At 71.4% G+C, this 91,560-nt stretch carries 80 protein-coding genes; 19 read left to right on the top strand and 61 right to left on the bottom strand.

Going from position 1 to position 91,560, the window contains the following annotated elements; translation table 11 throughout:
* Window positions 1-42: 42 nt before the first annotated feature.
* The 5 genes from DSC45_RS32115 to DSC45_RS32095 all read right to left on the bottom strand — a co-directional run bounded on the left by DSC45_RS32115 (window position 43) and on the right by DSC45_RS32095 (window position 4,966).
* Window positions 43-1,332 (bottom strand): ABC transporter substrate-binding protein, encoded by a 1,290-nt coding sequence (locus DSC45_RS32115; RefSeq protein WP_119295530.1) that lies wholly within the window; start codon window positions 1,330-1,332, stop codon window positions 43-45.
* Window positions 1,329-2,390 (bottom strand): branched-chain amino acid ABC transporter permease, encoded by a 1,062-nt coding sequence (locus DSC45_RS32110; RefSeq protein ID WP_240434970.1) that lies wholly within the window; start codon window positions 2,388-2,390, stop codon window positions 1,329-1,331. Before DSC45_RS32110 ends, DSC45_RS32115 begins: the two co-directional genes overlap by 4 nt.
* A gap of 94 nt (window positions 2,391-2,484) precedes the next feature.
* Entirely contained in the window at window positions 2,485-3,375 is an 891-nt protein-coding gene (locus DSC45_RS32105; RefSeq protein ID WP_119295528.1) for a branched-chain amino acid ABC transporter permease, read from the bottom strand.
* Window positions 3,372-4,157, bottom strand: coding sequence for an ABC transporter ATP-binding protein (locus DSC45_RS32100; RefSeq protein ID WP_119295527.1), 786 nt, complete (start codon window positions 4,155-4,157; stop codon window positions 3,372-3,374). The genes DSC45_RS32105 and DSC45_RS32100 overlap by 4 nt, the downstream gene beginning before the upstream one ends.
* The gene (locus tag DSC45_RS32095; protein WP_119295526.1) at window positions 4,154-4,966 is read right to left on the bottom strand and encodes an ABC transporter ATP-binding protein; all 813 of its coding nucleotides are present in this window, start codon (window positions 4,964-4,966) and stop codon (window positions 4,154-4,156) included. Before DSC45_RS32095 ends, DSC45_RS32100 begins: the two co-directional genes overlap by 4 nt.
* Before the next feature lie 202 nt (window positions 4,967-5,168).
* Between DSC45_RS32095 and DSC45_RS32090 the strand changes: the two genes are divergently transcribed.
* Window positions 5,169-6,380 (top strand): PucR family transcriptional regulator, encoded by a 1,212-nt coding sequence (locus tag DSC45_RS32090; protein WP_119295544.1) that lies wholly within the window; start codon window positions 5,169-5,171, stop codon window positions 6,378-6,380.
* 78 nt (window positions 6,381-6,458) lie between these two features.
* Here the strand turns inward: DSC45_RS32090 and DSC45_RS32085 are convergent, their stop codons facing one another.
* From DSC45_RS32085 to DSC45_RS32075, 3 genes are all read right to left on the bottom strand, one after another.
* Window positions 6,459-7,580, bottom strand: a complete 1,122-nt coding sequence (locus DSC45_RS32085) for a glycerate kinase (RefSeq protein ID WP_119295525.1) — start codon at window positions 7,578-7,580, stop codon at window positions 6,459-6,461.
* A 304-nt stretch (window positions 7,581-7,884) separates the two neighbouring features.
* Entirely contained in the window at window positions 7,885-8,361 is a 477-nt protein-coding gene (locus DSC45_RS32080) for a methylated-DNA--[protein]-cysteine S-methyltransferase (protein ID WP_119295524.1), read from the bottom strand.
* A gap of 38 nt (window positions 8,362-8,399) precedes the next feature.
* On the bottom strand, window positions 8,400-9,875 hold the full coding sequence (locus DSC45_RS32075) for an AlkA N-terminal domain-containing protein (RefSeq protein ID WP_119295523.1): 1,476 nt from the start codon (window positions 9,873-9,875) through the stop codon (window positions 8,400-8,402).
* Between the two features lie 206 nt (window positions 9,876-10,081).
* Between DSC45_RS32075 and DSC45_RS32070 the strand changes: the two genes are divergently transcribed.
* Window positions 10,082-10,774 carry a helix-turn-helix domain-containing protein gene (locus tag DSC45_RS32070; protein ID WP_119295522.1) on the top strand — a complete coding sequence of 231 codons (693 nt, stop codon included), beginning with the start codon at window positions 10,082-10,084 and terminating at the stop codon, window positions 10,772-10,774.
* A 62-nt stretch (window positions 10,775-10,836) separates the two neighbouring features.
* Here the strand turns inward: DSC45_RS32070 and lpdA are convergent, their stop codons facing one another.
* Together lpdA and DSC45_RS32060 are read right to left on the bottom strand one after the other, a co-directional pair.
* The gene (gene lpdA, locus DSC45_RS32065) at window positions 10,837-12,243 is read right to left on the bottom strand and encodes a dihydrolipoyl dehydrogenase (RefSeq protein ID WP_119295521.1); all 1,407 of its coding nucleotides are present in this window, start codon (window positions 12,241-12,243) and stop codon (window positions 10,837-10,839) included.
* A gap of 23 nt (window positions 12,244-12,266) precedes the next feature.
* Entirely contained in the window at window positions 12,267-13,682 is a 1,416-nt protein-coding gene (locus DSC45_RS32060) for a phytoene desaturase family protein (RefSeq protein WP_162929407.1), read from the bottom strand.
* Between the two features lie 93 nt (window positions 13,683-13,775).
* Between DSC45_RS32060 and DSC45_RS32055 the strand changes: the two genes are divergently transcribed.
* Window positions 13,776-14,423: a hypothetical protein gene (locus tag DSC45_RS32055; RefSeq protein ID WP_119295519.1), complete on the top strand. Its 648-nt coding sequence runs from the start codon at window positions 13,776-13,778 to the stop codon at window positions 14,421-14,423.
* Here the strand turns inward: DSC45_RS32055 and DSC45_RS32050 are convergent.
* From DSC45_RS32050 to DSC45_RS32040, 3 genes are all read right to left on the bottom strand, one after another.
* On the bottom strand, window positions 14,380-15,216 hold the full coding sequence (locus DSC45_RS32050; protein ID WP_240434966.1) for an inositol monophosphatase family protein: 837 nt from the start codon (window positions 15,214-15,216) through the stop codon (window positions 14,380-14,382). The genes DSC45_RS32055 and DSC45_RS32050 overlap by 44 nt on opposite strands.
* 106 nt (window positions 15,217-15,322) lie before the next feature.
* Complete coding sequence (locus DSC45_RS32045) at window positions 15,323-17,209, bottom strand: gamma-glutamyltransferase family protein (protein ID WP_119295518.1); 1,887 nt, start codon at window positions 17,207-17,209, stop codon at window positions 15,323-15,325.
* Between the two features lie 122 nt (window positions 17,210-17,331).
* On the bottom strand, window positions 17,332-17,838 hold the full coding sequence (locus DSC45_RS32040) for a MarR family winged helix-turn-helix transcriptional regulator (protein WP_119295517.1): 507 nt from the start codon (window positions 17,836-17,838) through the stop codon (window positions 17,332-17,334).
* Window positions 17,839-18,012: 174 nt separating this feature from the next.
* Between DSC45_RS32040 and DSC45_RS32035 the strand changes: the two genes are divergently transcribed.
* Window positions 18,013-18,603, top strand: a complete 591-nt coding sequence (locus DSC45_RS32035) for a malonic semialdehyde reductase (protein ID WP_119295516.1) — start codon at window positions 18,013-18,015, stop codon at window positions 18,601-18,603.
* Between the two features lie 29 nt (window positions 18,604-18,632).
* The gene (locus DSC45_RS32030; RefSeq protein ID WP_119295515.1) at window positions 18,633-19,850 is read left to right on the top strand and encodes an MFS transporter; all 1,218 of its coding nucleotides are present in this window, start codon (window positions 18,633-18,635) and stop codon (window positions 19,848-19,850) included.
* Window positions 19,851-19,862: 12 nt separating this feature from the next.
* Here the strand turns inward: DSC45_RS32030 and DSC45_RS32025 are convergent, their stop codons facing one another.
* From DSC45_RS32025 to DSC45_RS32015, 3 genes are all read right to left on the bottom strand, one after another.
* On the bottom strand, window positions 19,863-20,690 hold the full coding sequence (locus DSC45_RS32025) for an alpha/beta fold hydrolase (RefSeq protein ID WP_119295514.1): 828 nt from the start codon (window positions 20,688-20,690) through the stop codon (window positions 19,863-19,865).
* Between the two features lie 68 nt (window positions 20,691-20,758).
* Window positions 20,759-21,448, bottom strand: a complete 690-nt coding sequence (locus DSC45_RS32020; protein ID WP_119295513.1) for a response regulator — start codon at window positions 21,446-21,448, stop codon at window positions 20,759-20,761.
* Entirely contained in the window at window positions 21,445-22,680 is a 1,236-nt protein-coding gene (locus DSC45_RS32015) for a sensor histidine kinase (protein ID WP_119295512.1), read from the bottom strand. The genes DSC45_RS32020 and DSC45_RS32015 overlap by 4 nt, the downstream gene beginning before the upstream one ends.
* A gap of 213 nt (window positions 22,681-22,893) precedes the next feature.
* Between DSC45_RS32015 and DSC45_RS32010 the strand changes: the two genes are divergently transcribed.
* Together DSC45_RS32010 and DSC45_RS32005 are read left to right on the top strand one after the other, a co-directional pair.
* Entirely contained in the window at window positions 22,894-23,898 is a 1,005-nt protein-coding gene (locus DSC45_RS32010; RefSeq protein WP_119295511.1) for a carboxymuconolactone decarboxylase family protein, read from the top strand.
* Window positions 23,895-24,821, top strand: a complete 927-nt coding sequence (locus DSC45_RS32005; RefSeq protein WP_240434965.1) for a class I SAM-dependent methyltransferase — start codon at window positions 23,895-23,897, stop codon at window positions 24,819-24,821. Before DSC45_RS32010 ends, DSC45_RS32005 begins: the two co-directional genes overlap by 4 nt.
* Before the next feature lie 12 nt (window positions 24,822-24,833).
* On the opposite strand, the gene DSC45_RS32000 is transcribed toward DSC45_RS32005, so the two are convergent.
* The gene (locus DSC45_RS32000) at window positions 24,834-25,709 is read right to left on the bottom strand and encodes a hypothetical protein (RefSeq protein ID WP_119295510.1); all 876 of its coding nucleotides are present in this window, start codon (window positions 25,707-25,709) and stop codon (window positions 24,834-24,836) included.
* Window positions 25,710-26,088: 379 nt separating this feature from the next.
* On the opposite strand from DSC45_RS32000, the gene DSC45_RS31995 reads away from it, so the two are divergent.
* Window positions 26,089-27,642, top strand: a complete 1,554-nt coding sequence (locus tag DSC45_RS31995) for an NCS1 family nucleobase:cation symporter-1 (RefSeq protein ID WP_119295509.1) — start codon at window positions 26,089-26,091, stop codon at window positions 27,640-27,642.
* Window positions 27,643-27,657: 15 nt separating this feature from the next.
* On the opposite strand, the gene DSC45_RS31990 is transcribed toward DSC45_RS31995, so the two are convergent.
* From DSC45_RS31990 to DSC45_RS31955, 8 genes are all read right to left on the bottom strand, one after another.
* Window positions 27,658-28,656, bottom strand: coding sequence for a TIGR03842 family LLM class F420-dependent oxidoreductase (locus DSC45_RS31990; RefSeq protein ID WP_119295541.1), 999 nt, complete (start codon window positions 28,654-28,656; stop codon window positions 27,658-27,660).
* Window positions 28,657-28,823: 167 nt separating this feature from the next.
* On the bottom strand, window positions 28,824-30,218 hold the full coding sequence (gene hydA / locus DSC45_RS31985; RefSeq protein ID WP_119295508.1) for a dihydropyrimidinase: 1,395 nt from the start codon (window positions 30,216-30,218) through the stop codon (window positions 28,824-28,826).
* 102 nt (window positions 30,219-30,320) lie between these two features.
* Complete coding sequence (locus DSC45_RS31980) at window positions 30,321-31,604, bottom strand: aspartate aminotransferase family protein (protein WP_119295507.1); 1,284 nt, start codon at window positions 31,602-31,604, stop codon at window positions 30,321-30,323.
* The gene (locus tag DSC45_RS31975; RefSeq protein ID WP_119295506.1) at window positions 31,601-32,443 is read right to left on the bottom strand and encodes a nitrilase-related carbon-nitrogen hydrolase; all 843 of its coding nucleotides are present in this window, start codon (window positions 32,441-32,443) and stop codon (window positions 31,601-31,603) included. The genes DSC45_RS31980 and DSC45_RS31975 overlap by 4 nt, the downstream gene beginning before the upstream one ends.
* A 196-nt stretch (window positions 32,444-32,639) precedes the next feature.
* The gene (locus tag DSC45_RS31970; RefSeq protein WP_346426692.1) at window positions 32,640-34,484 is read right to left on the bottom strand and encodes a hypothetical protein; all 1,845 of its coding nucleotides are present in this window, start codon (window positions 34,482-34,484) and stop codon (window positions 32,640-32,642) included.
* Between the two features lie 214 nt (window positions 34,485-34,698).
* The gene (locus DSC45_RS31965) at window positions 34,699-35,112 is read right to left on the bottom strand and encodes a PPOX class F420-dependent oxidoreductase (RefSeq protein ID WP_119295505.1); all 414 of its coding nucleotides are present in this window, start codon (window positions 35,110-35,112) and stop codon (window positions 34,699-34,701) included.
* Window positions 35,113-35,123: 11 nt separating this feature from the next.
* Window positions 35,124-36,362 carry an alginate lyase family protein gene (locus DSC45_RS31960; RefSeq protein ID WP_119295504.1) on the bottom strand — a complete coding sequence of 413 codons (1,239 nt, stop codon included), beginning with the start codon at window positions 36,360-36,362 and terminating at the stop codon, window positions 35,124-35,126.
* Window positions 36,363-36,452: 90 nt separating this feature from the next.
* Complete coding sequence (locus DSC45_RS31955; protein WP_240434964.1) at window positions 36,453-37,109, bottom strand: glycoside hydrolase family 75 protein; 657 nt, start codon at window positions 37,107-37,109, stop codon at window positions 36,453-36,455.
* Window positions 37,110-37,408: 299 nt separating this feature from the next.
* On the opposite strand from DSC45_RS31955, the gene DSC45_RS31950 reads away from it, so the two are divergent.
* Entirely contained in the window at window positions 37,409-38,170 is a 762-nt protein-coding gene (locus tag DSC45_RS31950; protein ID WP_162929405.1) for a hypothetical protein, read from the top strand.
* 214 nt (window positions 38,171-38,384) lie between these two features.
* Here DSC45_RS31950 and DSC45_RS31945 read toward each other — a convergent pair whose 3' ends face one another.
* The 5 genes from DSC45_RS31945 to DSC45_RS31925 form a co-directional block, all read right to left on the bottom strand.
* A complete protein-coding gene (locus tag DSC45_RS31945; protein WP_119295502.1) occupies window positions 38,385-39,278 on the bottom strand; it encodes an amino acid ABC transporter permease in 894 nt (297 codons plus the stop codon).
* Window positions 39,275-39,919: an amino acid ABC transporter permease gene (locus DSC45_RS31940; protein WP_119295501.1), complete on the bottom strand. Its 645-nt coding sequence runs from the start codon at window positions 39,917-39,919 to the stop codon at window positions 39,275-39,277. Before DSC45_RS31940 ends, DSC45_RS31945 begins: the two co-directional genes overlap by 4 nt.
* 7 nt (window positions 39,920-39,926) lie before the next feature.
* Window positions 39,927-40,838 (bottom strand): glutamate ABC transporter substrate-binding protein, encoded by a 912-nt coding sequence (locus tag DSC45_RS31935; protein WP_119295500.1) that lies wholly within the window; start codon window positions 40,836-40,838, stop codon window positions 39,927-39,929.
* A 17-nt stretch (window positions 40,839-40,855) separates the two neighbouring features.
* Window positions 40,856-41,599 carry an amino acid ABC transporter ATP-binding protein gene (locus DSC45_RS31930; protein ID WP_119295499.1) on the bottom strand — a complete coding sequence of 248 codons (744 nt, stop codon included), beginning with the start codon at window positions 41,597-41,599 and terminating at the stop codon, window positions 40,856-40,858.
* Between the two features lie 146 nt (window positions 41,600-41,745).
* Complete coding sequence (locus DSC45_RS31925) at window positions 41,746-42,186, bottom strand: DUF6278 family protein (protein WP_119295538.1); 441 nt, start codon at window positions 42,184-42,186, stop codon at window positions 41,746-41,748.
* A gap of 495 nt (window positions 42,187-42,681) precedes the next feature.
* Between DSC45_RS31925 and DSC45_RS31920 the strand changes: the two genes are divergently transcribed.
* Window positions 42,682-44,430 (top strand): SGNH/GDSL hydrolase family protein, encoded by a 1,749-nt coding sequence (locus DSC45_RS31920; RefSeq protein ID WP_119295498.1) that lies wholly within the window; start codon window positions 42,682-42,684, stop codon window positions 44,428-44,430.
* A gap of 15 nt (window positions 44,431-44,445) precedes the next feature.
* Here the strand turns inward: DSC45_RS31920 and DSC45_RS31915 are convergent, their stop codons facing one another.
* From DSC45_RS31915 to DSC45_RS31870, 10 genes are all read right to left on the bottom strand, one after another.
* Complete coding sequence (locus DSC45_RS31915) at window positions 44,446-45,225, bottom strand: exodeoxyribonuclease III (protein ID WP_119295497.1); 780 nt, start codon at window positions 45,223-45,225, stop codon at window positions 44,446-44,448.
* Between the two features lie 86 nt (window positions 45,226-45,311).
* Window positions 45,312-45,944 carry an MBL fold metallo-hydrolase gene (locus tag DSC45_RS31910; protein ID WP_119295496.1) on the bottom strand — a complete coding sequence of 211 codons (633 nt, stop codon included), beginning with the start codon at window positions 45,942-45,944 and terminating at the stop codon, window positions 45,312-45,314.
* 56 nt (window positions 45,945-46,000) lie between these two features.
* Window positions 46,001-47,290, bottom strand: a complete 1,290-nt coding sequence (gene pcaC, locus DSC45_RS31905; RefSeq protein WP_119295495.1) for a bifunctional 3-oxoadipate enol-lactonase/4-carboxymuconolactone decarboxylase PcaDC — start codon at window positions 47,288-47,290, stop codon at window positions 46,001-46,003.
* 255 nt (window positions 47,291-47,545) lie between these two features.
* Window positions 47,546-48,418, bottom strand: coding sequence for a universal stress protein (locus DSC45_RS31900; protein WP_119295494.1), 873 nt, complete (start codon window positions 48,416-48,418; stop codon window positions 47,546-47,548).
* Between the two features lie 128 nt (window positions 48,419-48,546).
* A complete protein-coding gene (locus DSC45_RS31895) occupies window positions 48,547-49,107 on the bottom strand; it encodes a hemerythrin domain-containing protein (RefSeq protein ID WP_119295493.1) in 561 nt (186 codons plus the stop codon).
* 140 nt (window positions 49,108-49,247) lie between these two features.
* Window positions 49,248-49,646, bottom strand: coding sequence for a VOC family protein (locus tag DSC45_RS31890; protein WP_119295492.1), 399 nt, complete (start codon window positions 49,644-49,646; stop codon window positions 49,248-49,250).
* Between the two features lie 94 nt (window positions 49,647-49,740).
* Window positions 49,741-52,797: an alpha-mannosidase gene (locus DSC45_RS31885; RefSeq protein WP_119295491.1), complete on the bottom strand. Its 3,057-nt coding sequence runs from the start codon at window positions 52,795-52,797 to the stop codon at window positions 49,741-49,743.
* Window positions 52,798-52,880: 83 nt separating this feature from the next.
* Window positions 52,881-53,705 carry a carbohydrate ABC transporter permease gene (locus DSC45_RS31880; RefSeq protein ID WP_119295490.1) on the bottom strand — a complete coding sequence of 275 codons (825 nt, stop codon included), beginning with the start codon at window positions 53,703-53,705 and terminating at the stop codon, window positions 52,881-52,883.
* Window positions 53,706-53,707: 2 nt separating this feature from the next.
* Complete coding sequence (locus tag DSC45_RS31875; RefSeq protein WP_240434963.1) at window positions 53,708-54,682, bottom strand: carbohydrate ABC transporter permease; 975 nt, start codon at window positions 54,680-54,682, stop codon at window positions 53,708-53,710.
* Window positions 54,679-55,995, bottom strand: a complete 1,317-nt coding sequence (locus DSC45_RS31870; RefSeq protein WP_119295489.1) for an ABC transporter substrate-binding protein — start codon at window positions 55,993-55,995, stop codon at window positions 54,679-54,681. The genes DSC45_RS31875 and DSC45_RS31870 overlap by 4 nt, the downstream gene beginning before the upstream one ends.
* A gap of 501 nt (window positions 55,996-56,496) precedes the next feature.
* Here DSC45_RS31870 and DSC45_RS31865 point away from each other — a divergent pair.
* Window positions 56,497-60,012 (top strand): glycoside hydrolase family 38 N-terminal domain-containing protein, encoded by a 3,516-nt coding sequence (locus DSC45_RS31865; protein WP_119295488.1) that lies wholly within the window; start codon window positions 56,497-56,499, stop codon window positions 60,010-60,012.
* Between the two features lie 314 nt (window positions 60,013-60,326).
* A complete protein-coding gene (locus DSC45_RS31860; protein WP_119295487.1) occupies window positions 60,327-61,196 on the top strand; it encodes an alpha/beta fold hydrolase in 870 nt (289 codons plus the stop codon).
* A 23-nt stretch (window positions 61,197-61,219) separates the two neighbouring features.
* On the opposite strand, the gene DSC45_RS31855 is transcribed toward DSC45_RS31860, so the two are convergent.
* Window positions 61,220-61,687 (bottom strand): MarR family winged helix-turn-helix transcriptional regulator, encoded by a 468-nt coding sequence (locus DSC45_RS31855; RefSeq protein WP_119295486.1) that lies wholly within the window; start codon window positions 61,685-61,687, stop codon window positions 61,220-61,222.
* A 98-nt stretch (window positions 61,688-61,785) separates the two neighbouring features.
* Here DSC45_RS31855 and DSC45_RS31850 point away from each other — a divergent pair, with 98 nt between their 5' ends.
* Entirely contained in the window at window positions 61,786-62,199 is a 414-nt protein-coding gene (locus tag DSC45_RS31850) for an organic hydroperoxide resistance protein (protein WP_119295485.1), read from the top strand.
* 59 nt (window positions 62,200-62,258) lie between these two features.
* On the opposite strand, the gene DSC45_RS31845 is transcribed toward DSC45_RS31850, so the two are convergent.
* Entirely contained in the window at window positions 62,259-62,762 is a 504-nt protein-coding gene (locus tag DSC45_RS31845) for a VanZ family protein (protein WP_240434962.1), read from the bottom strand.
* 385 nt (window positions 62,763-63,147) lie between these two features.
* On the opposite strand from DSC45_RS31845, the gene DSC45_RS31840 reads away from it, so the two are divergent.
* Window positions 63,148-64,665 (top strand): hypothetical protein, encoded by a 1,518-nt coding sequence (locus DSC45_RS31840; RefSeq protein ID WP_119295484.1) that lies wholly within the window; start codon window positions 63,148-63,150, stop codon window positions 64,663-64,665.
* Window positions 64,666-64,686: 21 nt separating this feature from the next.
* On the opposite strand, the gene pip is transcribed toward DSC45_RS31840, so the two are convergent.
* Window positions 64,687-65,646 (bottom strand): prolyl aminopeptidase, encoded by a 960-nt coding sequence (gene pip, locus DSC45_RS31835; RefSeq protein WP_119295483.1) that lies wholly within the window; start codon window positions 65,644-65,646, stop codon window positions 64,687-64,689.
* A 140-nt stretch (window positions 65,647-65,786) separates the two neighbouring features.
* Window positions 65,787-65,942, bottom strand: coding sequence for a hypothetical protein (locus tag DSC45_RS31830; RefSeq protein ID WP_119295482.1), 156 nt, complete (start codon window positions 65,940-65,942; stop codon window positions 65,787-65,789).
* A gap of 299 nt (window positions 65,943-66,241) precedes the next feature.
* Between DSC45_RS31830 and DSC45_RS31825 the strand changes: the two genes are divergently transcribed.
* From DSC45_RS31825 to DSC45_RS31815, 3 genes are all read left to right on the top strand, one after another.
* Window positions 66,242-66,772: a 2Fe-2S iron-sulfur cluster-binding protein gene (locus DSC45_RS31825; protein ID WP_119295481.1), complete on the top strand. Its 531-nt coding sequence runs from the start codon at window positions 66,242-66,244 to the stop codon at window positions 66,770-66,772.
* Entirely contained in the window at window positions 66,769-67,764 is a 996-nt protein-coding gene (locus tag DSC45_RS31820; RefSeq protein ID WP_119295480.1) for an FAD binding domain-containing protein, read from the top strand. The genes DSC45_RS31825 and DSC45_RS31820 overlap by 4 nt, the downstream gene beginning before the upstream one ends.
* Before the next feature lie 71 nt (window positions 67,765-67,835).
* Entirely contained in the window at window positions 67,836-69,950 is a 2,115-nt protein-coding gene (locus tag DSC45_RS31815) for a xanthine dehydrogenase family protein molybdopterin-binding subunit (RefSeq protein ID WP_119295479.1), read from the top strand.
* A gap of 9 nt (window positions 69,951-69,959) precedes the next feature.
* Here the strand turns inward: DSC45_RS31815 and DSC45_RS31810 are convergent, their stop codons facing one another.
* The 5 genes from DSC45_RS31810 to DSC45_RS31790 form a co-directional block, all read right to left on the bottom strand.
* Window positions 69,960-70,988, bottom strand: coding sequence for a PHP domain-containing protein (locus DSC45_RS31810; RefSeq protein WP_119295535.1), 1,029 nt, complete (start codon window positions 70,986-70,988; stop codon window positions 69,960-69,962).
* An 81-nt stretch (window positions 70,989-71,069) separates the two neighbouring features.
* The gene (locus DSC45_RS31805) at window positions 71,070-71,249 is read right to left on the bottom strand and encodes a hypothetical protein (protein ID WP_119295478.1); all 180 of its coding nucleotides are present in this window, start codon (window positions 71,247-71,249) and stop codon (window positions 71,070-71,072) included.
* A gap of 157 nt (window positions 71,250-71,406) precedes the next feature.
* Window positions 71,407-71,994: a class F sortase gene (locus DSC45_RS31800; RefSeq protein ID WP_240434969.1), complete on the bottom strand. Its 588-nt coding sequence runs from the start codon at window positions 71,992-71,994 to the stop codon at window positions 71,407-71,409.
* Window positions 71,995-72,177: 183 nt separating this feature from the next.
* Entirely contained in the window at window positions 72,178-72,651 is a 474-nt protein-coding gene (locus DSC45_RS31795) for a hypothetical protein (RefSeq protein ID WP_162929404.1), read from the bottom strand.
* Window positions 72,652-73,075: 424 nt separating this feature from the next.
* Window positions 73,076-73,702, bottom strand: a complete 627-nt coding sequence (locus DSC45_RS31790; protein WP_119295476.1) for an RraA family protein — start codon at window positions 73,700-73,702, stop codon at window positions 73,076-73,078.
* A gap of 307 nt (window positions 73,703-74,009) precedes the next feature.
* Here DSC45_RS31790 and DSC45_RS31785 point away from each other — a divergent pair, with 307 nt between their 5' ends.
* Window positions 74,010-74,897, top strand: coding sequence for a D-2-hydroxyacid dehydrogenase family protein (locus DSC45_RS31785; RefSeq protein WP_240434968.1), 888 nt, complete (start codon window positions 74,010-74,012; stop codon window positions 74,895-74,897).
* Between the two features lie 69 nt (window positions 74,898-74,966).
* On the opposite strand, the gene bla is transcribed toward DSC45_RS31785, so the two are convergent.
* The 12 genes from bla to DSC45_RS31720 all read right to left on the bottom strand — a co-directional run bounded on the left by bla (window position 74,967) and on the right by DSC45_RS31720 (window position 90,438).
* Entirely contained in the window at window positions 74,967-75,896 is a 930-nt protein-coding gene (bla, locus tag DSC45_RS31780) for a class A beta-lactamase (RefSeq protein WP_119295533.1), read from the bottom strand.
* Between the two features lie 249 nt (window positions 75,897-76,145).
* The gene (locus tag DSC45_RS35935) at window positions 76,146-76,424 is read right to left on the bottom strand and encodes a hypothetical protein (RefSeq protein WP_162929403.1); all 279 of its coding nucleotides are present in this window, start codon (window positions 76,422-76,424) and stop codon (window positions 76,146-76,148) included.
* Window positions 76,425-76,765: 341 nt separating this feature from the next.
* Window positions 76,766-77,404, bottom strand: a complete 639-nt coding sequence (locus tag DSC45_RS31765; protein ID WP_240434961.1) for a GyrI-like domain-containing protein — start codon at window positions 77,402-77,404, stop codon at window positions 76,766-76,768.
* Window positions 77,405-77,462: 58 nt separating this feature from the next.
* Complete coding sequence (locus DSC45_RS31760; RefSeq protein WP_346426691.1) at window positions 77,463-80,228, bottom strand: SWIM zinc finger family protein; 2,766 nt, start codon at window positions 80,226-80,228, stop codon at window positions 77,463-77,465.
* Window positions 80,229-80,428: 200 nt separating this feature from the next.
* The gene (locus tag DSC45_RS31755) at window positions 80,429-83,314 is read right to left on the bottom strand and encodes a DEAD/DEAH box helicase (protein ID WP_119295474.1); all 2,886 of its coding nucleotides are present in this window, start codon (window positions 83,312-83,314) and stop codon (window positions 80,429-80,431) included.
* Window positions 83,315-83,475: 161 nt separating this feature from the next.
* On the bottom strand, window positions 83,476-84,060 hold the full coding sequence (locus tag DSC45_RS31750; RefSeq protein WP_119295473.1) for a sugar kinase: 585 nt from the start codon (window positions 84,058-84,060) through the stop codon (window positions 83,476-83,478).
* Window positions 84,061-85,254: an ROK family glucokinase gene (locus DSC45_RS31745; protein ID WP_119295472.1), complete on the bottom strand. Its 1,194-nt coding sequence runs from the start codon at window positions 85,252-85,254 to the stop codon at window positions 84,061-84,063.
* 152 nt (window positions 85,255-85,406) lie between these two features.
* Window positions 85,407-86,312 carry an ATP-binding cassette domain-containing protein gene (locus tag DSC45_RS31740; RefSeq protein WP_119295471.1) on the bottom strand — a complete coding sequence of 302 codons (906 nt, stop codon included), beginning with the start codon at window positions 86,310-86,312 and terminating at the stop codon, window positions 85,407-85,409.
* Entirely contained in the window at window positions 86,309-87,373 is a 1,065-nt protein-coding gene (locus DSC45_RS31735; protein ID WP_119295470.1) for an ABC transporter permease, read from the bottom strand. The genes DSC45_RS31740 and DSC45_RS31735 overlap by 4 nt, the downstream gene beginning before the upstream one ends.
* Window positions 87,370-88,371: a sugar ABC transporter substrate-binding protein gene (locus DSC45_RS31730; protein ID WP_119295469.1), complete on the bottom strand. Its 1,002-nt coding sequence runs from the start codon at window positions 88,369-88,371 to the stop codon at window positions 87,370-87,372. The genes DSC45_RS31735 and DSC45_RS31730 overlap by 4 nt, the downstream gene beginning before the upstream one ends.
* A gap of 161 nt (window positions 88,372-88,532) precedes the next feature.
* Window positions 88,533-89,528, bottom strand: coding sequence for a sugar ABC transporter substrate-binding protein (locus tag DSC45_RS31725; protein ID WP_119295468.1), 996 nt, complete (start codon window positions 89,526-89,528; stop codon window positions 88,533-88,535).
* A 145-nt stretch (window positions 89,529-89,673) separates the two neighbouring features.
* On the bottom strand, window positions 89,674-90,438 hold the full coding sequence (locus tag DSC45_RS31720; RefSeq protein ID WP_119295467.1) for a GntR family transcriptional regulator: 765 nt from the start codon (window positions 90,436-90,438) through the stop codon (window positions 89,674-89,676).
* Window positions 90,439-90,549: 111 nt separating this feature from the next.
* On the opposite strand from DSC45_RS31720, the gene DSC45_RS31715 reads away from it, so the two are divergent.
* A partial coding sequence (locus DSC45_RS31715) for a Gfo/Idh/MocA family protein (protein WP_119295466.1) occupies window positions 90,550-91,560 on the top strand: 1,011 nt, incomplete at its 3' end.

Below are 91,560 nucleotides of genomic sequence, written 5' to 3'. Positions count from 1 at the left end.
GATCGGTTCGGGGCCCTCGTCGCGTGTGCGGTGGTGCGGGAGTCAGTCCTTGCCGGGTGTGAAGTCCTTCGCCTCCTCGGCCGTGCCGGCCTCCCTGACCACCGAGGAGCCGCCCTTGGCGCCCTTGTCCGGGCGGATGATGACGCTCTCGGTGGACGTGGGTGCGTCCGGGTCGGAGAAGGTCTGGGCGCCGAAGCCGCTGTCGTAGTCGTCCATCGTCAGGAGGGCCTTGCCGACGCCCTCACGGGTGAGGTCCTTCGCCTTGCAGGCCCGCTTCAGGGCCTGTGCGAAGGCGTCCGTGGCCGTCCAGCCGGCGACTACGCCGTTGTCCAGGGCGTCCTTCGGGTAGGCCTTCGCGTAGTCCTTCGCCAGCTTGCGCGGCCCCTCGGCGTCGCCGCCGATCGGCAGGGACGGGGTGGAGACGTAGTACATCTTCTCCAGGGCCGGACCGGCCTGGGTGGCGAGAAGCTGCGGGGCGTACGCGGAGTTGTTGCCGATCACCGGGACCTCGAGGCCGCTCGCCGCGGCGACGCCGACCAGGGAGGCCGCCTGGCGGGGGCCCGCGCTGATCACGACGGCCTTGACGCCGGCCTTCTTCAGGGCGACGACCTGGGCCGACATGTCGTTGTCGGTCGGCTTGATCTTCTGTTCCACGACGGTCAGTCCGGACTTCTTCGCCATGTGCCGGGAACCTGCCACCGCGTTCTCGCCGTAGTCGCCCTCGAAGTAGACGTGCCCGAGCTTGTCGCCCTTCTTCAGGCCCTTCTCCTTCATCAGGAAGTCGATCGCGTTGATCGTCTCCAGGTCGTACGTGGAGCCGATCACCCGGACGTACGGATTGCCGAGCAGGTCCGCGGACCAGGCCTGGGGGATGACCAGGGCCTTGTCGGAGCGGATGCGCTGGTCGACGGACGCGACGAACGGGGAGCCGATGAACTGGGCGAAGCCGAGCACCTTCGGCTCCAGCTCGGTGTACGCGGCCACGGCCTTCTGCGGGTCGTAGCCGTGGTCGCGGACCGTGAGGGAGAGCTTGCGGCCGCAGATGCCGCCCGCGGCGTTGGTCTGCTTCACATAGAGCTGCTGTGCCTGGGTGACGCTCTTGCCGAGGGTGGCGTAGACACCGGTCCGGTCGGTGAGGGCGCCGATCGGGATCGTCTTGTCGGTGACTCCGTCACCGGTCTTCACTCCCCCCGCGCCCGCCTCGCCGCTGCCGTCGCCGCCGGTCGCCTTGGAACTGCAGGCGGCCGCGCCGAGGGCGAGCAGGGTGGCGAGCGCGGTGGCCGCGGCCCGGGTGGAGCGCCGGTTCCGGTGGGTCCTTCGCTGCGCGTTCATCGTTCCTCCCCTGAGGGTCCTGGAGTTCCAGGTGTGGGCTTTTGGGGGTGCTTCGAGGGTGTGCCGCGCCGGGTGACGAGTCTGATCAGGCCACCCGGCAGGAACAGGACGACCGCGACGACCGCGGCGCCGTAGAGATAGCGGGCCGCCTCACCCGGCGCGACCCCGCCGGTGCCCGATTCGGCCACCAGCGGCAGCGCGTCGCTGTAGCGCGTGAGCACCTGCGGCAGGAGCGAGACGAAGGCCGCGCCGATCACCGCGCCGGCCACCGATCCGAGGCCGCCGATCACGATCATGGCGAGGTACTCGAGGGAGAGGACCATGCCGAAGTAGTCGGGCACGGTCCGCTGGAAGACGAGCGCGAGCAGGACTCCGGCGAGGCCCGCGTACATCGACGACAGGACGAAGACCGCGGCCCGGTAGCGGGCGACCGGCACGCCCATCACGCCGGCCGCGATCCGGTGGTCGCGGATCACGTTCATCGCGCGGCCCGGCCGGCCGCGCAGCACTCCGCGGGCGAAGAACGCACAGCCGGCGAGCAGTACGAGACCCGCGTACCAGAGCTTCTCGGCGGAGCCGAACGGGACGGCGGCGATGACGAGTTCACTGTCGTCGAAGCTGAATCCGAGGACGTTCAGCGGCGGTACGTCCCGCCCGTTGAAGCCGCCGGTCAGGTCGTGGGCGTTGAACAGCACGTGCTGGCCGATGAAGATCAGGGCGAGGGTGGCGATGCCGAGGTAGGCACCGCGCAGCCGGCCGGCGATCGGGCTGAACAGGCCTCCGGCCAGACCCGCGAGCGCCACCGCGAGGACCGCGGCCACGACCGTGGGCAGGCCGAGACCGGTGAGGCCGTCGCCGCCGTCTCCGGCGAAGGCGCAGTAGCCGTACGCCCCGACCGCCAGGAAGAAGGCGTGCCCCATGGACAGCTGGCCGGTGGAGCCGGTGAGCATGTTGATGCCGATGGCGCCGATGCCCGCGGCCATCGCGAACAGTCCCGCCTGCAGCCAGAACCGGTCCAGGTAGAACGGCAGCGCGAGCAGCAGGACGCAGCCCGCGATCCAGAGGTAGAGACGGGGGCCGGGCGGCCGGACGGCGCGAACGGTCTTCGCGGGAGGTGTTCCCTCCCCCGCCACGACGGTCGTTCCTGATGTGTCAGACACGGGCGAGCTCCTTCGTACCGAACAGTCCGGCCGGCCTGACGAGCAGGATCACGATCATCACCAGATACGGCGCGAGGTCGCCGAGCCCGCGGCCGAGGAAGGTCAGATCGCTCTGATAGCCGGTGGCGAGCGACTCGGTGATGCCCACCGTGAGACCACCGACCAGGGCGCCCGTGGTGGAGTCGAGGCCACCGAGGATCGCCGCGGGGAAGGCCTTCATCGCGGCCAGCGAGGTGGAACGTTCGAGCCCCGGGGTCGGGAACACGGTGAGGAACAGGGCGGCCACCGCGGCGAGTCCACCGGCCACCGCCCACGCACCGAGCGACACCCGGCCGAGCCGGACCCCCATCAGGGCGGCGGTCTCCGCGCTCTCGGCCGCCGCCCGCATCGCCACGCCCCACGAGGTGTGCCGGAAGACGAGCAGGAAGGCGGTGATGAGCAGGCCCGCCGCGATCAGTGCGGCGACCCGGGTCTGCGCGATGGTGACGGAACCGATGGTGAGTACGGCGTCGCCCCAGGGGTCGCCGACGGCGAGCACGTCGGTGCCGATGCGCCGGGTGAGCTCGGTGACCAGGAGGATGTCGACGCCGATGGTGACGATGGCGAGCACGCTGTGGTCCCGGCCCCGGTACCGGCGCATCACCAGGAACTCGATGGCGGCGCCGACGAGTGCGGCCCCCGCCACGCCGACGAGCAGCGCCGGCCAGAAGCCGATGTCGTCGTGCAGTACCGCGGTGACGTAGCCGCCTGCCAGGAGCAGGGAGGCATGGGCGAAGTTGACGACCTCGGTGGCCTTGAAGATCACCACGAAGCCGAGGGCGATGAGGGCGTAGACGGAGCCGAGCGAGACGCCGTTCAGGAGCAGTTCGGCGAAGGTGGTCATGAGGCTTCCTCCGCGTCCTCGCCCAGGTAGGCGCGTACGACCGCCGGGTCGTTCTGCACGGCGGCAGGTGTGCCGTCGGCTATGCGGCGGCCGAAGTCGAGGACGGTGACGGTGTCCGCGAGGCGCATCACGACTCCCATGTCGTGCTCCACGAGGACGATCGAGATGCCGAGGCTGTCGCGGACGCCGGCGATGACGGCCGCGGTACGACGACGTTCGTCGGCGGTCATGCCGGCGACGGGTTCGTCGAGCAGCAGCAGCTCGGGTTCCATGCACAGGGCGCGGGCGAGTTCGGCGAGCTTCTGTGCGCCGTACGGCAAGGAGCCCGCGGGGCGGTCGAGTTCGTCCTTGAGGCCGACGAACTCGGCGATCTCACGGACCCGTTCGCGGTGCCGGCGCTCCTCGCGCACGGCGGACGGGAGCCGCAGGCCGGCGGCGACGAAACCGGCCCGGGTCAGGCGGTGGCGGCCGAGCAGCAGGCTGTCGGCGACGGTGGCGGTGGGTGGCAGGGCGAGATTCTGGAAGGTACGGGCGACGCCGAGTCCGGCGATGCTGTGCGGGGGCAGTCCGGTGAGTTCGTCGGTGCCCAGGCGCACGCTGCCGGAGGCGGCACGGTAGACGCCGGAGAGCACGTTGAAGCAGGTGGACTTGCCCGCGCCGTTGGGTCCGATCACCGCGTGCACGGTGCCGGGAGCGACGGTGAAGTCCACCGCGTCCAGGGCGGTGAGGCCGGCGAACCGTACGGTGAGTCCCCTGACCTCGAGAGCTGGTACGGCGGTCATCGGCTGTCCTCCCAGCGGCTGAGCACGGGACGGGCCTCGGTGGCGCGCGAGGCGTCGTCCGCGGCCGTCTCGTCCACCACTCCGAGGTAGCGGCGGCGCACCTCGTCGGAGGCGGCGAGTTCCGCCGCGGGGCCGGCGAGGGTGACCTCGCCGACCTCCAGGACGTAGGCGTGGGTGGCGAGGCGCAGCGCGAGGGCGGCGTTCTGCTCGACCAGGAGGACCGAGGTGCCCTGGCCGTTGATCTCGCGGATGGTGTCGCCGATGCGGGCTGCCATCAGCGGTGCGAGACCGAGCGAGGGCTCGTCGAGCAGCAAGAGGCGTGGGGAGGCCATCAGGGCGCGGCCCACGGCGAGCATCTGCTGCTCGCCGCCGGAGAGCAGTCCGGCCTGCTGGCGAGAGCGTTCGGCGAGTACGGGGAACAGTTCGTGCACGCGGCGCAGGGCCGCGGCCTTCGCCGTGCGCGGGCCGCTCGCGCCGAGTGCACCGGCCCGGAGGTTGTCCTCCACGGTCATCCGGGCGAACACCTGGCGGCCCTCGGGCACTTGGGAGACTCCGGCGGCGACGGCCCGGTCGGCCCTGCGGCCGTCGAACGGCCGGCCCCCGAGCGTCATGGTCCCGCCGGTCACGGCTCCGCCGTGGAACGACAGGGTCCGCGAAATCGCCCGCAGCAGTGTGGACTTGCCGGCTCCGTTGCCGCCGAGCACGGTCACGACGGACCCCTCGGGCACGTCGATCGACACGTCGCGCAGTGCGCTCACGGGTCCGTATCCGGCGACGAGATCTCGTACGGCGAGTGCGGCACCCCCCATGGCTCCCCTTCCCTGGATCGCCCGGCCGCCCTGCGCAGCCCGGTCGGTGGCGCACAGCCCAGCACCGACCGGTCGGTACGTCTACGTGCGCCTGCCGAATCGCTGCCGGTGACCAGCGGGTGCGGCAGGGCGTTGTGCACGAGCACAACATCCCTTGTCAGGGGCCTGCCGGGGTGCCGCACGCAGTGGCATGCTCCGGCCCATGAGTGGGCGCAGGCCCCGTACGGGGCACGACTGGAAACTGCTCGCAGAGGCCTGCGGCGGTCTGCTCGACGGACTGCCGGACATGGTCGACGAGTTCCTGCGGCGGCTGGCCGCGCATTCGCCGACGTACCTCCGGGTCATCCCGCACGACCAGCACTGGCAGGAGGCGGAGGAGGCCATGCGCATCGGGATCGAGGCGATCCGGGCGCCTCGTGCGTCCCCGCGCCGCGATCTGGAGCATGCCGAACTGCTCGGCCGTCGGCGTGCCCAGCAGGGGCTGCCGCTCGACCTGCTCGTGCATGCCTACCGGCAGGCGGGACAGCTGACCTGGGAGACGCTCGTCGAGGAGTCCTCGGCCCGGCAGCCGGAGCGGCTCGCGGTCCTGATGCAGTCGGCGACGATGATCTGGCGCGCGGTCGACGAACTCGCCGACGTCGTCTCGGAGGCCTACCGCAGCACCGAGCTGGAACTGCGCCGCCGTACGGACGAGCGGTTGAAGGCGCTGCTCGACGCGCTCCTGGACGGCGACCGCTCACCCGGTCTGACGTCCCGGGCGGCGGCCGGGCTCGATCTGCCCGAGCAGGGCAGGTACGCGGTGGTGGCGCTGCGGGTGGAGCGGCGTGACGGGCGTGAGCCCTTCCACCGGCTCGTGCAGGGCTCAGGGGTGCGGTGCGTGTGGCGGATGCGTGCGGACTACGAGCTGGGGGTGGCCTCGCTCGCCGCGGACACCGGGCTCGACGCGCTGGCCGAACTCCTCGGCAGCGCGCCGGGTCCCGGCGGGGTCAGTCCTGTGGTGGCGGGGCTCGGCGAGCTGGGGCGGGCCCGTCGGCTCGCCGAACTGGCTCTGCGTACGTGCGCGCCGGACGCCACCGGCATCGTGCGGCTCGACCGGCGGATGCCGGCCGCACTGGTGGTCAGCCAGCCGGAGTTGGCGGGCCTCCTGGTGTCCGACGTCTTCGCGGCGCTGCTCGCGCTCGATCCGGCGGACCGGGCGGTGCTGCTCGAGACGCTGGAGGCGTGGCTGGCGTGCGAAGGCTCGGCGGGGCGAGCTGCGGGGCGTCTGTACTGCCACCGGAACACGGTCTTCAACCGGCTGCGGAGGCTTGAGCACCTCACGGCGCGGTCGTTGTCGCGGCCGCGGGATCTCACGGAGATGACGCTTGCCCTGGACGCACATCGGCTGGGCGGTCTCAGCGCGTCCGGCGGTTGAGGGCGGGGCCGGAACGGGGGCCGGTGCAGGACCGGCCCGACGGGGTTGCCCTCGCGCGTCGGACGCGCTGGAGATGGCTCAGGCCAGGAAGTCCCGGGCGATGCGCTCGGCCAGGTCCTCCAGGATCGTCCCCGCCTCGTCGATGCACCGCTGGACGTCCGGCTCGAGGTCCGTGAGCGCGTACGCCCGGCGGATCCCCGCCGCCCCCAGCGCCTCCGCCGGCAGCGCGAGCCGCCCGCAGACCGCGACGACGTCGACGCCCTCCGCGCGGGCCGCCGCCGCTACTCCGGCCGGCGCCTTGCCGTGCAGGGTCTGCTCGTCGAGCGAGCCCTCGCCGGTGATGACGAGAGTGGCCCGCTCCAGCGCCGGGGCGAAGCCGAGGACGTCGAGCATCACGTCGATCCCCGGCCGGAAGCTCGCGTTCAGGCCGACCAGGGCGCCGTACCCGATGCCGCCCGCCGCGCCCGCGCCGGGCGCCTTCGCGTGTACCGCGGCCTGCGGCCCGACGGCCTTCTCGAGGACCGTCGCGAAGTGCGCGAGCGCCGCGTCGAGCGTCTCGACGTCCTCGGGGCTCGCGCCCTTCTGCGGCCCGTAGACGGCGGGCGCGCCCTTCGGCCCGGTCAGCGGATTGTCCACGTCACTGGCGAGCACGAGGTCGACGTCCGCGAGGCGCGGGTCGAGCCCGGACAGGTCGGCGGTGACCAGTTCCCGCAGCGGCCCACCGCCGGGAGCCACGGGCTCACCGTCCGCGTCCAGGAACCGTGCGCCGAGCGCGGCCAGCATGCCGGCCCCGCCGTCGGTCGTGGCACTGCCGCCGACGCCGAAGACCAGGGTCCGCGCGCCCGCGTCGAGCGCCGCCAGCAGCAGTTCGCCCGAGCCGTAGGTGGTGGCGGTGAGCGGGGCGAAGACCCCGTCGGGCAGCAGCTGGAGCCCGGAGGCCTCCGCCATCTCGACGACCGCGGTGTCGCCGCGCAGCGCGTACGCGGCGGTCACCTCCGTGCCCACCGGGCCGGTTACCCGCACCTCGCGGCGCTCGAATCCGCCGGCGACCGCCGCGGCGACCGTCCCGTCGCCGCCGTCGGCGACGGGCAGCGCCTCCACGCTCAACTGCGGCACGACACGGCGCAGCCCGGCCGTCACATGCTCGGCGACGGCCACGGCCGTGAGCGATCCCTTGAACTTGTCCGCGGCAATCAGCACACGGTCCCTGCCGTGAGCTGTCGTGCTTGCGGCATTTACAGCGTCCGCCACCTTGGTACCCCTTGCTTCGTGGGCCTCGCTCGTGGCAAGGCCGTCGCGCCGCTGCGACCTTAACCGGCCCGAGGGGCTCCTGCCCATGCCCGGCCTCGCGGAGGCCGGTGGAAGTCGGGCGCCAAATCGGCAGATGGCGGGTGATGCCGGGCGGGATCCGGCGAGAAATGATCGATCATCCCCCCCTTGGAAGCCCGCAGCCCGCAGCCCGCAGCCCGCAGTGAGCCGGGAACCGGGAACCGGGAACCGAAGGTCACTCCTCCCCCGCCTCGAAGTCGAGCAGCCGCTGCTTGCGCGCCAGGCCACCCCCGTACCCCGTGAGGCTGCCGTTGGCCCCGACCACGCGATGGCACGGGACGATGATGCCGATCGGGTTCTTGCCGTTGGCCAGGCCCACCGCGCGGGCCGCTGCCGGCGCCCCGATGGACTCCGCGAGTTCGCCGTAACTGCGGCGTTCTCCGTACGGGATGCGGCGCAGTTCGGCCCAGACCGTGCGCTGGAAGTCCGTGCCCGCGAGGCACAGCGGTAGGTCGAAGTCCGTCCGCTCTCCGGCGAAGTAGGCGTCCAGTTGCCGGACCGCCTCCGTGAAGGGTTCCGGGTCGCGGTCGCCGAAGGTCTCCTCGGGTGGGCGGTGACGCTGTTCGGTCATGTAGAGGCCCGAAAGGACGCCGTCGGTGGCGACGAGCGTGAGCGGGCCGTAGGGGCTGTCGATCACAGTGTGGGTGCGCATGGCTGCTTCCTCACGGGTAGCGGGACGGGCGGACGCCGTCACGACGGCAGGTGGTTGATCGGGTGGTCGTCGACGGTCCACAGGTACTGGACGGCGTACGCCCGCCACGGGCGCCAGGCCGCCGCGCGGGCGGTGAACGCGGCGGGCGTGGACGGCAGGCCGAGGCTCTCGGCGGCCCGCCGGATGCCGAGGTCGGTCGGCAGGAACGCGTCGGGGTCGCCGAGCGCGCGCATGGCGATGACCTCGACGGTCCACGGCCCGAAGCCCGGCAGTGCGGTCAGCCGGGCCCGTGTCTCGGTCCAGTCCCCTTCGACGCCGAGCCGCAGCGAACCGTCGACGAGTCCGCCGACGAGCGTGGTGAGTGTCGTACGGCGACTGCCGGGCAGCGCGAGCGACTCCGGGTCGAGTGCGGCGAGCGCCTCCGGCGCGGGGAAGAGGTGGGTGAGCCCGCCCTCGGGGTCCTCGATCCTGTCGCCGTGTGCGGTGACCAGACGGGCCGCGTGGGTACGCGCCGCGGCCGTCGAGACCTGCTGTCCGAGTACGGCGCGGACCGCGAACTCCGCCTCGTCGACCGTACGCGGCACCCGGCGCCCGGGAGCCTTGTCGACGAGCGGCGCGAGCAGGGGGTCCGTGCGCAGCTGGTCGTCCACGGCCACGGGGTCGGCGTCCAGGTCGAGGAGCCGGCGGCAGCGGGCGATGGCCACGGCGAGGTCCCGCTGGTCGGTGAGCGAGAGCCGGCACCTGATGTGTCCGTCGGCCGGGGCGAGGGCGACCACGCCGTGGCCGTGCGGCAGCCGGAGGGTGCGCCGGTAGGCGCCGTCGCGCCACTCCTCCACACCGGGGACGGCCGTGGCGGCGAGGTGGCCGAAGAGGTTGTCGGGGTTGAGTGGAGCTCTGTACGGCAGGCGCAGGCTCAGTACGCCCGAGGTGGTGTCGGGGGCCTTCGGCGATCGTCCGGCACGTGCGCGCAGTTCGCCGGGGGCGAGTGCGTAGACCTCACGGACGGTCTCGTTGAAGGTGCGTACGGAGGCGAATCCGGCCGCGAACGCGACCTCCGCGAGCGGCAGTCGGGTGGTCTCGATGAGCAGTCGGGCGGTCTGGGCGCGCTGTGCGCGGGCCAGGGCCAGCGGGCCGGCGCCGAGTTCGGCGAGGAGTTGGCGCTCGATCTGGCGGGTGCTGTATCCGAGGCGGTCGGCGAGTCCGGTGACGCCCTCGCGGTCGACGACGCCGTCACCGATCAGGCGCATGGCGCGGGCGACCGCGTCCGCGCGGTGGTTCCACTGCGGCGATCCGGGGGTGGTGTCCGGGCGGCAGCGCTTGCAGGCGCGGAAGCCGGCCTGCTGGCAGGCGGCCGCGCTCGGGTAGAAACGCATGTTGCGCGGCTTCGGTGGCACGACGGGACAACTGGGCCGGCAGTAGATCCCGGTGGTCACGACGGCCGTGTAGAACCAGCCGTCGAAGCGCGCGTCCTTCGCCTGGACGGCCCGTACGCAGCTCTCGGTGTCGGTGTGCATGGGACAAGCCTCACCCATGGTCAGGGCTTCGGCTGGCGAGAATGCGACATCATCCTGGAGGGGGACGGAGCAGGGGTGGCGCAGGGTTCGGAGCGGGGTGCGGCGCAGGGTCGGGTGCCGGATCCGCCGGAGCCTGCGACCTGCGCGTGTGCGAGCCCGCGGGCAGCGGCGGATAATCATTGCGGCAACCGGCGAAGGAGCGGGCGATGACGGAATCGACCGATCCGCGGAGCATGTCCGAGGGCGACGCCTCCGCGGGAAGCGATCTGGGCCGCAGAGTGGCAGCGCTCCGCAGCGATCACGCGCTGACCGTGGAAGAGCTCGCGGAACGGGTCGGCTCCTCGCCCGAGTACATCCGCTACGTGGAGAGCCATCCGTCCGCACCGGGCATCGGTTTCGTCACCCGGGTCGCCGACGCCCTCGGCAGCTCACCGGCCGAACTGTCCGGAGCCGATGTCGATCAGCCGCCGGGCCGGGCGCCCGAGTCCGGGTACGCGGATCTGGTGCGACTGCCCGAGGGCGACTGCCGCGATCTGGTGGGCTTCCACGGCATCGGCCGATTCGGCCTCGCCGACCGCGACGGACTCCCGGCGATCGTGCCGGTCAACTACGTGGTCACCGCGGACGGTCACCTGGCGGTCCGTACGACCGAAGGCACCGTCGTCGCCGGTGCGGCCGGCCAGACGGCGGCCTTCGAGGTGGACCGGATCGACGAGGTGACGCGTACCGGCTGGAGTGTGCTGTTCGTCGGCGAGGCACGCGAGGTGCAGGGGCCGGCCGAACAGGAGCGGCTCGACGCCCTGAGCCCGAACTCCCCCTGGAGGGGAGGCGGGACGGAGCAGTGGGTGGTCCTGACTCCGCGCCGCGTCACGGGCCGCCTGATCCACCGGCCGGACTGAACTCACCGGCCGGTGGCGGGCGTTGCCTGCGCCCCGGACACCCGGGACGCAGGCGGCGTGGGTCACATATTGATCATGTGACCGGCGAGTCCGTGCACCGCTTCCTTGACCGCCTCACCGAGCGTCGGATGCGCGTGCACATTCCGGCCGACCTCGTGCACGGTCAGGTCCCACTGCTGAGCCAACGTCAACTCCGGGAGCAGTTCGGTGACTTCGGGACCGATCAGGTGCGCGCCGAGCAGTTCGCCGTACGCCTTGTCGCTGATCACCTTGACGAAACCGACCGGCTCGCCGAGACCGTGCGCCTTGCCGTTCGCGGTGAACGGGAACTTGGCCACCTGGACGTCGAAGCCTTCGTCCCGGGCCTGCGCCTCGGTGTATCCGAAGCTGGCGACCTGCGGCTGGCAGTAGGTCGCCCGCGGGATCATCCGGAAGTCGACCTCCATGGTCTCCGCGCCCGCGAGCGTCTCGGCCGCGATGACGGCCATGGCTTCGGCGGCGTGCGCCAGCATCAGCTTGGCGGTGACGTCACCGATGGCGTAGATGTGCGGCACGTTGGTGCGGCCACGGCCGTCGACGTCGATCGCGCCGCGCTCGGTCAGCCGTACGCCGGTGGCCTCCAGGCCGTAGCCCGTGACACGCGGGGCGAAACCGATGGCCTGCAGCACCTTGTCGGTCTCCAGCACCTCCTGGGTGTCGCCCTTGGTCACGGTGACCCGGACGGGCCCCGCCGGGTCCGAGTCGTCGATCGCGTCGACCCGGGTGGAGGTGAGGACCTTGATGCCCAACTTGCGGTAGTGCTTGGCGAGTTCCTTGGACACATCGGCGTCCTCGGTGGGCACCATGCGGTCGAGGAACTCCACGACGGTGACGTCCACGCCGTAGTTGTGCAGGACGTAGGCGAACTCGGCGCCGATCGCGCCGGCGCCCGCGATGACGATACTGCCGGGCAGTTCCTGCTCGAGGATCTGCTCCTCGTAGGTGACGACCCGGTCGCTGAGGCTGGTCCCGGGCAGCAGCCTGGTGGTGGCGCCGGTGGCGAGGATGCAGTGGTCGAACGTCACGGTGCGGGTCTCGCCGTCGGCGAGGGACACCTGCAGGGTGTGGTCGTCGGTGAAGGTGCCGCGGCCGTCGTATTCGGTGATCTTGTTCTTGCGCATCAGGTAGTGGACGCCTGCGACCCGGCCGTCCGCGATCTCGCGGCTGCGCTTGAAGGCCGCGCCGTAGTCGACGGTGATCGGGCCATCGGTCCGGATGCCGAACTGCTCGGCCTGCCGGGTCACGATGTGCGCCAGCTCCGCGTTACGCAGCAGGGCCTTCGACGGGATGCAGCCGACGTTCAGACACACACCACCCCAGTACTTCTCCTCGATCACCGCGACCGAGCGGCCGAGTTGTGCGCTACGGACCGCCGCGGTGTAGCCGCCCGGACCCGCACCCAGTACAACGACTTCGTAATGCTCACTCATGGCCCAACTGTTGCACGAAGTCGTCAGGACGTGGTGCGCAGGCGGCGCCAGACGGCCTTGGCCGCGTTGTGCCCCGACATCCCGTGCACGCCGGGGCCCGGTGGGGTCGCCGACGAGCAGAGGAAGACCGCCGGGTGCCGGGTGCTGTACGGCTTGAGGGAGAGGCCGGGGCGCAGCAGGAGCTGGAGTCCTGACGCGGCACCGCAGGCGATGTCGCCGCCGACGTAGTTCGCGTTGCGCCGGGCGAGTTCGGGCGGGCCGGCGGTGGCGCGGGCCAGGACCCGGTCCCGGAACCCCGGTGCGAAACGCTCCAGTTGGCGCTCGATGGCGTCGGTCAGATCGCCTTCCCAGCCGTTCGGCACATGGCCGTACGCCCAGAACACGTGCTTGCCCTCCGGGGCCCTGGACGGGTCGGCGAGGGTGGGCTGGACGGTGATCAGGAAGGGGTCGTCGGGGGCACGGTCGGTGCGGGACGCCTGGTGCAGGGCGTGGCCGATGGCCCGGCTCGACGCTCCGATCTGGACCGTGCCTGCGCGGCGCGCCTCGGGCGCGGTCCAGGGGACCGGTCCGTCCAGGGCGTAGTCGATCTTGAAGACGCCTGCCCCGTAACGGTAGTTCTCGTAAGCGCGGCCGAGGCCGGCGATCCTGGCGAGCGCGGTCGGCGAGGTGTCGAAGACGTAGGCGCGGGCGGGCGGCAGGTCGTCGAGGCGCTTCACCTCATAGTCGGTGTGCACCTCGGCGCCGAGGTCCTTGAGGTATCCGGCGAGGGAGTCCGAGACGGCCTGGGTGCCGCCACGGGCCACCGGCCAGCCGTTCGCGTGCGCGGCGAGCGCGAAGACCAGGCCGACGGCGCTGGTGGCGATGCCGCCGAGCGGTGCCATGACGTGCGCGACGAGTCCGGCGAACAGGGCACGCGCGCGATCGTCGCGGAACCGCTCGCGCAGCAGCCAGCTCGACGGCTGCAGCCCGGTGAGGCCGAAGCGTGCCAGCGTGACCGGGTCCCTGGGCAGTGCGCTGAGCGGCAGCGACATGAAGTCGCGGGCCAGGCTGTCCCATTTGCCGACGAACGGCGCGACGAGGCGGCGGTACGCGCCCGCGTCGCGCGCCCCGAAGGAGGCGGCCGTCTCGGCGACCGACCGGGACAGCACGGCCGCGGTCCCGTCGGTGAAGGGGTGTGCCATCGGCAGCGGAGCGTGCAGCCATTCGAGGCCGTAGCGGCCGAGCGGCAGGTCGCGGAAGGCGGGCGAGCCGATACCCAGCGGGTGCGCCGCGGCGCACGGGTCGTGGCGGAAGCCGGGGAGGGTGAGCTCCTCGGTACGGGCACCGCCGCCGATGGTGCTCTTCGCTTCGTACACGGCGACCGAGAAGCCGCGGCGGGCCAGCTCGACGGCCGCGGTCAGACCGTTCGGTCCCGCCCCCACGACGACGGCATCAAGCATCGACGGCACCTTCGGACTCCTTCGTCAGCCGGGCCACTCCCGCCCAGGATAGGCCCGGGCTCCGGCGGGTCGTCCGGCGGTAGGGTCCGGACCATGCTGCGCCGATTCCGCCGCCGCGCGCCGGGCGGTCACACACAGGACTGGTTCGAGACGGACGCGGCCGGTGCCGTCCTGCGGCAGGCCTCGTTCCGTCCCGATCTCGTGCCTGACGTCCTTGCCCGTGAGTCCGGTCCTCGGCAGGCGGGCACGGACGGCGCGGCGTGCGTGGCGGCCTCGCGTGCCGAACTCACGGCGCTGTGCGAGGACTTCGGGTCGCTTGCGGTGCGGCTGTACCGGGCGGTGTACGGTTCACCGCTCACGACGGCCACCGAGGCGAGCCGGGAGCCTGGTGCGACCCAAGTGCACGTCACCTCCGGGGAGTTCGAGCGGGCCTGGACGATCGCGCGCAGGGACCGGCACTTCACCCCCTGCGACCGCGGGCCGCTGCCGGCCGGCGCCTCGGTGACCGGCACCGTCGCAGCCACGCCGTGGGGCATCGGTGTGACCGGCCTCCTCGTCGAACTCCCGCTGCCGGTCCAGGGGTTCGTGGACATGGGGCAGCTGGGCGCGGCGGAGAACTGGCCGGCCGTCGGGACCCTGGTCGAGTTCGAGGTCCTCGGCGTGCGGTTCAACGCCGGACGCCGGCCCCGCCCTCAGGTCAGGCTCCGGCCGAAAGCAGTCCGAGCACCCGGTCGAGCGTGACCTCGTCGCGGGCCGCGGAGAACGGAAGTGCGTTGCCCCCGGCCAGGCGGAACGGCACTCCCTCGAGGGTGCGCTGCGAGCCGCCCGCCTCTGCGACCAGGAGCAGCCCCGCCGCGTGATCCCACGCGTTCTCCCAGGAGAAGGCGATCGCGTCCAGCTCGCCCCTGGCTATCGCGAGGTACTCGAGGCCCGCCGAGCCGCAGGGCCTGGCGTTCACCCCCGGCACCTGCAGTCCGAGCAGGGCGCGCTTCTGGGCGTCGGTGGTGAAGTCCGGGTGGGAGGTGGCGACTTCGAGGGGCACACCGTCGGCCGGGGATCCCGCGGTCAGCACATCGCCGTTGAGCCGGGCGCCGCCGCCGCGGACCGCGACGGCCATCTCGTCCAGCGCGGGCGCGTACGTCCAGGACGCGAGCAGCTCGCCGCGCAGGGCGAGAGCGACCAGGGTGCAGAAGCCGGGGTCGCCGTGCACGAACTGGCGGGTGCCGTCGACCGGGTCCACGATCCACACGGGCGCGTCCCCGCGCAGCTCCGCGTACGTCGACGGGTCGGCGTGCACCGCCTCCTCGCCGACCACCACTGAACCGGGCAGCAGGCGTCCGAGCGACTCCGTCAGGTGCTCCTCGGCGCGCCGGTCGGCGACCGTCACCAGGTCGTGCGGCCCGTGCTTCTCCACGATCTCGTGTGCGGCCAGCTGCCGGAATCGCGGCACGATCTCGGCTGCGGCCGCCTTGCGGACCGCCTCCTCCACATCGGTCAGGCCGTCCTTCAGGAAGGCCTCCATCTTTTCGATCATGTGTCCCATCAGAACACGCGACACTGACAACGCCCGCTGCGCCCGGTGCACGGACGGTGACTCCGGGGTGAATTCCCGGGGCGGCGGACGCGGGGCCTGGGCCGGCTCAGCGTCCGACGGCGTAGCCCTGCATTCCGCGGGGATTGGCGGCTGCCGAGAGGATTCCCGTACGCGGGTCCCGGGCGACCGCGCACAGGCGGCCCTCCGACCAGGGTCCACCCACGGTGACGTGGTGCCCTCGTGCCCGCAGTCCCTCGATGACGTCCTCACCGATCCGGTCCTCCACGGTCACGCTTCCCGGCTGCATCCCCCGCGGGAAGAAGGAGCTGGTGAACGACTCGTTGTGCCAGTTCGGGGCGTCGACGGCGCCCTGCAGGTCGAGCGTGCCGCGGACCCGTGCGCGCAGGGCCACGTCGAGGAAGAAGTGCAGCTGCCACTGGTCCTGCTGGTCGCCGCCCGGCGAACCGAAGGCGAGTACCGGAACACCGTCGCGGAGGGCCAGGGACGGCGTCAGGGTGGTGCGGGGACGGCGGCCCGGCGTGAGGGACGACGGCAGGCCGGGTTCGAGCCAGGTCATCTGCAGGCGCGTGCCGAGAGGGAAGCCGAGCTCGGGGACCACCGGGTTGGACTGTAGCCAGCCGCCGCTCGGGGTCGCGGCGACCATGTTTCCCCAGCGGTCGACGACGTCCAGGTGACAGGTGTCACCGCGGGTGCGGCCGTCGCGCGCGACGGTGGGCTCGCCCACGCCCGGTTGCGGGACGCCGGTGACGCGGCCGTCGGCGGTGGCGTGTCCGCTGAGCCGCGGGGCGCGTCCGTCGGGACTGCCGGGCCGCAGCTCGGACGAGGCGCGGTCGCCGATCAGGGTGCGGCGGGTGGCGTTGTACTCGGGCGACAGGAGGGCGTCCAGCGGTACGTCGGCGCAGTCGCCGTACCAGGCCTCGCGGTCGGCCATGGCGAGCTTGCAGCCCTCGATCAGCAGATGCACGTACTCGGCCGACCCCGGGGCGGGCAGATCGTCGGGCAGCAGCGCCAACTGCTGCAGCAGGGCGGGCCCTTGGCTCCAGGGCCCTGCCTTGCACAGGGTCCAGCCGTTCCAGTCGTAGGTGGCTGGGGCCTCGTACCCGGCGCGGTAGGCGGCCAGGTCGGCGTGCGTGAGCGTGCCGGTGTGGGCGGTGCCGCTGGTGTCCAGGGTGGGGCGGCGGGACTGGCGTATCAGCGCGTCGGCGATGAAGCCTTCGCGCCAGATGCGGCGGGCCGCCTCGATCTCGCGGGTGCGGTGGGGGGTCTGGAGAGCGGCTGCGGCTTGGGTGTCGGTTTGGGGTCGGGTTTGGGTTTGGGTGTGCGTGGTGGCCGCCGCTTCCGCCTCCGCTTCCGCCTCCGCCTCCGCCTCCGCTTCCGCTTCCGCGATGAGTCGGCGCCAGGTCGCCGCCAGCGCGGGGTTGCGCAGCAGGTCCCCCGCGCGCGGGGGCTGCCCGTCCCGCAGGTACACAGAGGCGGAGGTCGGCCATGCCGTCTCGAAGAGGTCCTGTACGGCGGTCACCACGGCGCCCACGTTCTCCACCGGCGGGTGCCCGTTCTCCGCGTAGCCGATGGCGTACTTCAGGATCTCGGCGAGCGATTTGGTGCCGTGGTCGCGGAGCAGCACCATCCAGGCGTCGAAGGCGCCGGGCACGGCGGCCGCCAACGGGCCGGTGCCCGGGACCGCGTCGAGCCCGAGGGAGCGGTAGTGCGCGATGCTCGCCCCCGCCGGGGCGGGTCCCTGGCCGCACAGCACACGCACCTCGCCGTCCGCGGGTGCGAGCAGGATCGGCACCTCGCCCGCTGGGCCGTTGAGGTGCGGTTCGACCACGTGCAGCACGAAACCCGCGGCGACTGCGGCGTCGTAGGCGTTGCCGTCGGACTCGAGTACCGCCATCGCCGACTGGGACGCCAACCAGTGCGTCGTCGACACCATTCCGAACGTGCCCTGCAGTGTGGGCCGGGTCGTGAACATGCAGCCAGTCACCTCGTCGCTCGCGTGGATCCGCCGCCGGGCAGGCTACCCACGCCCCGAACGGCACTCCCCACGGAACCGCCCGGCTCCAACGGGAGGACCAGTCCCGCAGGACGGCCCCTTCAGGCCAGCGATGTGTCCCCGTGCGCTTCCAGGAGCTTGCGCAGTGCTCCGGCGACCTGCTCGCACTCGTCACGGTCCAACGCCTCGCAGATGCGGGCGTAGTTGATGAGGTGATCGGCGATGAGCTCGTCGGCGAGCCGGAGGCCGTGGTCCGTGAGGCTGATGCGCACCGTGCGCCGGTCGGCTCCGTCGCGGACCCGCTCGACGAGGCCCTTGGCCTCCATCCGGTCGATGCGGTTGGTGATCGCGCCCGAGGTGACCATGGACGCCTTGAGGAACGCGCCCGCGGTCAGGGCGTAGGGCGGGCCCGAGCGCCGCAGGGTGAACAGCACATCCGCCTCGGCCTGCTCCAGACCGTGCTCCGCGGCGAACCGCTTGACCTCCTTGGTGAGGATCTGGCCCATGCGCTGGACGCGGCTCAGGAGCTGCAACGGCCACATGTCGTCGGCCAGTTCGGGCCGCTGCTCCGCCCACTGACCGATCATCTCGTCCACCGCGTCACTCATTGGGCTCTCCCTCGACGTTGGCCTTCTCAACGAAGTGCTTCTCAACCTGAACCCTCTCAAGGGGCACTCCCTCAACAGGCGTTTTCTTAACGTTAAGACACTTGACGCTGAGCGGAATCGGCTGTTTTTATCTCAACGTTGAGATTATCAATCCTAAGTGAAACGGAGCCCCCGATGTCCCTCGTCCTGCCCCCGGACACCCAGAACCTCCTCTTCCGCGAGGCCCGCACAGCCAACACCTTCACCGACGAACCGGTCTCCGACGCCCAACTCCAGTCCGTCTACGACCTGATCAAGTACGGCCCCACCGCCTTCAACCTCGCACCCCTGCGCGTCGTCCTGGTGCGCTCCCCCGAGGCCCGGGCGCGGCTCGTCACCCGCATGGATCCGGGCAACGACACGAAGACCGCCGCCGCGCCCCTGGTCGCGGTCCTCGCCACCGACTGCGAGTTCCACGAGGAGACGCCCCGGCTCCTGCCGCACGCCCCCGGCGTGAAGGACGCCTACTTCGCGGAGCGACCCGTGCGCGAGGAGTCCGCCCGACTCAACGGCGCCCTGCAGGCTGCGTACTTCATCGTCGGACTGCGATCCGCCGGCCTCGCCGCAGGCCCCATGACCGGCTTCGACCACGAGGGCGTACGCAAGGAGTTCCTCGACGGCGACCACCTCCCGCTCATGGTCGTCAACATCGGCCGGCCGGGCCCGGACGCCTGGTTCCCGCGCCTGCCCCGACTCTCCTACGACGAAGTCGTCACCACCGTCTGACCCGACTTCGGCCCACCAGGAGGTCCGGCATGCCTGCCACCACTTCGCCGCCCACCCGCACCGCCGCGCCGACGTCCCCCGCCCTCGTGCCGGTGCTCTGGCTCGCGCTTCTCGCCACTCCCACGGCCGTCGGGGCCAACGCGCCCACGCTGATCCTCCCCGCCATGGGCGACAGCCTCGCAGTGTCGACGGCCACCGCCACCTGGCTGGTCACCAGCTTCGCCTGGGGCATGGCGGTAGGCACACCACTGATGGCGGGACTCCTGCGCCGACAAGGAGCCGCGTCAACTCTGCGGTGGGGAACGGGACTTGTCATGGCAGGCACCCTGACCGCCGGCCTGGCTCCCTGGCTGCCGTTGCTCCTGGCCGGCCGTGCGGCACAGGCGCTCGGCGGTGCCGGACTCGTCGCGGTGGCGATGAACCTGGCAGGCCCGCCGCGCCGCATGGGGGGCATCAGCTCGGGCTTCGGCGTACTCGGAGCCTGCGGGCCACTGGCGGGCGAACTACTCGCCTCCGCGGTGTCCTGGCGCCTGTCCCTGGCCCTTTCGGCCCTGTCGCTGATCGCCGTACCCGCCGTGCTCCGCCATGTCCGGGCCGCACCGCTGCCGCAAGCGCGCGCCTTCGACGGGCGCGGCGCCGCCCTGCTGCTCGCGTTCGCCTCGGCCCTGGTCCTGCTGCCGACCGCCCCGGTCCCCGCCGTGCTCGCCGCGATTCCGGCTGCCGCGCTGCTCACCCGCCAGGTGCGCCGCCGCCCCGACGGATTCCTGCCTGCGGTGCTGGTGCGCAGCCGGTCCTTCCTGGCGGCGGCAGGCGTCGCCCTCGCCCTGTCCACCTCGTACTTCACGCTGCTGTTCGCGGTTCCGCGGCTGATGCAGGACCGCTCCGCCTGGTCCACCGGCGCCATCGGTACCGGTCAGCTCGTCGCGCTCCTGACGGGTGCCGCCCTGTCCTGGCTGCTCGCGGCGGCGTCCCCACGCATGAGCCGCCCCACCGTCTACGTCACCCTGCTCGGCCTCGGCGCCGTGGCCGCCGGCACCGCGACCACGGCCTCGTCACCCGCGCTGCTCCTGGCCGCCGCCACCTTCGCCGTACTCGCCGCCACCGGCAGCAACGCCATCCTCTCCGGATACGCGGCCCAGACAGCGCCGGTACCCCAACGCCCGGCCGCCTTCGGCGTGTTCGTCCTCTTCTACCAACTCGGCGGCGCGCTCGGGCCGGCAGCCGCGTCTCTTCTCGTACCGGCGTGACGGCCCGGGCGGTCAGGCACCACCGGCCGTGGCGGCGAGGAAGTCACGGATCGCCGACGCGGTCTCGTCCGGGCACCGCTGGTGCACCCAGTGGTCCGCTTCGAGTTCGACCAGGGTGGTGCGTCGGCGCCGCGTCGCCATCTCCCGCGCCTGCAGTGTCGGCAGGACGGTGCTGCGGGTGCCGTGCAGCAGCAGCGCGGGACAGTCCGAGCCCAGCCACACGGGCCAGTGATCGCCGAGGATCCGGGTGTCCGAGTCGACCATGTCCCGCGGATGGCAGGCGAGCCGCCACCCGCCTTCGCAGGGCCGCATGCCGGCCTCGAGGAGCGGCGCCAACGAGCCGCAGGCGGCGAGGAGTCGGTCCCGGCTCGGCGCGGTGTACGGCAGGTCGAGGAGGAAGGACAAGGGGGCCGGGTCGACGACCGGCAGTTCGGCCGGACCGTCGATGTCGACGAGCGCGCTGACCGTACCCGGGTGGGCCGCGGCGAGGTGATAGGCGTTGACGGCCCCGAGCGAGTGGCCGATCACCGGCAACGGTCCTCGATCGAGGCCCAACTCCCCCAGCAGAAACCGAAGATCGTCCACATACCCCTGCCGGTCGTAGCACTGGGCACGGTCGGAGTCCCCGTGCCCGCGCTGGTCGGGAGCGACCGTCCGCCAACCGTCGGCGGCGAGAGCCGCAGCCAGCGCCATGAACTCGAAGCCCTCCCCCAGATGACCGTGCAGCGCAAGCAGCGGACGCCCTCCGGCAGGTCCGTACGTCAGGTGGCTCAACCGCCTGCCGTCGGGAGTCACGACATGGGCGCGTACGGGTCGTTCCGGGCTCGCTGGGGAGGGCATGTGATCACGGTAGTCCGCGGCCCCTGCCCGCTCAGGTCCGGCACCGCCGCCGAGCGCCGCCGGCCCGCTCAGGCACGGCCCTCGTCCGCGCGGAGCGTCGCCGTTCGCGCCGTCACCAGGCCGGACTCGTAGGCATGAACGACGAGTTGGGCACGGTCACGGGCGCCGAGTTTGGTCATGGCGCGACTGATGTGGGTCTTGGCGGTGAACGGGCTGATCACCATGTGCGCGGCGATCTCCTCGTTGCTGAGACCGCGCGCGGCGAGCGCGGTGACCTCGCGTTCGCGCCGGGTGAGGCCCTCGAGGCCGGTGGCGGTGAGCCGATCCGGCGGACGGGCGACGAACTCGCCGATCAGGCGGCGGGTGATCGACGGAGAGAGCAGGGCGTCACCGGCCGCCACGATCCCCACGGCCTGCAGCAGGTCGGCAGGTTCGGTGTCCTTCAGGAGGAAGCCGCTGGCACCTGCCCGGAGCGCGTCGAACACATAGCTGTCGAGACCGTAGTTGGTGAGGATCACGACGCGTACCTCGCTCAGGTCCGGATCGGCGGCGATCTGCCGGGTCGCCTCGATTCCGGTCATCACCGGCATCTGTACGTCCACCAGGGCGATGTCGGGGCGCTGTTCGCGGACCAGGGCCACGCCCTGTCGCCCGTCGGCCGCCTCGCCGACGACTTCGATCCCGTCCTCGGCGTCGAGCAGTGCACGGAAACCGGCCCGCATGAGGGCCTGGTCGTCCACGAGTGCGACCCGGATCATGCGGACCGCCCGGTGGCGGGATCCGCTTCGGAGGACGACGAGGTGAGGGCCGACCCCTCCGACACCGCCGGGTGCGCGTCCAGCGCCGCCTGCGCGTCCAGCGCCGGTTCCCCGTCCAGCGCCGCCCCGGGAAGCCGGGCCAGCACCGAGAAGCCACCTCCCGCGCGCGGTCCCGCTTCCAGCATCCCGCCGAGTGCCGCCACCCGTTCCCGCATGCCGGTCAGTCCGGTGCCGGGTACGAACGGCCTCCCGGGCGCCACCCTGCCGTCGTCGTCGACCCGGACGGTGAGGCCGTGCGCGGTGTGCTCGATTCGGACGGCCACTTCGGCGTGTGGCGCGTGGCGGGCCGCGTTGGTCAGCGCCTCCTGAACGATGCGGTAGACGGCGAGCCCGGCCTCCGGGGCCAGTGCAGGCTCCGGCCCGGTCACGGTGAGATCGACGGCGAGCCCCGAGGACCGGGCGCGCTCCACCAGGTCCTGGACCCGCCCGGGCGGCGGCTGCTCACGCAACACGTCCAGCGTGGAGCGCAGTTCACGCATCGCCTCGCCACTCGCCTCCTGGATGGCGAGCAACGCGGCCGGCACCTCGTCGCCGCGCTTGCGTGCCAGATGCACCGCAACGCCCGCCTGCAGTTTGACGATCGAGATGCTGTGCGTCAGTGAGTCGTGCAACTCACGTGCGATACGCAGCCGTTCCTCCCCGGCCCGTCGGCGCGCGGCTTCCTCACGGGTCCGCTCGGCCTCCAGGGCGCGCTGCTCGGTCTGCCGCAGATACGCCTGCCAGTTCTTGTCGGCAACCCCTGTCACCACGGCGCACAGGAACCAGCCGGCGAGCAGCAGCGTCCGCCCGCCATCGCCCCCGTCCACCGCGGTCGCGATCAGGAACGCCGCGGCGGCGCCGGCCCCCAGCGCACGATGCCCGGCCCGCGAAGCGACGTGCACCGCACCCACCACGGGCACCGCCGCCACGGCTCCCACGGAGGACAGCAGGACACAGGCACCCAGACACACGGTCGTGACGACCAGGACGGCCCTGGGGGCGACGCCGTACGCGGCCAGCGCGCCCGAACCGATCAGGACGAGGGCGATCTCGAGAGCGTCGGGCCGGGAAGCCCCGGCCAGCACCAAGGCCGCGACCGCCGCCGCGACCAGTACGGGCACCAGCACCAGGCGTGCACTCGGCCGCCCGCGCTCAGACCCACCGTCTCCCGACTCCCGCCCCTCACCCCGCATAGGGGCAGCCTAGAGTCCGCACACCGGCCGGCACCTCCCCCGTGCAGACCGCTTCTCGACTACTCCCCGTGCAGTAGTCGCCGTCCGGTCCGGCGCCCCGCGCAGCAGCACAGACCGGCTCCGGACGTACGACGACCCGGGGCGGTCCCACGAGCCAGCATCACCGGTGTCGCCGCAGCACGCGGCGCTTTGACGAACACCGGGGAGTGCGCCATGTCAGGACCGTTCCGCTTCACCTCGCCCACAGCACCGAAGAACGCCACCGGCCGTGCCGCCGAGGTGTACCGGCAACTCGCCGGTGACTTCGGAACCGATCGCGCCTCGACCTTCACCGTGCTGTCCGCCGCGCCCGAACTCCTTGCCGCAGCCTGGTCGTTGGTCCGCGAGTCGCTGCTCGTCGGCCCGGACACCCGTACCGGACGAGAGGTCGCGGCGCTCGGCGTCTCGCTGGCCAACCGCTGCCGGTTCTGCATCGACGCACACACGATTTTCCTGCACGCCACGGGCGACGCCGAGCTGGGCGAGACCATCGCGGCCGGCGGCGTACCGGACGATCCGGAGTACGCCGGGCTGCTGGCCTGGGCGAAGGCGAGCCGCGCCCCCGGAGCCGCCGTCCGTCCCGCACCGCCCTTCCCCGCCGATCGAGCACCCGGCTATCTCGGTACCGTCCTCGCCTTCCACTTCATCAACCGGATCGCCTCGGCCCTGCTCACCGAGAGCGTGCTGCCCTGCGATCTGCAGCGCATGCGTGCGGTACGCAGCGCAGCCGGGCGGTCGTTCCGCCACGCCGTCCGGGCCGACCTCCCGCCGGGCGAGAGCCTCGTCCTGCTCGGCGAGGAGGTGCGGCAGGTGCCGCAGTGGGCCGGGAACTCGCCGGTGGGTCACGCCTACGCGGCGCTGCGTTCGGTGGCCCTGATGGGCGCGGCGTTCCTCGACCCGGACGAACAGCGCCTGCTGAACGAGACCCTCACGGCCTGGGACGGCGCTCATCCAGCGCCGTACTGGCCGGAGTTGCCCGGCCGTGACCGTCCGGCGCTCCGCCTCGCCCTGCTCGCCGCGATCGCCCCGTACCGGATCGAGCAGGATGACATCGACGCCTGGCGGACACCGCAGCACACGGACCACTGCCTGGTCCATCTCGTCTCCTACGGCGCCTTCCTGGCGGTGGAGCGCGCCGAGGCCGCGCTGACCACGGCCGCCGCACGGGAGGCATCGTGACCACCCACACCGGGCGCGACACCGCGAGCGCCAATTCCGCCCAGTCCGCGATCTGGAACGGGGCGGTCGGCCGCCACTGGGCCGAGCATCACACCCGGTACGACGCGATGCTGGCCGGGGTGAACGATGCCCTGTTCCAGGCGGCGGCCATCACGGACTGCGACCGTGTCCTGGACATCGGCTGCGGAACCGGCGCCACCACCCGGGAGGCGGCCCGTCGCACCCCGAACGGGCATGCCGTCGGCGTGGACATCTCCGCACCTCTGCTGGCACGCGCTCGTTCGGCCACCGATGCGGAGGGCGTACGGAACGTGTCGTACGAGCTGGGGGACGCCCAGACGCACGCGTTCCCGAAGGCCGGGTACGACGTGGCGGTGAGCCGGGGCGGGGTGATGTTCTTCGCCGATCATCGGGCCGCGTTCACGAATGTGGCGCGGGCGCTGCGGCCGGGCGGACGTCTCGCCTTCATCTGTCCGCAGACACCCGGCCCCGACAGCCACGAGGCGCGCGTCATGACCCTGTTCCAGAGCCTCCTGGACGAGGAGACCGAAGGGACGGACCTCACCCGTGGGACCGCCACGACCGGCACAACCGACGGCACGAACGCACCGGGCGCACCGCGCGCACCGCGATCCGACGCGTCGAATGCCAGGGGCGCGATGACCTCCCTGGCGGAACCCGTCGCCATCCGCCGCGCCCTCGCCGGCTTCTCCTCCGTCCGCACGGCAGCCGTCCGCATCGCGGCTCACTGGGGGAAGGACCCCGCCGCAGCCGTCGAGTTCGTCCTCTCCCGCACCCCCGACCGCGCCGTCCCGGGCGCGACCCGGGACCGGCTGGCCCGGGCCTTCGAGCCGTACGCGAGCCCATCCGGGATCCGTGTCCCGGCCTCGGTGTGGTTGGTCACCGCGGTGCGGCCGCACTGACGGCGGCCACGCTCAGGCCCCGGCGGCGGGCACCGGCAGCCGGTCCGTGCCCGCCTCCGTGGCGAGGAACGGCGCCAGGCAGTCCGCGGCCGCCGCAAGTCGCCGCCACAGCCGAGGCGAGCGCAAGGGGAGCGGCCGCTCGGCGAGCAGGAAGAGTTCGTTCCCGACGACCTCGATCGCCATGCCTGCGCGTCCGTGACCGGCTGTCGCCACGATCCCGCAGTCGAGCAGGCAGCGCAGCAACGCATGGTCCGGGTCCTCGCCGATCATCCGCGTACCGTCCGGCCCCGGAACCGGTTCGGCCTTCCGCAAGCCCCGGGGCGGCTCGGCGAGCCCCCGCTTTCCCCGAGTCAGCAAGGTGCGGGGGAACGACTCCCGCAGGGTGAACACGGCACAGCCCCACTGGTGGAGCGGCAGCTCCGCATCGTCGGGCGCGGGATCGCAGTCGTAGTTGAAGACGCGGAAGCCGTACGGGCCGGACACGGTCAAGTGGTCGCGCAGGCGCCGCCGTTGCCCGTAGGCGAAGATGTGCGCCGCCGGACGGACGGTGTCCGGGGCGGGACAGTACGCCAGGGCGTTCCGCACGGCGAAGTCCTGCAGCCGGTGGCGGACGCGCGCCCGACCCCACCAGAACGTCTCCAGGAAGGCGGCGGGCAGGAACACCGCGGACCCCGCGCAGACCAGGAAGAACGTCGCCGCGCCCCAGATCTCGACCGCACCGTGCCCGCCTGACAGCACCGCAGCCGGCAACACGAGCGCACCCGCGGCACACAGCAGGACGCAGGCCGGCAGGTCGATACGCCGCCACCAGCGTGCTCCGGCCAGTTCCTCGCCGACGCCGCCCGCGAGCGCCGCGCGGCGGAACCGGCGCCCGCCCGGGGCGGCCACCCGGTCAGCGCCGAGGTGTCGAACCGCTTCCCCGTCATACGCCCGAGCCTAGAAGCACTCGATCCGCCAGGCCATAGCGCAGCCCACTTCCCGTCCCCGTCCGGGCCCTGTCGACAGAGGAACGGAAGCAGTACAGTCCTTCCACTCCACGCCCTCCAGACGCGCGAGACCGGCACCCGCAAGCGCCCGCCCCTGTCACGCGTGCTTCCCGCGAGATGTGTACGCCGTCGTATCCACCGTGTCGTGAAGCGCCTGTCGAGAACGGCTTGCCCATGATCCCAGCCCTCCCCGTCCCTCTCGGTACCGGCCCGGCACCGTGCCCCGTGTCTACGCGAGTAACTCCCCGCTCGACTCCCGTTGACATCAGGGGGGTTCGCCGATGACCGCGACCGAATCGACCGACTCGGCCCCGACCGACGGCCAGGTCACACTCCCCGACGGCCGAGTGGCCCTGGCCGCCGGAGTCAGCCTGGACGACCCCCGGTTCGCCAACGCCGACCTCGCCCCCGTACCGCTCGAGAAGCGCACCTGGGGCGTGTACAACTACACCGCACTGTGGATCGGGATGGCCCACAACATCCCCTCCTGGACACTCGCCTCGGGTCTGGTCGCACTCGGCATGGACTGGAAGCAGGCGGTGCTCGTCATCGCCCTCGCGAACGTCATCGTGCTGCTGCCGATGCTCCTGACCGGCCACGCGGGGCCCAAGTACGGCATCCCCTTCCCGGTGTTCGTACGCGCCTCGTTCGGGATGCGCGGCGCGAACCTGCCCGCACTCATCCGGGCCGCGGTCGCCTGCTGCTGGTTCGGCATCCAGACCTGGATCGGCGGCCAGGGCATCTTCCTGCTGCTCGGGAAGGTGTTCGGCGGCTGGACCGAGGCGGCCGAGGTCGGCGGCTATCCGTGGACCCTGTGGCTCTGCTTCGCGATCTTCTGGGTGCTCGAACTCGCCATCATCTACCGGGGGATGAACGCCCTGCGCCGCTTCGAGAACTGGGCGGCACCGTTCGTCCTGGTCGGCGCGGTCGTCCTGCTGGTGTGGATCGCGAACAAGGCCGGCGGATTCGGCCCGCTGCTCGACCAGCCGTCCGAGCTGGGCTGGGGTGCGGACTTCTGGCCGGTGTTCTTCCCAGCCCTGATGGGGATGATCGGCTTCTGGTCCACGCTGTCCCTGAACATCCCGGACTTCACCCGCTTCGGGAAGGGCCAACGGGCCCAGGTGTGGGGCCAGTCGCTCGGTCTGCCGACCACCATGACGGCCTTCGCCCTGATGTCCGTCTTCGTGACCTCGGGCTCGCAGGCGGTCTACGGAGCGGCCGTCTGGGACCCGGTGGAGCTGGCCGCCAAGACGGACAACGTGTTCGGCCTGCTCTTCGCCCTCGTCACGGTCCTGGTGGCCACGATCTCCGTGAACATCGCGGCGAACGTCGTCTCCCCCGCGTACGACCTGTCGAATCTGGTGCCGAAACGCATCAACTTCCGTACGGGAGCGCTGATCACCGGCGTCGTCGGTGTGGTGGTGATGCCGTGGAAGCTGACCTCCACGCCCGAGCTGTACATCTTCACCTGGCTGGGTGTCGTCGGCGGGCTGCTCGGCACGGTCGCCGGAGTCATGATCGCGGACTACTGGATCCTGCGCCGGACCGTCCTGCATCTGGCGGACCTGTACCGGCGCGACGGCCGCTACTGGTACACCGGCGGCTGGAACTGGCACGCGCTGGCCGCCTTCGTGATCGGCGGCACGCTGGCGATCGGCGGCTCGTACTCCACGGTCAGCGCCAAGGGGGTCAAGCAGGGGCCGTTCCCGGTCGACGGGCTGATCCCGTTCCTCAAGCCGCTCGCTGACTACGGATGGGCGGTGGGTCTGGCGGCCGGCCTGGTGGTGTACACCGCGCTCGGACTCACCCGCAGAAGCACCTTCGAGACTCGCTGAACGCCCGGCGCCGGGTCATCCCAGAGCGGGGATGACCTCGGCGCCGTAGGTGTCGATCACCGACTCGCGCGCGTCGTGCATGGCGTACACCGCGAACTGGTCCACGCCCAACTCCCTCAGCTGCCGCAGGCGTTCGACATGCGCGGAGACCGGTCCGAGCAGACAGAAGCGGTCGACGATCTCGTCGGGCACGAAGGCCGTGTCCGGGTTCCCGGTCCGGCCGTGGTGGCTGTAGTCGTACCCCTCGCGTGCCTTGATGTAGTCGGTGAGGGCATCGGGGACCAGGCCGGAGTGTTCGCCGTAGCGCTTCACCAGGTCGGCCACGTGATTGCCGACCATGCCGCCGAACCAGCGGCACTGCTCCCGGGCGTGCGCGAGGTCGTCGCTCACATAGGCGGGCGCGGCGACACAGATCTTGACGTCCGCCGGGTCGCGACCGGCATCGGCGGCCGCCTGGCGTACCGCCTTGACCATCCACTCGGTGAGGAACGGGTCCGCGAGCTGCAGGATGAACCCGTCGGCGCGCTGTCCGGCCAGAGCAAGCGCCTTCGGCCCGTACGCCGCCATCCACACCGGCAGTCTGCCGTCGCGCACCCAGGGCAGCCGCAGGGACTGTCCGTCGACATCGGCTTCGCGGCCTTCGGCGAGATCGCGGATGGCGTCGATGGCCTCGCCGAGTCTGGCGAGGGTGTTGGGCTTGCGCCCGGCCACGCGCATCGCGGAGTCGCCGCGGCCGATGCCGCACACCGTGCGGTTGCCGTACATCTCGTTGAGAGTGGCGAAGGTGGAGGCGGTCACCTCCCAGGTCCTGGTGCCGGGGTTGGTGACCATCGGGCCGACGGTCAGGCGCGAGGTGTGCTCGAGGACGCGGCTGTAGATGACGAACGGCTCCTGCCACAGGACGGCCGAGTCGAAGGTCCAGCCGTAGCGGAAGCCGTTGCGCTCGGCACGGCGCATCAGACCGACGACGGCGGAGCCGGGCGGGTCGGTCTGCAGGACGAGTCCGAAATCCATGGCCGGAGCCTCCTGGTTCAGGTACTGGCGGATCGAGAGCGAGAGGGGTACGGGCCCGTGGTGCGGGCCGCGGGGGCTGCGGACCGGCACCACCCCGGTGCCGGTCGCGTCGAACGGATCAGGCCGGGCGGACAGGTACGGAGCACACGGACAGGCGGACCGAACCGTCAGCCGACGTACTGGCTGATGCCGCGCGGGACATACGCCCCGTGACCCGCGCGGCCGGTGAACTGCCGCTGCTCGATGACAAGTTCACCGCGCGAGAGGACCGTCTCGACCCGGCCCGTGATGCGCTTGCCCTCGTACGGCGAGTAGTCGACGTTCATGTGGTGGGTCTCGGCCGACAGCGTCTGCTCGGCGTTCGGGTCGTAGATGACGATGTCGGCGTCGGCGCCCGGCGCGATCGTGCCCTTCTGGCCGTAGAGGCCGAACATCCGGGCCGGCGAGGCGCAGGCGATCTCGATCCAGCGGCGCCGCGTGATGTGCCCGTCGACGACCCCCTGGTGCAGGAGGTCCATCCGGTTCTCCACGCCCGGCATGCCGTTGGGGATCTTCGAGAAGTCGCCCCGCCCGAGCTCCTTCTGGTCGACGAAGCAGAACGGACAGTGGTCGGTGGAGACCACCTGGAGGTCGTTCGTGCGCAGCCCGCGCCACAGGATCTCCTGATGTTCCTTGGGGCGAAGGGGAGTTGAGCAGACGTACTTGGCGCCTTCGAAGTCCGGCTCGGCCAGATTGTCGGTGGACAGGAAGAGGTACTGCGGACAGGTCTCGCCGAAGACCGGCAGCCCCTCGTCGCGCGCCCGCGCCAGCTCGGCGACCGCCTCGCGGGCCGAGACGTGCACGACGTACACCGGAGCCCCCGCGACCTGCGCGAGCTTGATCACCCGGTGAGTGGCCTCGGCCTCCAGCAGTGCCTTGCGCACCTCACCGTGGTAGCGGGGGTCCGACTCGCCCCGCGCCAGGGCCTGTTGGACGAGTACGTCGATGGCGATGCCGTTCTCGGCGTGGGTCATGATCAGCCCGCCGTTGCCGGAGGCCTGCTGCATGGCGCGCAGGATCTGCCCGTCGTCGCTGTAGAAGACACCTGGGTACGCGGTGAACAGCTTGAACGAGCTGATGCCCTCCTCGACGAGGAGGTCCATCTCCTTCAGGGAACCGTCGTTGACGTCCGAGAGGATCATGTGGAAGCCGTAGTCGATCGCGCACTGGCCGTCCGCCTTGGCGTGCCAGGCATCCAGGCCCTCGCGCAGGGCACGGCCCTTGGTCTGGATGGCGAAGTCGACGATCGTCGTGGTGCCGCCCCAGGCCGCGGCCCGAGTGCCGGTCTCGAAGGTGTCGGAGGCGTAGGTCCCGCCGAACGGCATCTGCATGTGCGTGTGGGCGTCGACACCTCCAGGGATCACGTACTTGTGGGAGGCGTCGATGACCCGGTCGGCCGACCAGTCCTGACTGCCGTGCGCGGCCAGGGCGGCGATCCTGCCGTCCTCCACCAGGACGTCGGCGTGGGTCTCGTCGGCGGCGGTGACGACCAGTCCGCCGCGGATCAGGGTGCGGGTGCTCATGAGTCCCCCTGGGATGGGATGAACGGGCTGCCGGTCGGACGAGGACGGGACGGAAGCAGAGGGCGGTTCGACGTAGCGGGGCGGTTCGTAGCGGGGCGGTGCTTACAGTGAGCGCAGCGCCCGTTCCAGGACGGACGCGCCCTCCTCCGCCTCGGCCACACTGAGCGAGAGGGGCGGGGCGATACGCAGGACGCTGCTGTCATGGCCCCCGCCCTTGCCGATGAGCAGTCCGCCCTCGCGGGCCGACTCCAGTACGGCGGTGGCGAGTTCGGGTGCCGCCCGGCCGGTGAGGGGGTCGGCGAGCTCGATGCCGATCATCAGGCCGCGCCCCCGCACCTCGCGTACGCAGTCGACCGCGGCACCGATCGCCCGCAGCCGCTCGATGAGCAGGCCGCCGACGCGGCGGGCGTTGCCCTGCAGATCGTGTTCGAGGAGGTACGCGAGATTGGCGGCACCGGCGGCCATGGTGACCGGTGAACCGCCGAACGTGGAGATGGAGTTGGCGTCCAGGCAGTTCATGACCTCGGCCCGGGCGACGACGCCGCCGATGGACATGCCGTTGCCGATGCCCTTGGCGAAGGTGAGGATGTCCGGCGGCCCGGCGGCGGCGTGCGCCTGCCAGCCCCAGAAGTTGTCCCCGGTTCGGCCCCAGCCGGTCTGCACCTCGTCGCTGATCCACAGGATCCCGTGGGCGTCGAGGACTTCGCGGAACGCGGCGTACAGACCGTCGGGCGGGGAGGTGAACCCGCCGACACCCTGCACCGGTTCCGCGATCAGTGCGGCCGCGCCTGCGCGGGTCTGCCCGAGCAGGTCCTCCAGGTCGGCGACGCACGCGGCGATGAACTCGCTGTCACCGAGGTGCGCGAAGGGCCCACGGCCGCGGACTCCGCCGTGCACGTACAGCGTCTGCAGCGGGGAGAGGCTGGTCGGCGACCAGCTCTTGTTGCCGGTGATGGAGACGGAGGAGAACGAACGGCCGTGGTAGCTGTTGCGCATCGCCAGGATCTGGTTGGACCGGCGGTACGTGGTGGCGAGCAGCAGGGCCGTGTCGTTGGCCTCGGTGCCGGAGGTGGTGAAGAAGACCCGGGCGTCGGGGATGCCGGACAACGCGGCGACCCGCTCGGCCAGTTCGACCATCGGGCGGTCGAGGTAGAGGGTCGAGGAGTGGATGATCCGGCCGGCCTGCTCGGCGACGGCCTTGGTGACCTCGGGCAGCGCGTGCGCGGTCATGGTGGTGAGGATGCCGCCGAAGAAGTCCAGGTAGCGGTTGCCCTCGGCGTCCCAGACGTGCCGGCCCTCGCCGTGCGTGATCTCGAGCGGCTCGTCGTAGTAGAGGGCGAGCCACTCGGGGAGCACGGCTCGGTGGCGCTGGTGGAGGCTGGTCACGGCTGCACCAGCCCCTCGTACGCGTCGGGGCGGCGGTCGCGGTAGAACGCCCACTGGTGGCGGACCTGGTCGATCAGGTCGAAGTCGAGGTCGCGGACGAGGAGTTCCTCCGCCTTGTCGCTCGCGGTCTCGCCCACGAACTGGCCGCGCGGGTCGACGAAGTAGCTGGTGCCGTAGAAGTCGTTGTCGCCGTACTCCTCCTGGCCGACACGGTTGATCGCGGCGATGAAGTACTCGTTGGCGACGGCGGCCGCGGGCTGTTCGAGCTGCCACAGGTGGGCCGAGAGACCTCGTGAGGTGGCGGACGGGTTGTACACCAACTGGGCGCCTTCGAGGCCGAGTTGGCGCCAGCCCTCCGGGAAGTGGCGGTCGTAGCAGATATAGACGCCGACCCGGCCGACCGCGGTGTCGAAGACCGGCCAGCCCAGGTTGCCCGGCTTGAAGTAGTACTTCTCCCAGAAGCCCTTGACCTGCGGGATGTGGTGTTTGCGGTACTTGCCGAGATACGTGCCGTCGGCGTCGATCACGGCGGCGGTGTTGAAGTAGAACCCGGCCTGCTCCACCTCGAAGACGGGGACGACGATCACCATGCCGGTCTCCCGCGCGAGCTCCCGCATCCGCTGGACCGTGGGGCCGTCCGGCACCGACTCGGCCCAGCGGTAGTGCTCGTCCTCCTGCACCTGGCAGAAGTAGGGGGCGTTGAAGACCTCTTGGAAACCGATGATCTTGGCGCCCTGACGGGCGGCTTCCCTGGCATGCTCCTCGTGCTTGGCGATCATGGATTCGGTGTCGCCGGTCCAGGTCGCCTGAACCAGTGCGGCCGTTACGACATTGGCCATGAGCTGCTCCTTCGCCGAGACGTCGGTCGGCCCTCTACGCCCGTAGAGCCCGGGGCTGAGCGTCGAACGTAAGCCCCGTCACAGTCCTGGGCAAGACCATCGTCGTGAACCTGCGGAGTCGATCATGTTTCGCACCCGACCGGGCGATACCGGGCGTCTCGCCCCGTGGTCCGACGGCCGCACCTCTCGCCCCTGGTCAGGCAGTCAACCCGGCGACGCGCAGGGCGTGTATCAGGTCCCAGTGGTGCTCGCCGGAGACGTCCCTCGCGGCGTTGAGCAGGCGGGGTACGAGGCGTGCGGGATCGCGCACGGCGATCGCGGCGCAGTCGTCCGGCGTACGGGCCCGGATGCAGGCGTCGAGCAGCCCGTCGGCCTCGGGTGCGCGACCGACCGCGTCGAGCGCGAGGACCGCTTCGGCGATCTCCGGCGCGGGCCGTGCGGTGCCTTGGCGCAGCAGGTGGCGGCAGTCCTCGGCACGGCCCACCGCGGCGAGCGCGCCGGCCGCGGCGGCCAGCTTCTCGGGCGGCATCGAGGCGGCCTCCCAGAGGAACGTCGCCCAGTCGGCCGCCAGTCCGGCCCGGTGCAGTTCGGCGGCGAGCAGCGGGAGTCGGGCGGCGGGCCAGTCGAGCGCCTCGCACAGCATCGCGTGGGCCTCGCCGCCCCTGCCCTCGGCCCGCAGCCGGATCAGGTCGGTGACGGTGCGGGCCGTGGCGCGATGCGCTTCTGCTGTTTCGTGGGGGGTCTGGGACGGGCGCTTCCCCATGGCGCCGAGCTGGTCGCCGCCCTCCCGTCGTCGCGCCTCGTCGTCGGTGGCACCGGCGAAGCGGGCACCCCGGGGTACGGCGGCGGCGCCCGTCGGGGAGGGCAGGGCGGGAGCCGAGGCCTCGTCCGCCTCGAGACCCGCGAAACGGGCGCCCCGCGGACGGGCCTCGGGCCGGCCGGACGCAACCGGTTCGTCCCACGACGGAGCGGTATCGGGGAAGGCGTGCGGATGGCCTGCCGACTCGTCCGCGGTCCGTGCATCCGAGGAGCGCAGGTCGGGCGACCGGGAGGCGGTGAGCATGTCCGGGACCGTGAACACCCCTGAATCGGCGAGCAGTTCGTCCCCGGTGAGAATTCCGGGCCCCGGCGCCGAGGCCCTGGGCGTGGCGACGTACTGGGCGTTCGGCGTCCCCGGCCGTGAGCCGTGGAGGGCTCCGCCGCGGTCGCGCCCATCGGCGCCGGGATCACTCGTGGCGGCTGGCGCGTCCGCATACGTCTCCCCCACCCCCAACGGATCGTCGAAGCGGCTGGCCCGCTGCGGTGAACCGCCGTGTACGGCGCCGCCGCCCGGCCCGGTACCCGACGGCGAGCCGCCGGCTCCGCCCGGCCGCGGGGCGCTCACGTCCACGCTCCGGTAGATCTCCGCCGGCGGCAGATCGGGCCGCGGCTCTTCCTCGGCCTCCTCGTCGCCCCAGTGATGCGCCCCTTCGGCGTCCGCGGTGAACACCTTTTCGGCGGCCGACTCCGCGATCGCCCCGGCGGCCGTCGACCGGTGATCCAACTCCCCTATCCGAACCTGGAGTTCGACGCATCGGGCGGAAGCGCGCTCGTGGTCGTCCCGCGCCCACGCCAACTCGAGGGTGAGCCGCTCGGCCTCCTCGGACGCGGCCCCGTGGATCAGTGCGCCGAGCTCCTGCTGTCGCCCCGCCGCGTAACTCAGTTCGTCCCGCATGACGTCCAGGCGGTCGCCGAGGAGTTTCCTCGCGCCCTCGTCCGCGTCATGGGCCACGACGGCCGAGCGGTGCAGGGCGCGGGCGCGTATCGACTCCTGTTCCGCTTCGGCGGGCCCGCGGTTCTGTGCCAGATCGTGGATGAGGGATTCGACCACGTCCCAGGGCGGCACCTCACGCCCCTCGAAACAGGCGGACATCCCGTCGGGATCGCGCTGCCAGAACACCCCGCACCAGCCGGCAGCCGCGTCGAGCCGGGCAACGAGCCCTTGCAGGTACTCCCCGAACTCCCCTACTGCTCCCGGTAGTTGCTGCCCAGTCATCGCCATCCGCCCCATCGCCCGGAACCTTTCCGACCCGCGCCACACCGACCGGTATTCGACACCCGTGGTGTTACGCACGGGCTACGAACGCTTTGCGGAGGGACGCGAGCCACGCCGGAAGTGAGAGTGCTCGATCGGAACGTTCCGTTCAAGGGCCCTGCGGTCCTTTTCCGGGCCCAAAGCCACGTCACCACGGGGCCCAGGACCACGGCCCGGCACCTCAGGCCCCTTCGGTATCGCCCGCGGCATCCCCGTCGAACCGTACGGAGATCCCCGCATGCGGACGCTTCCCGCCGCGAAGCAGCCGGACCGGTGCATCGGTCAGCCAGAACTGCCATCCGTACTTCCGGGACAACGCGCGCCGCACTCGGGGCAGTTCGGCGTCGTCGAGGAGCCGGGCCGTGCCCGTCGCATGCGCGGCACCCTCCGCGATGCGGCCGCGCACGTCGCAGGCCGTGACCTCGACCCGGCCGTCGTTGCGCAGCCGCTTGACCTTCCCCGCATCGTTCTTGCTGATCACGAGGAGTTCGTCACCGTCGCGTGCCGCCCAGACCGGCGTGGGCACCGCGACGCCGTTCCTGCGGTAGGTGGTGAGGCTGACGTAGCGCGCCGTGGTGAGGGTCTCGAGACTCATGCGGCCGCAGCCTACGCCCCGGGATTCCTGGCGTGGGTGAGGGTTTCCCAGGCAACGAACAGGTCGTCCGTACCGGCGGGCCGCATGCGCTTCGCGAGCCGTTCGGCGTGCGGCGCCGGAAGGCCGAGCCGGTTCTCCAGATGGTTGAGCATGACCTCGAGGTCGGGCCCCATCGTCAGCTCCGGTTTCCCGCCGCAGAGTTGCTTCGGCATCGGCTCGCCCAACTGGTGCCGCGCGTGCAACTCGACTGCGGCACGCATCCTTTCACTCACCTCTCCGTACAGGTCGATGCCCTGATGGTGGGCCGTCTCGGCGATGTGCGCGGTGGCGGCCAGCGCGTAGCCGACATGCTCGAAGTTGCGGCAGGTCTCCTGCCCCAGGCCGTCCACGAAGGTGCGCTGCCCGAACCAGTACTCCCTGATCTTCTTCGGACTGTCCGCCGTACCGCCCGGCGGCGGCACCGGCAGCGGACCGTCGGTCCGCAGATAGAAGTACGCGGGCACGCGCGCGCGGAATCGGGCGACGGCACGGTCGAAGGTCTTGCGGTCGTCGAGGAACACGCCGATGGCGAGCGCGGCGTCGGTCATCGTGAGATCCCAGTTGCCGTTGTAGTCGGCGACCTCGGCGTCGAACTCGCCGAGGTAGGCATGGCGCAGCATGTTCTCGAAGCGTTCCACGCGGCCGGCCGGCCAGCCGTCGTAGCTGTGGCGCATCAGTTCGGCCGCTCGCGCCCAGGTCGATCCCGCCCAGGCGGCCTGCAGGCCCGCGTTGCCCTCCGTGTGGTCCTTCAGGACCGCCGACCAGGCGTCCATCAGACGCACGGCGTGCTCCGCGTGCGAGCGGTCGCCGGTGAGGGCCCACAGCAGTGCGTGGGTGTAGGCGGCGATCGCGTCCTCACGCTCGGCGGTGCAGGCGGCCGGTTTGGCGTACGGCTTGCAGGCCACGACCGCTGCGGGCCGCGCGGTGTAGCCCTCCGCCGCGTAACGGCTCTTGCGCATGGCCTGGAAGGCGGAGGCCCAGGGTTCGGCGCCGGCCCGCACCTTGCGGCGGACCCGGTCCAGCTGGTCGCGGCTGACCAGGACCCCCGGATGGGTGAAGGCGCTGCCGGCCGCGGGGCTGCGGCCCGATTCCCGTACGCCGAGGTCGGGCGGGCGTGGCGGCCGCGGGGCGCCGCGGGGCGGGGCGAAGGCGAGCACCGGCGTGAGGAGCGCGGCGCACAGGAGGCTGAGTACGGCTCTCGGTCGTGGCATATCGGCAGCCTCGCCCCGTGCGGCCGCGCCCGCAGGATCTGTTGCTCCTGACGATGTGCGGGTGTCAGCCGGATGCCGCTGCCGCCCCGGTCAGTTGCCCCGTACGAACCGCTCGGTGAGTTCCCGACCCCGGGTGACGGCTGCGTCGCGGCTCTCGATCGGATCCGCCCGGGAGTTCTTGAACAACACATAGGTGACACCGGATCCGGTGCCGCCGCGGGCGGGGTCGGGGTCGATTCCGAGCGACTTGGCCGTGGCGTAGGACGCCTCGCCGATGATGTCGGTGGGCCCGGTGTCACCGACCACGGCGTACGTCAGGTGCCCGTCGTGGATGACGGCGGCGACCGCGCCGCCCTTGATCCCGGAGTCCTCGTGCTTCCAGATCTTGCTCGCGCCCGGTACCACGACGTACGGCAGCCTGGCCGAGTCCAGAGGTTTGCCGTCCGACTGCTGGAAGGCGGTGGCGGCCTGGAAGAGCGGGTCCTTCTTCTTGTTGCACTGCCGGCTGACTTGTCCGTCGCAGTCGATGTCCATGTCGGCCTTGAAGAACACGGCGCCCTTCGTGTCACAGACCGGGATCCTGGCCGGTGACCCGTCGTCGGCACGGTACTTGCCGTGCGAGATCTGCCGGCACGAGGAGAGTTCGGCGAGGAGTTCCTCCGCCCCGGCCCGGTCCCCGGCCGCTGCCGGAGGCGACGCGGTGGCGAGCAGGACGGGCACGAGGGCCGCCGGGATGAGAGCGCGCACAGGCTTTCCTTCAGTCGATTGCTCGTGGGCACCGTGGGTTCGTTGCTCGGTGCACCACCCTTGCGGAGCGCCGGAACCGGCGCACCTTTTGGACGCCCGGGGGACGTCGCCGGACGAACGCCGTAGGGCCCCAGTGACCGTGCGGAATACGACAGAGCGAACTGGAGCCGCCAATTCCGCACATCCAGACGTCCGATCCGCACGTGCGGTCAAGGTCCGCCTGCGCAGCGTGACTTCACCGTCCGGAGGCACCAGGTCCCCTCGAACACCGGTCCGCGCTCGGGCTAGCATGCGCGCCCATGAATGAAGACCTGCGCAACATCGTCCTCGGCGTGATCGCCGCGGGGATCGCAGCCTCTCTCGGCTGGTTCGCCCGTACGTATCTCTGGCGGCGCAAGCTCCGGCGCAAGCAGGCCTTCTTCGGGCTGCCGGACAATTCCGAGTCCCTCCTGGTGGTCAACCGCGACGCGGGCGGACCGGAGCTGACCGTGGCCCGCAACGACGTGTTCGCCCTGCTCGAACTGTCGGCGATCATCAAGGACTGCGGCGCCCACTCCCAGGTGGTGACGCACGACGCGGCCCAGCAGGGCTTCGGCGAGCGCACCGAGTTCTGCGTCGGCGGTCCGGCCTCCAACCGCCGGATGGCCGCCCATATGCACTCGCTGCTCCCGGGCATCCGAGTGAACACGGACCCGGAGCCGGGCCCGGACCGCGGCGCTTTCCAGATAGGCAGCGAGCGGTACCGGATGGAGGGCGGCAGCACCGAGTACTCGATCCTCGCCCGGCTGACCGCGGGCCAGGGACAGGAGGCCAGACCGGTCTTCCTCTTCTGCGGTCAGCGCGCCATCACCAATCAGGCGGCCACCCGCTACCTCGCCCGCCACCACGAGCGGCTGTCCCGCAAGCACGGCGCCAGCTCCTTCGTCCTGCTCCTCAAGGTCGTCAACTCCCAGGCGTACGGCCCCGATGTCGTCGAACTCGTCGCCGACGTGACCAAGGCGGCGCAGGCCCCCGCTCCCGCCGCCGCGCCCGCGACACGAGGCGCGCACCGCGGCAAATAGCCGGGCCGCCCCGGGTGCGAAGGAGAAGAGAGCGGCACCCCCGTCGCGGCCGTCCACGACGCGGGCCCGCTCCCGCTCCACATCGAGCACAACCCGGCCGGCGCACAGCTGACCTTCTCCTCCCCCACGGCCGACCCGTCGTACGCGTCGGTGCCGCTGCGAGAAGTGATCTCCGGCTGCTGCCGGGCCGGACCTGCCCTGGCTGCTGCCCTCGTCAGGTACTGGGCCCCGCGGGGGGCGCCCCTCCCGGCAGCAGCGTTCCTGGTTCGGCCGTCGCGACGTCCACGGCCTCCGTCTTGGGATTGCGCTTCTGACGTCTGGCCACCCAGGTGGCGAACCACGAGAGGAGCATGCACATCCCGATGTAGATCGGCGAGATCACCAGAACCACGGGGATGAACGGCAGATCGTAGTCGAGGTTCGACGCGATCAGCTTTCCGGCGTGGAGGAATTCCTCATAGGTGATCAGGTAGCCGAGTGAGGTGTCCTTCAGGGCGACCACCAGCTGGCTGATGATGGCCGGGAGCATGGCACGCACCGCCTGCGGCACCAGGACATGGGTCATGACCTGCGTCTTGCGCATACCGAGCGCGTACGCGGCCTCGTGCTGGCCGCGCTCGACGGCGTTGATGCCCGAGCGGAAGACCTCGGCGAGCACGGAGCCGTTGTAGAGGGTCAGGCCGGTGACCAGCGCCGGCAGCGGCTGCACCTTGAGCGCGACGAACACGAAGAAGATCATCACCAGGACCGGCATGGCCCGGAAGAACTCGACGAGCAGCGTGGCCAGCCAGCGCACCGGCTTGTGGTCGGAGAGCCGCCCGACGGCCAGGATCGTACCGAGGGCCAGCGAGAGTACGGCCGAGATGGCGAACGCCTTGAGGGTGTTGCCGAGGCCGCGGAGCAGCAGCTCCTGGATGCCCTCGTACTCGAAGGGCGTCCACTTGGTGGCGGTGAACTGGTCGGTGTCGAACAGCAGATAGATGATCCAGCCGATGATGCCGAGGATGATCAGCGTCGAGACGAATCCGTAGATCAGGTGTCTGCGGTGGGTCTTGGGCCCCGGGATGTCGTAGAGCGCAGTGGAGTCGTGGGCGGTGGCGGCGGTCATCGGGCGACTCCCCAGCGCTTCTCGAGGATGTTGAAGATCGCGCTGATGGCGAGGGTGATGATCAGGTAGCCGATGGCGATCCAGACGAACGTCCAGATGATGCTGTAGCCGAGTTCGTTGAGCGTCTTGTAGGTGCCGAGCAACTCGGTGACGCTGAACGCTCCGGCGATCGCCGAGTTCTTGGCGAGCGCGATGAGGTTGGAGCCGACCGGCGCGATCACCGAGCGGAAGGCCTGCGGGAGCACGACGTTCGACAGGGTCTGGCCGAAGTTCATGCCGAGACTGCGGGCCGCCTCGCCCTGCCCCTTGGGGACGGTGTTGATGCCGGAGCGCAGCGCCTCGCAGATGAACGCCGAGGTGTAGCAGCCGAGCGCGAGGACGGCGAACACCTTGAACGGCAGGACGAGTCCGAAGCGGGGAAGCCCGAGCAGTACGGCGAAGAACAGCAGGGTCAGCGGGGTGTTGCGCAGCAGGGTCACCCACGCGGTGCCGATCGCACGGAAGGAGCCGACCGGGGCGACGCGGCAGGAAGCCATCAGGAAGCCGAGCACGAGCGCCAACAGCGAGGCGTACACGGTCAGTTCGACGGTGCCGAGGAATCCCTCGCCGTAGGTGGAGAAGTTCTCTGTCAGTACGTTCACTTGGGCCTCAGCTCGCCGGGTAGCGATCGATGGCGGGCGGGTTCGGTGCGGGTACCCCGGACAGGCCGAGGGTGGCCTCGTACGCCTTCTTCCAGTTCCCGTCTCGTTCGTTGGCCGCGAGGGCGTCGTCCACGGCGAAGCGCAGTGCCGTGTCGCGCTTCGGCAGTCCGATGCCGTACGGCTCCTCGGAGAACGGTTTGCCGACGAGCTTCATCTCGTCGGGGACCTTGGCCGCGTAGCCCTGCAGGATCGCGTCGTCCGTGGTGACGGCGTCGACCTGGTAGGTCAGCAGGTTGTCCACGCAGATCGAGTACGTGTCGTAGGAGACGAGGGTGGCCTTCGGGTAGTCCTCCTGGATCCGCTGGAACGGGGTGGAGCCCGCGGCCGAGCAGACCCGCTTTCCGTCGAGGCCCTCGGGGCCCTTGATGTCCTCCTCGTCGGTGCGGACGAGGAGCCCCTGGCCGGCCATGTAGTACGGCCCGCCGAAGCCGACGAGGCTCTTGCGGTTGTCGTTGATGGTGTACGTGCCGACGTACATGTCGACCTGCCCGTTCTGCAGGGCGGTCTCGCGGTTGGCCGACGCGATGGTCTTGAAGCGGACCCGGCCGGGCGCGAAGCCGAGGTGGGCGCCGACCATCTTGGCGATCTCGATGTCGAATCCGGAGTAGGCGCCGGATGCGGGGTCCTTCTCGCCGAGGTAGGGCTGGTCCTCCTTGGCGCCGACCACCAGGTAGCCGCGGCTCTTCGCCTTGCGCCAGGTCGGCGAGTCGGGCAGCTGGAAGGCCTTGTCGACCTCGTAGTGCGGCAGTTGGTCGGCCCGGGGGCCCTTCACCGGCGGGCTGCCTTCCTTGCCGCAGGCCGTCACCGCGGCGAGGAGCAGGAGCAGCAGCCCGGTGAGCACACGTGTGGTACGCGTCATGAGTCCGTCACCCCCGGTCAGTGCTTGAGGATCTTGGAGAGGAAGTCCTTGGCACGGTCGCTCTCCGGGTGGGTGAAGAAGTCCTCCGGAGTGCGGTCCTCGACGATGCGGCCGTCGGCCATGAACACGACCCGGTTGGCCGCCGAACGCGCGAAGCCCATCTCGTGGGTGACGACGACCATCGTCATGCCGTCCCTGGCGAGCTGCTGCATGACCTCGAGGACCTCGTTGATCATCTCGGGGTCGAGGGCGGAGGTCGGCTCGTCGAAGAGCATCACCTTGGGGTCCATCGCCAACGCCCGTGCGATCGCCACGCGTTGCTGCTGACCGCCGGAGAGCTGCGCCGGGAACTTCTCGGCGTGGGCGGCGAGGCCGACCCGCTCGAGCAGTTCGTGCGAGCGCCGGTCCGCCTCGTCCTTCTTGCGCCCCCGGACCTTGACCTGGGCGAGCGAGACGTTCTGCAGGACGGTCTTGTGCGCGAAGAGGTTGAAGGACTGGAAGACCATGCCCACTTCGGCCCGCAGCCCCGCGAGGGCCTTGCCCTCCTCGGGGAGTGATCGTCCGTCGAGGTTGATGCGTCCGGACTGGATGGTCTCCAGCCTGTTGATCGTCCGGCACAGGGTCGATTTGCCCGAACCGGACGGGCCGATGACCACCACCACCTCCCCGCGTCCGACGGTGAGATTGACGTCCTGAAGGACATGCAATTTCCCGTAGTACTTATTGACGTCGTGCAGTTCGATCAACGGATCGACGGCCATGCCGACCTACCCACTCTCCAGCCGTGTCGTCCGCGCAAACTATCCAGCCCAATATGGGACTTAACAGGCGACACGCACTGAAAAGGCATTAACCGTATTGCTCTACCGGGGTGGCGTTGAACTCCCCGGCGGCGTAAGGCGAACGGCTATCCCTCGGCCGCTTCGCCGTACACCTGGGCGAGTTGGGGTGCACCGTTCACCGCCCAGTCGAGACCCGCCTCCACGACGTGGATCTCCCGCCCCGAGGGCAGCCGGACCACCGGATGACCGCCAGGCCACACGTGCCAGGCGGCGCCCCGGACCGTGCGGACGAGGACCGTGCCGAGGTAGAGGCCCGCGTCGTTCCCGAGCCAGGGCAGTAGTTCCGCGTCGTCGCGCCAGGTGGGTGGCAGCTGGTCGAGGGCGTCCAACGAGGCGGGGGTGTCGTCGAGTTCGAGGCCCGCACGCTCCGCCTCCGACCGCAGAAGTTCACATTCGGAGAGCAGCTCGGCGACCGACTGCGGGTCGTCCTCGAAGGCGGCCGCGAGACCCTCGCCCGGGTCGACGGGCTGCCTGCGGCGCCACTTGTCCAGGAAAGGGATGTTCATGAACGACCTCACGCCTTCGGGTTGCTGGAGTTCGACCGGCCGGCACAGCGGGTGCACGTGCCCGGCCCGGAGCTGCCTCCCATGTCAGGTACCGCCTTCCACGAGTGCGGGGTGACCCGCAACGAACTGGCCCTCACGGAAACCTTTCCGCGAGAGCCAGTCTCATACAGGCAGAACGGTCACGATGGGTGCCACCCGGCAAGGCGGGCACAAAAGCCGTCGTGATCCGGGTTGCCCAACGATCGGCACGTGCACATGACACGCAGCCGCCGGTCACTCGTCCGAGCGAAGCGCTCCCCGGCCGAGCGCCGGCACCGAACCCGTTGCGGCGTCTGCTCTCGCGTTCGCGCCGCAGGCCTCCCGCCGTGAATTCAGGCCCAGTTCAGGCGTCGGTCATTGACGCGTCCCTGTCGTCTCCTTAGCTTCATGGCGCAACCGACGTCACAGGGACCGGAGGAGACCGGCGTGCGCCGAGGTATCTGGGCAGGAACCGTCATGGCGGCGCTGGTGGCGGGGGTGGTCCCGGTCTCCACGGCCGGCGGCGCCTCGGCGGCGGAGCCGAGACCCCGGCCGCTCCCCCTGGAGCGGCACTTCGACAACCGTGCGGTCAGCGACGACTCCGCGGCCGGCCGTGCGGACTTCGACGGTTCCGGAGCCTCGCTGTCCGCCCAGGATCTCGCCTCGGCCGGCTGGACTCCCGGACACACCCTGTCCGTTGACGCCTCCCGTACGGGCATGCCGGACACCCGGCCGGGACGACCGGACAACGTACGGGCCGACGGCCAGTCGGTACGGGTGAGCGGCACCGGCGACGCACTGTCCTTCCTGGTGGCCGGCACCGGAGGCGACGCGTCCGGCATCGGCACCGTCCACTACCGCGACGGCTCCCGCGGCACCTTCCGCCTCACCGCGCCCGACTGGCGCACCGGCCCGCTCGCTACCAAGTCCGTGGCGCTGCCCCATGTGAACACCCCGGACGGCCAACTCCCGGAGAAGGCACGCCTCTACGTGGTGACCGTGCCCATCGCCGAGGGCCGCCGCGTCGCCTCGGTGCGGCTCCCCGAGGACCCCGGCGCGGCCGATCTGCATGTCTTCGACGTGTCGGTGCGCACGCCGTCCCGTGGCCTGACCGGCAGCTGGTCCACCTCCACCTCCGGCTACACCGAGGTCGGGCCCTGGACCGACCGCACCCTGCGGCTCGTGGTGCACACCTCCACGGGCGGGACCGCAGTGCGCATCCGCCTGGACAACACCTTCGCCGGCACACCGGCTCGTATCGGCAGCGCGACCGTCGCAGTGCAGCAGGACGGGGCGAACGCCCGGTCCGCGCCGGTGCGGCTGCGCTTCGGTGGCGAGCAGGGCACCGAAATCCCCGCCGGGGCACAGGCGTTCAGCGATCCTGTCGGGTTCGACGTGCCGGCCGACGCCAACCTCCTGGTCAGCTTCCATCTGCCGGGCACCGTCACGGCGGCACCGGTGCACAGCGCGACCAGTCAGCAGTCGTACGTCAGCGAGCCGGGCGATCACGCCGCGGACGGAGCCGCCGCCGCGTACACCTCGACGATCGGCACCTGGCCGTTCCTGACCGGTGTCGACGTCGGCGGCGGACCCGGCTCGCTGGTGATGCTCGGTGACTCGATCACCGACGGCGTCGGCTCCACCCAGGACGCCAACCTGCGCTGGCCCGACGTACTTGCCCGCCGGATCCTCGCCCAGGACGACATCCCGCACTACGGCGTCCTCAACCAGGGCATCTCCGCGAACCGCGTGGTCCAGGACCGCTACCCCGGCGACGGCGTGTCCACCGACACCGGCGGCGTGAGCGCCCTGCACCGCTTCGACCGCGATGTGGCCGCGCAGACCACGGCCCGTACGGTCGTCGTCTTCGAGGGGGTCAACGACATCCGCTGGGGCGACCCCGCGTCCCAAGTCATCGACGGACTACGGCAGATCGCCGAGCGGGCCGAGTCGCGAGGGTTGCGTTCGGTGGCCGCCACGATCGCCCCCTGCGAGGGCGAGGAGCGCTGCACGGCCGCCGTCGACACCGAACGACGCGCGATCAACGACTGGATCAGGTCCAGCGGTGCCTACGACGCCGTCCTCGACTTCGACGCGGTGCTGCGCGACCCCGCTCATCCGGCACGGATCCTGCCCGCCTACGACAGCGGCGACCATCTGCACCCCGGGGACGGCGGCCTGAAGGCGATCGCCGATTCCGTGGACCTGCGCGAGCTGGCGGGTTGAGCGCGCCGGGCGGGACTACACGTCCAGGTCGACGACCACCGGCGCGTGGTCCGATGCGCCCTTGCCCTTGCGCTCCTCGCGGTCGACGTAGGAATCGGTGACGGCCTTCGAGAACGGGGCGTTCCCGTAGACCAGGTCGATGCGCATGCCGCGGTTCTTCGGGAATCCGAGCTGGCGGTAGTCCCAGTACGTGAACGGGTGGTCGTACTTCAGGGGGCGCGGCACCACGTCGGTGAGGCCGGTCTCGCGCAGCGAGGTGAGGGCGGCGCGCTCGGCCGGGGTGACGTGGGTCGCGCCCTCGAACTGGGCGATGTCCCACACGTCGTCGTCGGTGGGTGCGACGTTGTAGTCGCCGAGGATGGCGAACGGGCGGCTGCCCGCCGCGTCCCCGGCGACGGCGGCGCGCAGGGCCTCGAACCACTCGAGCTTGTAGGCGTAGTGGGGGTGGTCGGGCTCTCGGCCGTTCGGCACGTAGACCGACCAGAGGCGGACTCCGCCGCAGGTCGCCGACACCGAGCGGGGCTCCTCGGCGCCGTCGTAGGCCGGGCCGCCGGGCAGGCCGTGCACGACGTCCTCGATGCCGACGCGGGAGATCAGTGCCACGCCGTTCCACCGGCCCGTGGCGTGCACCGCGGACTCGTAGCCCAGCTCGCGCAGGGCGTCGGCGGGGAACTGCTCCGCGGTGCACTTGGTCTCCTGGACGCACAGGACGTCCGTGCCGCTGCTCTCCAGCCAGGCGAGCAGGCGGGGCAGGCGGGCGGTGATCGAGTTCACGTTCCAGGTGGCGATGCGCATGTCCCACAACCTACCCGCCGGGTCCGACAATCGCCGGGCCCGGCGGTGTGGGTGGGCTCCTCCCGGGGCCGGGCGCCCCGGCCCGGTCAGAGGCTGGCCGACTCTCCCGCGCCCAGGCGCTGGTGCGGTGCCCCGCCCAGGTTCTCCAGGTGCTGGTCGTAGAGGGGGCGGGCCAGGTCCTTGAGGAGGGCGTCGTGGATGTCGACGGTGCGGGTGGGGGCCACCTCGCGTACGTAGTCGACGACCTCCGAGACCTTGTTCCAGGGAGCCATCACCGGGACCAGGAGGGTGTCGACCGCCCGGTCGGGGACGGTGAGCGCGTCGCCCGGGTGGAAGACCGAACCGTCCACCAGGAAACCGATGTTGGTGATCCTCGGCAGGTCCGGGTGGATCACGGCGTGCAGTTCGCCGTGCACCTCCACGTCGAATCCCGCGGCCGAGAAGGTGTCCCCGTCCCCCACCGTGTGCACGCGTCCCGGGAAGGCGGCCGAGAGCTCGTCGGCCACCGAGCGCAGGGTCCACAGCTCGGTGCCGGGGGCGGCCTCGAGGACGGCGCGCAGCCGCTCCTCGCTGTAGTGGTCCGCATGCTCGTGCGTCACCAGGATCGCGTCGGCGCCGTCCGCCGCGTCCGGCTCGCTGAACGCGCCGGGGTCGATGACCAGGGTCCGCCCGTCCTTGACGAGGCGGACGCAGGCATGGGTCTTCTTCGTCAGTTCCATACGACCATCCTGCTCCTGCCCCGGCCGAGTCTCCTGTCGTCCGGGGCAGGGCGGCCTCAGTCCTCCGGCGTCGTCTCCTCGCGGATGACCGCCTGGGCCACCTTGAACGCCGAGTTGGCGGCCGGGACACCGCAGTAGACGGCGGCCTGCAGCAGGACTTCCTTGATCTCCGAAGGAGTCAGGCCGTTGCGCAGCGCGGCGCGCGTGTGGAAGGCCAGATCGTCCAGGTGACCGCCGGCGACGAGAGCGGTGAGGGTGACACAGCTGCGCGAGCGCCGGTCGAGACCTGGACGGCTCCAGATCTCGCCCCAGGCGTAGCGGGTGACCAGGTCCTGGAAGTCCTCGGAGAAGGCGTCGGCGCCGGCGAGCGCGTTGTCCACGTGCGCGTCACCGAGCACCTCACGGCGCACCTTGAGCCCGGTGTCGTACGAGTCCGGACGTACCGGCAGACCCTGCTCGGCCGCGGGTGCGATCTCGGCGACCGGGCCGCCGGGCATCGGCGCTATCACCGGCTTGACCGGCGGCGCCGCGATGGCGGTGAAGCCGGTGGAGGTGTCACCGGCCGACGGCCAGGCCGTGGAGAAGTGGCGTACGAGCAGATCGGTGACGGCTGCGGGCTGCTCGACGGGCGCCAGGTGCGAGGCGCCCGGGACGACCGCGAGCCGGGCGTCCGGTATACCGGCGACCAGGGTGCGGGCCTCGGCGGGCCCGGTGACCTGGTCGTCCGAACCGACCAGGACCAGGGTGGGCACGCCGATCCGGCCGAGCTCGGGACGGATGTCGAAGGAGGCGAGAGCCTCGCAGGCGGCGATGTAGCAGCCCGGGTCGGTGGTCCGCACCATCTGCACGGCCCATTCGGTGATCGCGGGCTGGTTCTGCACGAACGACGGCGTGAACCAGCGCTCGGGCGAGGTACGGGCGACCGGGTCGAGGCCGTTCGTCCGGACGATCACTCCGCGCTGGCGGAACTCGTCGGCCGTACCGAACCGCGGCGAGGCGGCGATGAGCGCGAGAGAAGCCACCCGGTCGGGGTTGCGCAACGCCAGCTCCGCGCCGATCGCGCCACCGAGCGCACAGCCCGCGTAGCCGAAACGCTGCACGCCGAGGCCGTCGAGCGTGGCCAGGAGCCGGTCGGCGTACGAGGCGATCGAGTCCGTGGCGTGCGCGGGCGCACCGCCGTGCCCGGGCAGGTCGTACCGGAACACCCGCCAGGTACGGGAGAGTTCGGGTACCTGCCGGTCCCACATGTGCCACGTGGTACCCAGGGAGGGCCCCAGGATCAGGACAGGGGCGTCTTCCGGCCCGTCGAAGCGGTACTGCAGGGCGTTCTTCGGCAACTCACTCACCGTCCGACCCTCTCATCCGTCACGGGCTGTCACCCCGCCGGGGTGGACCTGTCGGCCGTTGCTCCCTGCAACTGTAGGTGCCGCCCGGCGGCAGTCCCAGCGGCCCGGGTACGTGCTCACAGAACCTCTGCACGTGACGGCCGAGACGGGGCCCGCCGGCAACTCGGGCCTCCTTCCCGGCCATGATCGGGCGCGGGTGACGGCCCCGCGGAGATCCCTGCCGGGTGCGGGCACGCGTGACCGGTGTCGTCCCTGTCAGTCCTGGTCACTCGGCGGGACGACGAGCACCGGGCAAGCCGCGCTGTGCAGCGTCTCGGCACTGACCGACCCGAGCATCAGCCTGCGCAGGCCCGTACGCCCGTGGGAGCCCACCACCATCAGGCTTGCCCGTCGTGAAGCTTCGGTGAGCACGGTCGACGGCCGGACCCGCTCGACGCGGATGTCCGTCCGGACCTCCGGGAAGCGATCACGGCGCTTGTCCGCTTCTGCCTCGAGAACGCGGCGCGCCAGCTCGTCGAGGGCCTCGAAGTCCGGTGCGGCCATTCCCGGGCCGATGGGCACCTCGCTGAAGTGGAAACTGCCGTGGACCAGTTCCAGCCGTGCCCCGCGCAACGCGGCCTCGGCATAGGCGAGGTCGAGGGCCGCCTCCGACACATCGGAGATGTCGACCCCGGTCACCACCCGCTGCTCGGGAACCTCGGACCGCTCGCCGGGGCGAACGACCAGGACCGGGCAGTCCGCATGAGTCGCCACCTGCAGGCTGACCGAGCCCAGCGGCAGGCGAGCGAATCCTCCGCTGCCGCGGTGTCCGAGCACGAGCAGGCTCGCCTTGGCCGAACGGTCCAGAAGCACTTCGGAGGGCCGACCGGCCACACCTTCCACGCTCGACGGGACGTCAGGGAACTCCTGCCGCACCAAGGCAGCGAGTGATTCCATCCGGGAGGCACCGGAGGCGGTCTCGTCCCGGTCCGCTCCGGATCCGTCACGGCTGTCGACGACGTTCAGCAAGTGCAGGGACCTGCGGTGCAGTTGTGCCTGTCGTGCCGCGTACCGGACCACGTCCTGCTGGTAGCTGCTTTCCTCGACTCCCGCCAGGACAGGCCCGTGTGTCGCGGTGCCGTCACTCATCGAGGGCACTCCTCTTCTCGTCGGCGTTCTCGTCGGTTCTCGTCGGCTCTCTCGCGTCGGCACATCCGGTCGGCCCGTGGGCCGCCACGTCCCGCGAGACACCCCTCGGAGGTCAGAGCCGGAGGCGGTCAGTCCTTCCCGCGCCCGGTGAGCAGGTCGCGGGCGCGGTCCACGAGGCCGGTTCCGGGGCCGAGGAGTTTGTTTCCGGGCGGAGTGTCCGGCGTGGAAGGGTGCGGCCGGGTGGGGGCCGTCTTCTTCGCGGTGCGGATCTTCTCACCGAGTTCGTCCAGATCCTGGGGCGTGCAGGCGATCGCGAGCAGCGGGAACAGGCGGCGCTCCTCGTCGTTCACATGGTCGGTCACCTCGAGCTTCAGCGCTGCCACCAGGTGGTCGAAGTGCTCGTCGTCGGCGTCCACGCCTTCGAGATCCTTGAGGTGCTCCTCCACCTTCGCGTGATCGGCAAGTTCTCCGTCCGCGATCGTGCCCCCGTCGGGGACGTGTTCGCGCACCGCCGGGTAGAGGTGCATCTCCTCGGCCACGCAGTGGCGTACGAGTTCGATGGTCAGTTGGTCGGCCAGTTTCCGGCGCTGCTTGGCGTCGGCCGGCTGGGCATCGAGCTTGTCGAAGAGTTCGTCGACCTCGCGATGGTCGGCGATGAGTTCTTCGATGACGTTTCCACCGTGTCCCATGAGAGTCTCCTCGTCCCTTCGTAAGTCGTGAGCTCACGGGAGCTCACCGTCACGCAGGGGTACCCCGGAAGTCCTTCGCCAGACGAGGTGATGGCCGCTTGCGCGTGCCTACCGGAATACGAAAAGGCGCGGGGACGGTGTCAGAGACGGGGCGAGGTGCTCCCACTGGGTGCGTGGCTCAGATCGACTACGCAGAAGATGTTGCCGTCCGGGTCGGCGAGCACGACGAAGTCGGGGTCGGGCGGGTAACTGTCCCAGTCGACGGCCTGCGCACCGAGACCGATCAGCCGCTGGACCTCCGCCTGCTGCTCCTCCTGCGTATCGGTGAACAGGTCCAGGTGGATCCGCGGGTGGCCTTGGGGCGGCGACTCGCTGCGGAGCAGTCCGAGCGCCCGGACGCCACTGTCACGGTGGTTGAGCGTCCGCCACGTATCGCTCCGCCACTCCTGGGTGGCGACCAGGTCAAGGGCTCCTGTCCAGAAGGCCACCGCACGGGGAACGTCCGTGACACCGATGACGGGGAATCCGATCCTCAGCATGCGGACCAGGCTAGGGCTTGTCGTTCGGACCGGCGCGGGGTCCGAGCCGGTCCGAACGACGAGCCCTGGTCTCCGTGGACACGGGCGCGGCAGTTCAGGCGTCGTTCCTCGTGAGGCGGAGGGTGAGGATCTGGAAGGGGCGCAGGGTGATGCGAATCGCGCCGTCTTCGCACTCGGGCGAGGGGCCGTTGTCGACGGGGCGCTCGAGGAGGTCGGTCCGGGACACCGAGGTGAATCGGAACCCGGGGGTCAGGGTGACAGGCGCCCGGCCGCCGTGTGCTTCGTGGACGCGGATCACGACGTCGCCGCTGCCGTCGTCGGCGAGCTTGAGCGCGCTGAGGACCACCGCGTCGTTGTCGAGGGTGACCAACGGCGCCACCGGCGCCTCTCCGGCGATGCCCCGCTCCGGGAGGTTGATGCGGTGCCCCTCGCGCACCGCGTCGCCCACGGTGGCCCCGGGCACGAGTGCGTAGCCGAAGCGGTGCGTGCCCTGATCGGTCTCGGGGTCGGGGTAGCGGGGCGCGCGGAGCAGCGACAGGCGGACGATCGTGGTGACTCCCTGGGCTTCCTGGGCGTCCGCCGCGCGGACCGTACGGCTCACGTCGTGTCCGTACGTCGAGTCGTTGACGAGCGCGACGCCCCAGCCGGGCTCCTCGAGATGTACGAAGCGGTGCGCGCAGGCCTCGAACTTGGCCGCGTCCCACGTGGTGTTGGTGTGTGTCGGCCGGTACAGGTGGCCGAACTGGGTCTCGGCGGCGTAGCGGTCGGCGTGCAGGTCGAGCGGGAAGGCGACCTTGAGGAGCTTCTCCGTCTCGTGCCAGTCCACTTCGGTCTCGAAGTCCAGGCGTCGTCGGCCACGAGCGAGGGTCACGCTCTGCACGGTGCGCGAGGCGCCGAAGGAGCGCGTGACACGTACCGTCGCACCGTCGTCATCGGCGCTGTCCAGCCGCACGTCGTCGGCGGTGTCGAGATCGGTGACGGAGTTGCGGTAGAACGCGTCCACGTCCCAGGCGTCCCAGGCATTGGGAAGGTCAGGGTGGATCTGCAGGAGGTTGGCCACCGCGCCCGGCGCCAGTGTCTCCCGGTGCGACTGGCTGTCGTGCACGGACACGACGAGGCCGCGCTCGTCGAGCAGGACCCGCAGGAGTCCGTTGTCGAGGACGAAGCCACCGGCCTCGCGTGGGGACGCGGTCACGGGCGGGCCGTCCACGGTGGCCGGCGCCAGCCCACCCGGGGCCACACCTGAACGGTGGTGAGGCGCGGAGTTGGCGGTCAGTTCCCTTGCGGCGTTCCCGACCGTCCCGGTCAGGGCCCGCAGTGCGCCCGCGATGATGTCCTCCAGCTCCCGGGCCACGCGAGCGTAGGTCTCCTCCGCCTCGCGGTGTACCCAGGCGATGGAGGAGCCGGGCAGGATGTCGTGGAACTGATGCAGCAGCACCGTCTTCCAGAGCCGGTCCAAGGCCTCGTAGGGGTAGGGGAATCCGCTGCGTACGGCTGCGGTGGCGGACCACAGTTCGGCCTCACGCAGCAGATGCTCGCTGCGTCGGTTGCCCCGCTTGGTTCCGGCCTGGCTGGTGAGGGTGCCGCGGTGCAGTTCCAGGTACAGCTCCCCGACCCACACCGGGGCGTTCGGGTACTCCGCTTCGGCCTCGGTGAAGAACTCGGTGGGGGTCCGCCAGGTGACCCTCGCCGCGCCCTCCAGGTTGCGCATCCGGGCGGCCCTGGCGACCGTCTCGCGCGTGGTGCCGCCGCCGCCGTCGCCCCAACCGGTAGGCGCCAGCGAGCTGTTGGCCGCACCCTTCTCCTTGAACGTACGGGCGGCGTGGGCGATCTCGCTGCCCAGCATCGAGCAGTTGTAGGTGTCGACGGGCGGGAAGTGCGTGAACACGCGCGTGCCGTCGATGCCCTCCCAGCGGAAGGTGTGGTGCGGGAAGGTGTTGGTGCGGCTCCAGGAGATCTTCTGGGTGAGCAGCCACTTGGAGCCGGCCGCCTTGATGATCTGCGGGAGTCCGGCGGCGAATCCGAAGGTGTCGGGCAGCCACACCTCCTCGTTCTCGATCCCGAACTCGTCGAGGAAGAACCGCTTGCCGTGCACGAACTGCCGCGCCATCGCCTCGGATCCCGGCATGTTCGTGTCCGACTCCACCCACATACCGCCGGCCGGCACGAAACGGCCCTCGGCGACAGCCGCCTTGACCTTCGCGTACACCTCCGGCCGGTGCTCCTTGATCCAGGCGAACTGCTGCGCCTGCGACATCGCGAAGACGAAGTCCGGCTCGTCCTCCAGGAGCGCGGTCATGTTGGAGGCGGTACGGGCGACCTTGCGCACCGTCTCGCGCAGCGGCCACAGCCAGGCGGAGTCGATGTGCGCGTGCCCGACCGCGCTGATGCGGTGCGCGGAGGCGTGCGCCGGTGACGCCAGTGCCTCGGACAGCGCTTCACGGGCCGCGGTCGCCGTGGAGTTGACGTCCTGGAGGTCCAGAGCGTCGAGGGCACGCGAGACGGAGCGGGCCAGTTGTCGGCGCCGGGCGCTGTCGAGCGGCAGCTCGTGCATCAACTCACCGACGACGTCGAGGTCTTGGGTGAGTTCCCACACCTCGGTGTCGAAGACCGCGAGGTCCATGCGGGCGAGACGGTACTGGGGCTCGGTCCCCGCGGTGTCCCGATCTCCCAGGCGGGTCGGCGAGAAGCCGTCCATGTCCAGGAGTTCGGGATTGGAGGCGGCTTCCAGGTGCCACTCGACCCGTTCGCCGCCGGCGACCGGTGAGCCCACGCGGACCCATGCGTTACGCGGGTTGAGACCCTTCACCGGCGTACCGTCGGCCGTGTACACGAGGGCCTCGCACTGGAAGCCCGGCCTGCGCGCGTCGAAGCCGAGGTCGAGTACGGCTTCGACGGTCGACCCCGCCCACTCCCGCGGGACTTCGCCGTGGACCTTGAACCAGGTGGTGTCCCACGGCGCGCCCCAGCGATCGCCCACGGCAACCGGTTCGTGGGCCGCCGCCAGTCCCTGGCCGACCGGCACCGGTTCTCCGGCGGCGACCCATGCCTCCACCTGCAGAGGCACCGAAGCCGGGAGGAGGGCGGGGCGGATGCGCTCCGCCAGGACGCGGCGCAGTCGGGCCTCGGTCAGTTCGCGGTCGTCATGCATGGGTCGACAACTCCGTTACGCAGGTGGCGCTTTGAGGTCGTACGGGCGGGTGGGTGGAGCCGGGTGGTCAGCGGGTCAGCGGGTCAGCGGGTCAGCTTGAGACTGTTGACGAAGAACCGCTGGGCGCAGAAGAAGAGGACGACGGTGGGCAGCGAGACGAGAATCGCGCCGCCGAGGACCACCGGCGGCCCCACCGAGGTGTACAGGCCCTGGAGTTCGGCGAGCGCCGCCATGACGGGCCGGATGTTGCGGCTGGTGCTGAGCGTGATGCCGAACAGCATGTCGTTCCATACGGCGACGAACTGGAAGACGAAGGCGGCGACCATCGCCGACTTCGAGAGCGGCACATGGATCTGCCAGAACAGCCGCCACCAGGACGCACCGTCGATGCGGGCGGCCTCGACCACTTCGCGCGGCAGGGTCATGGCGTAGTTGCGCATGATGAAGAAGGCGAAGGGGACGGCGATGGCCGCGTACACGAGGACCAGGCCGAACTGGGTGTCGTACAGGTCGACGCCCGCGTAGGACAGGAACAGCGGGCGAAGGAACACCTGCAGGGGGAGCAGCGCACCGGAGTAGATCATCCAGAACCACAGGGTGCGGCGGCGCACCGGCATGACGACCGCGGCGAAGGCGGCCATGACCGCGAGCAGGATGGCGATCAGGGCGCTGGTCACCGCGTACAGGAGACTGTTTCCCATGGCGGGCCCGAGACGGGCACGGCTCCATGCCTGCCCCATGTTGTCGAACAGGTCGAAGCCCTGCGGCCACCAGTGCGGCGTGCCGTTGTAGTCGGCCGCCGGCGCCATGGCGTTGACGATCACGAGCCAGGTCGGGACGGCCCAGAGCAGGGCGAGCAGGATCAGGGTGGCGTTGCGCAGGATACGGCCGCCGCGTGCCTTCAGCATGGTCAGTCGCCTTTCGCGTCGAGCTGGCGTCGTAGGTACAGCCAGGAGGCCGCGAGAACGATCAGGGTGAGCACCACCGCGATCGCGGCGCCGGCTCCTTGGTGTTGCAACAGGAAGGTCTCCTGGTACATGGAGACGGCCAGGGTCTCGGTCAGGCGGCCGGGCCCGCCTCGGGTGAGCACCCAGATCAGGTCGAACGATTTGAGGCCGTTCGCCAGGCTCATGCCGATCACGATGATGGAGACCGGGCGGAGTTGGGGCAGGACGACATGGCGGAACCGCTGCCAGGGGCCCGCGCCATCGAGGGATGCGGCCTCGAGAGTCTCCGCCGGGATGCTCTGGAGGCCGACCAGGAAGAGGATGACCGCGACACCGGTCGCCTGCCAGGTGTTGGCGAGGATCAGCACCACGGTGTTGCCCGGCCACTCCAGGAGCCAGCCCTGGGACGGGGGGTCGAGGCCCAGGGCACCGACCAGTTGGTTGAGTGCACCGTCGGATGTGAGGACGAAGTTCCATACGACCGCGACGGCGGCACCGGACAGGGCGTACGGCGCGACCACGCACAGGCGGGCGAATCGGGACCAGCGGGTCGCGTCCGTCATACAGGCGATGGCGAGGCCGAGGGCACAGGGCAGGAGCACCGTGCCCGCCACCCACATCAGCGTGTTCTCGACCGACCGCACCAGGTTCTCGTTGGTGAAGAAGAGCGCGTAGTTGTCGAGGCCGGCGAAGCTGGAGTTCCGGTGGTCGTTGAAGAAGCTGCGGTAGACCGTTGCGGCGAAGGGCGCGAGCAGCAGCGCGCCGACGAGGAGCACCGCCGGTGCCAGAAAGCCGCCGGACGCCAGCCGGTCGCGCAGCGGCGCCCGGTGCACGGCGCCGCTGCGGGCAGCCGGCGGCCGTCCCGGCGTACGGGCGACGGGCGCGGCGGATCCCTGGCTACCGGTGCCGGCTGCGGGCCGGGTGGTGGATGTACTCATGCTTCGTCCCGCTTCCAGGCGGCCCACTCGTCCATGGCCCGCTCGTCCATGCTGCGCAGGGTTTCGTCGGGTGAGCTCTGCTGTGTCATGAAGCTCGCGATGTCCTGGGTGTTGCCCTGGACGAGGTTGGGCGGGCTGGCCTCGCCGTACCGGATCAGGCGCGTCACTCGTTCTCGGGCGAGGGTGTCCTTGACCTGGGCGACGACGGGGTTACCGGCCCGAACGACGGGGTTGGCCGAGCCGTCGCCGAGGAAGTCGGTCCACACACGCTGGACGGGTGGGGCGAGCCAGGCGCCCACGCTGGCCATGCCGGCCTTGTGCCGGGTGGCGCTGCTCGGGACGGCCAGCACGGCGCTCTCGGTGATCACCGACTTCCGCGCCGATTTCGTGACGGTCGGCATGAGGAACGCTCCGTAGTCCTTGCCCGGGCGCATGCCGGTCTCGGTGAAGCCCTGCGCCGCCCAAGTGCCGTGCAGGAACATGCCGATCCGGCCCGCCTTGAGTCCGGGGGCGCCGTTGGTCTGGTCGTAGTCGGGCGGGGTCATCCAGCCCTTGCGGATGAAGTCCTGCCAGATGTCCAGGGCCCGGCGCGGCACGTCGTCGGTGTAGCGTGCCCGGCCCGCCATGAGCGCGCGGTAGAAGTCGGGATCGATCTTGCTGATGAGCTCCTGGAACCACTCGTAGGCGGGCCAGCTCCCGAACTGGGTGGCCACGAAGGGGACGACGCCGTTGCGCTTGAGCACGGCGGCGCAGTGGGTCAGCTCGTCCCAGGTGCTGGGCGGGCGGAGCTCGAGACGGGCGAAGAGCCGCTTGTTGTAGAACACCACGTAGTGGGATTCGTAGAGCGGTACGCCATAGACCTTGCCGCGGTACGACATGGAGGCGCGCTGCCCTTCGCGGACCCAGCCCTTGTTCTCGTAGCGCTGCCACAGCCGCGAAAGGTCGGTCAACTGACCGCCGCGGGCAAGGGACTTGAGTTCATAGCCCGCACCCCACTTGATCATGTCCGAGGCGCGGTCGGTCTGCAGGGTCATCTGGGTGACCTGCTTGTACGAGATCGCTTCGGGGTTGGACAGCGGGCGGAGTCCGTAACCGGTGAGGGGCTTCAACGCCTCACCCGCCTTGCGGTAGCCGTCGTCCCAGCTGCCGTTGTCGGTGCTGATGCTCACCGCGCCCGGCACGACAGCCGTGCTGTCGCCCCGGGCGCAGCCGGTCAGCGCCAGCCCTGCCGCGCCCGCGCCGGCCGCGGCCAGGAAATGACGTCGGTCGAACGCCGGGGCTGACCCCGTGCGTGTGGTGTCGAACGATCTCATTGCCGCCCTTTCGCCGGAGTGTGGCGGATCGAAGTCACGTCCTGCCCGGGCCCTGCGGGCCCCAGCGATCTGTCCGGCCCGGCCCCAGGAATCGAGACGCCGATGCGGTGCTCCGTGCCGGGTGGCTGCGGGGAAGGGGCCGGTGCTTGGCGAGGAGGTTAACGACAACACACGTGGCCCACAAGAGTGTTACAGCACGACAGATCGAAGTTTCTTCAACAGTGCAGTTCATGCGCCCGAGACGGTCCGGAGATTCAGGGCTAGCCAATCAGGAACAGATTGGTATCGTTAACATCGCTGCCTCTGCCTGCCCATCGACCACACCGAGTACGGCACGGACCACGCGCGGAAGCGCACCGGTGTCGTACTGCACGCGCCGCCCCTTGACCGAGACGCCCCGTCCCCCGCTGAGTGGCACGAGGCCGAACCCACCGAACCGGCCACCGGCACTTCTCGCCGCGCGCCCGCCCAGGTATGCCCGGACATCTGGAGGTATCCACCATGACGACCGACCCTTTCCTGTGGGAGGCGACGCCCGCGCCCCGCTCCGAGCCCTGGCCGGTCGTGGACGGTCTCCCGACTCTCGTCGTGGACACCGAGCGCCCCTGGCCCGCGGTTCATCCCGGCATCCACGACGCCGACGGCGGCCATCGCGCGCACCGGATCGTGGCCGCCTTCCGCCTCGAAGCCGCCGAGGACACCGTCCTGCACCTGGAGTACGCGGCGGAACGCGGCCCCTGCCCCGACCTCGAGATAACCCTGGACGGCAGGCACCGCTCCCTCCACCACCTCCCCGTGGAGCGGAACGACCGCACCAGGACGGGCGATCCGGGCCCGGTGTCCGGACACGGCACGCTCCGCGTGGAGTTGCCCGCGGCGTGGCTCTCTCCCGGTGACCACGAACTGACCGTCACCACCGTCCTGGACGAGGAGGCCGCGACCGGTGCCGCGCGGCCGGACGCCCCGGAGGCGGCGCACCACCCCGGCGAGAAGCTGCCGCTCCCCCGCACCCAGTACGGAAAATGGTTCGGCTCCTACCTGCGCTGGACGACGGTCCGCATCGAGAGGGCCACCACCCCGATGCGCCGCGTGCCCACCTATGCGCTGCGGACCACACCGCTGCACCTGCACGGCGAGCCGGACCCGATTCCCCTGGTCGAACTGACCGCGAACCTGCCGGCCGGCGGCGCCTTGCCGAGCCGCCTGACGCTGGAGCACTCCGGCGGCAGCATCACCGTCCCGGACTCCCCCGGCGGACGAGACTTCGGCATGGTCCGCTGGCGACTTCCCGCCCCCGGCTTCACGAGCCCCGCCGACTTCACGGTCCACGCGGACGGTGCGGAGGTGCACCGCGCCGGCCTCGCGCCGAGTCGCCGTTGGACCCTGCACCTCATCCCCCACGTACACCTCGACCTCGGCTTCACCGACACCCAGGCCAAGTCGGTCGAGTTGCACTGCCGCAATATCGACAAGGCGCTGGAGCGCCTGGAGCACGACTCCGCGTTCCGCTTCAGCGTCGACGGGGCGTACATCGTCCAGGAGTATCTGAGGACCCGCTCACCTCGGCGCTGCGCACGCCTGCGGGAGGCGATCGGCGCCGGCCTGATCGGCGTCAACACCTTCCACAGCAACCTGCTGACCGGGATCACCCATCTCGAAGAGCTGCGCCGCGCCCTGGACTTCGGTCTCACGCTCCCGCCCGCACCGGGCGCCGTGCCGCGCTACGCCAACATCACCGACGTACCGACCTGGACGAGCGCGCTGCCCTCCGTGCTCCGCACGGCAGGCGTCGACGCGTTCGTCGGGATGTCCAACCACCACCGGGCGGCCACCGACGACAGCGACGAGGTCCATCTGGCCTCCCCGGTACGGTGGCAGGCTCCCGACGGGAGCGAGGTGCTGGCCCACTTCGCCGATCACTACTCGCAGTTGCGCTTCATCGCGGCCGACCCCCAGGCGGTGGCGGGAGCGGTGAACGGCCTCGAGCGTTATACGGAGCGCTACGAACGGCCGGACTACCTGCCCTGCGACCTCGCGCTGATAGGCACCCACGCGGACAACGAGGACCTCGCCGACGGGGACACCGGGTTCGCGGAGCGCTGGAACGGGGTCTTCGCCTACCCACGGATCCAAGTCTCCACGTTCGCCGACTATTTGGACGCGATCGAGCCACTGCGGGACAGGCTGCCGGTGCACCGGGCGGAGGGCGGCAGCTTCTGGGAGGACGGCCCCGCTTCCTCCGCGGTGGACGCCGCCGCCTATCGGCAGGCCCAGGTGCTGCTGCCCGCCGCCGAACAACTCGCCGCCTCCGTACAGCTCCTCGACGACCGGTACCGCCCGCACCGGGAAGCGCTCGACCGCGCCTGGGACGGGCTGATCATCGGCGGTGAGCACACCTGGAACTGGGCGCGTGCCACCGCGCATCCCCACGCCCCGCAGATCGGGGACCAGTTGCACTGGAAGCGGCGGGCCATCGACGACGCCGCCCGGATCGCGCTCGACGAGAGCCGGCGCGCACTGAGCCAGCTCGCCGCATCACTCGGCGTGGACGGGCCGTGCGTACTGGTCCACAACCCGCACCCCTGGCCGGCGACGCTGACCGCGGAGCTCGACCTGCTCGAGGGCAGCGTTCCCCTGGACGCCGAGGGCCGGCCCGTCCCGTTCGAGGTGCTGAGTGACTGTGCGGGGATGCTCCGCACCCGCCTCGTACTCGAGGAGATGCCCGCCTTCGGCTACCGGTGCATGCCGTTGAGCACCGGCGCCGCAACCGTGCCCGCCGGGGAGGGGCCGGCCGCAGTGTCCGCCGGGGAGACGGCGGACGAACGCACGCCGGTGCGGCCCGTCGCCGCAGGCCGGCAGGTGACCAGCCAGGCGTGGGAAGTACGCCTGCGGACTTCGGACGGGCTGCCGACAGGTCTGCGGCACCGCCCGTCGGGGAGGGAACTCCTCGACGGGGACGCCCCGTTCGCACTCGGTGAGCTGGTGCGGCTCACGGCCTCCGGCGCCGCGGACAGCGCACCCCACGACCGCACGATGATCGGCCAGCTGGACTCCCGCTACCACCAGGGCTCCCCCACTCCTCTCGTGGCGGACCGGCCCGCGATGCGGCTGCTCGGCGCCCGCAGCACACCCGACGGGATCCGGCTGCGCTGGGAGGGCACCGGTGCGGGAGCCACCGGCATCACCCTCGAACTGCTCCTGCGGGACTCCACCGAGACCTGCGAGCTGACCGTCGAGCTGACGAAGCAGCCCGTCCTCGACATGGAGTCGACGTCCATCGCCTTCCCGTTCCTGGTGCACGACCCGACGGTGCGCTACGACAGGCAGCTCGGCTGGGTGGAACCGGCCGCCGACCACGGCCCCGGCTCGTCCAACGAGTGGTTGTCGGCAACCTCCGCGGTCACCGTCACCGGCCCCGACGGACCGGGCGTCATCTGGTCCGCACCCGACAGTTCCCTCTTCTCCTCCTCCGACCTGGTCCGCGGCACCTGGCCGACGCGGTTCAGCGAGACGAACGGACATCTGTACGCCTACGTCATGAACAACTTCTGGCCGTGCAACACGGCGCCCGCCCAGCCCGGGCCCGTACGCTTCCGCTACGTCTTCGCGCCCGTCGCACGGCACGTGCCGGAGGCTGCCTCGCGATTCGGCGCGGAGGCCCGCCTCGGAGCCCTGGCCCAGGAGACGACCCTCCTCGACCGCTTCCCCGAGGGCCGCCCCCCGCGCTCCGCCGAGGGCACCCTGCCCGGCCTGGGCGCCCTGGCCGACTGCCGGATCGGCGTGTCCGCCCCGGCAGAGGGCCGCCTCACGCTGCGGCTCGCGAATCTCCGCGCCGACGAGAACGAGGTCGCCATCCAACTCCCTTATGGCTACCGGCCGTTGACACTCGACGCAGCACGAACGGATACACCACGACCCGACGCCGACGGCACGCTGCGCGTCCGGCTCCCGCGGTACGGCCTCACCGAGCTGCACCTCGCCTGCGAATCGAGCCCGGAGCCGCCGTCCAGGAGTTAGCGGGGCGCCAGAGCAGGACAACCGAGGAGTACGAGTGGGGAGAGCCCGGCTCCGGGACGGTGCATCGTCCCGGAGCCGGGCTCTCCCCACTCGTAGACGGATTTCCCGTGCCCTCGACGATCGTCGAGCCGAAGGTGCCCACGCCCGGCGGTTCCGGCGCGCAACCGCCACCACATGTCGCGACACCCCCGAGGTGAATCAGTTGCGCATCATTTAATTGCGCACTATGTTTTTACTCACAGGGGGGCGCGCCCCGCCGGGGCGACGACGGCACAGTGCCGATTGCACGCACACCTCGATTCACGGAGCTCGCCATGTCAAAGGGATCGAACCGTAAGCCGCTTCGCCGTTCACCGCTCGCCCTGACCGCCTTCGGCGCCGCCTCCGCGGCACTGGCGCTGACTGTCGCCGGAACGGCCGACGCCGGCACCGACCACCGCGCCGAGTCGGCGAAGCCTCGAGGCGACCAGACCCCCAGGCCGACCGTGGTCCTGGTCCACGGCGCCTTCGCCGACGGCTCGAGCTGGAACGGCGTGATCGAGCGGCTGAAGCGGGACGGCTATCCGGTCATCGCGCCCGCCAACCCGCTGCGCGGCCTCACCAGCGACGCCACCTACCTGCGCCGCGTACTCGACAGCGTCGAGGGCCCCGTCGTCCTGGCGGGGCACTCCTACGGCGGTTCGGTCATCACCGAAGCGGCCGCCGGGAACAAGAACGTCCGGGCACTCGTCTACGTCGCCGCCTTCACGCCCGACAAGGGCGAGAGCGCGGGCGAGCTCTCCGCGAAGTACCCCGGCAGCACGTTGAGTTCGACGCTCAACGAGGTACCCACCTCGCTGCCGGACGGCTCGAAGGTGACCGACCTGTACATCCAACAGGAGAAGTTCCACCGGCAGTTCGCGGCCGACGTACCCCGCTCCACCGCTCAGCAGATGGCGGCCGCCCAGCGGCCCGTCGCGAGCGCCGCGCTCGAGGAGGGCGCCGCCGACGCAGCCTGGAAATCCGTCCCCTCCTGGTCCCTGATCACCACCGAGGACCGCAACATCCCCGCCGCAGCACAGGAGTTCATGGCCGACCGCGCACGCGCTCACGCCGTCAGCGTCAAGGCGTCCCACGCGGTCACCGTCTCCCGGCCGGGCACGGTGGCCCACCTCATCGACCAGGCGGCCGGCGCCACTCGCTGATCCGTGCGCCTCGCGCGGGCGGCCTATGCGGGTTCGGCCGACTCGGCCGACGCCGCTGCGTCGAGCGCGCTGGTGAGCCGGTCGAGGCGAGCGCGCAGGTCGCGGACGTCGTCGAGGTCGAAGCCCGTCGCGTCGGCGATCCGGCGTGGGACGAGCACCGCGCGCTCACGCAGGGCCACGCCCTCGTCGGTGAGCCGGACATGGACGGAGCGCTCGTCCCGGGCACTGCGCTCACGCCGTACGAGACCGGCCGCCTCCAGCCGCTTGACCAGCGGGGAAAGAGTGCCGGAATCGAGGCGCAGGCGCTCGCCCAACTGCTTGACGGACACCTCGCCCTCCTCCCACAGCACCAGCATCACCAGGTACTGCGGATAGGTGAGCCCGAGGTCCTTCAGGAGGACGCGGTAGACGCCGCTGAAGGCGCGCGAGGCCGACTGCAGAGAAAAGCAGAGGTGCTGGTCGAGGCGGAGGGAATCGTAGCTGGAGGCCATGCCCCCAGCGTAGCGGCAGACCATTTAGTTGCGCACAATTAAATTGGATGCTCTACTTCAGGGAGAGACAGTCACCGCCTCAGCAAGGAGAAGTTCCCATGGACGCGCTCTACACCGCCGTCGCCACCGCCACCCACGGCCGCGAGGGACGGGCGGTCAGCTCCGACGGCAAGCTCGACCTCGACCTCGGCATTCCCACGGAGATGGGCGGCAACGGCGAGGGCACCAACCCCGAGCAGCTCTTCGCCGCCGGGTACGCCGCCTGTTTCGCCAGCGCACTCGGCGCCGTCGGCCGCGAGGCGAAGGCCGACGTCCGCGAGGCCGCGGTGACCGCGGAGGTCGGCATCGGAAAGCAGGGCGAGGGCTTCGCCCTGAAGGTCACCCTGCGCGTCGAACTGCCGCCGGCGATCGACGCGGCCCAGGGCCGAGAACTGGTCGAACAGGCCCACCAGGTCTGCCCGTACTCCAACGCGACCCGCGGCAACATCCCGGTCGAGCTCGTCGTCGAGTGACCGGGCCCTTCGCCGGCCGTTACCGGCGCCGGCTGCGGTGGCCGGCGCCGTGACCCGGGTCAGGCCGCGGGCCCTCCGGTGAAGCGGTGCCACCAGTGGTGGCGGCGCGGGTGGACGGCTCGGCCGAGGCGTCGGCCGAGGAGGACGTATCCGATCAAGGCGCCACTGGTGTTGAGGATGACGTCGTCGATGTCGAACGTACGGCCCGTGACCCAGAATCCCTGCGTCAGCTCCACCAGCGTCATCACCACGCAGGTGACCAGGACGACCCGCAGGAGTCCCCGGGCCCGCGGCACGAGCACGGGCAGCAGCAGCCCGAAAGGCACGCCGAGTACGAGATTGCCGCCGAGCTGCTTGACGGTGTCCCGCAGGGCGGGCCGGTCGAGGTAGTCCCGGATGGACTCCCCCGGGCGGAAGTTGCTGTGGGTCAGCGCTTGTGAGGCGGCCGACGGTTCCAGGGTCAACCGGGTCAGGAGCACGCCGAACGCGACCATACCGGCGAAAGCTGCCAGCATCACCGCGAACCGCACCACTCCCGGCAGCGGGGCGGCACGCTGTGACACGTCGGCCGTCCCCTTCGCGCCTCCGTCTCCGGCCTGCCTCTCGGAACCAGCTCTCGCTGTCACGGGAACCTCCAGGGCGAACAAGTGCGTGCGGTCGGCCGTGCGGGTCGGGCGGTGCTGCGCCGGACGGCCGTACGGGCTGTCTTCGCCGGTGCGGACCTGCCTCCTGCAGGCAGCCAACTCGGCGCATCCCGACCGGAGTTGGCGAACCCCGGCTCGCCGACCTCCGCCGATGCGCCGCGTGATGAGCCGATACCCAACCTCGGTCACACCATTCGCGGGCCACGTGTCCGGACGACCTGCCGCACCGATCCGGGCAGCGCGGGCCGACCGCTACCGGAGCCATCGGCGGGGTAGCCGTTCGGCCGCCCGTAGGCTCCCTCCCGTGACCGACCTCCCCATCGACGCCGCACTGGCCGCCGACGACCCCTGGACCGCGATCGACGCCCTGGCGGCCGACCCGCCCGCCGGCCCCGCGGATCTGGCAGCCCGTACGGCTGCACGCTACGAACGGGCCGACGACGACGAGCGCTTGAAGCTCGGCCACCTGCTCGGGCTGCTCGGCGAAGACGGCGACCGGGCCCTGCTCGGCCTGCTCTCCCACGTCGGGACGCAGGACTTGGTGTACCTGGCGGTGCGGCGCCGCCTCCGGATCCCCGCGCCGACGCTCGACGTACTGCTCGGGCGACTCGGGCACACGAAGCCGGTCGTCGATGCCCTCGGGCTGTCCGGCGACCCCGGCCGGGCGGCGCTGCTCGGTGCGCTGCTGGCCGACGACGTGCTGTGCCGTCCGGCGGCGCTGGCACTCGCGCGCCTGCGCGCCCGGGAGTGGACGGTGCCGATCGCCCGCCGGCTGCCGGGAGTCAGCGGTCTCACCCATGTCGCTCTGACGGTCGCGCTCGTGGAGATGGACGACCCGGCCGCAGTGCCGCACCTGCTCGACTGGCTCGCCGACGACCACGACCTGCCGGCCGGCGACGTGCACCGCGCGCTCGTCCGCCTCACCGGCCATGACCCGCTGGTCCCCGAGTGGGCCACGCAGCAGGAGTACTCCCGCCGAGTACGCCGCATCTGGCCGACGCTCGATCTCGGCCGACCACCGGTCCCCGCGGTGCGCGACCTCGCGGCCGATTCACCGCGCGGCCTGCGGTTCACCCTCGACGCAGGCCGTGGCCGGGTTCGCGTCGACTACGATCCGCCGGAGCCGGGTTCGTCGTGGCCGCGCTGGGGCAAGACCCTGCACGTCGGCCCGCACCCGCTCTACCGCGTCGGCTCCGACTGCGACACCTGCGAGACGACCCTGGGCCTGCTCGGCTTCCCGCCCGCCGGAGCGAGGACCGACGCCGCGGACGTACGCGAGACCCTCGCCGACCTCCACACCCTGACGGCCGGTACCGTACGGGCGCTCGAACCGCTCATCCACGAGCTGGAATCCGGCAGTTACCGCGCCCACCTCGTGGACCTGCCGCTGGAACACGTCACGCGGCCGGAACGCTCCTGGTGGCTGCGGCGCGTAGCAGCCCGCGACGATCCGCCGCACAGCGGCGACGCACCGAGCTGGCCCGGCACCGAGCACTTCCAGACGCCGCTGCCACTGGCCACTGACCCTCCGACGTACGGCAGCATCCTGCCCGCACAGCCCCTGGACGCCCTCGACCCTGCGACGGTCGCCCGGCACGCCTCGGCCATCGCCCGCGACGAGCGCCCCACCGCTCTCCTGCTCGCCTGGTCCGAGGACCGCTTCGTCGAGGCGCAGTGGGAGGAACGCTTCCTCCTCGGCATCGTGCTCGACGGCCACCACCGGCTCGCCGCCTACGCCGCTTCGTCCGTACCCGCTCGCGTGCTGATGCTCGAGTGCATCGAGCCGCGCAGCACGCTGCCCGAGATCCTCGGGGCGCTGTGAAGCGGCCCGAGCCGGGCGCCGTCAGCGGTTCTTGAAGGCCTCGATCGCCGCCCGGGTCGTCCGTTGCATGGCCTCGCTTCCGGCGTGGCCGGAGTCCTCGATGATGTGGAGGCGGGCGCCGGGCCAGGCCTTCGCCAGCTTCCAGGCTGTGTGTACCGGGCTGCCCATGTCGTGGCGCCCGTGCACGAGCACCGCCGGGATTCCCGCCAACTCGTGTGCGTGGTGCAGGAGTTGGTCGTGCGCCAGCCAGGCGTTGCTGCTGAAGTAGTGGGAGCAGATGCGTACCAGGGCGATCCGCGCATCGACGTCGCGGTCGCTGTACATGCCGGGAATGCCGTTGGGCTCGCCCGAGACGACGGCGTCCTCCCAGGCGAGCCAGTTGGTGGCGGCGTTCAGCCTGACCTTCCGGTCGGGGTTCTCCATGAGCCGGGAGTAGGCGGCCAACAGGCCCTCTGCCCGGTCGTGTTCGGGCACGGCATCACGGAACCGGTCCCACGCTTCGGGATGGAACCGGCCCGCGCCCCGATAGAGCCAGTCGATCTCCCCCGGGCTCGTCGTCGTCACCGCCGGGATGACCATCTCGCTCACCCGCTGCGGGTGTTGTTGCGCATAGGCCAGGACCAGGGTGGAGCCCCAGGAGCCGCCGTTGAGCAACCACCTCTCGACACCGAGGTGTTCACGCAGGCGCTCCATGTCGTCGATCAGATGCTGCGTGGTGTTCAGACGCATGTCGGCGGTCGGGTCACTGGCATGCGGGGTGCTGCGGCCGCAGTTGCGCTGGTCGAAGCGGATCACCCGGTAGCTCTCGGGGTCCCAGGCCTGCGTCGGCCGGCGGGATGCGCCCGAACCGGGGCCGCCGTGGACCTGCAGCGCCGGTTTGCCCGCGGGGTTGCCCAGCTGCTCGTAGTAGACGCGGTTTCCGTCACCGGTGTCGAGGTGGCCGCTGTCGTAGGGGATCGTCGGGGGATAGCGGTCGGTCATGAGCGCTGATGCTACGAGTTCACGGTGCGCGGGAGACGCGAAGGTGCGCAGGCGCGGCGAGCAGGCGATCGCGGTGGCCCGCCATCGCCTGCTCGCCGGGCCCGCACGCCACTCGGCAGTGGGAGTCGCGGCCGCGCGACTCAGAAGTAGTGCTTGCGGCCGCCGACCATCCGGCCGGTCGCACCGAGGATCCACAGGACCGCGCCGATCAGTACGAGCACGCCGCCGATGGTGGTCAGGAGGCCGATACCGGCCAGCAGGCCGATCACCAGCAGAATGATGCCGAGGACAATCATGTCGATTCCGTTCTTCAGGTGTCTTCGGCGGATACGGGCCCTGTCGTGCGGCCCGCATCCGCCCTCCTCCCCGCCGCTGTGTGGAGCGTGCGGTCGAGGCCCCGGCCCGTCCTGCGCGTTCGACGGACACGGGACTTCTGTCGTGCACACTCCGAGTGCCCTGATATCGACCCGCCATCCGTGCACCAGCCGGATCACCTCACGTACGACCGCTCCCGGCGTGCCGAACGGTGTGTTCTGACTCAGGCTGGATACGCGGTCACCGCAGTGGCCACGCTTCGACGAGGGAGCAGAGCACCATGGCAACCGCGTTCCACTCGGAAGTGCGCCTGACGGTGAACGGCACGCCGCGAGGCCTCACCGTCGACCACCGTTCGACCCTCCTGGACGTACTGCGCGAGCAGATCGGCCTCACCGGCGCCAAGAAGGGCTGCGATCACGGGCAGTGCGGCGCCTGCACCGTGCTGGTCGACGGGCGACGCGCGAACAGCTGTCTGCTCCTGGCCGTGGCCCTGGAGGACTGCGACATCACCACGGTCGAGGGGCTGGGGTCCGTGGACGGCGAAGGACTGCATCCGCTGCAGGAGGCCTTCCTCGATCGCGACTCCTACCAGTGCGGATACTGCACACCGGGCCAGATCTGCTCCGCCGTCGGGGCGATCGCCGAGGCCGCGGCGGGCCACGCCTCGCATGTGACGGAGCAGGCCGCCGCCACAGGTGCGCCGGTGGCGCTGACCAGGGACGAGATCCGGGAACGGCTCAGCGGCAACCTCTGCCGCTGCGGCGCGTATCCGCATATCGTCGAGGCCGTCGAGGACGTGGCGCGATGAAGGCCTTCCGATACGTACGCGCGCACAGCGTCGAGGAGGCCACCGCGGCCCACGGCGGCCGGGCAGGCGCCCGGTATCTGGGCGGCGGCACGAACCTCGTCGACCTGATGAAGCTCGGTGTGGAGCGGCCGGAGACGCTGATCGACGTCAGCGCACTCCCCCTGGACACCGTGGACGAACTCGCCGACGGCACGATCCGCGTCGGCGCGACGGTCCGCAACAGCGACCTGGCCGCCCATCCGCTGGTACGGGACCGGTATCCCGCGCTGGCGCAGGCGCTGCTCTCCGGCGCCTCGGGACAGCTCCGCAACATGGCCACCACGGGCGGCAATCTGCTCCAGCGCACCCGCTGCCCGTACTTCCAGGATGTGAGCAAGCCCTGCAACAAGCGGGAGCCGGGCACCGGTTGCGGGGCGCGTGACGGCGTCCACCGCGACCACGCGGTCCTCGGCCACTCGCCCGAGTGCATCGCCACGCATCCGTCCGACATGGCGGTGGCCCTCGCGGCGCTCGACGCCGGTGTGGAGTTGCACACCGCGGGCGGCCCGCGCACCGTGCCGGTCGCGGAGTTCCACCGGCTGCCCGGTGACCGGCCGGACCGGGAGACCGAGGTCGCTCCCGGTGAACTCCTCACCGCCGTGACCGTCCCGCCCACCCCGGCACGTATGCCGTCCGCCTACCGCAAGGCCCGCGACCGTGCCTCGTACGCGTTCGCGCTCGCCTCGGTGGCCGTCGTCCTCGACGTCGACGATTCCGTCGTACGCCACGTGCGGATCGCGTTCGGCGGTCTGGCGCCGCGGCCGTGGCGCGCACTGCGGGCCGAGGAGGCGCTGCTCGGCGGTCCGGCGACCGATCGGGCGTTCCTGGCCGCTGTCGACGCCGAACTCTCGGCGGCCGAGCCGCTGCGGGACAACGCCTTCAAGGTGCCGCTCGCCCGCAATCTCGCGTGCGACGTCCTGCGCCGTCTCGCCCCGTCGCCGGCCCGGCCCTGAGCCGCCCGGCATCCACCTGATCCGCACCGCGTCCACCCCGATCCGTTCCGCCCCGCACCCAGGGAGCACCCATGCCGGACACCGTCAGCGCACTCGGGTCACCGGTCGCACGCAGGGAGGGCCCGGACAAGGTCACCGGTGCCGCCCGCTACGCCGCCGAGCACACCCCCGACGACTGCGCCTACGCCTGGCCGGTCCCCGCCACCGTGGCGCGCGGCGAGGTGACCGCCGTCGACGACCGGGCGGCCCGTGCGGTGCCGGGCGTCGTCACCGTGCTCTCCCACCTGAACGCGCCGCAGCTGGCCGAGCCGTCCGACCCGACGCTCGGCGTACTGCAGAACGGCCGTGTCCCGCACCGGGGTTGGTACGTCGCGCTCGTCGTCGCCGACACCCTGGAGGCTGCCCGCGAAGGCGCCGCGGCGGTCCGGATCACGTACGCCGAGGAGCCGCACGACGTCACCCTGCGGGCCGATCACCCCGAGGCCTACATCCCCGAGGACTCGGACGGGACCTCGGGGGAGCACACGCGCGGCGACGCCGAGGGCGCCTTCGGCTCCTCGCCCGCCGGTGTCGACGTCTGCTACCGGGTGCCGCCCCTGCACAACCACCCCATGGAGCCTCACGCGGCCACCGCCCGGTGGCAGGACGGCCGTCTGACGGTGCACGACTCGAGCCAGGGCGCCAGTACCGTCCAGGACGTACTCGCCAGGCTCTTCGAGGTCGACAAGGACCGGGTCACCGTCGTCTCCGAGCACGTCGGCGGCGGCTTCGGGGCCAAGGGCACCCCCCGCCCGCACGTGGTGCTCGCCTCCATGGCCGCACGGGCGACCGGACGGCCGGTCAAACTCGTGCTGCCCAGAAGGCAGTTGGCGGCGGTCGTGGGACACAGGTCACCGACTCTGCACCGGTTGAGGCTCGGCGCCGAGAAGGACGGCACGCTGACTTCCGTGATTCACGAAGTGACCGCGCACACCTCGCAGATCAAGGAGTTCGTCGAGACCGCGGCAGCCGCGACCCGCGTCATGTACGCATCGCCGCACGGCCGCACCACCCACCACGTCGTTCCGCTCGACGTGCCGAGCCCGTCCTGGATGCGTGCCCCGGGCGAAGCACCCGGCATGTACGCCCTGGAGTCGGCGATGGACGAACTCGCCGTGTCCCTCGGTGTCGACCCCGTCGAACTGCGGCTGCGCAACGACACGGACACCGAACCCGACAGGTCGCTCCCCTTCAGCAGCCGCCACCTCGCCGAGTGCCTGCGCGAGGGGGCGGAACGCTTCGGCTGGTCCGAGCGCGACCCGCGGCCCCGTTCGCGTACCGAGGGGCCCGTCCTGGTGGGCAGCGGGATGGCCTCCGCGACGTACCCCGTCGTCATCGCACCGTCACGGGCGAGCGCGCACGCCCACCCGGACGGCAGCTTCGTGGTGCGGATCAACGCCACCGACATCGGCACGGGGGCCCGCACCGTCCTGGCGCAGGTGGCGGCCGATGCGCTCGGTGTGCCGCTGGACCGGGTGACGACCGAGATCGGCAACAGCGACCTGCCGAAGGCGTCCCTGGCGGGTGGCTCGTCGGGGACCGCTTCGTGGGGCTGGGCCGTGCACGAGGCCTGCGCCCGACTGGCCGCACGCCTGGCGGGACAGCAGGGCCAGCAGCTGCCGCCGGACGGGGTCGGCGCCACCGCGGACACCGCGGGCAGCGCCGACGCGGAGAGCGACTACGCACGGCACGCCTTCGGGGCCCACTTCGCCGAAGTCGGTGTGGACACCGTGTCCGGCGAGGTCCGGGTGCGGCGGCTGCTCGGTGTCTTCGCCGCCGGACACATCCTGAACTCCCGTACGGCACGCTCGCAGTTCATCGGCGCCCTGACCATGGGGCTGGGGATGGCCCTGACCGAGGGCAGCACCATGGACGCCGCGTTCGGCGACTTCACCGAGGCCGACCTGGCCGGCTACCACGTGCCCGCGCACGCGGACGTACCGGACATCGAGGCGCACTGGATCGACGAGGACGATCCCCATCTCAACCCGATGGGCAGCAAGGGGATCGGCGAGATCGGCATCGTGGGGACGGCCGCGGCCGTGGGGAACGCGGTGTATCACGCGACCGGGGCCCGGCTGCGGGAACTGCCTCTCACGCCCGACCGGGTCCTGGAGGCCCTCCGGTCGACCGGTGCTCCCGGCTAGCCCGTGTCGTCAGGCGGCGACCCCGGCGCGACGGTCCCGTGTCCAGGCCACCACCTGATCCGCCGTCCAGGTCGTCACGACCCGGTCGGCGCTCACGCCGCACTCCTCGGCGCGAGCGCATCCGATCACCTGCCAGTCCAGCTGACCCGGCGCATGGGCGTCGGTGTCGACGGAGAACAGGACTCCGGCGTCCACGGCCCGGCGCAGCAGCCGGCGCGGAGGGTCGAGCCGCTCGGGACGGCAGTTGATCTCCACCGCGGTGCCCGCCGCCGCGCAGGCGCCGAACACCTCATCCGCGTCGAACTGCGACTCCGGCCTCCCCCGACCGGCGACGAGCCGGCCGGTGCAGTGCCCGAGCACGTCCGAGCGCGGATCACTGACGGCGGCGACCAGACGCCTGGTCATCGCCGCGGCGTCCATGCGCAGCTTGGAGTGCACCGAGACGACCACCACGTCGAGTTGGTCGAGGAGTTCGGGCTCCTGGTCGAGGGACCCGTCGTCGAGGATGTCGCATTCGATGCCCGTGAGGAGCCGGAACGGTTTCCACCGCTCGTTCAGTGCGGCCACCACCGCGAGCTGTTCGCGCAGCCGCTCCGGGGACAGCCCGCGGGCCACGGTCAGCCGTGGCGAGTGATCGGTGAGTACGGCCCACTCGTGCCCGATCGCCTGCGCGGCCCGGCCCATCGACTCGATGGGGCTACCGCCGTCGGACCAGTCCGAGTGGAGATGGCAGTCGCCTCGCAGGGCCGCCCGTAGTGCGGTTCCGCCCTCGGCGAGCGGCGCGTCCGACTCGCGCATCAGCCGCTCCAGGTACCCGGGAACGGTGCCGTCCAGCGCCTCACGGACGACGGTGGCGGTCTTGGGGCCGACTCCCTGGAGCGACTCGAGGGAACCTTCGGCGACGCGACGTACGGCCTCGCCCTCGGCCAGTGCGGCCACCACGGCGGCCGCGGTGCGGAACGCCCGTACCCGGTAGGTGGGGGCGCTGCCGCGTTCGAGCAGGAACGCGATCCGTTCCAGGGCTTCCACGGGGTCCATCGGCATCTCCGGGCGCAGGCGCGGTGCAGCGTGCGCTTCCAGGATCACCCGGCCGGTGCCCCGCGGCTCCCCGAGGGGCGGCTACGAGGCGTGGTCCTGGGCCGGGGCGGCCGGTGCTGCGGTGACGGGACGGCCGAAGTGCAGGACGTCGTCGGCTTGCTGCTGGATCTCCTCGGCGGCCTGGCGGGCCGTGGCGAGGACGTCGCCGTGCTCCTCGACAAGGGTGTCGTAGATGGGCGACTGAGCTGCGGCGGTCGACATGACCAGCGGCTCCTTACTCGGGTGACGTTTCGGTTCGGCCCCGTGGGGCCGATCCGCGACCCTATGCGGTGTTCGCTGCGCTTCGCGACCCAGATCCGGAAAGGAGACGCGGGACACACCGGTGCGCCGACCAGCGGACACCGCGGTGTCGTCCTCGTCACTCGTCGGTGAGATGTGCGGTGACGACGACATTGCCCCGGTACTGGCCGAGTTGCTCGTCGAAGCCGCCGCCGCAGGTGATGACACGGAGCTCGGGCCGGCCGGTGTCCGCGTAGACCTTGTCGTCGGGGAAGTCGTCGGCGTCGTACACCTCGACGTCGTCCACGGTGAAGTGGGCCGTGCTGCCGTCCTCTCGGCCGACGCGGACCGTCGCGCCGGGGTCGAGCGCGCCGAGGTCGTAGAAGACGGCGGGGCCGGTGGGGACGTCCACGTGGCCGGCGATGATGGCGGTGCCCCGGGTGCCGGGTGTGGGGCCGTCGGCCCACCAGCCCGCGAGTCCGGCATCGGTCTCCGGAGGAGCCGCGAGGCGGCTGTCGTCCTCCAGGGCGAGGTCCGTCAGCGGGGCGTCGACGCGCAGTTCGGGGATGCTGACCCGCAGCGGGTCGGATGCCGGCAGGGGCGGGGCGGCCGGCTGGTCCGCGGTGTCCGCCGTGCCGTCCGCGCTGTGGCCGGCGGCGGGCTGCGGCGGCCCGGACGGAGTCGGCTCGAAGGTCATGACGGCCACCACCAACGCGGCCGTGAGCAGAAAGACCTCCCAGAACCGGCCGATCCGCTTCCGGCCGGATCCGGCCCGGGGCTGCTCTGTCGTATGCACGTGGCTCCCTCGCGTCACCGCCCTGGTCCCGGATCTCGACCCGTGGACCGGAGAACGACGGTGTGCCGGTACGGCCTCACGGCCCGCGGCACACCGTCGATCGACTCCCTGACGTCAGCGGTGCTGGCCGCCACTGCGGCGGCGGAGCGCGAAGCCCGCACCGGCCACCACGGCGAGCCCGCCCGCGGCGGCGAGAGCCGGCACGCTGCTCGGGTCACTGCTGGTCGAGCCGGAACCGGCGTGCATCGCACCGCTCGGCTTCTGCGTGGCGGGAGCGGACGGCGAGTCGGTGGGCGGGGTCGTCGGGGATGCGGGGGCCGAGGGGTCCATGACCGTGTCCCCGCAGAGGCGCTGGGCCTCGGAGGCGAGCGAGTTGGCGTTCTGCTCCGCCTCGGCGACCTGCTCCTTGAGGGACGTGTCGCCGCCCTCGTACTGCTTCTTGGCGGCCTCGTAGTCGTCCTGGGCCTCGATGGCCTGGGACTGCGCCGCCTCACAGCCGGCGGGGGCCGCGTGCGCGGTGACGGGTACGGCGAACACCATGGCGGCGCTGGCAAGGACGGTGCCGGTGGCTATCTTCAGCGAACGCACGAGGGAGACCTCCATCGATACAACGGCCGCGGCGCATGGTGCGCCACTGCTTCGGCCGCCTGCATCGAGCAGAACCCGTGTGCGCGTCAAGTACCGGTCCGCATATGCCCTGGCGCCCGCTCCGCGGCTCGTCCGCCCCGATGCCCGCCCTGGTCACCCCCCGTCAGCTGGTTCCTTGGAGTGAAGACCCCGTCCTGTCCGCCGAACGGGCGGCCGGCGAGGCCCTGTCGGCTCCCGTCGCTCCGTACGGGGACGGGTGCGGGGGCCGTTCCGTACAGGGGCGGGTGCGGGGGCGTTCCGTACGGGGCGAGTGCGAGTGCGTGCCGAGCGCGGACGAGTGCGAGTGCGTGCCGAGCGCGGACGGGTACGGGCGCGTGGAACACGTCGCCGCGAAGGGGCCGATCCCGCTCGCTCCACCGTCGGCTCAGCCCTCGAAGCCGGACTCGGCGAGGATCGCGTCGATACGTGTGCGGTGCGCCTCCTCCCAGGCGTCGAGGGTCTGGTCCGCCTCCCGGGCCAGCTTCGCCTCCGCGGCGCGCAGCACCTCCTCCTGGCGGGCGGCGGGTACGACGACGACTCCGTCCTCGTCGGCGACCACCACGTCGCCGGCCTCGACCCGTACACCGGCGCAGCGCACCGGCTCGTCGAGCGGCCGCACGGCCTTCTTCGTGCCGGGATAGGGAACGACACCGCGAGCGTGGACGGGGAAGCCCGACTCGCGCACCTCGCCGATGTCCCGGATCACTCCGTCGGCGACGAACGCGACGACACCGCGGCGCTGCGCGACGGCGCAGACGTTGCCGCCCGCGAGCGCGTAGTCCAGGTCACCGGACTCCACGACGATGACCGAGCCCGGCGCCGCCCGGTGGATCGCCGCGTGCAGCATGAGGTTGTCTCCGGGCGGACACTGCACCGTGAACGCCGGGCCGGCTACACGGGGCATCGACGGCCACAACGGGCGGACGCCGAGGTCCATGACCTGGTCGCGGCCCAGGAGGTCGGCGAGCGTGGTGGTGGGGATGTCGGCGTATGCGGTGGGGCTGCTGCTCATGCGGACTCCTGTGTCGAGGGCTGCCGGTCGGCGTTCGGACGCGCTGCCAGTGGATCACTGCGGGCGGACGGTTCTGGTTGGCGGGGGCGTCCGTGGCCGGGATGATGAGCATCCCGGCCACTCCCGGCACCTGTCCCCCTGTTCGGGCCCGGCGCCCCACGGCTCCACCTCAGCACCCCAGCACCTCAACTCTCCAACTCCCCAACTCCCCACAGAATCAATGGAGATCACGGACATGGACCTGCGTTGCGCCGTTCTCGACGACTTCCAGTCCGTCGCCACCACGGTTGCCGACTGAACCCCGGTCCTGGACCGGGTGGAGGTCGTCGGCTTCTCGGAGCACCCTGCCACGGAGGACGAACTCGTCGCCGCCGTCCGCGATTTCGACATCGTCGTCACGCTGCGCGAGCGCGTGCCCTTCCCCGCATCCGTCCTCGACCGGCTTCCGCGCCTGAAGCTGCTCGTGGCCTCAGGCATGCGCAACTCCGTCATCGACTTCGCCTCGGCCCGGGCCAACGGCGTGACCGTGTGCGGCACAGGAAGCTCCCCCACTCCCCCGGTGGAACTGACCTGGGCACTGCTGCTCGGTCTCGCCCGCGGCATCGCACCGGAGTCCGCCGCGATGCGCAGCGGCGGCCCCTGGCAGTCGACGGTCGGCGCCGACCTGCACGGGCGCCGGCTCGGCCTGCTCGGACTCGGCAAGATCGGCAGCAGGGTCGCGCAGGTCGGGCTCGCCTTCGGCATGGATGTGGTGGCCTGGAGCCAGAATCTCACTGCCGCGCGGGCGGAGAAGCAGGGCGTCCAACTGGCAGACTCCAAAGACGAGTTGCTGTCCACCAGCGACTTCGTCTCGGTGCACCTCGTACTCGGCGACCGCACCCGCGGCCTGGTCGGCCCCTCCGAACTGGCGCTGATGCGGCCGTCGTCGTATCTGGTCAACACATCGAGGGCGGCGATCGTCGACCAGGACGCCCTGCTCGCCGCGCTGCACGCGGGCCGTATCGCCGGTGCGGGGCTCGACGTCTTCGACATCGAGCCGCTGCCCCTCGACCATCCCGTGCGCACCGCGCCCCGGCTCCTCGCCACACCGCACCTCGGCTATGTGTCCCGGGCCAACTACCGCACGTACTACGGCGACGCGGTCGAGAACATCGAAGCCTTCCTGACCGGTTCTCCGGTACGACGTCTCGGTTGACCCCGGGGCCGGCGGCGGCCGACTCCGGGGCCAGGGTGGACGTAGTGCCGCTCCTCAGGGGCCGGGCGGTCAGGTCCCCGGTACGAGGTGAGCCGCTACCAGCCGGGCCGCCTCGGCGACCAGCGGGTTGTCGGTCGGGCCCGCCGGGTCGAGTTTGGTGGACAGGACGGAGAGGACCAACGGCGCGCCGTGCGGCGGGTGTACGACGCCCACGTCGTTGGCGACGCCGTACTGCTCGCCGCCACCGGTCTTGTCCGCGAGGATCCAGTCGTCCGGGAGGCCGGCGCGGAAGCGCTCCATGTTCGTCGTGTTGGCGACCAGCCAGCCGGTGAGCTTCGCGCGGTCCGGCACGTCGAGTGCCCGCCCCAGGATCAGGCGGGCGTACGTCGTCCCTACGGCGCGCGGACTGGTGGTGTCGGTGCGGCGCCAGGGCTCGGCGGAGTTCAACTCGGGCTCCCAGCGGTCGAGTCGGGTCACGCCGTCACCGAGCGAGCGGCAGAACCGGGTGATGGCGCGGGGGCCGCCCAGGTCGCGCAGGAGCAGATTCGCGGCGGCGTTGTCGCTCTCGGAGACCGCGGCGGCACAGAGCTCTCGCACGGTCAGGCCTCCCGCGATGTTCTCGGGCTTGCCGGTGACGGGGGCGTAGCCCGACTTGTCGACGTCGCCCTGCGTGTAGTGGATCCGCCGGCCGAGGTGGGAATCGTCCAGGTCGCGCAGTACGGCGGCCGCGGCGAGGGTCTTGAAGACAGAGCACATGGGGAAGCGTTCGTCCGCGCGGTGGCGGACGGTGCGCCCGGTGGCCATGTTGCGCGCGAACACCCCGAGCCGGGCAGCGTAACGCTCCTCCAACTCCCCCAGCTGTCGGCCGAGTTCCCCTGCTGGTGCCGCACTCGCTGACGCCGTGCCACTCCCCGCGAGGGCGGTGACGAAGGCGGTGCCGGCGCCTGCACCGGCGACGAGGGCGGTACGGCGGGAGGGGTGGGGACCGTTCTGCTTCACGTTCCGGCTCACTTCCTGATCGGTGTTGCGGTGTTCGGTGTTTCCGTCTTTCGGTCGTTCCACGGTTGAAGTTCGGCGTTCGGCGTTCGGCGTTCGGCGTTCGGCGTTCGGCGTTCGGCGTTCGGCGTTCGGCGTTCGGCGTTCGGCGTTCGGCGTTCGGCGTTCGGCGTTCGGCGTTCGGCGTTCGGCGTTCGGCGTTCGGCGTTCGGCGTTCGAAGAGGTGTAGCAGGTGTGGGTGAACGCGTCCGTTCAGCTCGGTGTCTCCCGCAGCGTCCAGTCGTCGGGAAGGTCGTCCGGGGCGACCGCGAACGTGGCCAGAAAGTACTCCGCCTGGCCGCAGTTCACGTTCTCGGCGCCGGTGAGCGAGGCCGAGACCACGGTGTCGTCCACCTCCAGGCGGGCGCCGGTGTTCCGGCAGCCGGACAGGACGAACGCCAGGCCGATCCGGCCCTTCGGCGGTCGCGCGCTCAACGCCTCTCGCGCCTCGCGCAGCCCGTTCACATCCGCCTGCTCCAGCCGTGCGTACATCCGGCCCGGGTGCCCGGACGTCCCGAGCCTGGTCGGCCTCAGGTCCCCGGCGCCCGAGCGCAGCGGTGGGACGGTGGACGAGACGGACGCGGCCGGGCTCGGAGCCGCCGATGACCTCGGCGAGCGCGGCGAAGGCGACGGGACCGGTGCGCGGAACGGTCCGAGCTTCACGAAGGCGGTGCGCGTACCGGGTCCGTCGCCGTGCCCGCCGGAGAACGCGCCGCATCCCGACAGGGCCAGCACGAGGGCCGCCGCGCCGGGCAGGATTCGAGTCGGTCGCCGCATGCCCGAGTGACGCGCCCGAGCCCGCAATCGGTTCCCCGTCGCACGCGTCCTCCGGCCTAGGCGGGGCGGACGGGCTGCCGGAGTACGGTCCTCAGCTTGGCGGGGTCGGCCCGTCTCGGGTCGCCGAGGTAGATCTCGTGGTGCAGTCCGGTCATCCGCAGGCCCCTGGCGGCCAGGTACTCGTCGTGGAGCCTGGCGAGTGCGGGGCCCTCGTCGTCGTAGGGGCCGATGTGCAGGAGCTGCGCGCTGGTGCCCTCGTGCAGGGTTTCGCGGCGGACACCGGCGATGGCGGGCAGGTGCTTCTTCGCCAGTGCCGTCCGTACCGCTTCCTCGATCTGCTCCTCGGTGAGCCAGTCGGGCTGACTGATCAGCATGCGCCACTGCCATGCGTCCTTGTCGCGGGTGAAGAACGACCCCAGGTCGTCGGCCCACCACAGTCCCTCCAGAGGTCCGACGACGAAGTCCCTGCCCAGCGTGCCCTTACTCATGAACTTGAGCGTGTACGCCACCGCGTAGAGCGCCTGCACGCACTCGGCGTACTCGCTGCTCGTGTTGGGGTCGCCGCGGCCGTCGGCGGCGATGAACTGCTGCGGCGGGACGTCGATCCGCTCCCAGTCCCTGTTCTTCGGCGCGTAGTACTGCTTGAGCTCTCGCTTGATGTCGTAGCGGGGCATGGCCTCCTGGCTGCTGGGCATGGCATGCGGCCTTCCGTGCTGGTGACTTGTCCGTCGCCGGGCGCTCCGCCCGGCCGGGTCAGGTTCCTACGACAGCGGTGATCGCACCGACCGGGTCGTGGTCCGGTGTGCCGCGAGGCCACCAGTCGTCCCGACCGGCTTCCGATTCGTATGCGTACCAGCGGCCGTCCCGACCGAATCGAAGCTGCCGTCGGCCGGCCGGGTGGGTGAGGCGATTGCGCCAGGGGCGGAAGGCCGGCAGATCGGCGGCCATCAGTGCGGGGCGCGCCTGGTCGAAGGGCCCGGCGGGCGGGTCCCACGGTTCGTCGAGCACGGCGAGCCCCTCGATTCCGCCCTGGCGCCAGGCGGCGACCGCGCGGGCGAGTTCGGCGGGAGTCAGGCCGACGGCAGGGGCGAGGGACTCGTAGAGCGCGCGGCCGGCCGCGGTGAGGCCCGAGCCGGGACGGGCGGCGGCGATCCGCACCGCATCCTGACGTGGCGTCAACTCACCTACCGGATCCGCGCCCTTGGCCAGCAGGGCATGGGCGCGGGCAGCCGCGTCGGTGGCCAGCTGGTCGAGCGCGATCGGGTCGGGCCCGCCGGCCGCGGCCGGGTAGACGGGTGGCGCTTCGGGATGTGCGGGCACGGGCAGCGGGGGCGGCGGCAGGGGCAGCACCCTCGGCGCGAACGCGTCCTTCGCCCGTACGCCGGCCGGCCGTGCGGGGGCGCCGGCCGCGGCGCGCGCGGCCAAGGTGGCGTTGCGCCGGGAGAGTTCGTCGAGCAGCTCGCGTTCCTCGCGGCCGCGCAACCGCAGCAGGACGAAGGGGTCCTCGTCCAGGAGCCGGGCGGTGCGGTAGCAGAGCGCGGCGGCATGCTTGCAGGGGTGGCCGGAGTCCGGGCACGAACAGTCGGCTCGCAGGTCACCGCGGCCGGGCAGCAGATCCACCCCGCAGTCGGCCAGGGACTGCGGCAACTCCTTGTCGAGCAAGGCGGCGATGTGTCCGGGCCGCTCCACCGCGATCTGCAGGAACCGCTCCCACTCGTCGTCCGACAACACGCGCACCTGCACCTTCGTCCGGTACGGACGGGGTCTGCTCCCTTGGACGTAGGCGATCACCTGTCCCGGGGCCACGGTGACGGCAGCCACCTGCCCCTGCCCCTCGTACGCCCGCCCTCGAGCCAGCCGCCCCGCGTCCATCGACTGGCTCTCCAACGCCTGCACCCAGGCATTGCCCCACCAGGTGCGAGCGAACGGGGGGTTGGCATCGGGCGCGGTGCCCGCGCGCGCCCGTCGCGATGCGGTGGGCGGACGGTCGGCACGGGGGGCCGCGCCGTCGGTGAGCGACGGCGTCGACTCGGGTGCCGGTCCGTCCGTGCCGGTGCGCCGAGGGGCGTCCGGCGTGCCCGGGCCCGGGGCGTCGGCCAAGTGGGCTTCCTCCGGGGGCAGTTCCGACGCGGGTGTGGCGCTCTGGGACTGCGTGTCGCCGGGCGGGCCCGCGACGGCCGGGTCCTCCGGGGCCGGTCGGCCGTCAGAGGCCACGACCGCACCGCGTGGCTCCCCGGTCGGCGGCTGCGAGCCTCCGGGCCCGGCGTGGTGCGCGTCCACCGGGGCGACTGCGTGCTGTTCGTCGGAGGTGTGGCGGGGGTGTTTGTCCGGTGCGGCGGCGGTCGCCCGCGGCGTCTGTGCGGAGGCCGGCGCGGCGGGTTCGGGTGACGGGTCGGCGGGTTCGGGTGACGGGTCGGCGCTGTCCGGCTGGCGTGCAGCGGCATCAGTGAGCCCGGCGGCGCCGAGCAGGCCGCCCATGCGCTCGACGCGACGGGAACCGCCGTGGCCCGGGTCTGCGGCGTGCCGCGGGTCTCCGGAGGAGGTCCACGCGGCCGGCAGTGGCCCCGCCGCACGGTCGCCCTGCGGGTCTCGCGGACGGCGGTCGACAGAGGGCAGCTCCGCGCGCGGCTCCTGGCCTTCCGGCGGTACGTCATCGTCGGCCCCGGGCGGAGTGAGGCGCGTCCGTGTCGACGGCCGCACTGCGCTGCGTCGCTCAACGCCCTTACGCGTCTTGGCGATTGCGGCCCTGGCACGAGCGGCCGGCGAGTCGTCGGGCGTGTCGGAAGACGCGCCTTCGGCCGCCTCCGGCTCCTCCTGCGAACCTGCGCTGCCGGGTCCGGCGGGGCTCCCGCGCCTGCCGTCGCCCTCGTCCGCACAGGCTCCCGAGTCCGCGTCGGCCGTCGCCTCTCCGCCTGTCGAGACCCCCGACTCCTCCGCCGCCCGCCGGCGGGCGGCGATCCGGGCCTCCCGCAGGGCCTCGCGTGCGACGTCGCCCGGGCGACTCGTGCTCGTTGCGGTCGTACGTCCGGCGGGTGCGCTCCTCGCACCGGATGCGTCACCGTCCTCGGGACGGGCGGACGCCGCGGGAGCCACAGCGGCCCGCGCCGCGGCAGCAGGCCGGGGGGCGGCAACTTCCTCTGCAGCAGCCCCCGTTACGACGTCCGCCCGCTCGCCGGCTCCCGTCGCGTCCCGAGGCCCACCGCCCGCACCGGCCTCATCGGGAGTGCCTGCGGCCCACAGCGCGCCGCCCACAGCGTCGGGCGGAACGACCTCACCGCCGACGGACGCGTCGGCCCCTGCCCCGACGGGCTCCCCGTCCCCGGCCGCCGTCACGGACGCGTCGGCGCGCACCGCCGCCCGCCGCCCGGGATCCGTGGCCGAACCGTCCCGCAGCGCCGCCTTGAGGGCACGCCGCGCCAGGTCGGCGGGCCTCTCGGCGGCCCCGCCCGCAGCACGGCGCTCCCGTACCGCGTCGACATCCACAGCCTCGTCGGGCGGCCGCTGCGCCGGACGTTCCAAAGGCTCCTCCACTGGCTCCCCCACGGAATCAGGCCCGGCCTCCCGGCCGTCGTCCTCCACCGGTTCAGCCGCCCCCGGTCGCGCCCGCCCGGCTCCGTCGTCCGGCACAGCCGATCCGTCCGGCACGCCCGGCTCGTCCGGGTCTTCGGTCGCCGCACCCGGTACGGCCTCTGCGCCCGCAGTCCGGCGCTCAGGTCGAGTCATGACGGTCTCCGCAGGGAGATGAGGTCGGAGAGTTCGCTGTCGGTCAGTTCCGTGAGGGCCGACTCGCCGGAACCGAGGACCGCGTCCGCCAGCGCACGCTTGGCCACGAGCATCTCGGCGATGCGGTCCTCCACGGTCCCCTCGGTGATGAGCCGGTGCACCTGCACCGGCTGGGTCTGCCCGATGCGGTACGCACGGTCCGTGGCCTGCTCCTCGACCGCCGGGTTCCACCACCGGTCGAAGTGGACCACGTGGCCGGCGCGGGTGAGGTTCAGGCCCGTGCCCGCCGCCTTGAGGGACAGCACCAGGACGGGAGTGGCGCCGCTCTGGAAGCGGTCCACGAGATGCTCCCGCTCCGCGATCGGCGTACCGCCGTGCAGCACCTCGACCGGGATGGCCCGCGCAGCCAGATGCGCCTCGATGCGCTCGGCCATGCCCACGTACTGCGTGAAGACCAGCGCCGAGCCGTCCTCGGCCAGGATCGTGCCGAGCAGCTCGTCGAGCAGGGCGAGCTTGCCGGAACGGCGCGCCTGATCCGCCGTGGCGCCGCGACCGTCCATGTCCCGGCCGGAAGACGTCCCCGGCAGCGGCTCCTTGAGGTACTGCGCCGGGTGGTTGCAGATCTGTTTGAGTGCGCCGAGCAGCTTCAGGACGAGGCCGCGCCGGGCGATGCCGTCGGCCGCCTCGATGGCCGCCAGCGACTCGCGTACCACCGCCTCGTACAGCGAGGCCTGCTCGCGGGTGAGGGCGACCGGGTGGTCCGTCTCGGTCTTCGGTGGCAGTTCCGGAACGATGCCGGGGTCGGACTTCTTGCGCCGCAGCAGGAACGGCCGGACGAGACGGGCGAGCCGCTGCACCGCCTCGTCGTCCTCGCCGCCCTCCGCCGCCCGCGCATGCCGGGACCGGAACGACTTCAGCGGGCCGAGCAGTCCGGGAGTGGTCCAGTCGAGGAGGGCCCACAGCTCCGAGAGGTTGTTCTCCACCGGGGTGCCGGTCAGGGCGACGCGGGCCGGTGCGGGCAGAGTGCGCAGGGCCTTGGCGGTGGCCGAGTACGGGTTCTTCACGTGCTGGGCCTCGTCGGCCACGACCATCCCCCAGCGCTCCTCGGCGAGCCGGGTCGCGGCACTGCGCATGGTGGCGTACGTGGTGAGCACGAACCCGCCGTCGAGGCCGTCCAGGCTGCGCTGGGCACCGTGGTAGCGGCGGACGGGGACACCGGGGGCGAATCTGGTGATCTCGCGCTGCCAGTTCCCGAGGAGGGAGGCCGGGCAGACCACCAGGGTCGGCTCGGGGCGGGCTCGGCGCAGGTGGAGGGCGATGAGGGTGACCGTCTTGCCGAGGCCCATGTCGTCGGCGAGGCAGCCGCCGAGGCCGAGTGAGGTCATCAGGTCGAGCCAGGCGAGGCCGCGGAGTTGGTAGTCCCGCAGCTCGGCATGGAGTCCTGGCGGCGGCGCGGCGGGCGGCAGGTCGGCGGTGAGGCGGTCGCGGAGCGTGGCGAGCGCACCGACCGGCACCGCTTCGACGCTCTCCCCGTCGACCTCGGCGGTACCGGTGAGTGCGACGGACAGCGCGTCGACCGGATCGAGGAGGCCCAACTCCCGCTTGCGCGCCTTGCGGACGAGGTCCGGGTCGACCAGGACCCAGCTGTCCCGGAGGCGGACCACGGGCCGGTGGGACTCCGCGAGGGCGTCCATCTCCGCCTCGCTGAGCGGGTCCCCGCCGAGCGCCAGCTGCCAGCGGAACTCGAGCAGCCGCTCGGCCTCCAGGAAGCCCGTGCCGTCGGTGGAACTCCCCGGGGCGGGACGCACCACGGCGGAGGCGCTGAGATCACTCGCCAGGTCGCGGGGCCAGTGCACGGCCACCCCGGCGGCGGTCAGGCGGCGGGCGGCGACGCCGAGGAGGTCGTACAGCTCCTCCTCGGACAGCGGGAGTACCGCCGCAGCGCCCTGCTCCACGAGGCGCTCGAGCGGCGGCCACACGCGCGAAGCGCGGCGCAGCGCGAGCGCCGCGTCGACCCTGGCCCGCGGCCCGAACGCGATCTCTCCCTCGCCCTCCCACAGGGCGGCGGCATCGATCACCAGCGTGGGGTCGGCGAGGCTGTGCACCTGGACGACGGCCGCGCCGGCGGTGCGCTCCGGGTCCGTGCGGTCGAACAGGTCGTGCCCCGACAGGTCGAGGCGGAGCGAGATACGGACGCCGGCGTCGAGTCCGGCGGCCGCCTCTGCGGCCCAGTCCCGGGCGGCGGGCAGGTGCTGCGGCGGCCGGGCGGCGAACGGTGCACCGTACGCGTACTCCGCGGCCGGGGTGCGCGGCAGCGTATCGGCCACGGCGTCCAGGAAGTCCCTGATCAGGGATTCGGGCTCGGGGAGTTCCAGAGGCGCGGAGTCCGGTAGCGGTACGGCGTGGCCCTCGGGTGGCAGGGCGGCGGCGATCGCACGGAGCTGGGCGACCGACTCGGCGTCGAGCGGTCCGGCACGCCAGGCGTCGTGGTCGTCGGCGGTGAGTCCGGGCAGGATGCGGCCGCCTGCGACGAGGGTGAGGGCGAGGCGCGCGGCGGCCGACAGACAGACGGCCGCCGGGTGGGCGGTGGCCCCTGGGCCGTGCCGCAGCAGCAGGGGCAGGGCGTCGGCGACGGAGAGGACGAGGGCGGGCACGGTGGCGCGGCGCACTCCGCCGCCGTGCGGGCGTACCACCGTCAGTTCCTCGGGGGCGGCGGTACGCGGAGCTGCGGGCAGCGGGCGTCCTGACGGGTCCCAGAAGGCGACGCGGCCGTGCCGGGGCAGGGCGGCGGGCAGGAAGAGCGCGGCGAGCCCCGCGAGCGGGCCGGGCCCGGTCGGTGCCGGTCCGTGCGGCGCTGTGGTCTGCGCGGACTGCGTGATCATGCGCGTCACCTCCTCCCCGGTCGGTCGCCGCGCCTGGTGGAAACGGCTGCCTCCGACTGTACGGAGGGGGTCTGACAACGGCCCGGTCCGCTGCACGGTGAAGACGTCCGCGGCCGGACACGGGCGTTCCGGGTCCTGCTGCGGCTACCCGCGGATCCGGCTCAGGGCTTGGCCGTGGACACGACGTAGACCATGGGGCGCTTGGGGTTCGTGCGGTTGATCGTGATGTCCTGGGTGGGCAGCGGATCCTTCTGCTGGTGGGTCAGGCCCGACCACGGGCCGTCGCCCTTGAACACCCAGCCGACGACCTTCTGGTCACGGGCGCTGATGGTGATCCGGTTCTTCTCGAGGTCGTCCTCGTCGACGCCGACACGGCCGAGGAATGCGTCGAGCCCCTTGTTCGTGGTGCGGAACTGCGCGTAGAGACGGCTGGAACGCCAGTTGTTCGTCTCGTAGTACGCGACGCGCTTCGAGTACGCCGGGATCGGCACCTGGTACATACGCCGCTGGACCCGGGACGGCCAGCCCGCGGTGAGGCCGGTGGCCGACCACTTCTTCTCCTTGTCGCGCCCGCTGTCGCGGCTCTGGCCCGCGGAGATCACCAGATATCCGGCCGGGATGCCGATGAGCAGCACGATGACGATCGCGGTGATCCAGCGGCGGCGGATCATGTGCCTGCGGTCCTCGGCGGGAGGTGCGGGGGCGTCGTCCGACGGCTTGGTCTGATGGGGCACGGACGGCGTCATCTACTGGTTTCCCTGGGATGTGCTGCGGCTGGAGCGGAGCGCCTGGGCGCGGTCGTACCGTTCGTAGCGCTCGACGCGGCGGCGCTTGGCGCGCCGGAAGCGGCGGGCCACGAGGCGCGACAGGTCGGCCGCTCCGACCATACCTGCCTCGGGGCCGAGCTGGGCCTTGACGATGCGTGCCTCGGGGCGGTAGCCGCGGCCGGTGAGTTGACGGCGGAAGGCGTCCCTGGCGGGGCCGATCAGCAGGTCGTCGGCGGCGCTGACGCCCCCGCCGATCACGAAGCAGGAGGGGTCGAGGGCGGCGGCGAGATTGGCGATGCCGACGCCGAGCCACTGGCCGATGTCCTGCAGCAGCTCGACGCACATCGCGTCGCCCTCGCGCGCGAGTTCGGTGATCAGTGGTCCGGTGATGTCCAGGACCTGGCCCTGGACCCGGTCGATGATGGTGTGAGCGACCGGGGAGTCCGCGCTCGCCAGCTCTCTGGCCTCTCTGACCAGGGCGTTCCCGGAGCTGTACTGCTCCCAGCAGCCGCGGTTGCCGCACGGGCAGCGGTGTCCGCCCGGCACCACCTGCATATGGCCGAACTCTCCGGCCACGCCGAACTTGCCGCGTTTGACCTGACCGTCCTCGAGGATCGCGCCGCCGATGCCGGTGCCGAGGGTGATCATCACCAGGTGGTCCTCGCCGGCTCCCGCGCCGAACCGCCATTCCGCCCAGGCGGCGGCGTTGGCGTCGTTGTCGACCATGACGGGTACGGCGAGCCTGGACTGCAGGGCGTCCCGCAGCGGTTCGTCGCGCCAGGACAGGTGCGGGGCGAACAGGACGCGGTTGCGGTCGGCGTCGACCCACCCGGCCGCGCCGATGCCGACGGCGTGCACGTCGTGCCGGTCGGAGAGGTCGAGCACCAGCTCACAGATGGTGTCCTCGACGACCTTGGGGCTCTTGGACTTGTCCGGTGTCTCGGTTCTGAGCTTCTCGAGGATCTTGCCGTCCGCGTCGACGACCCCCGCCATCACCTTCGTACCGCCGATGTCGATGCCCACGGTGGGCACCCGGGGCGCGGACAGGTGCGAGCGGCGCTCGCGCGCGGCGACCGTGCGCAGAACGGTGGCGCGGGCCGAGCCGATCGGGGCGCCGCCGGTGCGGGTTGCTCCGAGGGCTCGGGTCAGCGCTAGGTCGCGGTAGGTGCTCATCGCGCCGATTGTGCCTCACGGGCGTGTACGGCCGCATGGCGGCGTCCGGGGCCCGGGGGCCCGTGCGTTCGGGCCGGTCCGTCTCGAGGTGGTCCGGCGGTTCGTGCCCGTCCTGCGGTCCGGGCTCCGGACATCGGCCTGGAGCCTCGTCCTCAGTCGCCGGACGGGCTCGATTCGCCGGGCGGGCTCGATTCGTCGTCGAGCGCTGCCGCGCTCGTGGCCCCGGCGAGATGCGGAGGCGTCGGCGCTCGTTCCAGTTCGTGGCTGAGCTCCTCGAGTTCCGACCCGCCCGCCATCTGACGGGTGAGTTCGTCGAGGTCGATGTCGTCGCGCAGATGACTGCCCGCCATCGCTCCGCGCTTGAGCAGCACGAACCGGTCCCCGACCAGGTACGCATGGTGCGGGTTGTGCGTGATGAGGACCACGCCGAGCCCGGCGTCGCGCGCGGCGGCCACGTACTTGAGGACCACCCCCGACTGCTTCACACCGAGCGCGGCCGTCGGCTCGTCGAGGACCAGGACCTTCGCGCCGAAGTACACGGCGCGGGCGATGGCGACGCACTGCCGCTCGCCGCCGGACAGCGTGCCGATCGGCTGGTCGACGTCGCGCAGGTCGATGCCCATCCGCAGGAGTTCCTCGCGGGTGGTGCGGCGCATCCGCTCCACGTCCAGGGCCTTGAACGGGCCCCACCCGAGCATCGGCTCGGAGCCGAGGAAGAAGTTCCGCCAGACCGGCATCAGCGGGACGACGGCCAGATCCTGGTAGACGGTCGCGATACCGCGGTCCAGGGCGTCGCGCGGCTTGGACAGCTGCGCCGGCTCGCCCTCGATCCGGAAACTGCCCGCGTCGTGCTCGTGCAGGCCGGAGATGATCTTGATGAGGGTGGACTTGCCGGCGCCGTTGTCGCCGAGGACGCAGGAGACCTCGCCCGCGTGCACGGTGAGCGAGACGCCCTCCAGTGCACGGATGTTGCCGTAGTACTTGCTGACGTCGTCCAGTTCGACGAGCGGCACGGACCGCTCGGCCTCGTCCCGGACGGCCTGCTCGGTCGCGGTCATGCGGTGGCCTCCGCGCGCTTGCGGACCCAGGCGTTCAGCAGGGTCGCCAGAAGGAGCATCGCTCCGAGGAAGAACTTGTACCAGTCCGAGTCCCACTCGGCGTAGACGATGCCCTTGCTCGTCATACCGAAGATGAAGGCACCGAACGCGGAGCCGATCGCGGAGCCGTACCCGCCGGTGATCAGACAGCCGCCGATGACGGCCGCGACGATGTAGATCAGCTCGTTGCCCACGCCCTCGCCGGACTGCACCGAGTCGAACGAGAACAGCAGGTGCTGGCCCGAGACCCAGGCCGCGAAGGCGACGCCCATGTAGAGGCCGATCTTGGTCTTGACGACCGGGACGCCGACCGCGCGGGCCGCGTCCTTGTTCCCGCCGACGGCGAAGATCCAGTTGCCCGCCCGGGTGCGCAGCAGGATCCAGGTGGCGACGGCGACCAGAACCGCCCACCACAGGATGGTCACCTTGAACGAGACGCTGCCGATGGTCAGTTGCGAGGCGAAGAGCACCTTGGCGGACTCGAAGCCCTCCATGTCGGCGATCGTCTTCGTGGACACCTCGCCGCTGATGAGCTTCGTGAAGCCCAGGTTCAGTCCGGTCAGCATCAGGAAGGTGCCGAGCGTGATGATGAAGCTGGGCAGTTTGGTACGGGTCAGCATGGCGCCGTTGAAGACTCCGATGCCGAGCGTGACCACGAGCGAGACAAGGACTCCCACCCAGACGTTGGCCGTCATCTGGTAGCTGAACATCGACGAGATCAGCGCCGAACTGGTGACCAGCACGCCGGCCGACAGGTCGAACTCGCCGCCGATCATCAGCAGCGCCACCGGCACCGCCATGATCCCGAGCGTCGAGGCCGCGTAGAGGACGGTGCTGAAGCTCGACATCCGCAGGAAGCTGTCGGCGGCGAACGAGAAGAAGATGAACACGGCGATCGCGCCGACCACCGCGCCCAGCTCCGGACGGCCGAGGAGCCGGCGGGCCAGGGACCGGCGCATCAGCCGCTCGTCGGCCAGGTCCGGCGCCTTGTCCGGTGCCGGGGCCGGTGCCGCGGCCGTCATCGGGTCCCCCGCTTCGTGTACTCCTCGAGCTTGTCCGCGTCGGCCTTGGTGATGATCTGCGGTCCGGTGAGGACCGGGCGGCCGCCGCCGAGTACGTCGGCGTTGTAGCGGTTGAGCCAGAGCAGGTCGATCGCCTCGTAGCCCTGGAGGTACGGCTGCTGGTCGACGGAGAAGCCGAGGTCGCCGGCCTTGAGGCCCGCGGCGACGTTGGCGTTCAGGTCGAAGGTGTCGATCTCGGCCTTGCTCCCGGCGTCCTTCTTGGCCTTGACGGCGGTGGCGGCGAAGGGCGCGCCGAGCGTGACGACCGAGTCGACGGCCTTGTCCGACTGCAGCTTGGCCCCGATGTTGGACTGCACCTCGGGCATGTTGGTGCCCTCCACGTACAGGTTCTCGATCTTGCCGTCGAAGGTCTTCTTGACTCCGGCGCAGCGCTGCTCGTGGCCGACGTTGCCCTGCTCGTGCAGGACGCAGACGGCCTTCTTGCGGCCCCGGTCGTTGAGCTCCTCGCCGACCGCCTCGCCGGCGATGGTCTCGTCCTGGCCGATGTGCGTGAGGGCGCCGAACTCCTTGGACTCCGCGGAGCCGGAGTTCACGGTGATCACCGGGATGCCCTTCTTGGCGGCCTTCGCCATGACGTCCTTCATGGCGTCCGGCTTGGCGAGCGAGACGACGAGGCCGTCCACTCCCTTGTCGATGTACGACTGGACGAGTTGGGCCTGCTCCTTGCCCTCGTCGTTGTTCGCGTACAGGAAGTTGATGTTGTCCTTGACGGCGGCTTGCTTGGCGCCGCTCTTGACGATGTCCCAGAAGGTGTCGCCGTCGCCCGAATGCGTGACCATGGCGAAGGTCCAGCGGGGCGTTCCGACCGCGGCCCGTCCCTCGGTCTGGGCCTTGCGGGCGTCCTCGGCCCGCTTGCCGCCGGTGCTGCTGCAGGCGGCCAGCGAGGCGCCCATGACCGCCGTGAGCGCGATGCTTACCCAGGTTCGAACCCTTGCCACGAAGCCGTGCCCTTCTTGCTCTTCCGCTTGGTGTGCCGGGGCCGCCTCGGCGAACCCGAACGCTCCAGTATCCCCGACGCATGATCCGGGACACCGGGCAGGTGGCGCGAGCGGAGAGCGCGCGAGGGAAAAGGTACGGCTTGCCGCAATCGCCCGGCGGTTCACCGGGTGCCCTTCGCGGTCAGCTTCTCGAGCCGCGGTACGTCCTTCTCGGTGACGACGGCCGGACCGGTGAGTACCGGCTTGCCGCCGCCGATCACATTGGCGTTGGTGTGGTGCAGCCAGAGTTCGTCGATGGCGAGGTAGCCCTGCAGGTAGGGCTGCTGGTCGACGGCGAAGCCGATCTCCTTGGCCTTGAGTTGTTCGACGACCTCCGCGTTCAGGTCGAAGGTGTCGATCTCGGCCTTGCTGCCGGTGTCCTTCTTGGCCTGGGCGGCCGCCTCGGCGAAGGGGGCGCCGAGGGTGACGACCGCGTCGACGCCGCGGTCCGAGTCGAGCTTCGCCTGGAGGGTCGACTGGGATTCGGGCATGTTGGTGCCGTTGATGTTTAGGTTCGTCACGGTGCCGTCGAAGGTCTTCTTCACCCCGGCGCAGCGTTCCTCGAGGGAGACGTTGCCCTGTTCGTGGATGACGCAGAGGGCCTTCTTCCGGCCGCGTTCGTTGAGCTCGTCGCCCACCGCCTCGCCGGCCACGCCCTCGTCCTGGCCGATGTGGCCGAGCGCGCCGAACGCATCGGAGTGCTGGGAGCCGGAGTTGATGCTGACGACCGGGATGCCGGCGGCGGTGGCCTTGGCGAGTACGGCCTTCATCGCCTCCGGTTTGGCCAGGGTGACGACGATGCCGTCGACCTTCTTGTCGATGGCCGACTGGACCAGTTGGGCCTGTTCCTTCGCCTCCTTGTTGTTGGAGTACAGGAACTCGACGTTGTCCTTGGCGGAGGCCCGCTCGGCGCCGTTCTTGACGATGTCCCAGAAGGTGTCGCCCTCGCCCGCGTGGGTCACCATGGCGATCTTCAGTCGAGGGCCGGAGACCTGCCCCTTGCCGCCGTCGTCCGGCTTGTCCTCGGAATCCTTGCCTCCGGAGCCGCTGCAGCCGGCTGCGAGGAGAATCGCCGCGACGCAGGCTGCGAAACGTGGTGCCGTGCGGGTCGTACGCATGGTGAGCCCACCTCTTCCCGGCCGCGCTGTGCGGCTGGGGGAGTTCTAGCGGTGAGCCCGCGGGGCGTCAATGCATTTGTCAGAACATCCTGACTTCGTTATGCACGGCCCCGGTGCGAGAGTGTCGGCCCCGGGGGCCGGAACCTCAGGAGCGTACGAGGAGCTGGAACTCGAAGGAGTAACGAGAGGCCCGGTAGATGTGCGCCCCGAACTCGACGGCGCGGCCGGTGTCGTCGAAGGTGACGCGCTCCATGGTGAGCAGCGGAGCTCCGGCCGGCTCACCGAGCCGCTCCCCCTCGACGGCACTCGCGGCCCGGGCGCCGACGCTCTGCCGGGCACTGTGCAGGGTGATGCCGGCCGAGCGCATCAGACGGTAGAGGCCGGTGGCCTCCAGCTCGGCGTCCGGCAGGGTGAGGGGCCCGGCGGGCAGATGGTTGCGCAGGTAGGCCATGGGCTCGTCGTGCGCGAGCCGGAGCCGTTCGATACGCCGGACCTCGTCGCCCTCGGCCACCCCGAGCGCGGCCGCGACCTGCGCGGTGGCGGGCTCCAGGGTGTTGCCCAGGACCCGGGTCGTGGGGCGCTGTCCGGCCGCCTCCAAGTCGTCGTAGAGGCTGCTCAGTTCCAGCGGGCGCTTGACCTTGCTGTGGACGACCTGGGTGCCGACGCCCCGGCGGCGCACCAGGAGCCCTTTGTCCACCAGGGACTGGATCGCCTGGCGGACGGTGGGGCGGGACAGGCCGAGGCGGTGGGCCAGGTCGATCTCGTTGCCGAGCAGGGTGCCGGGGGCGAGCCGGCCCTTCTCGATCGCGGCCTCCAGCTGCTGGGCCAGCTGGAAGTACAGCGGGACCGGGCTGCCGCGGTCCACGCCGAGCTGGAGCGACAGGGCTCGGTCCGCTGCTGGCTTGGGCACGGGCCGAGCGTATCCCCAGGAGCAGGCCAGGAGAAGATGACGGGAAGTCGTGAGGTTCGATTGTCCGGACAAAGGATTGACAGGGTGGCGCGCCGAGGTCAGGTTAAGACCATGCGCATCGGACTCATCGGAACCGGCCGGATCGGCTCATTCCACGCGGCGACGCTCGCCCGCCACCGGGAGGTCGGCGCCTTGGTGGTCGCCGACGCCGAACCGGACCGGGCCAAGGCCCTCGCCCAGCGTCTGGACGCGGTCGCCGCCCCGGGGGTGCACGAGGTCTTCGCCTGGGGCGTGGACGCCGTCGTGATCACCGCGGCCACCTCGGCGCACGCGGAGCTGATCGGCCGGGCGGCTCGGGCCGGTATCCCGGCCTTCTGCGAGAAGCCGGTCGCCATGGACCTGCCCGGGACGCTGTCCTCGCTGCGCGAGGTCGAGGACGCGGGGACGGTCCTCCAGCTGGGCTTCCAGCGCCGCTTCGACGCCGGATACACGGCCGCGCGGGCCGCGGTGCGCGAGGGGCGGCTCGGCCGGCTGCACACGGTCCGGGCCATGACCTCGGACCCGGCGCCGCCGCCGGCCGAGTATCTGCCGCTGTCCGGCGGCCTCTACCGGGACTGTCTGGTGCACGACTTCGACATGCTGCGCTGGGTGACCGGCCGCGAGGTCACCGAGGTGTACGCGACGGGCTCGGACGCCGGACCCGCGATGTTCCGCGAGGCAGGCGACGTGGACACGGCCGCCGCGGTCCTCACGCTCGACGACGGGACGCTGGCCACCGCGACCGCCACCCGGTGCAACGGCGCCGGCTACGACGTCCGCATGGAACTGGCCGGTGAGCTGGACCAGGTCGCCGTAGGCCTGGACGACCGCACCCCGATCGCCTCCACCGAACCGGCCGGGCCGCCCGCCGCCGACAAGCCCTGGCCCGGCTTCCTGGAGCGCTTCGCCCCGGCCTACGAGGCGGAGCTGCAGGCCTTCGTCGACGTGGTGCTCGGCGCACGGTCCAACCCCTGCGACGGCCGGGAGGCCCTGCACGCACTGCGCATCGCCGAGGCCTGCGAGCTCTCGCGCACTCAGCGGCGCCCGGTGCCACTGAGTGAGATCGCGGACCTGCCTCAGGGC

The organism is Streptomyces sp. YIM 130001, assembly GCF_003574445.1.
Lineage (GTDB): Bacteria > Actinomycetota > Actinomycetes > Streptomycetales > Streptomycetaceae > Streptomyces.
The sequence above is the reverse complement of the archived record's forward strand: the minus strand, read 5'-3'. Positions and strand labels throughout refer to the sequence as shown.

Coding starts and splice junctions, on each gene's coding strand:
- DSC45_RS32100 (WP_119295527.1), bottom strand. CDS start 4,157: ATGACCGCCGTACCAGCTCTCGAGGTCAGGGGACTCACCGTACGGTTC.
- DSC45_RS32075 (WP_119295523.1), bottom strand. CDS start 9,875: ATGCACACCGACACCGAGAGCTGCGTACGGGCCGTCCAGGCGAAGGAC.
- DSC45_RS31880 (WP_119295490.1), bottom strand. CDS start 53,705: ATGCTGAAGGCACGCGGCGGCCGTATCCTGCGCAACGCCACCCTGATC.
- DSC45_RS31865 (WP_119295488.1), top strand. CDS start 56,497: ATGACGACCGACCCTTTCCTGTGGGAGGCGACGCCCGCGCCCCGCTCC.
- DSC45_RS31735 (WP_119295470.1), bottom strand. CDS start 87,373: ATGACGGCCGCGGCACCGGCCCCGGCACCGGACAAGGCGCCGGACCTG.
- DSC45_RS32045 (WP_119295518.1), bottom strand. CDS start 17,209: ATGTTCACGACCCGGCCCACACTGCAGGGCACGTTCGGAATGGTGTCG.
- DSC45_RS31740 (WP_119295471.1), bottom strand. CDS start 86,312: ATGACCGCGACCGAGCAGGCCGTCCGGGACGAGGCCGAGCGGTCCGTG.
- DSC45_RS31870 (WP_119295489.1), bottom strand. CDS start 55,995: ATGAGATCGTTCGACACCACACGCACGGGGTCAGCCCCGGCGTTCGAC.
- DSC45_RS31910 (WP_119295496.1), bottom strand. CDS start 45,944: ATGGAACTGACGAAGAAGACCCATGCCTGCGTCCGCCTCGTCAAGGAC.
- DSC45_RS31960 (WP_119295504.1), bottom strand. CDS start 36,362: ATGCCACGACCGAGAGCCGTACTCAGCCTCCTGTGCGCCGCGCTCCTC.
- lpdA (WP_119295521.1), bottom strand. CDS start 12,243: ATGAGTGAGCATTACGAAGTCGTTGTACTGGGTGCGGGTCCGGGCGGC.
- pip (WP_119295483.1), bottom strand. CDS start 65,646: ATGACCGACCGCTATCCCCCGACGATCCCCTACGACAGCGGCCACCTC.
- DSC45_RS32105 (WP_119295528.1), bottom strand. CDS start 3,375: ATGACCACCTTCGCCGAACTGCTCCTGAACGGCGTCTCGCTCGGCTCC.
- DSC45_RS32115 (WP_119295530.1), bottom strand. CDS start 1,332: ATGAACGCGCAGCGAAGGACCCACCGGAACCGGCGCTCCACCCGGGCC.
- DSC45_RS31820 (WP_119295480.1), top strand. CDS start 66,769: ATGAAGGCCTTCCGATACGTACGCGCGCACAGCGTCGAGGAGGCCACC.
- DSC45_RS31990 (WP_119295541.1), bottom strand. CDS start 28,656: ATGGATTTCGGACTCGTCCTGCAGACCGACCCGCCCGGCTCCGCCGTC.
- DSC45_RS32095 (WP_119295526.1), bottom strand. CDS start 4,966: ATGGGGGGTGCCGCACTCGCCGTACGAGATCTCGTCGCCGGATACGGA.
- DSC45_RS31965 (WP_119295505.1), bottom strand. CDS start 35,112: ATGAGTCTCGAGACCCTCACCACGGCGCGCTACGTCAGCCTCACCACC.
- DSC45_RS31815 (WP_119295479.1), top strand. CDS start 67,836: ATGCCGGACACCGTCAGCGCACTCGGGTCACCGGTCGCACGCAGGGAG.
- DSC45_RS32010 (WP_119295511.1), top strand. CDS start 22,894: ATGTCAGGACCGTTCCGCTTCACCTCGCCCACAGCACCGAAGAACGCC.
- DSC45_RS31920 (WP_119295498.1), top strand. CDS start 42,682: ATGGCGGCGCTGGTGGCGGGGGTGGTCCCGGTCTCCACGGCCGGCGGC.
- DSC45_RS31925 (WP_119295538.1), bottom strand. CDS start 42,186: ATGAACATCCCTTTCCTGGACAAGTGGCGCCGCAGGCAGCCCGTCGAC.
- DSC45_RS31825 (WP_119295481.1), top strand. CDS start 66,242: ATGGCAACCGCGTTCCACTCGGAAGTGCGCCTGACGGTGAACGGCACG.
- DSC45_RS31725 (WP_119295468.1), bottom strand. CDS start 89,528: ATGCGTACGACCCGCACGGCACCACGTTTCGCAGCCTGCGTCGCGGCG.
- DSC45_RS31745 (WP_119295472.1), bottom strand. CDS start 85,254: ATGAGCACCTACCGCGACCTAGCGCTGACCCGAGCCCTCGGAGCAACC.
- DSC45_RS31810 (WP_119295535.1), bottom strand. CDS start 70,988: ATGGACCCCGTGGAAGCCCTGGAACGGATCGCGTTCCTGCTCGAACGC.
- DSC45_RS31970 (WP_346426692.1), bottom strand. CDS start 34,484: ATGGCGATGACTGGGCAGCAACTACCGGGAGCAGTAGGGGAGTTCGGG.
- DSC45_RS31830 (WP_119295482.1), bottom strand. CDS start 65,942: ATGATTGTCCTCGGCATCATTCTGCTGGTGATCGGCCTGCTGGCCGGT.
- DSC45_RS31890 (WP_119295492.1), bottom strand. CDS start 49,646: ATGCTGAGGATCGGATTCCCCGTCATCGGTGTCACGGACGTTCCCCGT.
- DSC45_RS31850 (WP_119295485.1), top strand. CDS start 61,786: ATGGACGCGCTCTACACCGCCGTCGCCACCGCCACCCACGGCCGCGAG.
- DSC45_RS31750 (WP_119295473.1), bottom strand. CDS start 84,060: ATGACGCCGTCCGTGCCCCATCAGACCAAGCCGTCGGACGACGCCCCC.
- DSC45_RS31975 (WP_119295506.1), bottom strand. CDS start 32,443: ATGGCCAATGTCGTAACGGCCGCACTGGTTCAGGCGACCTGGACCGGC.
- DSC45_RS32060 (WP_162929407.1), bottom strand. CDS start 13,682: ATGCTTGATGCCGTCGTCGTGGGGGCGGGACCGAACGGTCTGACCGCG.
- DSC45_RS31945 (WP_119295502.1), bottom strand. CDS start 39,278: ATGACCGCCGCCACCGCCCACGACTCCACTGCGCTCTACGACATCCCG.
- DSC45_RS31895 (WP_119295493.1), bottom strand. CDS start 49,107: ATGGGACACGGTGGAAACGTCATCGAAGAACTCATCGCCGACCATCGC.
- DSC45_RS31885 (WP_119295491.1), bottom strand. CDS start 52,797: ATGCATGACGACCGCGAACTGACCGAGGCCCGACTGCGCCGCGTCCTG.
- DSC45_RS32040 (WP_119295517.1), bottom strand. CDS start 17,838: ATGAGTGACGCGGTGGACGAGATGATCGGTCAGTGGGCGGAGCAGCGG.
- DSC45_RS32050 (WP_240434966.1), bottom strand. CDS start 15,216: ATGATCGAAAAGATGGAGGCCTTCCTGAAGGACGGCCTGACCGATGTG.
- DSC45_RS35935 (WP_162929403.1), bottom strand. CDS start 76,424: ATGTACGCACGGCTGGAGCAGGCGGATGTGAACGGGCTGCGCGAGGCG.
- DSC45_RS31875 (WP_240434963.1), bottom strand. CDS start 54,682: ATGAGTACATCCACCACCCGGCCCGCAGCCGGCACCGGTAGCCAGGGA.
- hydA (WP_119295508.1), bottom strand. CDS start 30,218: ATGAGCACCCGCACCCTGATCCGCGGCGGACTGGTCGTCACCGCCGCC.
- DSC45_RS31855 (WP_119295486.1), bottom strand. CDS start 61,687: ATGGCCTCCAGCTACGATTCCCTCCGCCTCGACCAGCACCTCTGCTTT.
- DSC45_RS32030 (WP_119295515.1), top strand. CDS start 18,633: ATGCCTGCCACCACTTCGCCGCCCACCCGCACCGCCGCGCCGACGTCC.
- DSC45_RS32070 (WP_119295522.1), top strand. CDS start 10,082: ATGACGGAATCGACCGATCCGCGGAGCATGTCCGAGGGCGACGCCTCC.
- DSC45_RS32090 (WP_119295544.1), top strand. CDS start 5,169: ATGAGTGGGCGCAGGCCCCGTACGGGGCACGACTGGAAACTGCTCGCA.
- DSC45_RS31755 (WP_119295474.1), bottom strand. CDS start 83,314: ATGATCACGCAGTCCGCGCAGACCACAGCGCCGCACGGACCGGCACCG.
- DSC45_RS32015 (WP_119295512.1), bottom strand. CDS start 22,680: ATGCGGGGTGAGGGGCGGGAGTCGGGAGACGGTGGGTCTGAGCGCGGG.
- DSC45_RS31950 (WP_162929405.1), top strand. CDS start 37,409: ATGAATGAAGACCTGCGCAACATCGTCCTCGGCGTGATCGCCGCGGGG.
- DSC45_RS31915 (WP_119295497.1), bottom strand. CDS start 45,225: ATGCGCATCGCCACCTGGAACGTGAACTCGATCACCGCCCGCCTGCCC.
- DSC45_RS32020 (WP_119295513.1), bottom strand. CDS start 21,448: ATGATCCGGGTCGCACTCGTGGACGACCAGGCCCTCATGCGGGCCGGT.
- DSC45_RS32035 (WP_119295516.1), top strand. CDS start 18,013: ATGTCCCTCGTCCTGCCCCCGGACACCCAGAACCTCCTCTTCCGCGAG.
- DSC45_RS31995 (WP_119295509.1), top strand. CDS start 26,089: ATGACCGCGACCGAATCGACCGACTCGGCCCCGACCGACGGCCAGGTC.
- DSC45_RS31900 (WP_119295494.1), bottom strand. CDS start 48,418: ATGAGTGACGGCACCGCGACACACGGGCCTGTCCTGGCGGGAGTCGAG.
- DSC45_RS31930 (WP_119295499.1), bottom strand. CDS start 41,599: ATGGCCGTCGATCCGTTGATCGAACTGCACGACGTCAATAAGTACTAC.
- DSC45_RS31765 (WP_240434961.1), bottom strand. CDS start 77,404: ATGCCCAGCAGCCAGGAGGCCATGCCCCGCTACGACATCAAGCGAGAG.
- DSC45_RS31790 (WP_119295476.1), bottom strand. CDS start 73,702: ATGAGCAGCAGCCCCACCGCATACGCCGACATCCCCACCACCACGCTC.
- DSC45_RS32080 (WP_119295524.1), bottom strand. CDS start 8,361: ATGCGCACCCACACTGTGATCGACAGCCCCTACGGCCCGCTCACGCTC.
- DSC45_RS31860 (WP_119295487.1), top strand. CDS start 60,327: ATGTCAAAGGGATCGAACCGTAAGCCGCTTCGCCGTTCACCGCTCGCC.
- DSC45_RS32025 (WP_119295514.1), bottom strand. CDS start 20,690: ATGCCCTCCCCAGCGAGCCCGGAACGACCCGTACGCGCCCATGTCGTG.
- DSC45_RS31805 (WP_119295478.1), bottom strand. CDS start 71,249: ATGTCGACCGCCGCAGCTCAGTCGCCCATCTACGACACCCTTGTCGAG.
- DSC45_RS32055 (WP_119295519.1), top strand. CDS start 13,776: ATGCTGCGCCGATTCCGCCGCCGCGCGCCGGGCGGTCACACACAGGAC.
- DSC45_RS31935 (WP_119295500.1), bottom strand. CDS start 40,838: ATGACGCGTACCACACGTGTGCTCACCGGGCTGCTGCTCCTGCTCCTC.